The sequence below is a fragment of the Arcicella sp. BE140 genome (assembly GCF_031456255.1).
GTDB lineage: Bacteria > Bacteroidota > Bacteroidia > Cytophagales > Spirosomataceae > Arcicella > Arcicella aquatica.
In genome coordinates, this window is record NZ_JAVDUE010000015.1 from 1 (window position 1) to 115,343 (window position 115,343).

General features: G+C 35.4%; 71 protein-coding genes. 51 read left to right on the forward strand and 20 right to left on the reverse strand.

Annotation, left to right across the window (positions count from 1 at the left end; genetic code table 11):
* Positions 1-226: 226 nt before the first annotated feature.
* Positions 227-1,402: a hypothetical protein gene (locus tag J2Y60_RS18620; RefSeq protein ID WP_309922334.1), complete on the reverse strand. Its 1,176-nt coding sequence runs from the start codon at positions 1,400-1,402 to the stop codon at positions 227-229.
* A 217-nt stretch (positions 1,403-1,619) separates the two neighbouring features.
* On the opposite strand from J2Y60_RS18620, the gene J2Y60_RS18625 reads away from it, so the two are divergent.
* The 30 genes from J2Y60_RS18625 (at position 1,620) to J2Y60_RS18770 (ending at position 59,369) form a co-directional block, all read left to right on the forward strand.
* Positions 1,620-2,915, forward strand: coding sequence for a hypothetical protein (locus tag J2Y60_RS18625; RefSeq protein WP_309922336.1), 1,296 nt, complete (start codon positions 1,620-1,622; stop codon positions 2,913-2,915).
* On the forward strand, positions 2,899-4,683 hold the full coding sequence (locus tag J2Y60_RS18630) for a tetratricopeptide repeat protein (RefSeq protein WP_309922341.1): 1,785 nt from the start codon (positions 2,899-2,901) through the stop codon (positions 4,681-4,683). The genes J2Y60_RS18625 and J2Y60_RS18630 overlap by 17 nt, the downstream gene beginning before the upstream one ends.
* A 93-nt stretch (positions 4,684-4,776) precedes the next feature.
* Positions 4,777-6,267 carry a cysteine--tRNA ligase gene (cysS, locus tag J2Y60_RS18635; RefSeq protein WP_309922342.1) on the forward strand — a complete coding sequence of 497 codons (1,491 nt, stop codon included), beginning with the start codon at positions 4,777-4,779 and terminating at the stop codon, positions 6,265-6,267.
* Between the two features lie 38 nt (positions 6,268-6,305).
* Positions 6,306-7,094, forward strand: coding sequence for a rhomboid family intramembrane serine protease (locus J2Y60_RS18640; RefSeq protein WP_309922345.1), 789 nt, complete (start codon positions 6,306-6,308; stop codon positions 7,092-7,094).
* Positions 7,095-7,180: 86 nt separating this feature from the next.
* Positions 7,181-8,092 (forward strand): rhomboid family intramembrane serine protease, encoded by a 912-nt coding sequence (locus J2Y60_RS18645; RefSeq protein WP_309922348.1) that lies wholly within the window; start codon positions 7,181-7,183, stop codon positions 8,090-8,092.
* Between the two features lie 199 nt (positions 8,093-8,291).
* Entirely contained in the window at positions 8,292-10,253 is a 1,962-nt protein-coding gene (gene dxs / locus J2Y60_RS18650) for a 1-deoxy-D-xylulose-5-phosphate synthase (RefSeq protein WP_309922352.1), read from the forward strand.
* A 76-nt stretch (positions 10,254-10,329) separates the two neighbouring features.
* Positions 10,330-10,725: a hypothetical protein gene (locus J2Y60_RS18655; RefSeq protein ID WP_309922355.1), complete on the forward strand. Its 396-nt coding sequence runs from the start codon at positions 10,330-10,332 to the stop codon at positions 10,723-10,725.
* 160 nt (positions 10,726-10,885) lie between these two features.
* Positions 10,886-15,217 (forward strand): CusA/CzcA family heavy metal efflux RND transporter, encoded by a 4,332-nt coding sequence (locus J2Y60_RS18660; RefSeq protein WP_309922358.1) that lies wholly within the window; start codon positions 10,886-10,888, stop codon positions 15,215-15,217.
* Positions 15,210-16,373, forward strand: coding sequence for an efflux RND transporter periplasmic adaptor subunit (locus tag J2Y60_RS18665; protein ID WP_309922361.1), 1,164 nt, complete (start codon positions 15,210-15,212; stop codon positions 16,371-16,373). Before J2Y60_RS18660 ends, J2Y60_RS18665 begins: the two co-directional genes overlap by 8 nt.
* 162 nt (positions 16,374-16,535) lie before the next feature.
* Positions 16,536-16,982: a Rieske 2Fe-2S domain-containing protein gene (locus J2Y60_RS18670; protein ID WP_309922363.1), complete on the forward strand. Its 447-nt coding sequence runs from the start codon at positions 16,536-16,538 to the stop codon at positions 16,980-16,982.
* 99 nt (positions 16,983-17,081) lie between these two features.
* A complete protein-coding gene (locus J2Y60_RS18675; protein ID WP_309922365.1) occupies positions 17,082-17,993 on the forward strand; it encodes a DUF5777 family beta-barrel protein in 912 nt (303 codons plus the stop codon).
* Position 17,994: 1 nt separating this feature from the next.
* Positions 17,995-18,537: a YceI family protein gene (locus J2Y60_RS18680; protein ID WP_309922369.1), complete on the forward strand. Its 543-nt coding sequence runs from the start codon at positions 17,995-17,997 to the stop codon at positions 18,535-18,537.
* A 362-nt stretch (positions 18,538-18,899) separates the two neighbouring features.
* Positions 18,900-20,162: an HlyD family efflux transporter periplasmic adaptor subunit gene (locus J2Y60_RS18685; protein ID WP_309922372.1), complete on the forward strand. Its 1,263-nt coding sequence runs from the start codon at positions 18,900-18,902 to the stop codon at positions 20,160-20,162.
* A gap of 131 nt (positions 20,163-20,293) precedes the next feature.
* On the forward strand, positions 20,294-20,971 hold the full coding sequence (locus tag J2Y60_RS18690; protein WP_309922375.1) for an ABC transporter ATP-binding protein: 678 nt from the start codon (positions 20,294-20,296) through the stop codon (positions 20,969-20,971).
* Positions 20,972-21,080: 109 nt separating this feature from the next.
* Positions 21,081-23,477: an ABC transporter permease gene (locus J2Y60_RS18695; RefSeq protein WP_309922378.1), complete on the forward strand. Its 2,397-nt coding sequence runs from the start codon at positions 21,081-21,083 to the stop codon at positions 23,475-23,477.
* Between the two features lie 90 nt (positions 23,478-23,567).
* Complete coding sequence (locus tag J2Y60_RS18700; RefSeq protein ID WP_309922381.1) at positions 23,568-25,946, forward strand: ABC transporter permease; 2,379 nt, start codon at positions 23,568-23,570, stop codon at positions 25,944-25,946.
* Between the two features lie 188 nt (positions 25,947-26,134).
* Positions 26,135-28,519, forward strand: a complete 2,385-nt coding sequence (locus J2Y60_RS18705) for an ABC transporter permease (RefSeq protein WP_309922384.1) — start codon at positions 26,135-26,137, stop codon at positions 28,517-28,519.
* A gap of 105 nt (positions 28,520-28,624) precedes the next feature.
* Complete coding sequence (locus J2Y60_RS18710) at positions 28,625-30,985, forward strand: ABC transporter permease (RefSeq protein ID WP_309922387.1); 2,361 nt, start codon at positions 28,625-28,627, stop codon at positions 30,983-30,985.
* Between the two features lie 172 nt (positions 30,986-31,157).
* Positions 31,158-33,542: an ABC transporter permease gene (locus J2Y60_RS18715; RefSeq protein ID WP_309922390.1), complete on the forward strand. Its 2,385-nt coding sequence runs from the start codon at positions 31,158-31,160 to the stop codon at positions 33,540-33,542.
* A 134-nt stretch (positions 33,543-33,676) separates the two neighbouring features.
* Complete coding sequence (locus J2Y60_RS18720) at positions 33,677-36,061, forward strand: FtsX-like permease family protein (RefSeq protein WP_309922393.1); 2,385 nt, start codon at positions 33,677-33,679, stop codon at positions 36,059-36,061.
* 158 nt (positions 36,062-36,219) lie between these two features.
* Positions 36,220-38,691 carry an ABC transporter permease gene (locus tag J2Y60_RS18725; RefSeq protein WP_309922395.1) on the forward strand — a complete coding sequence of 824 codons (2,472 nt, stop codon included), beginning with the start codon at positions 36,220-36,222 and terminating at the stop codon, positions 38,689-38,691.
* Between the two features lie 121 nt (positions 38,692-38,812).
* The gene (locus J2Y60_RS18730; RefSeq protein ID WP_309922397.1) at positions 38,813-41,239 is read left to right on the forward strand and encodes an ABC transporter permease; all 2,427 of its coding nucleotides are present in this window, start codon (positions 38,813-38,815) and stop codon (positions 41,237-41,239) included.
* 90 nt (positions 41,240-41,329) lie between these two features.
* Entirely contained in the window at positions 41,330-43,750 is a 2,421-nt protein-coding gene (locus J2Y60_RS18735) for an ABC transporter permease (protein WP_309922400.1), read from the forward strand.
* Positions 43,751-43,862: 112 nt separating this feature from the next.
* On the forward strand, positions 43,863-46,229 hold the full coding sequence (locus J2Y60_RS18740; protein WP_309922402.1) for an ABC transporter permease: 2,367 nt from the start codon (positions 43,863-43,865) through the stop codon (positions 46,227-46,229).
* A 19-nt stretch (positions 46,230-46,248) separates the two neighbouring features.
* Entirely contained in the window at positions 46,249-48,633 is a 2,385-nt protein-coding gene (locus tag J2Y60_RS18745; protein ID WP_309922406.1) for an ABC transporter permease, read from the forward strand.
* A gap of 164 nt (positions 48,634-48,797) precedes the next feature.
* On the forward strand, positions 48,798-51,200 hold the full coding sequence (locus tag J2Y60_RS18750) for an ABC transporter permease (RefSeq protein ID WP_309922409.1): 2,403 nt from the start codon (positions 48,798-48,800) through the stop codon (positions 51,198-51,200).
* A 99-nt stretch (positions 51,201-51,299) separates the two neighbouring features.
* Entirely contained in the window at positions 51,300-53,684 is a 2,385-nt protein-coding gene (locus J2Y60_RS18755; protein ID WP_309922412.1) for an ABC transporter permease, read from the forward strand.
* 41 nt (positions 53,685-53,725) lie between these two features.
* Positions 53,726-56,143, forward strand: coding sequence for an FtsX-like permease family protein (locus tag J2Y60_RS18760; protein WP_309922414.1), 2,418 nt, complete (start codon positions 53,726-53,728; stop codon positions 56,141-56,143).
* Positions 56,144-56,232: 89 nt separating this feature from the next.
* On the forward strand, positions 56,233-58,644 hold the full coding sequence (locus tag J2Y60_RS18765) for an ABC transporter permease (RefSeq protein ID WP_309922418.1): 2,412 nt from the start codon (positions 56,233-56,235) through the stop codon (positions 58,642-58,644).
* A 62-nt stretch (positions 58,645-58,706) separates the two neighbouring features.
* Positions 58,707-59,369 (forward strand): ABC transporter ATP-binding protein, encoded by a 663-nt coding sequence (locus J2Y60_RS18770; RefSeq protein ID WP_309922420.1) that lies wholly within the window; start codon positions 58,707-58,709, stop codon positions 59,367-59,369.
* Positions 59,370-59,425: 56 nt separating this feature from the next.
* Here J2Y60_RS18770 and J2Y60_RS18775 read toward each other — a convergent pair whose 3' ends face one another.
* A complete protein-coding gene (locus J2Y60_RS18775) occupies positions 59,426-60,766 on the reverse strand; it encodes an aspartyl protease family protein (RefSeq protein ID WP_309922423.1) in 1,341 nt (446 codons plus the stop codon).
* A 327-nt stretch (positions 60,767-61,093) separates the two neighbouring features.
* On the opposite strand from J2Y60_RS18775, the gene tpiA reads away from it, so the two are divergent.
* The 3 genes from tpiA to J2Y60_RS18790 all read left to right on the forward strand — a co-directional run bounded on the left by tpiA (position 61,094) and on the right by J2Y60_RS18790 (position 63,755).
* Positions 61,094-61,855, forward strand: coding sequence for a triose-phosphate isomerase (gene tpiA, locus J2Y60_RS18780; RefSeq protein WP_309922426.1), 762 nt, complete (start codon positions 61,094-61,096; stop codon positions 61,853-61,855).
* Positions 61,856-62,012: 157 nt separating this feature from the next.
* A complete protein-coding gene (locus J2Y60_RS18785; protein WP_309922429.1) occupies positions 62,013-62,852 on the forward strand; it encodes a hypothetical protein in 840 nt (279 codons plus the stop codon).
* A 39-nt stretch (positions 62,853-62,891) separates the two neighbouring features.
* Positions 62,892-63,755 (forward strand): glycosyltransferase family 2 protein, encoded by an 864-nt coding sequence (locus J2Y60_RS18790; RefSeq protein ID WP_309922431.1) that lies wholly within the window; start codon positions 62,892-62,894, stop codon positions 63,753-63,755.
* 1 nt (position 63,756) lies between these two features.
* On the opposite strand, the gene J2Y60_RS18795 is transcribed toward J2Y60_RS18790, so the two are convergent.
* The gene (locus tag J2Y60_RS18795) at positions 63,757-64,860 is read right to left on the reverse strand and encodes an endonuclease/exonuclease/phosphatase family protein (protein WP_309922432.1); all 1,104 of its coding nucleotides are present in this window, start codon (positions 64,858-64,860) and stop codon (positions 63,757-63,759) included.
* 253 nt (positions 64,861-65,113) lie between these two features.
* Here J2Y60_RS18795 and rpmB point away from each other — a divergent pair, with 253 nt between their 5' ends.
* Positions 65,114-65,353: a 50S ribosomal protein L28 gene (rpmB, locus tag J2Y60_RS18800; protein WP_184137596.1), complete on the forward strand. Its 240-nt coding sequence runs from the start codon at positions 65,114-65,116 to the stop codon at positions 65,351-65,353.
* A 142-nt stretch (positions 65,354-65,495) separates the two neighbouring features.
* Here rpmB and J2Y60_RS18805 read toward each other — a convergent pair whose 3' ends face one another.
* Positions 65,496-66,305, reverse strand: coding sequence for an SDR family oxidoreductase (locus tag J2Y60_RS18805; protein WP_309922433.1), 810 nt, complete (start codon positions 66,303-66,305; stop codon positions 65,496-65,498).
* Between the two features lie 168 nt (positions 66,306-66,473).
* Between J2Y60_RS18805 and J2Y60_RS18810 the strand changes: the two genes are divergently transcribed.
* The 13 genes from J2Y60_RS18810 (at position 66,474) to gldN (ending at position 86,066) form a co-directional block, all read left to right on the forward strand.
* Positions 66,474-66,917 (forward strand): GNAT family N-acetyltransferase, encoded by a 444-nt coding sequence (locus tag J2Y60_RS18810; RefSeq protein WP_309922437.1) that lies wholly within the window; start codon positions 66,474-66,476, stop codon positions 66,915-66,917.
* 195 nt (positions 66,918-67,112) lie between these two features.
* The gene (gene rimP / locus J2Y60_RS18815) at positions 67,113-67,586 is read left to right on the forward strand and encodes a ribosome maturation factor RimP (protein WP_309922440.1); all 474 of its coding nucleotides are present in this window, start codon (positions 67,113-67,115) and stop codon (positions 67,584-67,586) included.
* Between the two features lie 102 nt (positions 67,587-67,688).
* On the forward strand, positions 67,689-68,936 hold the full coding sequence (gene nusA, locus J2Y60_RS18820) for a transcription termination factor NusA (RefSeq protein WP_309922443.1): 1,248 nt from the start codon (positions 67,689-67,691) through the stop codon (positions 68,934-68,936).
* 125 nt (positions 68,937-69,061) lie between these two features.
* The gene (gene infB, locus J2Y60_RS18825; RefSeq protein WP_309922447.1) at positions 69,062-72,538 is read left to right on the forward strand and encodes a translation initiation factor IF-2; all 3,477 of its coding nucleotides are present in this window, start codon (positions 69,062-69,064) and stop codon (positions 72,536-72,538) included.
* A 215-nt stretch (positions 72,539-72,753) separates the two neighbouring features.
* Complete coding sequence (locus J2Y60_RS18830; RefSeq protein ID WP_309922450.1) at positions 72,754-76,332, forward strand: FG-GAP-like repeat-containing protein; 3,579 nt, start codon at positions 72,754-72,756, stop codon at positions 76,330-76,332.
* A gap of 481 nt (positions 76,333-76,813) precedes the next feature.
* The gene (sucD, locus tag J2Y60_RS18835) at positions 76,814-77,689 is read left to right on the forward strand and encodes a succinate--CoA ligase subunit alpha (protein WP_309922454.1); all 876 of its coding nucleotides are present in this window, start codon (positions 76,814-76,816) and stop codon (positions 77,687-77,689) included.
* 60 nt (positions 77,690-77,749) lie between these two features.
* Positions 77,750-79,006, forward strand: coding sequence for a DUF4271 domain-containing protein (locus tag J2Y60_RS18840; RefSeq protein ID WP_309922457.1), 1,257 nt, complete (start codon positions 77,750-77,752; stop codon positions 79,004-79,006).
* An 85-nt stretch (positions 79,007-79,091) separates the two neighbouring features.
* Positions 79,092-79,877, forward strand: coding sequence for a uroporphyrinogen-III synthase (locus J2Y60_RS18845; RefSeq protein WP_309922460.1), 786 nt, complete (start codon positions 79,092-79,094; stop codon positions 79,875-79,877).
* 203 nt (positions 79,878-80,080) lie between these two features.
* A complete protein-coding gene (locus J2Y60_RS18850; RefSeq protein WP_309922464.1) occupies positions 80,081-81,055 on the forward strand; it encodes a type IX secretion system membrane protein PorP/SprF in 975 nt (324 codons plus the stop codon).
* A gap of 256 nt (positions 81,056-81,311) precedes the next feature.
* Complete coding sequence (locus tag J2Y60_RS18855) at positions 81,312-82,454, forward strand: SUMF1/EgtB/PvdO family nonheme iron enzyme (protein ID WP_309922468.1); 1,143 nt, start codon at positions 81,312-81,314, stop codon at positions 82,452-82,454.
* 139 nt (positions 82,455-82,593) lie between these two features.
* The gene (gene gldL, locus J2Y60_RS18860; RefSeq protein WP_309922471.1) at positions 82,594-83,382 is read left to right on the forward strand and encodes a gliding motility protein GldL; all 789 of its coding nucleotides are present in this window, start codon (positions 82,594-82,596) and stop codon (positions 83,380-83,382) included.
* A 105-nt stretch (positions 83,383-83,487) separates the two neighbouring features.
* Complete coding sequence (gene gldM / locus J2Y60_RS18865; protein WP_309922475.1) at positions 83,488-85,065, forward strand: gliding motility protein GldM; 1,578 nt, start codon at positions 83,488-83,490, stop codon at positions 85,063-85,065.
* 107 nt (positions 85,066-85,172) lie between these two features.
* Positions 85,173-86,066, forward strand: coding sequence for a gliding motility protein GldN (gene gldN, locus J2Y60_RS18870; protein ID WP_309922478.1), 894 nt, complete (start codon positions 85,173-85,175; stop codon positions 86,064-86,066).
* A gap of 76 nt (positions 86,067-86,142) precedes the next feature.
* Here gldN and xylA read toward each other — a convergent pair whose 3' ends face one another.
* On the reverse strand, positions 86,143-87,474 hold the full coding sequence (gene xylA / locus J2Y60_RS18875) for a xylose isomerase (protein ID WP_309922480.1): 1,332 nt from the start codon (positions 87,472-87,474) through the stop codon (positions 86,143-86,145).
* Between the two features lie 549 nt (positions 87,475-88,023).
* Between xylA and J2Y60_RS18880 the strand changes: the two genes are divergently transcribed.
* Complete coding sequence (locus J2Y60_RS18880) at positions 88,024-88,758, forward strand: polyprenol monophosphomannose synthase (protein ID WP_309922483.1); 735 nt, start codon at positions 88,024-88,026, stop codon at positions 88,756-88,758.
* 22 nt (positions 88,759-88,780) lie between these two features.
* The gene (locus J2Y60_RS18885; RefSeq protein WP_309922484.1) at positions 88,781-89,326 is read left to right on the forward strand and encodes a CopD family protein; all 546 of its coding nucleotides are present in this window, start codon (positions 88,781-88,783) and stop codon (positions 89,324-89,326) included.
* A 74-nt stretch (positions 89,327-89,400) separates the two neighbouring features.
* On the opposite strand, the gene J2Y60_RS18890 is transcribed toward J2Y60_RS18885, so the two are convergent.
* Both J2Y60_RS18890 and J2Y60_RS18895 read right to left on the reverse strand, forming a co-directional pair.
* Complete coding sequence (locus J2Y60_RS18890) at positions 89,401-91,143, reverse strand: RagB/SusD family nutrient uptake outer membrane protein (protein WP_309922487.1); 1,743 nt, start codon at positions 91,141-91,143, stop codon at positions 89,401-89,403.
* 57 nt (positions 91,144-91,200) lie between these two features.
* Positions 91,201-94,476 carry a TonB-dependent receptor gene (locus tag J2Y60_RS18895; RefSeq protein ID WP_309922489.1) on the reverse strand — a complete coding sequence of 1,092 codons (3,276 nt, stop codon included), beginning with the start codon at positions 94,474-94,476 and terminating at the stop codon, positions 91,201-91,203.
* A 516-nt stretch (positions 94,477-94,992) separates the two neighbouring features.
* Here J2Y60_RS18895 and uvrC point away from each other — a divergent pair.
* The gene (uvrC, locus tag J2Y60_RS18900; RefSeq protein ID WP_309922491.1) at positions 94,993-96,804 is read left to right on the forward strand and encodes an excinuclease ABC subunit UvrC; all 1,812 of its coding nucleotides are present in this window, start codon (positions 94,993-94,995) and stop codon (positions 96,802-96,804) included.
* 37 nt (positions 96,805-96,841) lie between these two features.
* Here uvrC and J2Y60_RS18905 read toward each other — a convergent pair whose 3' ends face one another.
* Together J2Y60_RS18905 and J2Y60_RS18910 are read right to left on the reverse strand one after the other, a co-directional pair.
* The gene (locus J2Y60_RS18905; protein WP_309922494.1) at positions 96,842-97,858 is read right to left on the reverse strand and encodes a GntR family transcriptional regulator; all 1,017 of its coding nucleotides are present in this window, start codon (positions 97,856-97,858) and stop codon (positions 96,842-96,844) included.
* Positions 97,859-97,929: 71 nt separating this feature from the next.
* Positions 97,930-100,257: a transglycosylase domain-containing protein gene (locus J2Y60_RS18910; protein ID WP_309922498.1), complete on the reverse strand. Its 2,328-nt coding sequence runs from the start codon at positions 100,255-100,257 to the stop codon at positions 97,930-97,932.
* A gap of 401 nt (positions 100,258-100,658) precedes the next feature.
* Between J2Y60_RS18910 and J2Y60_RS18915 the strand changes: the two genes are divergently transcribed.
* Positions 100,659-101,573, forward strand: a complete 915-nt coding sequence (locus J2Y60_RS18915; protein ID WP_309922501.1) for a PfkB family carbohydrate kinase — start codon at positions 100,659-100,661, stop codon at positions 101,571-101,573.
* A gap of 46 nt (positions 101,574-101,619) precedes the next feature.
* Here the strand turns inward: J2Y60_RS18915 and J2Y60_RS18920 are convergent, their stop codons facing one another.
* The 11 genes from J2Y60_RS18920 to nuoK form a co-directional block, all read right to left on the reverse strand.
* The gene (locus J2Y60_RS18920) at positions 101,620-102,057 is read right to left on the reverse strand and encodes a CBS domain-containing protein (RefSeq protein ID WP_309922504.1); all 438 of its coding nucleotides are present in this window, start codon (positions 102,055-102,057) and stop codon (positions 101,620-101,622) included.
* 71 nt (positions 102,058-102,128) lie between these two features.
* Complete coding sequence (locus J2Y60_RS18925; protein ID WP_309922507.1) at positions 102,129-103,406, reverse strand: pitrilysin family protein; 1,278 nt, start codon at positions 103,404-103,406, stop codon at positions 102,129-102,131.
* 132 nt (positions 103,407-103,538) lie between these two features.
* Entirely contained in the window at positions 103,539-104,714 is a 1,176-nt protein-coding gene (gene porV, locus J2Y60_RS18930) for a type IX secretion system outer membrane channel protein PorV (RefSeq protein WP_309922512.1), read from the reverse strand.
* Positions 104,715-104,809: 95 nt separating this feature from the next.
* Entirely contained in the window at positions 104,810-108,229 is a 3,420-nt protein-coding gene (porU, locus tag J2Y60_RS18935) for a type IX secretion system sortase PorU (RefSeq protein ID WP_309922515.1), read from the reverse strand.
* Positions 108,230-108,273: 44 nt separating this feature from the next.
* Positions 108,274-108,882, reverse strand: coding sequence for a SprT-like domain-containing protein (locus J2Y60_RS18940; RefSeq protein ID WP_309922519.1), 609 nt, complete (start codon positions 108,880-108,882; stop codon positions 108,274-108,276).
* 108 nt (positions 108,883-108,990) lie between these two features.
* The gene (locus J2Y60_RS18945) at positions 108,991-109,161 is read right to left on the reverse strand and encodes a hypothetical protein (RefSeq protein ID WP_309922522.1); all 171 of its coding nucleotides are present in this window, start codon (positions 109,159-109,161) and stop codon (positions 108,991-108,993) included.
* A gap of 239 nt (positions 109,162-109,400) precedes the next feature.
* Positions 109,401-109,889: a GtrA family protein gene (locus J2Y60_RS18950; protein ID WP_309922525.1), complete on the reverse strand. Its 489-nt coding sequence runs from the start codon at positions 109,887-109,889 to the stop codon at positions 109,401-109,403.
* A 2-nt stretch (positions 109,890-109,891) separates the two neighbouring features.
* Positions 109,892-111,307, reverse strand: coding sequence for an NADH-quinone oxidoreductase subunit N (locus J2Y60_RS18955; protein WP_309922528.1), 1,416 nt, complete (start codon positions 111,305-111,307; stop codon positions 109,892-109,894).
* A 73-nt stretch (positions 111,308-111,380) separates the two neighbouring features.
* Entirely contained in the window at positions 111,381-112,832 is a 1,452-nt protein-coding gene (locus J2Y60_RS18960) for an NADH-quinone oxidoreductase subunit M (protein WP_309922531.1), read from the reverse strand.
* A gap of 61 nt (positions 112,833-112,893) precedes the next feature.
* On the reverse strand, positions 112,894-114,795 hold the full coding sequence (gene nuoL, locus J2Y60_RS18965; RefSeq protein ID WP_309922534.1) for an NADH-quinone oxidoreductase subunit L: 1,902 nt from the start codon (positions 114,793-114,795) through the stop codon (positions 112,894-112,896).
* A gap of 55 nt (positions 114,796-114,850) precedes the next feature.
* Positions 114,851-115,180: an NADH-quinone oxidoreductase subunit NuoK gene (gene nuoK / locus J2Y60_RS18970; protein WP_309922538.1), complete on the reverse strand. Its 330-nt coding sequence runs from the start codon at positions 115,178-115,180 to the stop codon at positions 114,851-114,853.
* Between the last annotated feature and the right edge of the window lie 163 nt (positions 115,181-115,343).

Sequence of the window (115,343 nt, forward strand, 5' to 3'; positions counted from 1 at the left end):
GTGATTTAGTGATTTAGTGATTTAGTGATTTAGTGATTTAGTGATTTAGTGATTTAGTGATTTAGTGATTTAGTGATTTAGTGATTTAGTGATTTGAAAGCCCATTCATGCTAAATGAGTTCCCCAAAAATCATTTTATTTTAACTTTTTCGAAAAAAATCACTCAATCACTCAATCACAACTAAAATAAATCACTAAATCACAACTCACTCATTCACAATTAAATCTACCCCACTCTCGGGCAACGTTTAAATTCTTTTGTTCTGTCAAACAGGTAACGATAAGTAATGTATTCTTTATCTCTGGTTGTTCCTAGTTGCGAAACAAAACGATTCATTTTAGGATTAAAATCTCCTACCCAATTCATATCAATCGTTTCATACTGATAATGCGGGTTATCTCTACCAGCCTGACGGAAACGCAAAGCAATTGCCGACTCAACTCCTTTACCTTGATAGTCGGGTACTACGCCAAAAATTACGCCACATGTACGGGTAATCACACCACGCATTAGTAAAAGCATAAACTTTGCTTTTTCCCATACACCAAACTTTCCATTAAGATGTTTTACAATTTGGTTAATATCTGGAATCACAATAAAGAAAGCAATTGGGCGTTCGCCAGCATAAGCAAACCACGTTAGCTCCTCGTCGATGATAGGCTTCATTTGTTTTACAAGGTTGCTCGCTTGCTCTTCCGTCATGGCTTTTACACCCGGGAATTTTGCCCAGCCTTCATTAAAGATTGTCCTGAAATCTTCTCCGTATTTTGCTAATTTACTCTTTTCGATATGACGGAAAGTATAATCAGGGTTCTCATAAATACGCCTAGCTTTTTCCTCTACCGTTGGAGCAACCGTAGCCGCACGAATTGGCGTAACATACACATATTGTTGGAAATAGTCTTTAAAACCATATTTCTCAAAAAACTGAATATAATAAGCCTTCGTCCAAGGCATTTTATAAGTAGGCTCAAATTGCCAGCCCTTGGTCATCAATCCCCAAAAAGAATCTCTTTCTCCAAAATTAATTGGTCCGTCCATTGCCTCCATGCCTTTGCCAGCTAACCAATTTTTACACGTATCAAACAACAAAAAAGCGGCAGATTCATCCTCAATACATTCAAAAAATCCCATCCCTCCTGTCGGTTGCTCTTCTTTGTTCGCAGTTTCCTGATTAATAAAAGCGGCTACTCTACCGATAGTTTTACCTGAGGCATCCTGCAAAATCCATCTGATGGCTTCACCATGCTTAAAATATTTATTTTTCTCAGGATTAAAGGTATTCTCAATATCTTGGTCGAGCGGACGAATCCAATTTTTATCATACTGATACAAGCGAACGGGTAATAAAAGAAATTCTTGTTGGAGATGTTTATGATTAGCTACTTCTAAAATGGTCATTGTTGTTCGGTTGAATTATTTTTTTTCAAAGATAGAGGATTTTGTTATGAGATTTGCGTTATAAAATAAGACGCTATTCGCTTTCAAAAATATTAAGTGGCAAATTGGAATTACTACATTAATATTTTTAACCTACAGCAGTTTTTGAGCAAGACTTTTATTGATATTGAACTCTTGATGAAATTCTTTACTTTTACAACAAAAAACATCATTCCTAATGTCAAAATTTAATTATCCTGTTAATGACCCTTTCGAGGCGAGAGCTGTAACTGAGCCTACTTTTGAAGAAGATATTTTTGCTAGTAATTTGTATGTTAATCTTGATACAGTACGTGGCAATGAATACCTTAACGATATTAAGTTTGATTTAGGAATTGGTGAAGATGGCTCCTTTCATTTGACAAAAGAATATGTTAAACTGATTTTTTCTGGTCATATTGGTTCTGGAAAAACCATTGAACTCAAACGTCTGCACCAAGAACTGAATCAAACAAGTCAATATTTTTCAGTCTTTATCAGTATTGAAGAAGAATTAGAAATTTCGAGGTTTGAACCTGAAGACTTTTATGTTTTGCTTATCACAAAATTAATTACCCAACTTCAAGAAAATGGAATTAGTAGAAATACTGAATCGCTCAAAGAGTTAGCCAAAATGTTTTTCAGTGATACAGAAGTAAAAAAAGAAATTAGCGAAAGTATCAAAGATGAAATTGGCGTAAATATAGAAGCCAATATCGGCTTTCTTAATTTTTTTAAACTTGGAGGTTCATTAAAAAATCTTTTGGCAGGAGAGACTAAAACAGCTAAGGTAGTTCGTGAAGTAACTCGTAAAAACTTATTGCATCTGACTCAGTTACTTAACGATTATCTTTCAGATATTAGAGCTGATATACAAAGGGAAGGCTTGGGACAAGATATTCTATTTATTATAGATGGCTCTGAAAAAATCATGTTTGAGAAATACGAAACTCTTTTTGTAAAAGATGCCAATGTACTAATAGGTATCAATGCAAATATGATTATGAGTGTACGAATAGATGCTTTCTATCAAATTGAAAAATCACCTGTTCGCTTTACAAGTCAATATGTAGTCCCAATGATTCGTACAACCAATTCTCAAAATTGTGATTCACTTTGTGAAATCATTACGAAACGTATTGATTTTGATACTTTTTTTGAAGATAGAGATGCACTTAGTCGATGTATTCACTATTCAGGAGGATGTATTAGGCAGTTGTTTAGAATAGTAAATGTTGCTATTCGTAAAACTAGAGGAAAGAAAAAAATCGATGTGACCATTGTAGAGGAAGTTGTTGATGAAATAGGAAATACTATGCGTGAGAGTATTAATAAGAGCTATATTGAAATATTAAAAAAAGGAGACTTTGAACCTGCTGAAGCTAAAGTCAAAGAAATGTTATACGGATTACTTTTACTTAAATACAATGGTATAAAGTCAATTAAAATAAATCCTATCCTTGAAAAATACCTGAGAAATGCCAACGAACTTTGAGCTTGAAAAAGCCTACAACGAAAATCTACTTGATGAAATACAGTTTACATTACAAGACCGCAAAGAACCGACTATTGTAATGATAAGCGTACCAGACTATGTTTTACAAGCAAGGATTTCATCAAGTATCAAAGAAAGACTTTCTCAATACCAATTTTATGATATAGACCTTACTCCCTTTCAAGTTATCTCCTTGCATCAGACACTTCAAGAGAAATTACCAAAATCTATTATAGAATCTGAAAGAATTACTTACTGTGTCAATGTTTTTGGTTTAGAAAATAGCCGATTAAGCTCTGAGGATGGACAAATTGTGGATTCAGGTATGATTGCCCAATTGAATTTTGAAAGAGAAATTATTTTTAGAAAGCCCAATTACATCACTATACTCTGGGGCGACCACGATTTTTTTATTCAAGTCCAACGCAAAGCTCCAGACCTTTGGAGTTGGGTGACTAATTTTTTTGTGTTTAAACAAGATGAAATTCATCAAGAAAAAGAACTTAGTCCTGCACCCAGTGATATTCCTGCTAAACTACCTATCCGTGAAGAATATATCAAAAGTTTAAAAGATAAATTAGAGCACTTACCTCTTAATGACTCTGATAAAGGAAGAGCCATGCTAGAAAGACTGAATCTTTATAGTCTTTTAGCGGATGAATATGCTAAATACTTTGACTATCTAAATGCTAAAAAATATTATGACAATGCTATTGGAGTTGCAGAGAAATTAAAAATTACTGGGTACATTTTAAACAAACTACTATATCAGTATGCTACTTTGAATTTAGATTTTCGACGATATTTAAAAGCTCTAAAACTTTATAATCAAGTTTTCGCTAAAGATTTTTTAGAAAATAATTGGAATAATCTAAAAAGCACTTATCATCAAATTGGAAGAGTTTATGAAGAACAAAGAATTTGGGATAAAGCTTTAGAGAATTATCAAAAGGCTATTCACTGGAAAGAAAAAACTGGACAGGCATATCAATTAGGAAGTACTTATCATCAAATTGGAATGGTATATGAACAGCAAAGAATTTGGGATAAAGCTTTAGAGAATTACCAAAAGGCTATTCATTGGGAAGAAAAAACTGGGCAAGAATATCGATTAGGAAGTACTTACCATCAAATAGGACGAGTTTATGAAGAGCAAAGAAATTGGAACAAAGCGTTAGAGAGTTACCAAAATGCTATTCAATGGAAAGAAAAAACTGGACAACAACATCAATTAGGAGGCACTTATAATCATATTGGAAAAGTATATCAAGAGCAAAAAAATTGGTATAAAGCTTTAGAAAATTATCAAAAGGCTATTTACTGGATAGAAAAAACTGGACAACAACATCAATTAGGAAGTACTTATCACCAGATAGGAATGGTCTATCAAGAACAAAGGGTTTGGGATAAAGCTTTAGAAAATTACAAAAAGGCTATTGATTGGAATCAAAAAACTGCACAAGAACATCAATTAGCAAATACTTATCATCAAATAGGGCGGGTTTATCAACTACAAAGTAATTTGGACAAAGCTTTAAATAATTATCAAAAAAGTATTGATTGGAATAAAAAAACTGGACAGAAGCATGAGCTAGGCGTTACTTATTTTCTGATAGGGATAATTTATGAGGAACAGGAAAATAATATAATTGCTTTAGAAAACTTTGAAAAGGCATTAATGTTAATGCCTGAACATTTTAAAGAAAGAAAAGAAATCATAAAAGAATCTATTCAAAGAGTCAAAAGTAAGTTATCAGAGAAGCCTTAATGCTTTTTGAACTCAAAAGCCTCACAATCCATTATACTTTTATTAGTTTTGTAAAGTTTTAAGAAAATAATCACAGTAATACATTCTGAATTAATGCAACCCCTAAAGATATACAATACCCTCAGCAGAGAAAAAGAACTTTTTACGCCCATCAACGCTCCACATGTGGGAATGTATGTTTGTGGACCAACTGTATATAATTACGTTCACCTTGGAAATGTCCGTACGTTCTTAACTTTCGATATTCTCAATCGTTATCTAACTCATATTGGCTATAAAGTGCGTTATGTAAGAAACATTACGGACGTTGGTCACTTAGTGGGCGATGGTGACGAAGGTGAAGACAAAATTGGTAAAATGGCGAAGCTCGAAAAGCTTGAACCTATGGAAATTGTACAACGCTATACCAACGATTTCCATAAGGTATTGCTACAATTCAACTTATTACCGCCTAGTATCGAGCCATCTGCCACAGGGCATATCGTAGAACAAATAGAAACTACTAAATCTTTAATCGACAAAGGTTTGGCTTATGAATCGCAAGGTTCAGTATATTTTGATATTGCTCGCTATAATGCTGAAGGTGGAAATTACGGGAAACTTTCGGGAAGGGTTTTAGATGATTTATTAACGGAAACGCGTGATTTAGATGGCGTTGGAGAAAAGCGTAATCCACTGGATTTTGCCCTTTGGAAAAAAGCAGCACCAGAGCATTTAATGCGTTGGACTTCTCCTTGGGGTGATGGTTTTCCAGGGTGGCACTTGGAATGTACTTGCATGAGTACTAAATATTTAGGCGATACGTTCGACATTCATGGGGGCGGAATGGATTTAAAATTCCCACACCACGAATGTGAAATTGCCCAAGCCAAAGGAGTTAATGGCGTTGAACCTGTTCGCTATTGGATGCACGCTAATATGCTTACGGTGAACGGACAAAAAATGTCTAAATCACTTGGCAATTCGTTTTTACCTAGTGAATTGATTACAGGCTCGCATCCATTATTAGACCAAGCCTATAGCCCAATGACCGTCCGTTTCTTCATGTTGCAGTCGCAATATAGAAGCACGCTTGATTTTTCAAACGAAGCCCTAAAGGCTGCTCAGAAAGGCTACAAGCGTTTAATTAATGGTTTAAGAATTATAAAAAATATCGAATATTTAGCTGATGATTTAATCGCAGTTGATGAAAAACACGTATTAGAAGTAGAGAAAGGTATTCAAGCTTGTTACGATGGTTTGAATGACGATTTAAATACAGCAGTTGCCATTGCAGGTTTATTTAATTTGGTAAAGAAAATAAACCAAATTTATATGGGTCAACTACAAACGGCACAGCTAGGAGAACAAGTTTTTACATCCTTAAAAGAAAGTTTTATCGCCATTATTGAAAATGTATTGGGTCTTATTGAAGAGCCTAACGAAAACATAGAGGCTTTTGCCAAAGGAATGCTTTCGTTATATCGTGAATACAAAGAGGCTAAACAATACGATAAGGTAGATGAAATAAGAGGTTACTTTAAAGCAAATGGGCTCGTTATCAAGGATATGAAAACTAAAATTGATTGGGCATACGAAGAATAGTCGTAAACTTAATTTCGCTTAATCTATAAATAATAAAAATGAGAACTCCGGGTTTAACGCCTATTGTTAGGGCATTGATGGCTATCAATATCATCGTATTTGGTGTTGAATATTTTGGTCATAAAGAGATGATTGTGTCGGTAATGGGGCTTCATTACTTTACTTCTGAGAAATTTTTACCCTTTCAGTTTTTAACATCTATTTTTGTTCATGCCGACCTGCGACATCTTTTCAACAATATGCTCGGATTGTTTTTCTTAGGGCCAATGTTGGAAATGTATTGGGGAGAAAAACGTTTTTTAACGTTCTTTTTAATAACAGGAATGGGGTCTGGCTTGTTATATATGGGATTGAAATATTATGATTATTCAACACTTGAAGCAGCCACAAGGGCATACATCGAACATCCAGACTTAAATCAGTTCAGTAAATTTTTGTATCAGTATTTTCCAGACGGAATACCTCATAATGCTTATGTACTAATTGAAGGGAATCCAAACAATATTACCGTACAGAATTCTGTTCTAATTGCACAAGAATGTTTGAGATCTGTGTTGGATACTCCACTAATCGGAGCCTCTGGAGCAGTGTTTGGAGTGATGGCTGGCTTTGCTTTGCTTTTCCCTAATACAGAACTTATGCTTTTTTTACTTCCAATCCCAATAAAAGCAAAATATTTTGTAGCTTTATATGGACTATACGAGCTATATGCGGGGCTTAATAAAATGCCCGGTGATAATGTGGCACATTTTGCCCACATTGGTGGAATGGTTTTTGCTTTTATACTTATTAAAATCTGGGGGAAAAATAGAAATTCTTTCTATTAAACGCACTAACATTTTGTTTTTCAATATGTTATATTGAAACATTGATAATTTTTGAGTAATATTAAAGTTTATAAAGGAATATAAAAATGAGTGGGATTTTAGATGACTTTAAAGATGCTTTTTCCAAGCGAAATAATGGTTTAATCCAGCTGATATGGCTGAATGTAGCTGTATATGTGGTGATGTTGCTGGTATTGATAAGTCTTACAATTTTCTTCAAAAAAGCTGAATTGTTCGACAATGCTTTGTCATACCTAAGCCTCACGCCGTCGTTAGGTACTTTTTTGTACCGCCCGTGGACGATTCTGACTTACTCATTTTTCCATTCTGTCAATCCCATTGCCCATCTATTACCTAATATGCTAATGCTCTATTGGTTTGGAGCAATCATTCAGGAGTTTTTGGGTAGCCGCAGGCTAATCAATCTATACATTCTGGGGGCAATCTTCGGAGGTATTTTTGCATTACTTACGTTCAACTTTATTTCTTATTACCAAACAGGCATCAATACTACTATCATTGGGGCTTCTGGTAGTGTAATGGCAATTATGTTTGCCGCAGCTACTCTTGCACCCGATTATACATTCTTCTTGTTTTTAATTGGCCCTGTTAAAATAAAGTATATTGCCTTCTTCTTCTTTTTGATTTCATTGGCAGGTGCTATTGGCATCAACGCTGGCGGAGGTATTGTGCATTTGGGCGGAGCTTTGTTAGGTTATTTATATGTAAAACAATTGCAGGCAGGCAACGATTGGGGAACACCTATAGATGCCACGGTAGATTTTTTCAAAAGAATTGTGAATCGTACCGAAAAACCTAAAATCAAAGTGGCTTATCGCCAAAAAGAAACATCTTATAATAGCTCAAGTGTAGGTGTGGGCGTGGGCTATCCAGATGAAGACGAGGTAGATGCTATCCTAGATAAAATCTCACGTTCTGGCTACGAAAGTCTGACAAAAGAAGAAAAACAAAAGCTTTTTAAAGCTTCACAGAAGTAAAATTATAACCATTTTCATCAAAAAGGTCAAGTAGAAAATCTGCTTGACTTTTTTAATTAACACTAAGCTTAAAATATTTCCGTAAATTTGTTAGCTTGTTTCTAAGTTTCACCTTAGATTCTTTCTATATTTAACTTTCAGTCAAACATTTTAAGGATAAACAGGGTTATCTACTTACAATTTTCACTCGAAAAAACCCATGCAAATTATACCCGGAAAAATATTAGCCCAGATTAACACTCCCGAAGATTTGAGGAGGCGTAATCGCTCAGAATTGTTGCAAATTTGTGACGAACTACGTCAGTACATTATTGATGATGTATCGGTGTATGGTGGACATTTTGGGGCTTCACTTGGTGTGGTTGAGTTATCAGTAGCACTTCACTATGTCTTTAATACTCCTAACGACCAGTTAATATGGGATGTAGGACATCAGGCTTATGGGCATAAAATTCTGACGGGTCGTAGAGATAATTTTCATACCAATCGCCTATATGGTGGCATTTCGGGTTTTCCGAAACGCAAAGAAAGCAAATATGATGCTTTTGGTGTAGGGCATTCTTCTACTTCTATTTCGGCAGCCTTGGGGATGTCTGTAGCCTCTAATTATAAAGGAGAAACAGACCGCCAGCACATTGCCGTAATTGGTGATGGTTCAATGACAGGAGGAATGGCTTTTGAAGCGATGAACCATGCGGGAGATATTCCAAATAATATGATTATCATTCTGAATGATAATTGCATGGCTATTGACCCTAACGTGGGGGCTTTAAAAGAATATTTAACAGACATTACTACTTCGCATACTTATAACAGAGTAAAAGATGAAGTATGGAACCTGTTAGGCAAGATGTCAAAATTTGGCAAATCTGCTCAGGATATTGTTTCTAAAATAGAAAATGGACTGAAAGCTACTTTGCTGAAACAAAGCAATTTATTTGAATCTTTGAATTTACGATATTTCGGTCCTATTGATGGGCATGATGTAGAATATATGGTAACGGTGTTGAATGATTTGAAAAACATTCCCGGCCCTAAAATTTTACATTGTATTACCACAAAAGGCAAAGGTTATGCCTTGGCTGAAAAAGACCAAACCCTATGGCATGCCCCTGGGAAGTTTGATAAGATTACTGGAGAAATCAAAAAGAAGTATTATTCTACGCCACAGCCTCCAAAATATCAAGATGTTTTTGGGCATACGCTTGTAGAATTAGCAGAGAAAAATCCGAAAATTATGGGTGTAACACCTGCAATGCCTTCGGGAAGTTCGCTGAATTTGATGATGAAAGTAATGCCAAACCGTGCTTTTGATGTAGGAATTGCCGAACAACATGCCGTTACTTTCTCGGCAGGGATGGCATCTCAAGGGCTCACGGTTTTCTGCAATATCTATTCAACGTTTATGCAACGTGCTTATGACCAAGTGATTCACGACGTGGCTATTCAGGAACTACCCGTTATTTTCTGTTTAGACCGTGCAGGTTTTGCGGGTGCCGATGGCCCTACGCATCATGGTGCTTATGATATTGCCTATATGCGTTGTATTCCGAACATGATAGTGTTTGCTCCGATGAATGAAAAGGAATTGAGAGACATCATGTTTACCGTTGCAGATGATGAATTCAAACAATTGAAAAGCTGTATATCTATTCGCTACCCACGTGGCGAAGGCGTTATGCCAGCATGGAAAACTGAATTTGAAAAAATTGAAATCGGTAAAGGACGCAAAATTAAAGATGGAGAAAAGGTGGCGATTCTTACGCTAGGTCATATTGGTAATTATGCTGTACAAGCTTGTGAAGTATTAGAAAAAGAAGGACTCAATCCAGCACATTATGATATGCGTTTTGTAAAACCTCTGGATGAAGAGATGCTCCACGAGATTTTCCAACATTTCGACAAAGTAATCACTGTTGAAGATGGTTGTATTCAAGGGGGCTTTGGTACAGCAGTTGCTGAATTTATGTTGGATAATAACTATTCAGCACAAATTAAGCGATTGGGTATTCCAGACAGAGTAGTTGAGCATGGTGAACAAATAGAGTTGCATCATGAATGTGGCTTTGACCCTGATGGAATTGCTGAAGCTGTTAGAAGTATTCTTGGTACAGAAAAGAACTACCAGAAAACAGATAATATTAAGGTAATTTTAAATTAGAACATTAAAAGAATAAACCAAAGGCGAATTAATTGTTCGCCTTTTTTATTTTCGCATTATTGACTACATTTGCTCAATGAAACAATTTACAGCCATATTGCTAAGTTTTATCATCTTTGTTGGGAGTTTGTTCCCCAAAGCTGATGCTTTGCAGTTAGCCAAAGTTGGAGAATTAGTAAAACATTACAATCAACACAAAAACAGTTGGAATGAAAATATTAGCTTTCTAGAGTTTTTGGCAATGCACTATTCTGCTACGTCTAAACACTTCAAAACAGCAAAACATTCTCATTCAAATTTACCAAACCTGAATTCACATAATACTACAACGCTATGTGAACCTACGTTTGATAAAAAAATTGTCCTCCCCTTTGTTGCTATCTTCAAAGTTTTTTCTGAACCAAATTTCGTTTGGAAAAATTTCTATCGTTTCTCTATAGTGCAGACACTATTCAACCCTCCTCGATTCTAATTTCCTTAAGCAAAAATCTGCTTTGCTATTTCTTATCTTTCTTTCATCACGAAGTTTCCTTCGTGAAAATACCTTTATTTACAATAATGAGCTTTTCCCTTGACGGGATTACAAATTTTGATGTCTTAAAATTTGGGCTCTTCTTCTTGAAATACATACAATGATAGATTCAATCATTCGATTCAGCATATACAATAAGCTGACAATCGGCTTATTGGTATTGGCATTGGTGACGTGGGGTGGGATTTCCTTAACCCAGTTGACCATTGATGCCCTACCAGATATTACTTCAAATCAGGTACAAGTAATTACTCAATCGCCCGCTTTACCCGCATCTGAAGTAGAAAAATTCATTACTTATCCACTAGAAATCTCGTTAAGAACGGTTCCGAATACCAAAGAAATTCGTTCTATATCAAGAATGGGCTTATCGGTCATCACAGTCGTTTTTGATGATGATGTGCCTACTGAAAAAGCCAGACAACAAGTTTCAGAAAAACTCAGAGAAGCCGAACCAAATTTAATTCCTGGGGCTGGTCGCCCAGAGATGGCTCCTATTACCACAGGGCTTGGCGAATTTTATCAATACACCTTAGTGGTTGACCCCCAATTTAAAGATAAGTATTCGTTAGCCGACTTACGAACGCTTCAAGATTGGGTAGTTAAAAGACAGCTATTGGGCATAAAAGGAGTAGTTGAGGTAAGTTCTTTCGGCGGACATTTAAAGCAATACGAAGTCGCCATTAATCCAGAAAGGCTACGAGCAATGAACCTCAGCATTGCAGAAGTATTTCAGGCCTTACAAGATAACAATGCTAACTCGGGCGGTAGTTATATCGAAAAAGGGACAGATGCCTACTTTATCCGTTCGGAAGGTAGGGTAAATAGTTTGCAAGACATTGAAAATGTCGTTGTTACTACTCGTGCAGGTATTCCGGTACTCATTAGCGACGTTGCCAAAGTACAGTTCGGTCATGCTGTTCGTTATGGAGCGATGACTCGTAATGGCGAAGGCGAAGCGGTTGGAGCCGTTGTCCTATTACTAAAAGGAGAATCTGCTGAAAAAGTGGTTGTTAGTGTTAAAAAACGAGTTGAAGAAATTCAAAAGTCTTTACCAGAAGGCGTAAAAGTAGTATCATTTATTGATAGAAGTAAGCTTATCGACAAGTCTATTGGTACTGTACAGAAAAATTTGATTGAAGGAGGTTTAATTGTAGTATTCATTTTGGTTTTACTCTTGGGCAACCTTAGGGCAGGGTTAGTGGTAGCATCGGTAATTCCTCTCTGCTTATTATTTTCTTTTGCACTCATGAACCTATTTGGCGTTTCAGCCAATTTGATGTCACTTGGTGCTATTGACTTTGGGTTGATTGTAGATGGGGCAGTTATCATTGTAGAAGCCGTTGTACATAGATTACATACACGCACAATTCCAGACAATCATAATGGAGAAGCATACGTACTTACTCAGAACGAGATGAATGAGTCAGTGTATGACTCAGCAGTAACCATCCGAAAATCGGCTGCCTTTGGTGAAATCATCATCTTGATTGTTTATTTTCCAATTCTTGCTCTCACGGGTATTGAAGGTAAAATGTTTAGACCAATGGCCGAAACTGTAAGTTTTGCTATTGTCGGAGCATTGATTTTATCGTTGACGTATGTGCCTATGATGTCGTCATTGTGTTTAAGCAAAAAGATTGACCATTCTGAAACGATTGCTGACAAAATTATCAACTTTTTGTACAGATTCTATCAACCAATCATCACTTGGTCATTAAACAAGAAAACGATTATTTTAAGTACTTCGCTGGCATTTTTTGTAGCAAGTTTATTCCTATTTGGTACTTTGGGAGGTGAATTTATTCCAGAATTAAACGAAGGTGATTTTGCGGTAGAAACAATACTGCATAGCAATGCTTCCTTAACACAGAGTGTGAATTCGAATACCGAAGCACAAAAACTTTTACTTCGTGAATTTCCCGACGAAATCGAGCAAGTAGTATCCAGAATTGGGTCATCCGAAATTCCTACAGATCCAATGGGTATTAATGCCTGCGACTTAATTATCGATTTGAAAGACGCTAAAGTGTGGAAAAAAGCAGAAACCATGGAAGAGCTTGCTCAGAAAATGGATGATGCTTTGAAAGATATTCCGGGTGTAACTTTTGAATTCACACAACCCATCCAAATGCGTTTCAATGAATTGATTGCAGGAACAAAATCGGATGTGGCGATTAAAGTTTTTGGAGAAGACCTTGATGTTTTGTTCCAGAAAGCACAGGAAATTGCCCAAAAGATACATCAAGTACAAGGTATTGCAGATTTAAAGGTACAACAAATAGATGGCGTACCACAGATGGTAGTGACTTACGACCGCCAGAAAATTGCCCAATATGGTTTAAAAATCAGCAACCTGAATACATTGCTGAAATCAGCTTTTGCTGGTGAAGAAGCAGGTGTTGTTTATGAAGGTGAAAAACGCTTTAGCTTAGTTATCCGTTTGGATTCATCATACCGTAAAGACATCCAAAATATCAGAGATTTATATTTGGATTTACCCAACGGCGGAAAAGTTCCATTTGCGGAAGTAGCCAAAATTGATTATGAAGATGCCCCCTCTGAAATTACCAGAGATAATGCACGTCGTAGAATTTCAATAGGGATTAACGTTCGTAACCGTGATGTAGAAAGTTTGGTGAAAGAGGTGCAAAGCATTATAGACAAAAAAGTAAAACTGCCCGTTGGATATACTATAGAATATGGAGGTGCTTTCGAAAACCTACAAGCAGCTAAAAGTCGCCTGTTTATAGCTGTGCCTGTGGCCCTTTTCTTGATTTTTGCACTTTTATACTTCACTTTCAATTCTTTTGTAGAAGCCCTGATTGTATTTGTAGCCATTCCACTTTCAGCAATTGGTGGTATTTTATCACTTTGGCTTCGTGATATGCCTTTCTCGGTTTCAGCGGGCATTGGTTTTATTGCACTTTTTGGGGTAGCAGTTTTAAACGGTATCGTACTGATTTCATACTTCAAAATCCTTGAAAAAGAAGGCATAAAAAACATTAATGACCGAATTTTAGAAGGTACTAAAACACGTTTCAGACCCGTAATGATGACGGCGGCTGTGGCTTCTATGGGCTTTTTACCAATGGCGCTGAGCCATTCGCCCGGTGCGGAAGTACAAAGACCTTTGGCAACCGTAGTAATTGGTGGGTTGATTACAGCCACTATCCTGACTTTGGTAGTACTCCCTGTTATTTATAGTCTGGTTTTTAATAGAATACCTAAAACACCCAAAGGTATAGCCACTGTTATTGTGCTATTATTGATAAGTACTACCACTTTTGCACAAAACAATACACCACAGACATTACAAATGTGTATTGATAAGGCTATTCAGCAGAACCAAAACTTAAAGATTTCTACCTTAGAAATCAAAGGAAATCAGACATTGGTAAAAACTGCTCGGGAATTGCCTAAAACAAGTTTTGACGCGCAGTACGGTCGTACACAAGTGTTTGATGGCAATGATGTCACCTTTTCAGTAGGGCAAGCTTTCGCTTTGCCGAGTTTATATAAAGCCCAAGAAAACCTGTTAAAAGGTAATGTTTTAACGGCTGAAAAGCGTGCTAGATTAACTAAAACACAATTGATTGGTGAGGTTAAAAGCATCTACTTTCAGATTCTATATACTAATCAATTCATCAAATTGCTTCAGCAACAAGACAGCCTTTATCAAAGTGCATTCAAAGCAGCCTCTGTACGGTATAAAACTGGTGAAACGGATTTGTTAGAGAAAGTATCTTCAGAAACACGATTAAGAGAAATACAAAATCGTATTGAGCAAGTAAAAGCTGATGAGCAAAATCTGTATCAAAGCCTACAATTTTTGATGAATACTCGTGAAAACTTCGTGATTGATTATAGCATTGATACGCAAAAAACCCTCTTATTGAGCGATGCTCAGTTAGCCTCGAATCCTTTCTTGGAAATCATCAAACAGCAAAGCGAGGTAAGCAAATTACAAACCAATTTGGAACAACAACGGTTGAAGCCAGATGTAAGAGTGGCATTGACCAACCAAAGTATTGAAAAACATTTCAATCAAAATTATGTACAAGTGGGCATCAATGTACCGATATTCACGAAGGCTCAGCAAGCAAGAATCAGTGCTTCTAAAATCAATGAAGAGGTAATCAATCAGCAATATCAGTATGCTGAAAATCAACTACAAAGTCAGCTAAATTCCTTAAAAATTCAGTTCGAAAAAGCTGATAAGTCTTTGAATTATTACAAAAATTCAGCGATTCCACAAGCCGATTTAATAGCCAAAACGGCCGCTAAAAGCTATCAGACTGGTGAGATAGAATATGTAGAATTTGTGCAGAATATCACACAAGCTTGGCAAATCAAAGAAAAGCATCTAGCTGAATTGCAAAATTTCAACCAAATTATTATCAACATCGAAACATTAATCGGAAATGAATAATTCTCAAAAATATTATATCAATACACTTCAAAAGTGTGTTGTGATTGCCTTTATTTTTTTAATAAATGTATCTTGTTCTAAACCAAAAGAAGAAGAACAGGAGAATAGTGATAAAAAAACTGACATCTTAACATTATCTGCTGAACAGGTAAAAAATGCTCATTTAGTATTGGGGGCTTTTGATAAAACCACTATTTCAGATGAAATAAAAGCCAATGGTATAGTAGATGTCCCACCCATGAATATGGCATCGGTAAGTATTCCTATTAGTGGTTATGTAAAAAGCACCAATACTCTTCCGGGATCTCCTATTAAAAAAGGAGGAGTTTTAGCCACTATTTACAGCATGGATTATATCCAATTGCAACAAGATTATTTACAGGCTGTAAGTCGCCTAAAATTCTTGGAACAAGAATTAGAACGCCAGAATGTACTAAGTAAAGAAGATATAGGTGCTAAAAAGAAATTGCAACAAGCTGATTCAGAGGTATCTTCTATGAAAGCCCAGACCAAAGCTTTAGCGTTAAAACTTGAATTGATAGGTTGTTCGATAGAAAAACTAAAAAAAGGTCAACTTTCGTCTTCTATCAATATTACTTCACCCATCGAAGGTTATATCAAAACAGCCAATGTATCTATTGGTAAAAACGTTGCTCCTACTGATGTATTATTTGAAATCGTAGGAAATACGCATAAGCACATAGAACTAAAAGTTTTTGAAAATGACATCAATAAAATAAAAATAGGACAAAAAATAGTAGTCGAGCATCCTACTTTCTCTGAAAAACCTATGATGGCTACTGTATTTCTGGTAGGTAAGAACGTAGAAGCCGACAGCAAAACCATTAATATTCACGGGCATATTGATGATGAAATAATGGAAAGCAAACTTACTGTGGGGCAATATGTAAATACTAAAATTTTTACAGGAAAGCGAATGGTGAATACATTACCCGAAACTGCCGTTGTAATACATAATAATGGTGGCTTTATTTTTATACAAACCAAAGAAAATACTTTTCAACAAATTCCTGTCAAAATTGGGACTACTGAAAAAGGCAATATTGAAGTGTTTACTGAAAAAAATATTGATAATCAGCAAATTGTAAAACAAGGTGCTTCTATTTTACAAGCTATGTTAGCTAGTTCGGAATAAAGTAAAAATTAATTAATTCTATTGGACGCAACCATTTAGAACTAAGTCCTGTATATCTCAATATATGATAAAAATCATATAAACATTCTTATTAAGATTATATACTTAAAAGATTCTAATCGTTGTACCAAAGTGAACTTTTTCAATTAATTATTACAAATTATGAATACTATAGAAGAAAAAATGAATCGCCTTACTTTTCTAAAACAATTAGGTTTAACAGGAGCAAGCTTAATGGCTGTGTATTGTGGTGTAACAATGACTTCGTGTACTAATGAAGGAGATATAGCAGGGCCACTACCTACTGGCGGTATAACCTTTGATTTATCGGCAACTGCTAATGCAGCCTTACTAACAAAGGGAGGATACGTTGTGGATAGAACCAATAATATCGTTGTGGCTTATACTAATGTAGGTACTTACGTTGCTGTAACCCTTATTTGTAGTCATGAAGGACAAAAGAAAATCACCTATGCAACTGATAAATTCTACTGTACTGAACACGGAGCAACTTTCGATAACAGCGGCAAAGGCACAAATAGCAATGGAAGTGGTGGCTTAAGAACTTATACTGTTACGCAAAGCGGGACAATTTTAACGGTAAGCTAGACCCTACTACCAAAAATTACGTATGTCTTTAATGACAGTAAACTACGGAATGGCTTCATGAAGTATTGAAAGCCATTTCGTTTAAAAAAAATCAAAATTATGAAAAAATATCTATTAGTATTCAGTTTCCTATTGAGTTTCCAAAGCTTTTGTCAGGATGACTTAATGGATATGCTTAATAAGCAAAGTGAGAAGCAAACGGAATACACTACCGCCACATTTAAGGCTACGCGTTTAATCAATGGACAAACTATTGAAACTGTTAGTAAAAATCATCTTAATTTTTGGATCTCTCATAGATTTGGAGCTGTAAATTCTGGTTTCATTGATAATTTTTTCGGATTAGACGAAGCACGTATCAGATTGGGATTAGAATATGGTTTAAGTGATAACCTAACTATTGGTTTAGGTAGAAGTTCACAAGAAAAAACGTATGATTATTATCTAAAGTATAAAGCTATTCGCCAGTCTAACCATGTCCCAGTTACAGTTACAGGTTACCTAAGTGGTGCTACCAATACTATGATTACGGGTTATACACTTCCGTCAGGGTCAACGCTTAAGTTTAATGATAACCTTGATCGTCAGACATACTGTGGACAAATACTAATTGCCCGTAAATTCAGCGAAAAACTATCATTACAAGTCATGCCTACCATTATTCATTTCAATAAAACGGAGGTTGCAGACATGAAAAGCGAAGTGTTGTCATTAGGTTTTGGAGGAAGATATAAACTTTCTAAAAGGCTTAGTTTAAATGCTGAATATTACCTCACCGACCATGGCAACAGCAGTGTTTCTAGCAAATACCACAATTCTTTAGCCATCGGTTTTGACATTGAAACAGGCGGACACGTTTTCCAGCTACATTTCACAAATTCTAGAGGAATGATTGAACGCCACTTTATTGCACAAACCCTAGGACAGTGGAGTAATGCTGATATTTTTTATGGGTTCAATATTTCCAGAACATTTAGTTTTGATGGAAAATCAAACAAAAAAAAGAATTAATATGAAAAATCACTTCCTTACATTTATTGGTGCTTTGTTGATAAGTCAAGCGAGTTACGCACAGTTATTTTATACGCAAACAGGCAAAACCAGCTTTTTCTCTAAAACGCCTTTAGAAGATATTTCAGCAGTAAACAGTGCTGTTTCATCTATTTTAAACACGACTACCAACGATATTGCTGTCAGAATGAACATTAATCAATTCAAATTTCCGAACAGGTTAATGGAAGAACACTTTAACGAAAACTATTTAGAATCTGAGAAATTTCCTGCGGCAACATTCAAAGGTAAAATCGCAGAGAAGATAGATTTCACAAAAGAGGGCAGCTATGACGTATCGGTAAAGGGTTTCATGATGATTCATGGAGTAACCAAAGAAAAAACCATTACTGGAAAACTAACAGTTGGAAAAGAAGGTATTACAGTAGATTCAAATTTTGAAATTGCTTTAGTTGATTACAAAATAGATGTTCCTAAATTAGTATGGGAAAAAATTGCTGAGAAAATAGCAGTGAAAAACAATTTTACCTTGATAAAAAAATAAGATATTTCATAAAATAAAGCTTTTGAATCAGCTTTTGAGTTAAGAATAACACCATGTTCTTAATTCAAAAGCTGATTTTTTTATTGTTAAAAAACATCGCATATCATTTTCACTAAATACTCCCTCTCTTAATTGGTTAATCATGAGAATCCTTCTCATTTTTAAAACTATATTCCCCTTCTTATCCTTTGTTCATTTCCGAACAAAAAGTGTATCATTTCCGAACACTTTTCAACAAAAACACAACACAATGTTCTCATTATCAATAATTTACATATTTGGCATTATCTTCTCAATAAATTGTTCAAACAGAATGATTAAATGATGAAACACATCTAATCTTATTAATTAATTTCAATACAATGGATAGAGTAATCGAAAAAAACAAATGGTCGGCAAAACGCATTCTTCCTTGGGTAGGGGGCGTGGCAATAGTTGGCCTGATTGCAGCAAGTTATTTCAATACCACAGGTAAAAGTAAATTGAATGTGGATGAAGGCAAAATTATGATTTCGGAAGTAAGCAAAGGAAGCTTCCAAGAGATTATTCCTATCAATGGTATTGTTTTACCTATTCAAACTATCTATTTGGATGCTAGTGAGGGTGGTAGAGTAGAAGAACTTTTTGTGGAAGATGGTGCTATTGTGAAAAAAGACCAGCCTTTATTAAAACTATCTAACACAGACCTTGAGCTAGACCTTGCCAATCGTGAAACTTCTGTTTTTCAGTTGATTACTCAAATGCAGTACACTCAAAATTTGGCTCGTGAAAACACCATTCGTCAGCAAGCTAATTTAGCCGATATTGATAATGCATTGTTAGAAGCTAAAAGAGTATATGATTTGAACAACCGTTTACATAAAGAGAAAGTAATTTCTGAACAAGATTATAAATCATCTCTAAACCTTTATAACTATAATCTTCGCCGTAAAGCTTTGATTGAAAAAACGTTAAAACAAGATTCAATCACAACGGCAACGCAATTAACACAAATGAAAGAGACGGTGGCTCGTACGCAAGAAACGTTGAAGTTGATGCGTAAGAAAGCTTCTGATTTAGTAGTAAAAGCTCCTGTGGCTGGTCAGCTTACTTCAAGAAATGCGGAGGTTGGTGAAAACAAAGTACGTGGTGTAAGGTTAGGACAAATCGATGTGTTGAGCGGTTTTAAAGTACGTGCTGATATTGATGAACACTACATTTCAAGAGTATTCATTGGTTTAACAGGCGAGTTTACAATTTCAGACAAAACGTATAAGCTACGCGTTAAGAAAGTTTATTCACAAGTAACCAATGGACGTTTTCAAGTGGATATGGAATTTATAGGAACACCACCAAGCGATATACGTCGTGGACAAACTTTACAAGTACGTTTATCATTGAGCGACCAAACGCAGGCTGTTTTATTAGCAAAAGGTGGATTCTATCAACAAACTGGCGGAAACTGGATTTTCAAAGTGGGTGAAAACGGAGAAAAAGCGTATAAAGTAGATATCCAATTGGGTCGTCAAAATCCTGAATACTATGAAGTTTTGGAAGGCTTAAAACCAGGTGATAAAGTAGTAACATCTAGTTATGAAAACTATGGGGATATGCAGGAGTTGGTTATAAAGAAGGAGATAAAATAATAATTACTAATATTTCAACCAAGCTTAAACATCATGGAAAATCTTTTGTTTTGGTTACTTATTTACTTGATACTATTCTAATATATTCTCATCACTGAGGGTTCATAAACAACGATAAACCAAAAAAGACAATGTTAAAAATTACAGACTTAGAAAAGATTTACCGTACTGAAGACATCGAAACGGTTGCTTTAAATAAACTTTCATTAGAAGTAAAGAAAGGTGAATTTGTAGCCATCATGGGCCCTTCGGGTTGTGGTAAATCCACTTTATTAAATATCATTGGTATGTTGGACGATGCCGAGAAAGGTAGCTTTATGTTCAATGGAGAAGAAATCATTCATTTCAACGAGCGCCGCCGTGCTGACCTCCGCAAGCGTAATATTGGTTTCGTGTTCCAGTCTTTCAACTTGATTGACGAACTAACAGTGTATGAAAATGTAGAATTACCGCTTTTATACTTGGGTGTGGATGCCGCCGAACGCAAACAAAAAGTAGAAGCAGTATTAGAAAAAGTACAAATTATGCACCGTAGGAACCACTTTCCACAACAATTGTCGGGTGGTCAGCAACAGCGTTGTGCCGTAGCACGTGCCGTTGTAAATACACCAAAATTAATATTAGCCGATGAACCTACAGGTAACTTGGATTCTACCAACGGTAATGAAGTAATGCAGTTATTAACTGAATTGAACGAAGCTGGCACGACTGTCATCATGGTAACGCACTCTGAACACGATGCTCGTTATGCGCACAGAATCATACGTTTGTTAGATGGTAAAGTTGTAATGGAGAATATTTTGGGATAACCTAATTGAGTGATTTAGTGAATTGTGAATGAGTGATTTCACCATTATTTAATCACTAATTCACTCATTCACAACTCACTAAATATTAATTGCAAAAACCTTTAAAACCATGCTAAAAAATTATATAAAAATAGCTTTTCGCAATCTTTTGAGAAACAAAAGTTATGCTTTTATCAACATTGCGGGTTTGTCTTTAGGGCTTACCTGTGCAATGTTGATTTTCGCCTTAGTTCGCTACCATTTTAATATAGATAAACATCACAGTAAATACGCAAATACTTACAGAATTGTAAGTGAATTTATATCAAGTGAAGGTGGGGAGAACTTCCATACACCGGGTATTCCGTATCCATTCGGGAAGGCTGTTTTAGCTTCTTATCCAGAAATCGAAAACCTTTCGATGACAGAAATACAAGGGGGTTATTTTGTGGCAGTTCCCTCTGGAAATGGCATAGATAAAAAATTTAAAGAAACCGAAGAAGGAGCATTCGTTGAGCCTTCTTTCTTTAAGATTTTTGACTATGAATGGATTGCTGGCGGTAGTGAAGAGTTGAAAAACCCTAATACTGTGGTAATCAGTGAGAAAAATGCTATCAAGTATTTCGGAACAACTGATGTCATTGGCAAAATCATTAAAAATGATGGTCGCTTGAATCTAAAAATCGTTGGTGTTTTTAAAGACTATAAAGACAACACCGATTTTGCTTATCAAGTAATGACATCCTATGCTAGTTTGAAAGAATTTTATGGTTCAATCAACGATGACTTTGGCAGTACTAATAGTAGTACTCGCTGTGTTGTTTCGCTGAATGACAAGTTCACTAAAGCCAACTGGGATAAGCAAATGCTGAATTTCGTAAAGAAATACAGACCAGATGAGGTAAAAACAATACGTTATCAGATGCAACCACTCAAAGAAATTCACTTTTCAGAAGAATATGGTGGTGTAAACAAAAATTTAATCTTATCGCTTTTTGCCATTGGTATTTTCTTAATCATCACAGCAAGTATCAATTTCGTTAATCTAGCGACTGCTCAGGCACTGAAACGCTCAAAAGAGGTAGGCGTTCGTAAAGTTTTGGGTAGTTCTAAATCACAATTGTTCTGGCAATTTATGGCAGAAACCGCCATGATTACTATTACAGCATTAGCTATCTCTTTGATATTATTCCAATTTGGCGAGAAAATAGCACGTGAATATTTAGATGGTGCATTTAGATTTACTTTCTATTTCGATCCCTCAGTCATTCTTTATATCGTTGGTATAGTAATAGCCGTAATTCTACTTTCTGGTGCTTATCCAGCTTTGGTATTAGCGGGTTTCCAGCCAGTAATGGCTTTAAAAGGGAAAATTTCTACACAACAAGTTGGAGGTTTTTCAGTAAGAAGAAGTTTGGTAGTAGTTCAATTTGCCATTTCGCAAATGCTAATCATTGGAATGGCTGTAGTTACTAGTCAGCTATCTTATTTCCAGAATACTGACTTGGGCTTCAAAAAGGATGCAATCATGACGGTTCAACTTCCTTTTGTGCCTACACAAGATATTGTAAAAATGAACACCTTTAAAAACTTGATTTCGGCTATTCCTGATGTTGAGAAAGTAAGTTTTTCAATGTCTGGTCCTCCACAATCTGGTTGGGTAAGTAGTACAAGTCTAAAATTTGATAATCGTCCAGAAAGTGAAAAATGGAGTACACACGCTAAAGGCGTAGATGCCAACTATTTGGACTTATATGGCATCAAGCTAGTAGCAGGCCGAAACCTCTACCCTGCCGACTCTGTCAGAGAAGTAATTGTCAACGAAGCCTTTGTAAAGAAATTAGGGATTAAAGACCCTGCCCAAATTATCGGTAAGAAGATTACAGCACGAGGTAAAAACGTAGATATAGTAGGAGTAGTAAAAGATTTTCACCAACAATCGTTGGCAAATACCATTGACCCACTCTATATGACTACTGATGCTACTAATTTTTACTTTGCCAATTTAAAGTTACGTTCGGCAAATTATCAGAAAGTAGTTAAATCTTTAGAAAAAGCCTTTAATCAGGTATATCCAGAAAGTTATTTTGATAATCAATTTGTAGATGAAGCCATTCAAAGAGCCTATCAGGAAGAAGAAACAATGGGCAAACTGATTAATTTCTTTGCTTTAGTGGCTATCCTAATTGGTTGTTTAGGGCTTTACGGATTGGTATCATTCATGGCTACTCAGAAAACCAAAGAAATCGGTATCAGAAAAGTATTAGGCGCAAGTGTTGGAAATATCTTGGCACTATTCGGAAAAGAATTCGCACAGCTAATCATCATCGCATTTGTCATCGCTGCCCCAGCAGCTTGGTGGATAATGAACGGTTGGTTACAAAACTATGAATACAGAATTAGCATAGGCGCAGGTATATTCTTACTTTCAATAGGCACTACCATTTTAATTGCCAGCATTACAGTCGGCTACCGCTCTATTCGTGCATCATTGGCTAATCCTGTAAAAAGTTTAAGAACAGAATAGTTTGAATTGGGAGTTTTGAATGCAGCGTGAAGCGTATTTTTTTACCGAAATTCAAAACCCCAAATCCTTTAGTCATCAATCCCTAAAACTATGTTACAAAATTATTTAAAAATAGCTTTAAGAACTTTGTTGAGAAACAAAGCATATTCTGCCATTAATATCATTGGGCTTTCTGTAGGGATGGCAGTAGCGATGTTGATTGGTCTGTGGATTTATGATGAAATTTCTTTTAATAAATACCATGAAAAATACGACCGCCTAGCACAAGTAATGCAAAACCAAACTTGGAACGGCGTGACGGGCTCGCAAACAGCAATGCCTTTGCCTTTAGCTCCTGAGTTAAGAGCTAAATATGCTGGCGATTTCAAAAATGTGGTATTGTCATCTTGGACTTTTGAGCACGTTATTGCTGTTGGTGATAAGAAATTCACCAAAACAGGGAATTTTGTAGAACCAAAATTCCCTGAGATGTTTACCTTGAAAATGTTGAAAGGTACACAGCAGGGCTTGAAAGACCCTTATAATATACTTCTTTCGGAATCAGTAGCGATTGCTTTGTTTGGTAATACAGACCCTATCAATAAAGTAGTTAAGATTGATAATAAGACCGATGTAAAAGTAACAGGCGTTTATGAAGACCTACCTCATAATACGACTATGAACGACGTTACCTTTTTATTGCCTTGGAGTTTATACTTGGCTACAGCCGAATGGGTAAGAAATTCACAAGATCAATGGAATAATAATTCGTTTCAAACATTTGCGGAGTTGAATCCACAGGCTGATTTCGATAAAGTTTCTGCTAAAATTAAATATGTGAAGTTTAATCACGACAAGCAAGATGCAGCTAAGCCAATGGTTTTCTTGCATCCATTAAGTAAATGGCACTTATATTCAGAATTCAAAGATGGTAAAATTGTAGGTGGACGCATTCAGTTTGTGTGGTTGTTTGGTATTATTGGTGTCTTTGTACTTTTATTGGCTTGTATCAATTTCATGAATTTGAGTACCGCTCGTTCAGAAAAACGTGCTAAAGAAGTTGGGGTGCGTAAAGCTATTGGGTCAGCACGTTCGCAGTTAATTACTCAGTTCTTAAGTGAGTCATTATTGATTGTTGTTTTTGCTTTTATCCTTACTATTATTTTAGTACAACTTACGCTTCCTTGGTTCAATGAGTTATCAGATAAAAAAATGAACATCCTTTGGGGGAATCCATATTTCTGGATAATCAGTATTTCATTTTCACTGATTACAGGGTTAGTTTCAGGAAGTTACCCAGCATTTTATTTATCATCTTTTGATCCTATTCATGTTTTAAAAGGAACTTTCCGTGTTGGTCGTTTTGCAGCAATTCCTCGTAAAGTATTAGTTGTTATTCAATTCACCGTTTCAGTTACTTTAATCATCGGAACCATTGTTGTTTATCGCCAAATTCAACATGCTAAAAATCGACCAGTTGGTTATAGTCGCGATGGATTGATTGCTATCAATATTAATACCCCTGAATTAGTAGGACATTATGATGCTTTAAGGAACGATTTATTAAAAACAGGTGCTGTTTACGAAATGGCTCAATCGTCAAGTCCGACCACTGGCGTATATTCTAATCAGATAGGTTTTGACTGGGAGAAAAAAGACCCTAATCTTCAAGCACTTTTTGGTATCATTGCTGTCTCGCACGACTATGGTAAAACAGTAGGTTGGCAGTTTGTAGAAGGGCGGGATTTTTCAAGAAATTTCGCTACAGACACCTCTGCAATGGTTTTGAATGAAGCAGCAGCGAAATTCATTGGTTTTAAAGAACCTGTTGGGAAAAATATCAAATGGAACGATAAAAATTATAGAATAACAGGTGTGGTTAAAAATATGGTGATGGAATCGCCTTATGAACCTATCAGGCCAGCCATTTTCTTTATTAATTACGAGTGGGCTAACTTTTTCAATGTCAAGCTAAACCCTAAAATGAGTGCAACAGCCTCATTAGACAAGGTAGGTGAAGTATTCAGAAGATATAATCCAGGTAGTCCGTTTGATTACAAATTTGCTGACGAACAATATGCAAAGAAATTCAGCAGCGAAGAACGCATCGGTAAATTAGCGACTTTCTTTGCTTGTTTAGCCATCTTTATCAGTTGTTTAGGCATATTTGGTTTAGCTTCATTTACGGCAGAACAACGCACTAAGGAGATTGGCGTACGAAAAGTATTGGGTGCTTCAATATTCAATTTATGGCAATTACTTTCTAAAGACTTCGTGATTTTGGTGATGATTTCATTCTTAATAGCTACCCCAATTGCTTATTATTTCATGGATGGATGGTTGAAAAACTATGAATATCGTTCAGATATTTCATGGTGGATTTTTGGAATTTCAGGCTTGGGTGCATTGGTAATCACACTATTAACCGTGAGCTATCAAGCTGTAAAAGCCGCTTCGGCAAACCCTGTGAAGAGTTTAAGAACAGAGTAGAATAATATAGCGCTTTAAGTTTTACCCGCTGATATTGCAGATTAATATCGCTGATTTTCGCTGACAAATAGTATCTGTGAAAATCTGCGAAAAAAATCTCTGAAAATCTGCGGGTAAAAACGCTATATCTAAATCATAAAACTTTCAGCATCTTTCAATGATATTACCAACCTAAAACTTTGAAAACCATGTTCAGAAATTATCTAACAATAGCCTTCCGAAACCTTACTCGCAACAAGGTTTATTCGTTCATTAATATTGGTGGACTAGCAGTTGGTATGGCGGTCGCGATGCTGATTGGGCTTTGGATGTGGGATGAACTGAGCTTTGATACATATCATAAAAACCATGACCGCATTGCTAAAGTGATGCAACACATCAGCAATAATGGGGAAGTACAAACCAGAGAAAGCGTGCCATATCCTTTGGCAGAAGAACTTAGGAAAACCTATGGTAGTGACTTTAAGCATGTGGTGCTTTGTGAAAGCGATGTTTGGAATGTTTTAAGCTATGGGAATAATAAGTTTCTGAAAATAGGTAATTATTTTGAACCTGAAGGCATTGAAATGCTTGGGGTAAATATACTGAAAGGATCCCGTAAGGGTTTGAATGACCCTTATTCTATTATGTTATCAGCATCAGTAGCAAAAGCTCTTTTTGGTAATACTGACCCAATCAATAAAATTATTAAAATGGATAACCAGTATGCTGTAAAAGTTACTGGTGTTTACGAAGACTTTCCTAGTAATTCTAGTTTTCATTCGGTTTCATTTATTGCTCCATACAAATTATTTTACAATCGCTACACATGGGTTAAAACAATGTATGACCCTTGGAGAGCCAATGCATTCCAGATTTACGTTCAAATTGCAGATAAGGCTGATTTCGATAAAGTATCTTTTAGGATAAAAGACGCAAAACTAAAAAAGGTAAATGCAGAACTAGCTAAATTAAAACCAACGCTATTTCTACAACCAATGAGCAAATGGCACTTATATTCTGAGTTTAAAGACGGCTTTAACATTGGTGGACGCATTCAATATGTTTGGCTTTTCGGTATCATTGGCATATTTGTATTGCTTTTGGCGTGTATCAATTTCATGAATTTAAGTACTGCCAGAAGTGAAAAAAGAGCCAAAGAAGTAGGCGTTCGTAAAGCGATTGGTTCTGCCCGTAGCCAATTGATTTCACAGTTTTTTAGTGAATCTTTTTTAGTAGTTACCTTAGCATTTATTCTATGTTTGTTTTTAGTACAATTATGCTTGCCATTCTTCAATGAATTGGCTGATAAAAATATCAATATCCTCTGGACAAACCCTTTATTTTGGTTAGCAGGTATAAGTTTTAGCTTATTTACAGGACTAATAGCGGGTACTTATCCAGCCTTTTATTTATCATCATTTCAGCCCGTTAAAGTACTGAAAGGTTCTTTCAGAGTAGGTCGTTTTGCATCTATGCCACGCAAAGTGTTGGTAGTAATGCAGTTTACGGTATCAATCACTTTAATTATTGGTACAATCGTAATTTTTCGACAAATACAATATGCTAAAAATAGACCTATTGGTTATGAAACAAATGGATTGGTGTCTTTACCACAAGCGATTAATGAAATTCATAAACACTTTGATGTCGTAAAAGACGAATTATTAAAAACAGGAGCAGTTATTAGTCTTTGTGAAACGTCTGCTCCTACTACCGAAAATTGGTCATCTAGTACTGAGTTTAATTGGCCCGGAAAAGACCCCAATATACTAGCAGAAATTCCAAACATTGGTATTTCGTACGATTATGGTAAAACCATAGGTTGGCAAATGAAAGAAGGGCGGGATTTTTCCAAAAGCTTTTCATCAGACTCTACAGCATTGATTTTGAATGAGTCGGCTGTTAAATTAATGGGCTTAGCACAACCAATTGGTAAAACTATCTCGTGGTTTCAACAACCTTTTACGGTAATTGGAGTAGTAAAAGATGTAATCATACAATCGCCTTATGAACCAGTAAAACCTACTGTTTATACCTTTACAAAGGATGATGTAGCGTATATTCTTGCTAAAATAAATCCTGAAATAAGTGCGACTGTTGCTTTAAGTAGAATTGAATCTGTCTTTAAAAAGTATAATCCTTCACAACCCTTTGACTATAATTTCGTAGATGAAGAATATGCCAAAAAATTCGATAATGAAGAACGTATCAGTAAACTAGCTACCTTCTTTGCTATTCTTGCCATATTTATTTCATGTTTAGGACTTTTTGGTTTGGCCTCATTTGTAGCCGAACAGCGTACCAAAGAAATTGGTATCAGAAAAGTGTTGGGTGCTACCGTCTTTAATTTATGGCAATTGCTATCAAAAGATTTTGTGGTATTAGTATTACTTGCCTTTTTAATTGCCACACCTCTCTCCTATTATTTTATGAATAATTGGATTCAAAATTATGCTTATCACACAAACATTTCTTGGTGGATATTTGCTGTAACTGGTCTTGGAGCATTACTAATCACTTTGTTGACCGTCAGTTTTCAATCAATTAAGTCTGCCTTGATGAATCCAGTAAAAAGCTTAAGAACAGAATAAATGGAGTGTCATTAGATGTTTTGTAATTCTCTAACAAAAATCCTAAAGTCATAAAGTCCAGCATCCTAAAGTCCATAATCTTAAAATCCTAAAGTCACAAAAATCATGTTCAATAATTATCTAAAAATCGCATTCCGTAATTTGCTGAGAAACAAGGTTTTTTCAGTGATTAATATTCTTGGATTAGCCCTTGGCATGACTTGTAGCCTAATGATTATGCTTTGGGTTCAAGATGAACGAAGTGTTGATGCTTTTCATGCTAATAAAAACCAATTGTATAGAATTTACATGAAGGAATTTTTTAGTGGAAAAACGCAAGGAGTAATCTGGACACCCGGACCATTAGCAGAAGAATTAAAAAGAGTAGTTCCTGAAATACAAATGTCAACCGCTTTTTCTTGGCCTAGTAGCCAAACATTTATGGTGGGCGACAAAGTGAATAAACAAGAAACCAACGTAGCTGGAGCAGACTTTTTTAAAATGTTTAGCTTCAAACTATTACAAGGAAGTCCAGCGTCTGCATTAAAAGACCTTAATAGCCTTGCTATTTCGAGAAAAATGGCTGAAATCTTTTTTGGTAGTCCAGAAGCAGCTATTGGCAAAACAATCCGTTATGATAATCGCAACGATTTAGTTATTACGGCTGTTTTTGAAAACCTACCGAAAAATAGCACCTTGAAGTTTGATTGTTTACGTAGCTGGGATGCTTACGTTATTGATAATGAATGGGCCAAAGATTGGGGCAGTACAGACCCACTGACTTTTTTTATGATTCGACCAGATGCTAATCCTACGCTAGTAGCCAATAAGATTAAGCATGTACTAGATAAATATAGAAAGGGTTTAGATAAAACCGAATTGGCCATGCAGCCTTTTCATGAATACTATTTGAATAGCAATTTCAAAAATGCTGAAATGGAAGGTGGACGCATTGAATACGTCCGTTTATTTAGCATTGTGGCAGTGTTTATTCTATTAATTGCCTGTATCAATTTCATGAACTTGGCAACGGCACGTTCAGCAAAAAGAGCCAAAGAAGTTGGCGTTCGTAAAGTAGTGGGGGCTGTTCGTACTGCGCTAATCAAGCAATTTATCGGCGAGGCTATGTTGCTTACTATTTTTGCGATTACTATTGCTATATTACTCGTTACGCTATTATTACCTTCTTTCAATAGTCTTACTGGCAAAGAAATCGTTTTACCTATCAATGAAATTTCATTCTGGAGTTTATTAATAGGGCTGACTTTTATCACGGGTATTGTAGCTGGTAGTTATCCAGCATTCTTCCTGTCGTCTCTCAACCCTATTAAAGTATTAAAAGGTACGTTGAAATTCGACTCAGCATCTACTTGGTTAAGACAAGGCTTGGTTGTTTTTCAATTCTCACTTTCTATCATTTTGGTGATAGGCATGATTGTAATCTATCGCCAAATAGATTATATCCAACACAAAAACTTAGGCTTTAACCGTGAAAACTTGCTCTATTTTCCTGTGGAGGGCAATCTGAATAAGAAATATAATATTCTAAAAGAAGAAATATCGCATCTATCGAGCATCAAATATATGTCTCACATGACTGCCAATCCAGCAGGTATTGGGGATGGCACAGAGGCTATCAGTTGGCCAGGCAGTAATCCTAATGATAAAATAAGGTTTACGCCAGTGGGTGTTGGCTACGATTTTGCCAAAACGATGAATCTTCAAGTGATAGCAGGCAGAGAATACTCAAAAGATTTTGCATCAGATTCATTAGGCTTTATAATCAACGAAACGGCACAAAAAGCAATGGGTTTTAAAAATCCTGTTGGCGAGTCAGTTACTTGGGGCAGAGCAAAAGGTAGAATTATTGGGGTGGTGAAAGATTTTCACTTTCAATCTTTACACACACCTATCAGACCCATGATTACTTACCTAAGCGATAGATACAAGCAAGGAAACATCATTGTTCGGGTGGAAGCGGGCAAAACATCAGAAGCCATTGCACAATTGGAAGTATTATGCAAAAAACTAAATCCTGAATATCCATTTACTTATTATTTCACCGACGAAGAATACGCCAAACAATACAGAAGCGAGCAAGTAGTAAGTACTTTATCTAGTCTGTTTGCTTTCTTGGCTATCTTTATTTCAAGCCTTGGACTTTTTGGGTTAGCGGCTTTTATAGCAGAACAGCGCACGAAGGAAATCGGCATCAGAAAAGTATTGGGAGCGTCTGTACTAAGCCTTGTAAACCTTCTTTCAAAAGACTTTTTGAAACTGGTGTTATTAGCGTTTTTAATATCCGCACCACTTGCTTGGTATGTATCTAGCAACTGGCTGCAAGGCTTTGCTTATAGAACCGAAATCTCTTGGTGGATTTTTGCTGTAGCTGGTGCATTGGCATTATTGGTTGCCATATTAACGGTGAGTATTCAGGCAATTAAAGCGGCTTTGATGAATCCTGTAAAGACTTTAAAGACAGAATGATTTTGAGTTTTGAGTGAGGAGTTTTGAGCAGTGTAGAGTTTTTTTACCCGCAGATATAGCAGATAAATACCGCAGATTTACGCTGATAAAATTCCAACCCCAAAATGACATATTTAACGCTGAATCTATTTAAAACATTTTAATCACCTCAGAAAACTAAATTTTGAAAATCATGCTAAAAAATTATTTAAAAATCGCATTAAGGACTTTGCTTAGACACAAGGTTTATTCTTTTATCAACATTGCAGGTTTGGCAACAGGGATGGCCGTTGCCATGCTCATTGGGCTTTGGATTTGGGACGAACTTTCTTATGATAAATATCATGAGCATTACGACCGTATCGCTCAAGTAATGCAACATAATATTTATAATGGCGAAAAAGCTACTCAGGAATCTAACCCTGCGGTGATGGCTGAAGAGATTCGTAGTCATTATGGAAGTGATTTTAAATATGTGTTACAGTCGTCATGGACGTCGGACCATATCTTGACTTTTGGAGAAAAGAAGCTCACTAAAAGTGGCAACTACTTTGAACCAAAAGTAACGGAGATGCTTACGCTGAAAATGTTGAAAGGTACCAGAGAAGGATTGAAAGAACCTTATTCAATACTGCTATCTGAGTCTGTCGCAAAAGCATACTTTGGCGATACAGACCCGATGGAAAAATTGATGAAGATTGATAATAAAACAAGTGTAAAAGTGACGGGGGTTTATGAAGACCTGCCTTATAATTCAAGCTTTAGAGACATGAGTTATATTTTACCGTGGGAGTTATACTTGATTACCAACGATTGGATTAAAAAGATGGATAATCCTTGGGGAAGTAATTTTACACAGACGTTTGCTGAATTGGCAGATAATGCAGATTTCGATAAGGTTTCAAAGAAAATCATCAATGTAAAATTCAATAACCTTGGTAAAGAAGAAAAACGATACAAACCTGAGGTTTTTCTACAACCGATGAGCAACTGGCATTTGTATTCAGACTTTAAAAATGGGGTAAATATTGGTGGAAGAATACAGTTCGTTTGGCTATTTGGCATTATAGGCATCTTTGTATTATTGTTGGCGTGTATCAATTTCATGAATTTGAGTACTGCCCGTTCAGAAAAAAGAGCCAAAGAAGTAGGTGTCCGTAAGGCTATCGGTTCAGCTCGTGCACAGTTGATTGCACAATTTCTTAGCGAATCATTATTAGTGGTAGCTTTTGCATTTGGGTTATCGATACTTTTGGTACAGCTATTTTTGCCGTTCTTTAACGAAGTGGCCGACAAAAAGATGAATATTTTGTGGACTAACCCTTTTTTCTGGTTGACAGGTATCTTCTTTACTTTAATCACAGGCTTGATTGCAGGTAGTTATCCAGCCCTCTATTTATCTTCTTTCCAACCTGTAAAAGTATTAAAAGGAACTTTCAAGGTAGGTCGCTATGCTACCATTCCTCGTAAAGTATTAGTAGTTATTCAGTTTACTGTCTCTGTTACTTTAATTATCGGAACCATTATCGTATTTCGACAAATAGAACATGCTAAAAATCGCCCAATTGGTTATAATCGCGACGGACTAATTATTATGAATATGGCAACGCCTGATATTCATGACCATTTTGAGACTGTCCGTAGTGAACTAAAAAGTTCGGGGGCCATTGTTGAAATGACAGAATCTGGAAGCCCTACTACTGAAGTATGGAACACAAATGGCGGTTTTGAATGGGAAGGGAAAGACCCAAATCTAGCGGTTGATTTTCCTAATAATGGTGTAACCTATGAATATGGGAAAACAATTGGATGGCAATTTGTGGATGGTAGAGATTTCTCCAGAGAATATGCTACTGACTCTTTGGCATTTGTACTAAACCAAGCGGCTGTGAAATTTATAGGATTGAAAAATCCAATTGGCACAACCTTGAAATGGAATGGCAAACCATTTAAAATAGTGGGCGTCATTAAAGATATGGTGGTTCAGTCGCCTTATCAGCCTGTTAGACCATCGTTATTCCACATCTCAAAAGATCAGGAAAATGTAATCATTCTGAAAATTAATCCTAACTCAAGCTCAAGAGAAGCATTGAGTAAAATAGAAACGGTATTTAGAAAATATAATCCTGCGGCACCTTTTGAATACAAATTTGTGGATGACCAATACGCTAGGAAATTCGGTAATGAAGAACGCATTGGAAAGTTGGCTACCTTCTTTGCTATTCTTGCTATTTTCATTAGTTGCTTAGGGATTTTTGGCTTGGCATCTTTCACCGCAGAACAACGGACGAAAGAAATTGGTGTCAGAAAAGTATTAGGAGCTTCTGTATTTAATTTATGGCAATTGTTATCTAAAGACTTTGTGGTTTTGGTGATGATTTCCATCTTGATAGCTAGCCCTATTTCATATTTCTTTATGAACAACTGGATTGAGAAATATAATTATCGCACAGATATTTCATGGTGGATTTTCGGACTGTCTGGCTTAGGAGCCTTGGTGATAACATTGGCGACAGTAAGTTACCAAGCCATTAAAGCAGCCTCTGCCAATCCAGTTAAAAGTCTGAGAACAGAATAAAGGGAGTGTAGAGTTTTGAGTTAGGAATGCAGAGTTAGGAATGCAGAGTTAGGAATGAGGAGTATTTTTTACCGAAACCCAAATTTTTTTAGTCTTTTAGTCCTAAAGTCATTAATCTTAAAACCTCAAAAGTCATGCTAAAGAATCATCTTAAAATAGCCCTCAGGACATTGCTAAGACATAAAAATTATACCCTAATTAATGTCGTGGGATTATCGCTTGGTTTAACAGGAGGTTTATTGATTTTTGTGTTTGTAAAATTCAATTTAAGTGTTGATGGGTACCATAAAAACTTTGATAATATTTATAGGGTAGTAAGTGATTTACAATTCAGTAAAGACCATCTCGAACACGGTAATGGTAGCCCCTACCCAATGGTAAAAGCCATTCAGAATGATATACCAGAAGTACAAAAGGCATCATTTATCGCCAAAAATATGTCTTATACCGTTGGTATTCCTAAAAGTACAACTCAGATAGATCGTTACTTAGAAAAAACAGGCATTGCTTATACTGATAAAAATTGGTTTGATATTTTCGATTACCAATGGATTGCTGGTAACCCATTGGTAATGAATGAACCTAACACTGTTGTTCTGACTAAAAAACTAGCGAAAAAATACTTTGGGGATGAAAATCCAATGGGTAAAATCGTTCAGCTTAATAATAAATTCACCCTGAAAGTAGCTGGTGTTGTAAACGATTATCCAGAAAATACGGATAATAAAATGGATATGTTTATCTCTATGGAGTCATTTAAAACCATAGAACCAAAGCAGAATATTGAAGATTGGGGATGGATAGATTCCAATAAAGAAGTTTTTGTTTTGTTAAAAAACAATGTTGCTTCCGCTGATTTTGACCGTAAAATGATAGCGTTTTCTAAAAAATATCATGGCGCAGATGCCAACGTTTTTAAGCACTATCTTCAACCTTTGAGTGATATTCACTTTAATCCGTTGTATAGAGGCATTATCAGGATAGAAACCATTTGGACTTTAGTAATCATTGGCTTGTTTTTGGTTATCACAGCTTGTATCAACTTTGTGAATTTGGCGACAGCCCAAGCCTTAAAAAGAAATAAGGAAGTAGGTATCCGAAAACTACTTGGCAGTAAACGTAGCCACCTATTTTGGCAATTCATTGCCGAAATAGCCTTAATTGTTAGTTCATCTTTGGTTTTAGCCATTGCACTTACACAACAATTCTTACCCGTTTTAAATGAATGGACACATACGAATCTTACATTTACTATTGACTACCAATTAGTTAGTTTTTTGGCTTTACTTTTCATATTAGTTATTTTATTATCTGGCTTTTATCCAGCCTTTGTATTATCAGGTTTTAATGTTACCAAGGCTTTGAAGGGTAACAATACCAATCAACAAATTGCAGGTTTTCCCATAAGGAGAAGCTTAGTTGTCGTTCAATTTACCCTTTCACAATTATTAATCATCGGCACATTTGTAGTTTTTCAACAAATGGATTTTTTCAAAAATGCAGACCTAGGGTTCAACAAAGAAGCACTTTTAATCATTCCTGTTTTTGGAGAAAGACATTACCAAACAGATGTGTTATTGAATAAACTTCGCCAAGACCCTGATGTAAAAAATGTTAGTTTTTGCTTTCGTCCGCCTGCGGATAATAGTGGTTATGGAGGTTCTATAAGGTATGCGGGTAGAGATTGGGAAGCCTTCCCAGCTCGCTCTAAGCTTGCAGATACTAATTTCCTATCAACCTTTGGTATTAACCTGATAGCTGGTAGAAACATTATCGGAAGTGATACCATCCGCGAATTTTTAATCAATGAAGAACTAGTAGCCCGACTTGGTATTAAAGATGTAAACGAAGTAATAGGGAAAGAAATAGAAGTGGGAGAATTTGGCATAAAAGCACCCATCGTAGGTGTTGTCAGGAGCTTTCATCAACGCTCGTTTCATGAGAAAATCGAACCCTTGGTGATTGGTATGCAAAAGAATAGCTTTCAGTTTGCTGGCGTAAAACTAAGTGGACAAGTGACGAGTGATAAAATTGATAAAATTAAAGCTATTTGGCAAAGTGTTTATCCTGAAAATGTATTCGAGTTTTCATTCATGGATGAAAGAATAGCGAAGTTTTACGAGCAAGAAACCATGATTTCTAAACTCCTGAATGTCTTTGCTTTGCTTGTTATTTTTATTGGTTGCTTGGGTTTATATGGCTTGGTAGCATTTATGGCAGAAACTAAAACGAAAGAAATTGGTATCCGAAAAGTTTTAGGAGCCTCTGTCCCACAAATATTATGGCTATTCGGTAAAGAGTTTGCAAAACTGGTCATCATTGCCTTTTTGATAGCCTCGCCTGTTGCATGGCTATCGGCGAATCAATGGTTACAGAATTTTGCTTATAGAATTAATATCAACATTGACATTTTTGTGGTTTCATTCTTTGTTACACTACTTTTTGCAACAATAACGGTGAGTTATGAAGCCACAAAATCAGCCTTGATGAATCCCGTAAAAAGCCTGAGAACTGAATAAATGAAGTTTGGAGTTTTGAATGCGGAGTGAGGGATTTTTTTTACCTAAGCTCAAAACGCTTTAGTCTTTTAGTCCTAAAGTCATCAATGCTACTATCTTAAAAATCGTAAACCCTAAAGTCTTTTGTCTTATTTCTAAAATCTTAAAGTCTAAAAATTATGTTCAACAGTTACTTAAAAATCGCTTTGAGAATCTTGTTTAGAAACAAGCTCTATTCCTTGGTTAATATTCTGGGCTTAGCTATTGGCGTAAGTGCGTGCTTGGTGATTTACCTGTTGGTAAGCTTTGAATTGAGTTTTGAAAACTTTCACCCCGACCGTGAACGGATTTACAGAATTACCTCTGGATTTAAAAATCAAGATGGCAAGTCCTTCTTTAATGCAGGTTTATCTGCCCCTATGCCTGAATCTATCTTACAGGAAGTACCAGGCATTGAATACCTAACGGCTTGTCATGTTTGGGAGTCTAAAGTAACAGTACCAAACGATAAAAACGACAATAAAAATTTGCCTAAAACATGGAAAAGCAATAATGCTGAAATATTAATTTGTCAGCCCCAATACTTTAACATTTTTAATTACGAATGGTTAGAAGGTAATCAAAAAACGGCTCTTCAAACACCTAATGAGGTAATATTAACAAAAAATGAAGCCGAAAAATATTTTGGTAAAATTCCTTTACAACAGGTTTTAGGGAAGCAATTATACTTTAATGACTCTTTGGTTACAACCGTAACAGGGATTGTAAAAGAATTGCCTGATAATTCTGATTTTAAATTTAAAGTTTTTATTTCCTTTAAAAGCATCGAGACAAAAAACTGGAGAAAGGAATTTCAATTGGACGAATGGACCAATACAAATTCTAGTTCAATGGCCTTTGTAAAACTTAGTCAGAATACCACAGCAGGAAATATCAATGCCAAGTTTCCGACTTTCCTAAAAAAGCATCTTGATCAAAAAGACGAATGGAATATTGGTCGTACCCTTAGTTTACAGGCTTTATCAGATATACATTTCAATGCTGAATTCGGTGATAATTTTTCCCGTCAAGTACATTTACCAACACTTTACGCCTTGCTAGGTATCGCAGTATTTTTACTATTGATTGCCGCTATCAATTTTGTCAATTTAGCCACAGCCCAATCTATCACACGTGTAAAAGAAATTGGGGTACGCAAAGTGTTGGGTAGCAATCGTAAAAGCTTGATTATACAGTTTCTATGCGAGACACTCATCATCACTACCTTAGCGGTATTGCTGTCTGTTTTGTTTGTAGAACCCATCCTTTGGATATTTGAAGATTTCGTTCCTAAAGAACTGCATTTTAATATTTTAGACCCAAACACTATTGCTTTTTTAATACTCATTACTGTCGTAACCTGTGTTTTATCGGGCTTATACCCTGCTTGGATTATTTCATCCTATCAACCTGTATCATCTTTAAAAAATCAGGTAGTGAATGGTCAAAGCCGTACGGCATTCCTCCGCAAAGCATTGATTACGTTTCAGTTTACGGCATCGCAAGTTTTTATTTTAGGCACAATCATCGTCGCTACGCAATCTAGGTTTATGATTAATAAAGACTTAGGCTTTAAGAAAGATGCTATCATTAATTTTTATAGCGATTGGCACGATACAGAAAGTAACAAGAAGAATGTATTGATTCAAAAGCTAAAACAAATTCCTGAAGTAGAAATGGTTAGTCTCGGTGATAAACCAGCCAAAAATGGATACTCTACCAACAGGGTTACCTATAGAAATGGGAAAAAAGAAGTTAAGCTAGATGTTCACAGACGCTCTGTTGATGCCAATTATATCCCAATGTATGGCTTGAAAATCGTTGCAGGAAGAAATCTTACTACTAGCGATACCGCCAAAGAATTTGTGATTAACGAAAGCTATGCAAAAGCGTTGGGCTTCAATAATCCTGAACAAGCCATTGGTCAATTTTTGATTTATTCAGGAGGAAAGGGCGATATCAATTTACCAATCGTAGGAGTAGTAGCTGATTTTCATTTACAACCCTTGCACAAGGCTATTCAGCCCTTATACATGATGTCGGAGAATAAATATGAAACGGCCTTCAACGTGAAAGTGCGTAGTAAAGGACAATCGTCTGCTGATTTCAAGGCTGTATTAGCCAAAATACAAAAGGCTTATAAGGAAGTATATCCAAATAGCTATGAAGAATTTAGTCCTACTTTCTTTGATGAAAGCATTGCCAAATTCTATGAAAAAGAAGAACGCTTTGCGAAAATATTAAATACTGCTACAGGCATTGCTATCCTGATTTCATGCATGGGTTTATTCGGCTTAGTAGCCTTTACGACCCAACAACGCACGAAAGAAATCGGTATCAGAAAAGTATTAGGCGCATCAGTAAGCCAGATTGTGAAGTTATTATCAAAAGACTTCTTGAAGTTGGTCATCCTAGGCATTGTAATAGCCTCGCCAATTGCCTATTGGGCAATGAATAAATGGCTACAAGATTTTGCTTATCGAGTAGACATCAGTTGGTGGATTTTTGCTTTGGCAGCCATTGCTTCAATCATCATCGCCTTGATTTCGGTAAGCTACCAGTCTATCAAAGCAGCCTTGATGAATCCTGTAAAGAGTTTACGAGCAGAATGAATGGATTGAGGAGTAATTTTTCACCGAAATCCAAAATATTTTAGTCCTAAATTCTAAAAATCCTAAAATCACAAATACTAAAGTCTAAAATCTAGTGTCTAAAATCTTAAAGTCATAACTCATGTTTAAAAATCATCTTAAAATAGCTTTGAGAGTCTTGTTCAGAAACAAGGTTTACTCATTCATTAATATTGCGGGGTTGGCTTTAGGAATTTCTGCCTTTTTGTTGATTTTAGAATATGTAAGCTTGGAAAGAAGCGTGAACCAATTTCATGCTAATTTACCTAATATGTATCGCCTACTGAACCAGAATAATAAAGGCGAAACATGGGCGCAAGTAGAACCAGGCTGGGCAACCAAAGCCAAAGAGCGCCTTCCAGAAATTAAAGAATATTGCAGAGTAGCCGATGGAGTAGCACAAGGCATTGTAAAAAATGAATCAAAAAATGTTTCGTTTAGAGAGAAAAAAATGGGTTATGCCGAAGGCAATTTCTTTTCCTTTTTTAGCTTTCCTCTTCTCAAAGGTTCGGCTAGTGAATTAAACAAACCTGATGTAATTTTCATGGCTGAGTCGGCTGCTAAAAAGTACTTTGATAAAGCAGACCCTATCGGGCAAACACTTACTTTATATAACCAATTTGGCAAAAAAGATTATGTCGTAAAAGGCGTCTTTGCTGACATGGGCGATAATTCGGATATAAAGTTAGATTTAGTACTTTCTTTAGAAACCCTAAAAAATCCAGCTAATTTAAATGGTAATGATTGGGCAAGTATTGAAAATTTAGACTCACAGTACATTGATACGTACTTTTTGCTTAATGAAAAAACCAATTACTTGGCACTTGAAGGTAAATTAAACACCCTTAGAAAAGAATTGAGTAAAGAAAACGATGCTACTAATTTCAGACTTCAACCCTTTTCTGAAATACATTTAGCCAGTAGTTTTTCAGACACTTATCAACACTATGGTAATGTAAAGTATGTATTTATCCTTAGTGGAATAGCGTTCCTTATTTTGGTGATAGCATGGTTCAACTATATCAACCTTAGCACAGCCAATGCCCTAAAAAGAGCTAACGAAGTAGGCGTACGAAAAGTAATCGGTGCTACTAGAAGCAACCTAGTACTTCAATTTTTAGGGGAATCGATGTTAGTTAATTTGTTTGCATTCGTGGGGGCTATATTTCTGGTTACTTTATTACAACCCTTTTTCAATCAGACAATTCAGAAAGAACTTTCTTTAACAACACTCCTCTCCTCCTCGCTTTGGATAATAGGCTTAGGTTTGTTAGTGATAGGGTCTATTGGTTCGGGTGTTTATACTGCTTTTGGTCTGGCTAATTTTAAATTGATAGAAACGCTCAAAGGCAAACTACACAAATCGACCAAGGGAATATTCTTGAGGAAATCATTGGTAGTGACACAATTCAGTATTTCCATTGCCTTAATCATTGTTACGATTATTGTTTTCAGTCAATTGAAACACATGCAAAACCAAGATTTAGGTATGAATATCAAGCAATTGTTAGTCATAAAAGGCCCAGAAATTGGTAAAGATAGTACTTATAAAAGCCGTGTAAGTGCCTTTGAAACCGATATTGCCCAACAAAGCTTTGTGACAGACTATTGCACAAGCGGAAGCGTACCTAGTAACTGGTATAATTTTACGACAGTTGGTTTCACTTCAGCAAAATCAAAAGCAGGTGATGAACAGAAGGCCTATTCATTTGTCATCATCGGCAATAACTTTTTAAAAACTTATCAGATTCCTTTAAAGGCTGGACGCAATTTTACTGCTAAAGAATGTGATGTTGATTGGAGTGATAATAGCAAAGTACTTTTGAACGAAAAAGCAATTGAACAACTAGGCTTTAAGTCGGCGACAGAGGCTGTAAACGCTAAAATCAAATGGGACGAACGTTACCTTGAAGTGATTGGAGTAGTGAAAGACTATCATCATAAAAGCTTACAAACAGCTATCGATCCGATGATTTTTTACCCTCAGAATAATTCTTCGTATTTAACGGTAAAATTGTCTGGAGAAAATATGACCTCAAAGGTAGCTACTTTAGAAAACATATTCAAAAGTCATTTTTCGGGCAATCCATTTGAGTTTTTCTTTATGGATGACAATTTCAATAAGCAGTATGAAACCGAGAGCCAATACAGCACCTTGTTCACCACAGCTTCTGTGTGGGCTATTTTCATTGCCTGTATGGGTCTTTTTGGATTAGCTACTTTCACAGTAGAATCGCGTACCAAAGAAATTGGTATTCGTAAAATCTTGGGTGCATCCGTATTGAGTATTGTACAATTGTTATCAAAAGATTTTTTGATACTTGTATTTATCGCTATCGTCATTGCTTGTCCGATTGCCTATTATTTTATGCAACAATGGCTACAAGATTTTGCGAGTAGAATAACCATTGAATGGTGGTATTTTGTAGTAGCAGGTGCTTTAGCTTTGGGAATTGCCTTGCTAACTGTTGGATACCAAGCCATCAAATCAGCCTTAATGAATCCAGTTAAAAGTTTGAGAACAGAATAAATGAGTGAAGAGTTTAGAATGCGGAGTGAGGAGTATTTTTTTACTGAAATCCAAAATCCTTTAGTCATTTAGTCCTAAAGTCATATAATCATGATACAAAATTATTTAAAAATCGCTATTCGTAATTTGCTTAGAAACAAGACTTTCTCAGCAATTAATGTCGTAGGCTTGGCTCTAGGAATTGCTACTTGCCTTATCATCATGCTCTTTGTTTATGATGAATTAAGCTATGATCGATTTAATGAAAAAGCCGACAGAATATATCGTGTTGTTTTTAAAGCCTCTATCAATGATGGAAAAATCAACGAAGCCAATGTGATGCCCCCAACAGCACAAGTATTGAAAAACGACTACCCTGAAGTCTTAGATGCTACTCGTTTACGCACCAGTGGTTCGCCTGAAATCGTGTATCACGACAAGAAATTCAAAGAAAACTCTTTTGCTTCTGTAGATGCCAATTTCTTCCAAGTATTTACTTTGCCTCTTTTGAAAGGTGATGCTAAAACGGCTTTGGTTCAACCCAATACGGCTGTCATCACAAAGGAATTAGCCAAAAAATATTTCGGTAACGAAGACCCTATCGGCAAGGTACTATTTATCAAAAGTTGGAATGAGAATTATAAAATAACAGGACTTATCGATAAAGTACCGCATAATTCGCACTTCCATTTTGATATTTTTGGCTCTATGGCAAGTGTAAAAGATGCAAAGATTGATTCATGGATGACCTCAGGATTCTTCACATATTTGGTGCTACCAGAAGGGTATGATTATAAAAAACTAGAAGCCAAATTGCCCCAAGTCATTAAAAAATATATGGGGCCTCAAATCCAAGTAGCCATGGGTATGAGCCTTTCGCAGTTTTTACAGAAAGGCAATCAACTTGGACTTTTCCTTCAACCCTTAACCAGTATTCACTTAGACGCTGGTTATACTGGTAGCATAGAAGCCAGCGGAAACATTCAATATGTTTATATTTTCGGAGCGATTGCGATATTTATGTTACTCATCGCTTGTATCAATTTCATGAACCTTTCTACGGCTGGAGCTTCCAAACGTGCCAAAGAAGTAGGCGTTCGTAAAGTATTGGGTTCTGTAAAACAAGATTTGATTACCCAGTTTTTATTTGAATCGGTACTTTTAAGCATCGTTGCACTTTTACTTTCTTTGATGTTGGTACAATTAGCATTGCCAATTTTCAATGATTTAGCCGAAAAAGATTTACAATTAGATTTCCTCAAAAACCCTCTCCTACTTCTTGCTTTTTTACTTTTTGGTTTATTGGTTGGCGTTTTGGCAGGCAGTTATCCAGCTTTTTTCCTTTCTTCTTTCAATCCTGTGGAAGTACTGAAAGGCAAATTCAAATTGGCAGGAAAAAGTATCAGTCTGAGAAGTGGTTTGGTAGTTTTTCAATTCTTTATTTCTATTGCTCTAATCATCGGTACAACGGTGGTATATCAGCAAATTAAGTTTATTCAAAGTAAAGATTTAGGCTATGCCAAAGACCAATTACTCATCATCCGAAATACTTGGTCGATGGGGAAAAATGAAGAAGTATTTCGTCAGCAAATTTTACAAGACCCAAGAGTATTGAGCGTAACCAGTGCTGGTTATTTACCAGCCGGACCGAGTGATTCAAATAATTCTCTTGGCTATCCTGACGGCGATGATTCGCAAATAATGCGAACGTTGGAGTACAAAATAGACGACCAGTATATTCCAACGATGGGTATGAAAATAATTGCTGGACGGAATTTCTCTAAAGATTTTGCAACGGATTCTACCGCAATGATTATCAACGAAACAGCAGCAAAGGCCTTCGGTTGGGGTAAAAATGCCGTTGGACATACCATTACTCGCCTAAAAAATAACGAAGGCTTGAAAATTACGTATAGAATCATTGGCGTTGTGAAGGATTTTCACTTTAAATCGCTCCACGAAAGTATCACACCTTTGTTGATGGTTTCTGAAAAAACTTATGGTTTAACCATCAAAGTAAAAGGCAAAGATGTAGAAGGTTTGTTGGCTTCATTGAAAAATCAATGGCAAAAGTTTAATACAGAAGAGCCTTTTGCCTATTCTTTCATGGACGAGTTATTTGAAAAAACGTATCAGAGCGAACAGAAAATAAGTGTCATTTTAAGTATTTTCTCAGGACTGACCATTTTTGTGGCATGTTTAGGATTATTTGGCTTAGCCACTTTCACGGCTGAACAACGTACTAAAGAAATTGGGGTTCGCAAGGTGCTAGGTGCTTCGGTACAACAAATCGTAACCTTACTTTCTAAAGAGTTCCTCAAATTGGTATTAGTAGCCTGCTGTTTAGCTTTTCCGTTAGGATATTGGCTCATGGACAAGTGGCTACAAGATTTTGCATATCGAATTGATATTAACGCATGGGTATTTGTATTGGCAGGAGTATTAGCTGTCCTCATTGCTTTGTTGACTATTAGTTATCAAGCGATTAAAGCTGCCTTGGCGAATCCCGTAAAAAGTTTACGAACAGAATGATTTGAATTGGGAGTTTTGAATGCAGTGTGAGGAGTATTTTCATTTAAACTCAAAATCCCAAATCTAAAATTCTACAGTCATTTAGTCCTGAAATCTTTAAATCATAAATATCATGCTACAAAACTATCTAAAAATAGCCCTTAGGAATTTATGGCGTAATAAACTGTATTCAATCTTGAATATTGGTGGACTGGCTACGGGTTTAGCCGCCGCCATGCTGATTTTACTTTTTGTTTCGCATGAATTTAGCTACGACCAATTTCACGAAAAAGGTAATAGAATTTATAGAATATTATCGGTGAGTAAATACGGGGAACAAACTGTTCAGTTTACAGCGATGAATGCGAAGTTGGGTGAATTATTAAAAGAAGCTAACCCTGAAGTAGAAGAGTTTATCAGAATAAACAATGAAAGGAATATTACTTTCAAAAATGCACTTCATCCTGAAATCAAATTCAAAGAAGAATCGCTTTCATTCGTTGACCCTGCTTTTTTCAAAGTGTTTACTTTTAAAACCTTACAAGGCAATGATAAATCGTTCTTGAACAATCCTTTCAGTTTGGTCATTTCAGAGAAGGTTGCGAAAAAATATTTTGGCAATGAAAACCCTATCGGAAAAACGTTATTGCTAGAAGGCAAACAAGTTTTCACAGTGACGGGTGTTATGGCTCAAATGCCTTCTAATTCAACTTTTCAGTTTGAATTAATTACTCCTATATCTACTTTTCCCAAATTAGATGCCTCTAAGCTATCAATTTGGGAGCGTGCGGGTTCGTTTGAAACCTTTTTATTATTGAATAAGCAGCAGTCTGTCTCTAAAGTAGAAAAGACGATTATTAAAGCGGGTAAACTATCAGGAGGATTTGATGAAACGGCGACCTATTCACTTGAACAATTTGATAAACTTCATAACGGAAGCAATTTTTCGGATAAAACAAACACAAAATTTGCCTTGATTTTTTCGGGCATAGCGATATTGATTTTAGTGCTGGCATTGTTCAACTACATGAGCCTGACAACCGCCAGAGCCACGATTAGAGCAAAGGAAGTAGGCATCAGAAAAGTAGTGGGTGCCGAACGCCTAGGATTAGTAAAGCAGTTTTATGTAGAAGCCTTTATCTATTGTTTATGTTCTTTTGTACTAGCCTTTTTGTTATTAGAAATACTACGTCAGCCATTTTACGACATTTTGGGCATGGTGGTAGATACCTCTTTTATGAAAAGCCCTCTTTTTATAGGCTTACTGTTATCAATATTTGCCTTGAGTATTCTATTATCTGGAAGTTACACCTCGCTTTTTCTATCAAGATTCAGCCCGATAGAAGTACTAAAAGGTAAGTTTTCAAGCCAACAGAGTGGTGCAATCGTTCGTAAGGGATTTTTAATTTTCCAGTTCTCTGTTTCGGTAGTCCTTATCATCTGCACCTTGGTAGTACAAAAACAACTGGATTTTATGCGAAACATGGATTTGGGACTAACCAAAGACCAAGTTTTGGTATTGCCTATTGAAGAAAGTGCTGCCTCAAAAATCGCATTGTTCAACAATGAACTCAAGCAAATAAGTGGCGTAAAAAGTGTTTCAACCGTTTCAACGCCCTTATACAAAGGCGTAAATGCATGGTTTACTAAGTCATTGATTTCAAAAAAAGAAGTTACATTATTTTCTATCAGTACCGACGAAAATTTCTTTAATACTGTTGATTTGAAATGGCTGAAAGCACCTATTGACAATAAAAACTTAACAGCAAAAGTCTATCTAAACGAAGTAGCTGTAAAACAAATGGAGTTGGGTGATAATCCTGTAGGAAAATCTGTGAACCTCGGAAGTGGTACAACCATAGTCGGTGGTATCATGAAAGATTTTCACTACAATGGTGTCAAATCAAAAATAGAAGCATTGATGATTTCAGTACCTGCCCCCAATCCTGCTGAAACATTATCTGGTTGTATTTATCTGCGGTTAGACTCAAAAACCGATGTGCAAGCAAAAGTGGCACAAGTGCAAAACATCTACGAAAAATATCAAAGCGAGAAGCCCTTTGAATTTTATTTCCTAGATGAAGCTTTTCAAAAGACATTCAGTGATGAAGTACGTATGTCAAAGATGTTTTTCAGCTTCACTAGTATCGCTATTCTGATAGCTTGTTTAGGTCTTTTTGGATTAATTACGTTTTTGGCAGAGCAAAAAGACAAAGAAATCGGTATCAGAAAAGTATTAGGTGCCAACATCAGGAACATTGTATTCCTCCTTTCTAAAGACTTCCTAGGGCTTGTTATCATTGCCAACTTCATAGCCATTCCATTGGCTTGGTGGGCTATGCAAAAATGGTTGCAAGACTTTGTCTTTAGAATATCCCTGACTTGGGAAACCTTTCTGTTGGCAAGTTTAACCAGTATGGCGTTAGCCTTCGTTACAGTAAGTTATCAAGCGTTGAAATCAGCAGTGGCGAATCCTATCAAGAGCCTCCGCAATGAATAAAAACTAACCCATTAAAGCGATGTTACAAAACTATTTAAAAATAGCTATCCGAAACCTCCGACGCAATAAGGTGTTTTCGTTTATCAATATTGCAGGATTGAGCATTGGCTTGGCCTGTTGTATGTTAATCGTGCTTTATACCAAAGACGAAGTCAGTTACGACCGTTTCCATAAAAATGTCAATCAGATTTATAGAATTACCTCTACTGAAACTGCTCCAGACGGTAAAGTACAAAAATTTGGGATTACAGGCATGATGCCTGGCCCTAGTTTTAAAGAGCAATTGCCCGAGATTGAAAACTACGTCCGTATGCAAGGCGAAAGTTATAATATCAAAAAAGGCAATGATATTCTGGTACAAGATGCCATGAAGGTGGATAGTTCTTTCTTCACCATTTTCACTTTTGACTTTGCAGAAGGTTCTGCTAAAACGGCTTTAAAAGACCCACAATCTGTCGTGATTTCGGAGGAAGTTGCCGAAAAGTATTTTGGAAAACAGTCCGCTTTAGGCAAAACATTGTCTATTAATTACGATGATACATTTCAAGATTTTACCGTAGGTGCTGTTACCAAAAAGACTCCACAGAATTCATCTATCAAGATTGATTTATTGATGCCATATCACCGCGATAAAACGCATGATGACCAATGGATAAATTTTTATTTAAACACGATAGTAACCTTAAAACCTTTTGCTAACCCAAAGGCCTTAGAAGCAAAATTTGCCAGTATTTATGCGCGTGAAGCAAAAGGGCAATTGATTGAAGCGAAAGAAAAATGGAATTACCAAAGTACCATACAATATGGATTGCAACCCTTTTTAGATGTTCACCTTTCTACTGAGTTCAGAGCAGCTAATGGGCTAAGAGACGAAAGTAATCCCATGTATTCGTATGTTCTAATTGGGTTGGCTATTTTTTTATTGCTGATTGCCTGTATCAATTTTGTAAACCTAACAGTAGCCCGTTCGGTAAAAAGAAGTAAGGAAATCGGCATCCGAAAAGTAGTAGGTGGCGACCGCAAACAACTTATCTGGCAATTCATGGGCGAATCATTTGTCTTGAGCCTCATTGCCTTTCTGTTAGCCATCGTTTTGGTAGAACTAACCTTACCTATCTTCAATGGCTTATCAAACAAAGCATTGTCATTGAAATACCTTTTTGATGTTCAACTGATTGCTGCTTATTTTTGCTTGTTCCTCCTCACAGGATTTTTGGCAGGTATTTATCCAGCGTTGGTATTATCAAGCTTTAGTCCTGTCGATACACTATATGGTCGTTTTAAGCTTTCGAAGGGTAGTTTCTTACAAAAAAGTCTTGTAGTTTTTCAATTTTCGTTAGCAGCCTTTATGATGATGGCTACCTTGATTCTATACGCTCAATTTGATTTTTTAGTCAAACAGGATTTAGGGTATAAAGACGATAATATCATAGAATTGTCAACTGGCAGAATGACCTACACCGAAACGCAGACCTTTAAGCAAGAATTGTTAAAAAATCCAGCTATTGAAAACGTAGCACCACGTCAAGGTGGCTTTTGGAATACGATTGCGCGTGTCAACGGTAAAAAAGACATGACTTTTGCCTTTGATATTGTTGATCAAGATTACCTGCCTACCTTACAAATACCGATGGTACAAGGTAGAAATTTCTCTAAAGACTTCCCTTCAGATACCGCACAAGCCATTTTAGTTAATGAAGCGTTTGTCAAAGAAGCAGGCTGGAAAAACCCAATCGGCCAAACGGTTGATTTCTTTTCGCGCAATAGAAAGTTTCAGGTAGTAGGTGTAGTGAAAGACTATCACTTTTCTTCTTTATACGAAACCATCAAGCCTCAATTATTTACTAGCAACCCAGAGATGAGTCAGTATGCGCAACTGAATATCAAAATTAAGCCAAGCAATACGCCTGCTAGTTTAAAATACATCGAAAAGGTATTTAAAAAACTACGCCCTACTCAGCCCTATATCTATGAATTTAAAGACCAAATCAACCAGAAACAGTATGAGAAAGAAGCAAAATGGAAGCAAATCATTAGCTTTTCGGCTATCTTAATCATGTTTATTTCTTGTATTGGTCTTTTTGGTTTAGCCACGCTTTCTGCCGAAAAACGCACCAAAGAAATAGGTATCAGAAAAGTACTTGGTGCAAGTGCTTTAGCCATCGTTTCTATGCTAACCAAAGACTTTTTGAAATTAGTGTTTGTGTCGGTAGTACTTGCATTTCCATTAGCTTGGTGGTCTGCCAGTAAATTCTTAGAAAGTTACCCATACCGAATCAACATTGGTGGCTGGATGTTCGCATTGGTGTTAGTTCTTTTAGTATGTATTACGATATTAACGATCAGCTACCAAGCCTTTAAATCTGCCTTAGCAAATCCTGTAAATAGTTTAAGGTCTGAATAAAAGAGGCTAAATATTTTGTTCAAAACCGCACAAGAAGTGTCCGAAAACGGACACTTCTTTTTTTGTAAAAATACATAATCTACTGAAAATCAAACAGATAATTTTTTGGTTATGTTTTTGAAAATATATATTACATATTACCATCAAAATAACCTCATCACGCTATGTTTAAAAATTACTTCAAAATCGCCTTCAGAAATCTTGTTAGGAATAAAGTATATTCTTTTATCAACATCGGTGGATTAGCAGTTGGTATGGCTGTAGCAATGCTAATTGGTTTATGGATTCATGATGAATTGTCATTCAATAAATATCATACAAATTATGATAAAATAGGTGTTGGAATGCAGCATCAAACAGAAAATGGAACTGTTTACACAGGCAATGCGATGCCTTTCCCGATAGGTTCTGAACTTAAAAATAAATATGGCAATAACTTTAAATATTTAGCCATGGCTTCGTGGGAAGGAGACCATATTTTATCTACTAATGACAAGCAATTATCTAAAGGTGGTATTTATTTCGATACTGATGCCCCAAAGATGTTGTCACTGAAAATGTTGAAGGGAACGAATGAAGGACTGCAAACGCCCAATTCTATTTTACTTGCAGCATCAACGGCAAAAGCTTTTTTTGGCGAGGCCGACCCTATTAACCAAACCATGAAAATTGATAATAAACTGAATGTAAAAGTAACAGGCGTATATGAAGACCTACCTTTTAATGCTACTTTCAGAGATTTGAAATTCATTGCCCCTTGGGATTTATACGTTTCTTCAGAAGATTGGATTAAAAGAGCAAGAGATAACAATCAATGGGATAATAATTCATTTCAATTATATGCTCAAATAGCCGATAATACTGATTTTGAAACTGTCAATAAGCGAATACTTCGTTCAAAATTCAACAATTTGCCTAAAGAAGAAAGACGATTTGATGCTAAAATTTTCTTTCAACCAATGGCTGACTGGCACTTGAAATCTAACTGGAAAAATGGTGTAAATACGGGTGGGTTAATAGAATACGTTTGGTTGTTTGGTATTGTAGGTATTTTTGTATTGTTATTAGCGTGTATCAATTTCATGAATTTAAGCACTGCTCGTTCTGAAAAGCGTGCAAAAGAAGTAGGCGTTCGTAAAGCGATAGGTTCTGTTCGTGGACAATTAATTGCACAATTCCTGAGTGAGTCATTATTGGTAGTAGCCTTTTCATTTATATTTTCAATCATTATTGTAGAGCTTGCTCTACCCTTCTTCAATGAGGTTTCCGATAAAAAAATGACGATTCTATGGACAGACCCTTTGTTCTGGATTCTTTCACTTGGTTTTAGTTTACTCACTGGCTTAGTTGCTGGTAGTTATCCTGCTTTATATTTATCCTCTTTCCAACCCGTTAAAGTATTAAAGGGTACTTTCAAGGCTGGTCGTTTTGCGGCCATTCCCCGCAAAGTATTAGTAATATTTCAGTTCACAGTTTCTGTAGCGTTAATCATCGGTACTATCATCATTTACAAACAAGTACAGTTTTCAAAAAACAGACCTATTGGCTATAATAGAGATGGCTTAATGATGATATTGATGAAAACGCCAGATTTTTATGGAAAATTTGATTTGCTCCGTAATGAATTAAAAGCATCTGGAGCTATTGTTGAATTAGCAGAATCATCAAGTCCATTAACAGAAGTATGGTCAAACTCTGGTGGTTTTTCTTGGGAAGGCAAAGACCCTAATTTTGATACAGATTTTGCAAACATTAGAGTTACCCATGAATTTGGAAAAACAGTAGGTTGGAAGTTTAAAGAAGGAAGAGATTTTTCAAGAGATTTTTCTACTGATTCATTAGGGTTGGTTATTAATGAAGCAGCCGTAAAGTTTATGGGCATTAAAAATCCTGTTGGAAAAACAGTTACATGGGGGACTGGTAAAAATGCATCAAATTTTACCATTATTGGGGTAATTAAAGATATGCTGATGCAGTCGCCATACAAACCCGTAAAGCAATCTTTTTACTTCTTGAGTTCACATGATGTAAATTGGATAACCCTGAAGTTGAATCCTAATAAAAGTGCGAGCGAGTCTATTTCAAAAATTGAAGCCACCTTCAAAAAGTATATTCCCTCAGTTCCTTTCGACTATAAATTTGCAGATGATGAATTTGCTAATAAATTCAAAACCGAAGAGCGCATCGGAAAACTAGCCTTGTTTTTTGCTGCCCTTGCTATCTTTATTTCATGCTTAGGGTTGTTCGGGCTGGCATCTTTTGTAGCTGAACAAAGAACCAAAGAAATTGGTATCAGAAAAGTATTAGGTGCTACGGTACTAAACCTATGGACTTTGCTTTCAAAAGATTTTTTATTGCTCGTATTGGTATCACTCATTACAGCAACGCCTCTTGCCTATTACTTTATGCACAATTGGTTACAGAAATATGAATATAGAACAGATATTTCTTGGTGGGTTTTCGCTTTTGCTGGACTAGGAGCCTTAGTTATCACATTATTAACGGTTAGTTTTCAAGCAGTAAAAGCGGCTTTGGCTAATCCTGTAAAGAGCCTAAGGACAGAATGATTTAGAGTTAGGAGTTTTTGAATCTAGCGTGTTTTTTCGTCAAAATACCAAATCTAAAAACCTTTAGTCTTTTAGTCATCAATCTAAAGTCATATCATTATGTTTAGAAATTATTTCAAAATCGCCTTTCGTAATCTTGTTAAAAACAAGGGATATTCCATAATTAACATTGGTGGATTAGCAGTCGGTATGGCAGTAGCAATACTGATTGGTTTGTGGATTCATGATGAATTGTCGTTCAATAAATATCATAAAAACTATGATAGAATTGTACAAGTGATGCAACATCAAACCTTTAATGGCGAAGTGGGTACGCAGACAGCTAATCCCTATTTACTAGGTGCTGAAATTCGTGAAAAATATGGAAGCGATTTCAAATTTGTACTAATGTCTTCTGGAAGAAGAAAGCATATCTTGAAGTTTGGTGATAAAAAACTTTCTATACGAGGCGAATACTTTGAAGCCGATGCACCAGAAATGCTTAGCCTAAAAATGCTGAAAGGAACAAATAATGGATTGAAAGACCCATCATCTATCTTAATTGATGAATCTACAGCAAAAGCATTTTTTGGTAATGAAAATCCTTTATTCAAATCGTTCAAAGTTGATAATAGATTTGATTTAAAAGTAACTGGCGTTTATGAAGATATTCCTTATAATTCCGATTTTCATGATTTAGCATTCATCGCTCCTTGGGACCTTTACATAAAAAATGAAAATTGGGATGAAAAGCTAAGTAATCCTTGGCGAAGCAATGCCTTTCAAACCTATGCACAATTGGCTGACAATGCGGATGTGGATAAGGTTTCTGCAAAAATAAAAGATGTAAAACTCCTTAAGGTAGATAAAGCAGGTGCTTCTTTTAAACCGGAAGTATTTCTACATCCCATGAATAAATGGCATCTATATTCTGAGTTTAAAAATGGCATAAACACAGGGGGTAAAATTGAGTTTGTTTGGCTATTTGGCATTATTGGGATATTTGTGTTGCTATTGGCTTGTATCAATTTTATGAACCTAAGTACGGCTCGTTCTGAAAAACGTGCGAAAGAGGTTGGCGTTAGAAAAGCCATTGGCTCAATGCGTAGCCAATTAATCATTCAGTTTCTTAGTGAATCTTTCTTGGTAGTATTTATCGCTTTTGTGCTATCCTTATTATTGGTAGAACTTAGTTTACCTGCTTTCAATGAAATAGCTGATAAAAAAATGGTTATCCTGTTCACGAGCCCAGTTTTTTGGCTTTTAGATTTAGGTTTTTGTTTAATAACAGGTTTTATTGCGGGAAGTTACCCAGCTTTATATTTATCTTCTTTTCAACCTATTAAAGTGTTGAAAGGAACTTTCAGAATCGGGCATTTTGCCTCAATGCCTAGAAAAGTTTTAGTAGTCTTGCAGTTCACTGTTTCAATTACTTTAATCATTGGAACGATTATTATCTTTAACCAAATTCAATTTGCCAAAAATCGTCCAATAGGTTATAATAATTCAGGCTTATTAACAATGTTTGTCAACACGCCTGAATTATTACAGCACTATAATGCCATCAGAAATGATTTGATACAGACTGGTGCTGTATCAGAAATGTCTGAATCTTCAAGTCCTACAACGGGCGTTTGGGCAATTAATAATGGTTACGATTGGAAAGGCAAAGACCCAAATGTTCAAGGCAATTTTGGCACAGTAGCAGTAACCCACGATTTCGGAAAGACTGTGGGTTGGCAATTTAAAGAAGGGAGAGATTTCTCAAGAGCATTTTCAACTGATTCTACAGGGGTTGTATTGAACGAGGCTGCAGTAAAATTTATGGGCATCAAACAAGTAGTTGGTGAAACCATGAAAATCGACGGCAAACCTTATAAAATACTAGGCGTAGTAAAAGATATGGTCATGAATTCACCGTATGAACCTGCTTTACGTACTGTTTTTGTATTAGACTATAAATGGATAAATATCATTAATATCAAAATTAATCCCAAGGTAAGTTCCTCAGAAGCATTAGGAAAAATTGAGACTACTTTAAAAAAATATGCTCCTGATATTCCATTCGATTATTGGTTTGCTGATGATGAATATAATCTAAAATTTCTTAATGAAGTAAGAATTGGGAAACTGACTTCATTCTTTGCAGTACTTGCTATTTTTATTTCATGCTTAGGCTTATTCGGGCTAGCCTCTTTTGTAGCCGAACAAAGAACGAAGGAAATTGGTATCAGAAAAGTATTAGGAGCTACCGTTCTGAATCTATGGACTTTACTCTCAAAAGAATTTGTATTGCTCGTACTGATTTCGCTTTTGACAGCCACTCCAATTGCCTATTATTATATGCACAATTGGTTACTAAGCTATGATTACAGAACAGATATTTCTTGGTGGATTTTCGCTTTTGCTGGTCTTGGTGCCTTAGTTATTACATTATTAACGGTAAGCTTTCAGGCTATTAAAGCAGCCTTGGCTAATCCTGTAAAGAGTTTAAGGACGGAGTAACATATCATTACAATGAAATAAACCTAAAAATAAAAACAACCATGTTACAAAACTATCTGAAAATCGCTTTACGAAATCTCGTTAGAAACAAGGTTTATTCGTTTATTAATATTGTTGGATTAGCCGTAGGGCTTGCTACTTGTATGTTGATAATTTTGTATGTTTTTGACGAACTCTGTTATGATAAACATCTAAATCAAGTAGGTCAATTATATAGAATTGCCATCCAGACTGAAACAGAAAAATGGGTGTCGGTTCCAGCACCTGTTGCGGATGCATTAAAGAAGGATTTTGCAGAGATAGAGCAAGCAACACGTCTTTTGAAACTTCCCGGTATTGATAAAATGCTATTGAAAAACACTAAAATCAATAAGCAATTTTATGAAACTAATGCTTATTATGTAGACTCTACTTTTTTTAAAATATTCACTTATGAGTCCAAATATGGTAATATTCAAAAAGCTTTATATCAGCCCAATACCATAGTTATATCAGAAAAAGTTGCCTATAAAATTTTTGGAAATGAGAACCCCATAGATAAAACAATCAGCGTTGAGATTCCTTATGGAAAATCTGATTATATTGTAAAAGGAGTATTTAAAGAAACCGAAAATAAATCGCATATCAATGCTCATATATTTTTATCTATGCAAAATAGTGAAATTGGTGGGTGGGTAAAAAGCCAAACCAACTGGGCAATCAATAGTATATTCCATACCTATTTTAAATTAAAAAAAGACACAAACCCTGTTTCTTTTGAAGCAAAACTGCCAGCTTTTTTTCAACATAATGGAGGAGCAGACCTAAAATCGTTGGGTGTATCAAAACATTTCTTTTTACAACCTGTAAAAGATATTTACTTAGAGTCAAATTTTGGAAACGAAATTTCTACAAATGGAAACATAAAGTATATCTACATTTTTAGCTCGATAGCAGCCTTTCTATTATTGATTGCCTGCATTAATTTCATGAATCTTTCAACAGCACGAGCTGAAAAAAGAGCGAAAGAAGTTGGCATCCGAAAAGCAATTGGTGCCTATCAAAGTGCATTGATTAGACAGTTTTTGGGAGAATCCTTGATGATGTGTATTATTGCACTTTTTATTGCAGTATTAATCATCCAATTATTTTTACCTGTTTTTAATGATTTTACTCAAAAGAAATTAATGCTGTTCCAAAACCCCAATACCTTATTTTGGATTATTGGCATTACACTTTCCACGGGATTTTTCGCAGGGCTTTACCCTTCATTCTATCTGGCTTCATTCAAACCTATTGAAGTACTAAAAGGTAAATTAATCAATCGAATTTCAGCAGTTGCTATTCGCAAAGGGCTTGTTGTTTTTCAGTTTGTTATTTCAATATCATTGATTTTAGCAGTCGTGATTATCTGGCAACAAATGAACTTAATACGAAATCAAGATTTAGGTTTCAACAAAAATCAACAGATTATTTTACCATTTCAAAGTATAACATCGGCTAATAACTATATAGCCCTAAAAAATGAAATGGTGAAAAATCCAAAGATAGTTTCAATAACTGCTGGTTCAAGTTATCCTGGGATTCAATTAATTGAAGACCAGCTATTTTATGCACAAGGTAATACCATGAAAGACAATGTGGATATTCATTTTGCCAGAGTAAACGACAATTATATTTCTACACTTGGTTATAAAATATTGATAGGCAGACCACTTTCAAGTAATCCACAGGCGGATAGTAATGCGATTGTTTTAAATGAAACTGCCATAAAACAATTAGGTTTTAGTAGTAAAAATGCCATTGGTAAAAAAATTTACAGTCAGTTAAACAATCAACTCTTCGCAAGAGAAATTGTGGGAGTTGTTAAAGATTTTAATTATAAAAGCTTGCACGAAACCATATCTCCATTTGGGCTAATTAAACTTTTGGGTAACGACCAAATCCATTATTTAATAGCTAATGTACAGAAAGGAGACTACAAAGATGTAATTGCTGATATAGAGAAAGTTTGGAAAAAAATAAACCCTGACACGCCTTTTGAATATTCTTTCCTTGACCAAGACTTCCAAAGGAATTATGAAAAAGAAGAACGTTCGGCTGGTATTATTATTTATTTTACGCTTATAGCAATTGTAATAGCTTGTCTTGGTTTATTTGGCTTGGCTACTTTCACCGCAGAACAACGCACCAAAGAAATAGGTATCAGGAAAGTATTAGGAGCTTCAGTAATAAGTATTACAAGTTTATTGTCAATAGATTTCCTAAAATTAGTCTTGATAGCTTGCCTTATTGCATTTCCTTTGGGTTATTGGGCAATGACAAAATGGTTACAAGATTTTGCTTATAAAATTGAAATTTCTTGGTGGATTTTTGCTTTGACAGGTATCACAGTCATTGTAATTTCCTTATTAACAGTCAGCTTTCAGGCTATTAAAGCAGCCTTTGCTAATCCTGTAAAGAGTTTGAGAACGGAGTAATTTCTATTGAAATGTTAAAAAAAGTTAAGCTAAATCAGAATGTATATTAGTCTGACTATCTTCACTTTGAATAATAAATTTCTGAAATTATGATACAAAACTACTTTAAAATAGCATGGCGAAACTTGATGAAACGGAAGTTTTACTCATTGGTTTCGATATTAGGGTTGTCTGTTGGCATTACCTTTACATTACTGATTGGCACTTACATTTGGGGAGAACTACAAGTAAATGCTGATTTAAAGAATGTTGATAATCAGTACCTGATTCAAAGCAAATGGAAACAAGCTGATATGGGTGTGGAAATAGCAACCCTTGCTCCATTGGCAGAAGCGCTTAAAGAAAATTATCCTCATTTGGTAGAAAACTTTTATCGTTTTGATGGCATCACTTCTACGTTTGCCAACAAGGATAAAATTTTCAGAGAAGAGATACAGCTTGGCGACTCTACTATTTTAAATATGTATGGATTCAAATTACTTCATGGCGATGCCACAACGGCTTTGAACCAGCCTTATACGATGGTTCTTACTGCCGAGCAGGCTATTAAGTATTTTGGACAATCGGATGTGGTAGGAAAGACCTTAACAGTAGAATCATTTTCGGGGAGTAAAAAAGATTTTATGATTACGGGCGTGTTAGATAAGCTAGCGACCAATTCCATTACAAATTTGCTCAATAGCACAAAATCACCCGTGTTGATGTCCTTTGAAAGCAGTGATTATTTTGGTAGAGGTCAGTTTAATACTTGGAACAATCCTTATAATGTTGGTTATATCACGTTGAAAGAAGGTGTAAAACCCGAAAGCTTAGCTAAGCCTATGGCAAAGTTAATTAAAGCTAATGCTCCTACCAATATTAGTGATAACCTGTTGCCTTATCTGACACCTGTAAAAGAGGTGTATAGAGAAGCAAACAATGGGATAGTAAAAAAGACAATCTTTACGCTAACCATGACGGCGCTGTTTATTTTATTAATGGCTATTGTCAATTTTATCAATATTTCAATTGGTAATTCTTTTACAAGGCTTAAAGAAATTGGTGTTCGTAAAATGCTTGGGAGCATGAAAGGACAAATTATTCGTCAGTTTTTAGCCGAATCTATTTTAATTGCTTTGGTAAGTTTACTGGTGGCATTGATATTATTTGAAATATTTCAACCCATTTTCGGACAAATATTGAATAAGACAATACCATCATTACTATCGATAACGCCTTACTTTTTTGTATTTGCTATCTTGTTAGCTTTATTGATTGGTTTGTTATCAGGTATGTATCCAGCTTTTGTTTTATCAAACATACCTTCCATCGATTCTTTAAAAGGTAAGTTGAAATCGATTAAAGAAAATATTTTTTTCAGACGATTATTGATTGTTTCACAGTTTTCAATTGCTCTTTTTGTTGGGGTCGGAGCCAGCGTCATTACCAAACAAGTAAATTACTTTTTTACCAAAGATTTGGGCTATCATAAAGAAGCCATTATTACAGCCAGAGTGCCAAGGGATTGGTCGCCGAAAGGGGTGGAAAAAATGGAGACTATCAGAAATGAAATGACCAAATTAAAAGAAGTAAACAATGCTACATTGTCTTATGAAATTCCTGAGACTAATTCAAAAAATAGCATCGGTATTTATAAAATGGGACAAGATTCTACCCAAGCTATATATATTCCTAGTTTAACCAGTGATGATAAATACCTTGAAACATACCAAATCCCGATGGTAGCGGGGGTATTTTTTCAAAACAAAGAATCATCCTTTCAGGCAGGGAAAATGGTGTTGAATGAAGCGGGTGTAAAGGCATTGGGGTTTAAAAGTCCAGCACAAGCTATTGGGCAAATCGTTCGTTTACATTTTAGCCCTCAAAGCTATACGATAGTTGGCGTTACGAAAGATTTTCATTTAGGTTCAATGCATCAGGCTATTTCGCCTTTGGCTTTTATGAATGTCAAAGAAAATACTATTTTCAGGTATTTATCTTTCAAAATTCGCGAAGGCAATATTGCTGAATCATTATCAGCCATTCAACATAAATGGACTGAATTGATGCCAGGCTCGGTGTTTGAATATACTTTTATGGACGATACCCTCAAGAAGCTATATCAGTCTGAAATACAGCTAAAAAAAGCCTCTGAATTAGCCACATTCTTATCAGTTATTATTGTAGTATTGGGTATTTTAGGAATGGTGTCAATGAGTATCGCTCGCAGAACCAAAGAACTAGGCATCAGAAAAGTATTGGGTGCATCAAGTATTAGTATCGTTATGCTTTTTTTGAAAGAATTTATCGTATTAATCTGTATCTCTATAGTTATTGCCTTTCCTTTAGCAGTAATTAGCATGAACAGTTGGTTAACAGGTTATGCTTATAGAATTGAGTTGAATTGGCAAATATTTATAGCAATAGCGATATTTTTTAGCCTGATGATTGCTTTTTTTGTTTTCTTACAAACATTCAAGGCCGCTTTAACTAATCCCATTAAAAGCCTTAAAACGGAGTAATGGTAATAAATAATTAGTCCGATTTTAGGGCTTAACAAAGAAATTTTCATAAAATTAAAAATATGTTAGCACTCAAAAACATTTTTCGTTGGTATAATTCAGGAGTAAATAGAGCATTCGTTTTACGTGATGTAAGTTTGACTATTGAGCAAGGTGAGTTTGTATCCATCATGGGACCATCAGGTTCGGGTAAATCTACGCTATTACACATTATTGGTATGATGGACGAACCCAATGAAGGAGAGTATTCTTTTATGGGACACAGCGTGCTTAAAATCAAAGAAAAGCAACGAGCAGAATTATACAAAAAACACATTGGCTTTGTCTTCCAAGCCTACCATTTGATTGATGAACTAACGGTGTATGAAAATATCGAAACGCCATTGTTGTATCATGGCATTGGGGCGTCTGAAAGAAAATCTATGGTAGCTGATATTCTAGACAGGTTCAATATTGTAGGTAAAAAAGACCTCTTCCCCAATCAGCTTTCTGGTGGACAGCAACAGTTGGTAGGTATTGCTCGGGCTATTATTACAAAACCCAATTTGATTTTGGCAGATGAGCCTACAGGCAACCTGAACTCAAAGCAAGGCCAAGAAATCATGGAATTATTTAAAACATTGAACGATGAAGGCGTAACCATTATTCAGGTAACTCACTCTGAAAAAAATGCTACTTATGGTAGCCGAGTAATTGAGTTATTAGATGGACGTATCGAAAGATAAAAATTTAGTTTTGGTTTAAGTGTTAGTCGCTTAGTAATATTTACTAAGCGACTTTTTTATATCAATCTTTTTAAATTAACCGTTGTAAAAATCACATTCGCCCCTCTTTTCACAACCAAATTAACGGGTTTACCTTCGCCTTTCTGAAATATCTTATAAATTTCAGAAATGGATACATCACGAGACGATCTGTTATTGATAAAAATTACCCTGTCTCCTTGTTGCAACCCTGCTAATTGAGCAGGTGAATTTTCAATAATTCTTTCAATCATAAATTCGTGGTAATCACTTCCACTTGCCAACAACTCCATGCCACTCATGTTGTGTTCAAACGGCTCTTTCATCCTTCTATTGATAGGCTTCAACACCACATATTTATCTCGGTAATTGAAAGTAACTTTAAATCTTCTAAGAAATTCACATCCTACATTTCCCTGACGTTCAGAAAAATTAGTGGGCTTTAAATGAAATGAAGAACTATCAGGGAACGACGCCACTACATTGTTTAATTCAAATTTTCCAAACTTAATTTTGGGTAATCTCCCCAGATTTCCATTAATAATACCGCTCAATCCTCGTCCAAGTTGGGCTTTTACCACCTTGGGGGGCAATTGTATATTAAATTTCTTATTTACTTCAATAGAAATAGCATGTCCTGCTCCAGTATCCAGCAATACTTTGATAGGTACCTTTTCTTCCCCATTTACTAATTCTACCGTACCTAGATACGGCTTATTTTCTTCTATCGAAATAGGGAAGCGTTCTCCTTTAGATGGTTTATATTTATAATGTTCTGGATTCTCCAGAATCAACTGATTTTCAGCAAAATCAATCGTTACGGCAAAGCGGTTAAAAAGGTCATATCCGATAATACCATGAATAGGTCTTCCGACAAATTCACTCAGCCTTAGGATATCGTCTTTTAAGACAACAATATTCTGACGATAGCCAATGGCTTCGCCCATCTTGATAGTATTGTCTAACACAATTCCTGCTTCAAGGTCATTCCCAATACCAACACCCGCAATTTTCACATTTCTACTATAAATCATGTGTTGAGATTGTGCTATTTTGAAATCAGTAAGAATGATTGAACTTACGCCAGTATCCAGTATAAAACGTAAGGTATCAGAATTATTAATCTTGAGCGGTACTATCACTAAATTAGCATGAAATTCAAATGGGATGATAGTCTTGTTTTTTTTCTTAAGTAACTGAAAACCAAACTTTTCATCGGTTACAGGCTTCAGTTTAAATTTCTTTGGATATTCGTTTCTGGGAATAGTAGTGACAGTAACACCACTATTATTTTGTTCAGCAGATACAATAGAATCTTGACAATACCCTGCCAGCGGTAAAGTACTGAACAATAATATTTTATGCCAAGTGAGTTTCATAAAGAGGAGTCATTTTCTTAACTAAATATCGGAATAATATTACATATTTCCAAGGGTCTGCATAGAAAAATTAATGTTTATTCAAAGAAAAGTACACAAAAATTTCCATCACATATTTTTTAAGAAAAATAGCAGATTTAGCATACCTAATAAAAGCAATTTTATTTTGAATTGATAGTCAATATTCTACCCATTTGAGAGGCTAACTTTTAAAAAAAATCAAAATTTTCTCTATCAGAATGAAGATACTTGTCCTTTTTTGTTTTTTAAAATTGTGATAACGAGTACTTTTGTTAAAGTATCTAATTTATAATTAACCAAAAAACAATGAGAAAGCAAATTGTAGCAGGAAACTGGAAAATGAATAAAACAGCTGATGAGGCATTAATTTTAGCCTCTGAAGTTGTAAACATGGTAAAAGACGAAGTAAATACTGATGTGCAAGTAATTATTGCTCCACCAGCACTTTATTTAGCTACTCTACAGAAATATACAGAAACAGTTTCGAATGTGGGTATTGCGGCACAAAACTGTTCAAGCAAAGCTTCAGGTGCTTATACTGGCGAGATTTCGGCTTCTATGCTAAAGTCAATCGGTGTTACACACGTTATTCTTGGGCACTCAGAGCGTCGTCAATATTTTAACGAAACGAACGAGGAGCTAGCTGAAAAAGTAAACATTGTACTTGAAAACGGATTAACGCCAATTTTTTGTTGTGGAGAATCGTTAGAATTACGTCAAGGAGAAGATTTTCTTGCTTTTGTAGCGTCACAATTAACAGATAGCCTTTTCCATCTTTCTGCTGAAGATTTTGCTAAAGTGGTGATTGCTTACGAACCAATTTGGGCAATTGGAACAGGCCTAACGGCTTCTTCTGACCAAGCACAAGAAATGCATGCATATTTAAGAGCGCATCTTGCTACAAAATATGGCCAAGAAGTTGCTGATAATACTTCTATCCTTTATGGTGGAAGCTGTAATGAAAAAAATGCTCCAGAATTATTTGCTTGTCCAGATGTAGATGGTGGCTTGATTGGTGGTGCATCATTGAAATCTCGTGAATTTACGAATATTGCAAAGTCATTCTAATAAAATAATCAAATAAAATCCCGTTTAGGAAAACCTATGCGGGATTTTATGTAAAATAAATGCTAACTTCACTTATTAATCAAGGACAACAACTTGATTAACAATACATTACTCAACTTTTCTTTAAACTCACATTCTTAATTATACCATTTTATACATGGCATTTAAAAAACTGAACCCTTTTGAAAAACTCTATTTAAAAAACACTAACAAAGACGCTTATCAAAATTATAAATATCAACTAAAAGTTAGCAAAATTCCTTCAATCAATTTTTTAGATACCCCCAAACCTCTTGTTGACTTCAAACATAGTGGGCATTTGGGTGATATTATCTATGCCATTCCTACCATGTATGCTTTGGCTGAAAACGGCAAAGCACGTCTCCATTTGAATATCGGTCAGAAAATAAAAGTTGACGGAGAGCACCCTCTTCAAGGCATTGGGCTAAACGAAAAATCGATATTGATGCTAGAGCCTCTTTTGACTCATCAGCAACAGTTTCAGCAAATTGATATTTATGATAAGCAAGAAATTGATTATGATTTAGATGTATTCCGAAAATTTCCTTTCGATTATTCTAAAGGACATATTAGCAGATGGTATTTTAATTGTTTTGCGGTAAGCTACGACCTCAGCAAACCTTGGTTAACTATCCCAAAGGACAATTCAATGGCTGATAAAATCGTTATTGCCAGAAGCACCCGCTATAACTCGCCAGTTATTGATTATTCTATTCTCAAAAAATATATCAATCTGGTTTTCGTTGGTTTACCAGAGGAATATGCTTTGATGAAGGCACTTATACCACATTTAATATACGTAGAAGTAAGTAATTTCTTTGAATTAGCAAAAATTATTGCGGGGATCAAGCTTTTTATTGGGAATCAATCCTTCCCTTATGCCATCGCAGAAGCACTAAAAACACCGAGAATACTCGAAAGTTATTATAAATCACCTAATGTTATTCCAGAAGGATCAAATGCTTTTGAGTTTTGAGTTCAAAACTAATTCTTTAGCATTAAAATCAATATTATTATGAAAACAGCAGCAGTAGTAATACTTTACCATCCGACACAACAAACCTTACAAAATATCAACAGCTATCATACCGCTGTTGATAAACTATTTGTATTGGATAATACTGAAGGATCTGCCAGCATTATCAATCAATCATCCTTTAATAACCCTACTATACACTATTCTTGTGATGGTATCAACAAGGGTATTGCTGAAAGGCTGAATGAAGCCGCCCAGCAAGCTATTAATGAGGGTTTTGAATGGTTGTTGTTGATGGATCAAGATTCAAGTTTTGAGGGCAACACTTTTGACTTATACATTGATAGTATTACTAATTATCAGGATAAAAAACAGGTTGCCTTATTTGGGCCTAATTTCAGCAGACAGTACAAAGAATCAATCGCCGAGACTAACCTCGTAAAAGTTCCTGCCATGATTACTTCTGGTAGCTTTTTAAATTTAGCTGCCTATCAGCAGATTGGCCCTTTCGACGAAGCCCTATTTATTGATGGGGTAGATACAGAGTATTGTTTAAGGGCACAGAACTGCGGCTACGACATCATAATGTTTCTTAATATATTTCTTAAACATGAGCTTGGAGAAGCTGTAAAAAGGGCTTCAATCAAGACCTTATATATGGTAAAGAAAGTCAAGGATATTCACTCTCCAATCCGTTGTTATTATATCTATCGTAACAACCTTTATTTGCAAACAAAATACAAGCATTTAGATAAGATGGTAATGAAAGATATCAATGGCGGTGCGATAACAAATATAAAAAAGAGTATTTTTTACGGTACTGAGTCTCGGCAAATTTTCAAATACCTGATTAAAGCTCATCGTGATTTTAAACAAAACAAAATGGGAAAATATCAGCCATAAATCAATGTATTTTATATGTTCCAAATACAGGGTAATGGTCTGATGATTTAATATGATTATGCGTTTGAAAATCTAATACTTCAATAGATTCACTACAGAATTGGTTATCAATTCTAACAAATCGTGGACTGCGATTTAGGGTAAATCCAAAGCCATTTCCAGCTTCTTCGAAAGAATTTTTCAATCTATCACGAATATGCCCATAAGCATTTCCATAAGGCGTTTCATTAAAGTCTCCACACACAATTACAGGGTACGGACTTTCATCAATACGTCTTTCGATTAATTCTATCTCCTTTGAATGTTTAATGAATCCCATTTTCAAACTCCATAGAATAGCACGAGTTTCATCTCTAGCCTGACCAAATGAGCTCCCCTTTACTTCATCCACTACTTTTTTCACCCTTATGCCCATTGATTGTAATTGTAAATTAATTACTCTGATGGTATCATTTTTCAACGCAATATCGGCTAGTAGATAGCCATTACCATTGTCTTTTCCGGGTGTTTGTCCAAACAAACTCTTTTCTTCATGAATGATTGGGTATTTAGAGAATATCGCTAATGAAAAAACTCTACCTGTTCCATAAATACTGTTAATGACATAATATGGGTTATCCACAATCATGGCGTCAAAAGTATTAAAGGCTGCATCTTCCCTAAAACTAGAAAATTCTTGAAAGCATTTAATATCAGCCTGAGTATCTACACAATATGAAATCTCGTTCTTTACCTTTTCTTTAATCTCGTTATCTTCAAAATGTTCATAATATGCACTATGTTGAAAACCATACACATTATAATCAAGTACAGATAAGCTTTTATCTGCTTCTTTAGCTTTATGAAAACCAAATGTTCGTCGGATAAAAGGATAGCCTATTAGCAAAACAATAATAGGTAAAATCATTCTGGATGGCCTGATAAATAACCAAGTAATGGCAGTGATAGCACAGAGCAACATGACGACGGGTAGGCTCATCATCATAAAACCAACAAACCAGTGATCAATCACTAGAGTATAAGCTAATAAATAGGTAAATAAAGTATATATATATAAAGGAAGACTTATTAGCCACAAAAGAGATGTTACTGTTTTTTTTAGCATGATGTAATCTTGGCAGTTAGCTTTAAACAAAAGTACTAATTTTGAATGTCTTGAATGAATAATAAAACATGAATATTTCAATTTAAGTGTGTCCTTGAATGATAACACGAAAAATATTCGTTTTATTTCAGTAATTAATTGTTAGATTAACAAATATTTCATAATTTTGCATTCCATTTCGGAAAACACTGGTAATCAAGTCTATTACATCGCTCTCAAGGCGATTTTACATAACAAATAAAAGAATTTTATCATGGCGAAGGTTTGTCAATTAACAGGAAGAAAAACACAAGTTGGAAATAACGTTTCTCACGCTAACAACAAGACTAAGCGTAAATTTTTTCCAAACTTACACACTAAGAAATTTTTCTTAGAATCAGAAGGTGTATGGGTACAGTTGAAAGTTTCAGCGAAAGCTATCCGTACTATTAACAAAAAAGGCTTAGAAGCTTCTTTAGTAGATGCTGCTCGTAGAGGTACTTTGAGTTTATAGTAATAAAAATATTTGCTTAAAAAGCTCTTTGCATTTGATGTAAAGAGCTTTTTTCGTTTATGCTTGTAAACAAAATATGGCAACCTCAAAAGAGATTGCCACACTTATTTACACTAAATATTATTACGCAAGCCTATTTTGATTATCCCATTTTAGCTACGATTTCTTCTGAAATACCTACAGAACAGAAACCACCATCATGGAAAAGGTTTTGCATTGTTACCTTCTTCGTTAAGTCAGAGAATAACGTAATTACGTAATCCGCACATTCGTCAGCCGTTGCATTTCCCAGTGGAGCCATTTGGTTGGCATATTCATAGAAAGCATTGAATCCAGAGATACCAGTACCAGCAGTAGTTTTAGTAGGCGATTGTGAAACTGTATTTACGCGTGTTCCGTTTTTCTTTCCATAATGGAAACCATACGAACGCGCTATCGACTCTAACATCGCTTTAGCTTGTGCCATATCGGTATAGTCAGGGAAAGAGCGTTGTGCTGCAATATAAGACAAAGCCACTACTGAACCATTATTAGCAATAGCATCCATTTTGTCAGCTACCTGCAACATTTTGTGGAATGATAAAGCAGAAACATCTAACGACTTCATAAACCATTCATAGTTCAAATCGCCATAAGGTCTGTTTTTACGGATGTTAGTACTCATTCCGATTGAATGCAATACGAAATCTATTTTTCCACCCAAAGCATCCATTGATCCTTCATAAAGTTTTTCCAAATCTTCCACAGAAGTAGCATCAGCAGGAATAATCTTAGCTTCGCACTCTTCGGCTAATTTATTGATTTCTCCCATCCTCATTGCTAAAGGTGCATTAGTAAGGGTAATAATTGCTCCTTCTTCTTTAGCACGCTGAGCTACTTTCCAAGCGATAGAGTTGGAATCTAATGCTCCAGAAATAATTCCTCTTTTTCCTTTTAATAAACCGTATGACATTTTTTTGATTTCTGATTGTTGATTTTAGTGCTTAAAATTAAATTATTCTTCTAACAAACTTATATTCTGAGGATACGGAGTTCATTTTAAAATAATTAAGTATTTTAGATGGATACTAAAATCAAGGTTAAAATTTTGTCCAAAAGTACTATTTTTTTTCTTAAAACCATGAATATTCAAATTCGACAAGCCATAAAAGAAGATTTACCTGCTATCCTCAGTCTCTATGCCAAAGTACTAGATAAAGGAGAAGTTCTAACCATTGAACAGGCAGAAGCTCTCTTTCAGAAAATGATGAGTTACCCTAACTATAAGGTATATGTTGCTGCAAATGAGGAAGAAGTTATTGGCACTTTCGCCTTATTAATTATGGACAATCTGGCACATATCGGTACTCCCTCCGCAGTGGTTGAAGATGTAGTCGTTTCTGATGCTTTTCAAGGGAAGGGAATCGGGAAAAAAATGATGGTTTTTGCGATGGAGAAATGCACAGAAGCAGGCTGTTATAAATTAGTATTATCCAGTAATTTAAAACGCCACGAAGCCCATGCATTTTATGAAAGTCTGGATTTTGAAAAGCATGGATTTAGTTTTAGAATAAATTTTGAATGATTTTTGCAAGATTATAATTTTATTATGCTGTTGTTTGCCGATTAGTTTATCAAATACCTACTAAACCAACAAGGAAGCTTGCTTTCTAACACATTTTTTATTACTTTTGCAGAGAATTTAAAGGAAGAGGGGTCGATAGTCCCTCTTTTTTGTTTACTAGATTGTAGCACGGTTGTTTTATCGTGAGAAAAAGAAATGACAAAAGAAAAAATAACCGAACTGATTGAACCATACCTTGAAGAAGGACGATTGTTTATTGTAGATGTTCAAGTAAGTGAAAGTAAGACAAGACAGAATATCACTATTTTATTAGATACCGACGAAGGTATCAAAATAGAAGAATGTGCTTCTGTAAGTAGAAGATTAGCTCATTTTATTGAAACCAACGAATTGATAGCTGGTGCCTATAATCTTGAAGTATCTTCGCCTGGTATCGATCACCCGCTTAGTTTTAAGCGTCAGTTTGTAAAAAACATTGGTCGTAATTTGAAATTAGTTTTAAAAGATAGCGTTGAAAAAACAGGAGCTTTAGAAGATGTAAGCGACGAAGGCATTATATTTAAAGAAGAACCAAAGAAAACAAAAAGTAAGAAAGTAGAGCCAATAGAGGCAGTCGCGATTCCTTTTTCGAGTATACAACAAGCAAAAGTACAAATATCGTTTAAATAGTGGTCGAGTTGCCGAATTGTTGAATCATTGAAATTAGAGCAAATCTATTCCTCATACATTCTACTTGTTGGCTTCTTTTCACATTAATAAAATTATGAAAAGATGAACAGTGCAGAGTTAATTTCATCGTTTGCGGATTTTGCAAAAGAAAAAAATATCGACCGTCCGACGATGATTAAAGTGCTGGAAGACGTATTCCGCACGATGATTCGTAAAAGATACGGTACGGATGAAAATTTTGATGTAATTATCAACCCTGAAAGTGGCGACTTAGAAATGTGGCGTACACGTGAAATTGTTGATGACAATTCAGAAGATATTTGGGATTATGACAAAATTCCTTTGGCAGAAGCAAAATTGATTGAACCTGATTTTGAAATTGGCGAAGAAGTAGCGGAATTAATCAAACTAGAAGATTTCGGTCGAAGAATTGTTCAAACGGCTCGTCAGACATTGATTCAAAAAGTTAAGGATTTAGAAAAAGAAGGCCTCTTTGAAAAATATAAAGACTTGGTGGGTGAAATGGTTTCGGGAGATGTTTACCAAATTATTGGAAAGGAATTTATCATTACTGATAGCGAAGGCAACGAGTTGACTTTACCAAAATCAGAGATGATTCAAAAAGACCGTTTCAAAAAAGGTGAAGCAGTAAAAGCAGTTATTCATAAAGTAGATATGAACAACGGTACGCCAAAGATTATTCTTTCTCGTACTTCTCCTGTTTTCTTGGAACGTTTGTTTGAACAGGAAATTCCTGAGATTTATGATGGACAAATCATGATTCGTAAAATTGTGCGTGAACCAGGTGAGCGTGCAAAAGTAGCGGTAGAATCGTATGATGATCGTATTGATCCTGTAGGTGCGTGTGTGGGGATGAAGGGTTCTCGTATTCATGGAATTGTGCGTGAATTACAGAATGAAAACATTGATGTTATCAATTATACTGAAAACCTTGAATTACTAGTTGGTCGTGCGTTAAGCCCTGCCAAAGTGAGTTCAATGAAAATTGATAAAGAAAGAAAGAGAATTGCGGTGTATTTACAACCAGACCAAGTTTCTTTGGCCATTGGTAAAGGAGGACAAAACATTAAGTTAGCAGGCAAGTTAGTAGGCTACGAATTAGATGTGTATCGCGATATTAAAGAAAGTGAAGTTGACGAAGAAGATGTTGACTTAACTGAATTTACAGACGAAATCGAAGATTGGGTAATTGCAGAATTACACAAAATCGGTCTTGATACGGCAAAACAAGTACTCAAATTGAATAGTGATGAATTAATTCGTCGTACAGAACTTGAGGAAGAAACCGTAAACGAGGTATTATCAATTCTACGTTCGGAGTTTGAGTAATTTAGAATGAGTAAGTGATAGAATGATAGAATAGTCATTGTTTATATCTCATTTACTCATCAAAGCTATTCTATCATTCATTACTTAAAATTACAAATTACTATAGAAAAGTATCAACAGAAATTATGGCAGAAGATAAAATGATGCGTTTGAGCCTTGTGGCAAAGCAGATTAACGTGGGAACCTCAACCATTGTTCAATATCTCTCTGTCAAAGGTCATAAGGTTGAGAACAACCCCAACGCCAAACTAAATTTTGAGCAGTTAAAGCTCGTAGCAAAAGAATATGGAGCCGAATCCTTATTAAAGGATGTTGGTGCAGCAAGTCCTGTGGTTTCATCAAAACCTACAGAGGAAGAGTTTGTTCCTGTAAAAAAACAGGATGATGATATGCCTCTTTACTTCCGAGGAAAAGAGAATACAGAAGCATCAGAACAAACAAAAGTAACCGAGCCAGCAAAAGCTGAGAAAGAATCAGATGTTATTTTGGGAAGAGCCGAAGTACAATTTAAAGTACTTGGCAAAATAGAATTGGATGCTAAAGGCAATCCTGTTCCTCAAAAGCCTGCAATAGTTGAACCCAAACCAGCGCCTACAGTAGAAGAGCCAGTAGTGAAGGTTGAAACTGTTAAACCTGAGCCACAACCTGAAATTCAAGTGAAAGTTGAACAACCTAAAGTTGAAGAGGTAAAGCCAGTGATTATTCCTGTGGTAACCCAAGAGGTTAAAGTAGTAGAGATTCCAAAAGTTGAAACGGTTAAGGAAGCACCAAAGCCTGAACCTGTGGTAGTATTAGAAAAACCAGTAGTGATAGAAGCAGTCGCAACACCAATAGCAGAACCAAAAATTGCTGAAGCAGCAATACAGCCTAATAATCAGAACCAACACAATAGACCACAAGGTGGGGTGAATAATAATAATAACCAAAATCAACACAACAAGCCACAAGGCGGTGGGAATAATAACAACCCAAATCAGCCAAATAAACCGCAAGGTGGCGGGAATCCGAATCAAAACCCTCAGCATAATAAGCAACAAGGTGGCGGGAATTCCCATCAAAACCCTCAGCACAACAAACAGCAAGGCGGTGGTGGAAACCACAATCAGGCTCGTCCAGTACAACAGGGTGGCAACTTACCAACGCCTAATCCAGCTCCTCAGCCTCAACAACAACGCCCTAATCCTGCTCCAGCGCAAAAATTAGGACGTAACGATGAAATTCCTGAAGATACTTCAAATGTGGAATTAATCGAAGCTAAAGGAGAGCAACTAAAAGGATTAACAGTTTTAGGGAAAATTTCTTTACCTGTCGAGCCTTCTCGTGGTGGTTCTAGAAATAACAACAACAATAATAACAATAAAAAGAAGCGTAAGCGTATTGATAAACCTGGTGGTGCTAAAGTTACAGAAGCTGAAATCCGTAACGAAAGAGGCGCTCCTCGTCCTAAAAAAGATGGTGTACCTAATACTACACCTGCTACGAACGACCCTAATGCTAAAAAACCTGCTAATAATGGTGGAGCATCGGGCAACAACAATAATCAGAACAACAATAATACCCAAAATAATAACAACAATCAGGGTAATAACAATAACAATCAGCACAACAACAACTTTAAGAAAAAACCAGCAGGAAATAATAACAACAATAATGCTGGAGGTGGCGTAAAACCACAACCTAAAGGTGAAGTTTCTGAAAAACAAATTCAAGACCAAATCAAGGCTACGATGGCTCGTCTGCAAGGACAAACCAACAAGTCGAACTTTGGTGCAAAAGAACGTCGTGTTAAACGTAAGTTCCGTGCAGAAAGAAACGAACAACGTCAATTAGCAGAAGACGAAGAAGCAAAAATCTTGAAAGTAACTGAGTTTATCTCAGCGAGCGAATTGGCTTCTTTAATGGATGTATCTGTAAACGAAATTATTTCTACTTGTATGAGTTTAGGAATGTTCGTTTCAATCAACCAACGTCTGGAAGCAGATGTTATCGCATTAATTACGGAAGAATTCGGATTTGAAGTTCAGTTTGTTTCAGCCGAAGAAGAAATCGAATCTGCTATTGCAGAAGAGGAAGATGCTCCTGAAGATTTATTACCAAGAGCACCTATCGTAACAATCATGGGTCACGTTGACCACGGTAAGACATCATTACTTGACTATATTCGTCGTGCTAAAGTTGCCGCAGGTGAAGCCGGAGGTATTACTCAGCACATCGGTGCATACTCTGTAAAACATGATGACGGTCGTAGAGTTACATTCTTAGATACGCCAGGTCACGAAGCCTTTACCGCTATGCGTGCTCGTGGTGCTAAATTGACAGACGTTGCCATTATCGTAATTGCAGCAGACGACGCTGTGATGCCTCAAACGGAAGAAGCTATCAACCACGCAATGGTTGCTGGCGTTCCTATCGTTTTTGCATTCTCGAAAGTTGATAAACCTGGCGCAAACACAGAAAAAATTCGTGAGCAATTGTCTATCAAAAACATGCTTGTAGAAGAATGGGGTGGTAAATACCAAACTCAGGAAATTTCTTCAAAATCAGGGATGGGTATCAATGAATTATTAGAGAAAGTATTATTAGAAGCCGAATTGTTAGAATTGAAAGCCAATCCTAATAAACGTGCTGTAGGTGCTGTTATTGAAGCTTCATTAGATAAAGGACGTGGTTATGTTGCCAATATCATGGTTCAGTCTGGAACCTTGAAAGTTGGAGATATGATGCTTGCGGGTGCTCATTATGGTCGTGTTAAAGCCATGTTTGATTACCGTGGTGTAAAACTAAAAGAAGCTGGTCCATCTATTCCAGTACAAGTACTTGGTTTAAGTGGTGCTCCTGCTGCGGGTGATAAACTAAGCGTGATGGAAAATGAACGTGATGCTCGTGAAATTGCTAACAAACGTGAGCAAATTATTCGTGAACAATCATTACGTACTCGTAAACATATTACCTTAGAAGAAATCGGTCGTCGTAAAGCAATCGGTACATTCAAAGAATTGAACGTAATTGTGAAAGGTGACGTGGATGGTTCAGTAGAAGCATTATCAGATTCATTATTGAAACTATCAACCGAAGAAGTACAAGTTCGTATCATTCACAAAGGAGTTGGTCAGGTTTCAGAATCAGACGTATTGTTGGCTTCTGCTTCAGATGCCGTAATCGTAGCGTTCCAAGTTCGTCCAAGTGTAAACGCTCGTCGTTTGGCAGAAAATGAACAAATCGAAATTCGTACATACTCTATCATCTACCAAGCAATTGATGATGTAAGAGATGCGATGGAAGGTTTATTAGCACCAACATTTGAAGAAGTAGTGACTGCTAACATTGAAGTACGTGACGTATTCAAAATCTCTAAAGTAGGTACTGTTGCAGGTTCTTATGTATTAGATGGTACAGTGAAACGTTCGCATAAGATTCGTGTTATCCGTGACTTCGTCGTGGTTCATGAAGGTGAAATTTCTGCTTTAAAACGTTTCAAAGACGATGTGGCAGAAGTGAAATTTGGATATGAATGTGGTCTTTCTATCAAAAACTTCAATGACCTTGAAGTAGGTGACATCATCGAATGTTACGAAATGAAAGAATTAAAACGTACATTATAACTCGTTAATAAAAGCACGAAAAAAGCTCGGAGATATCTTCGAGCTTTTTTTGTGTCCTACCCTCCCTACCATCTTTTCCCATACCAACTGCTTAATTTTACTATTTAAATATAAATTATAAAAAAAATATGCTATCAATATTTATTTAAAGGCTTTAGCATATAGAATTCATATAAAATCTTGCTAATTTTATATTCAAACTTATCTTATTTAATATGAATCAAAAACTTTTACTGCTGTTATTAATAACTATTATCTTTTCATTTAGCGCTTGTGAAAAACAAGAAACACTTTTTACTCAATTATCCGCAGAAGATACAGGCATTACTTTCTCTAATCGAATTATAGAAAACGATACAATGAATGTCCTTGAGTTTGAATATGTGTACAATGGTGGCGGGGTAGCCCTTGGAGACTTCAACAATGATAATCTTACTGATATTTATTTTACGGGCAATCAAGTAGCGAATAAACTATACCTAAACAAAGGCGTAGATGAGGCTAATAAGTTAAAGTTTGAGGATGTAACCGAAAAATCTAACGTTGCAGGACAGGGAAAATGGTGTTCGGGTGTAGCTGTCGTTGATATCAACAATGATAATCTATTAGATATATACGTATGTGCTACTGTTAAGAAGGTAGCCTCAGAACGTGCTAATATGTTATATGTTAACCAAGGCGTTGGCAAAGATGGCATTCCTACGTTTAAAGAAATGGCTAAGGAATACGGTATTGCCGATACCACTCATACAACTAATGCTGCATTTTTTGATTATGATAACGATGGGGATTTAGATTTATATGTATTGATTAATGAAATGGAAGACATTCGTTTTCCAAACAAATACCATGATAAAATAGTAGATGGTTCATCTAAACGTACAGGTAGATTATACCGCAACGATTGGGATGAAAAACTAAAGCATGGCGTATATTCGGATATTTCTAAAAAAGCAGGTATTTTGATAGAAGGCTATGGCTTAGGAATAAACATTACTGATATCAACAGAGATGGCTGGAAAGATATTTACATTACCAACGATTACCTGACGAACGATTTACTTTATATCAATAATCAGAACGGTACTTTTACCGACCAAGCCCACGATTATTTCAAGCATACTTCATATTCAGCTATGGGTAATGATGTTGCCGATTTAAACAATGATGGTCTTGTTGATATTTTAGCCGTTGATATGATGCCTGCGGATAATTATCGCAAAAAGATGATGCTGGCTCCCAATAATTACCTGACATATCAAAACAATGAAAAGTTTGGGTATGATTTTCAATATCCTCGAAATACCTTACAAATGAATCAAGGCTTTAACCCGAAAACAGGCAAACCTGTTTTTAGTGAGATTGGCTTATTGGCGGGTATTGCTGAAACTGACTGGAGTTGGACGCCTATGGCAACAGATTTTGATAATGATGGACTCAGAGATATTATTATCACAAATGGTTTTCCACGTGATATTACTGACCAAGACTTCATGATTTACCGTGCTGAAATGGGTAATGTGGTACCTAGAATGATGCTCTTGGATTCTATTCCATCTGTAAAAATTACGAATTATGCCTTCAAGAATAAAGGGAACTTTGCTTTTGATGATGTAAGTGCTTCGTGGGGGCTTACCAATCCTAGCTTTTCTAATGGGGCAGCCTATGGAGATTTAGATAATGATGGCGACTTAGATTATGTTACTAACAACATCAATGATTCGGCTTCTGTATATCGCAATAATCTAATTGAAACGAAGCCCACAGAAAGTAATTATCTACGCATAAAGCTAAAAGGCCTTGATAAAAACATTGGTGGCTTAGGGGCATTCATTGAAATCAGTTATCAAAATGGACAGAAACAAGTGTACGAAAATACCCCTTACAGAGGGTATCTTTCTACTATCGAAAACGTTGCTCATTTCGGTTTAGGCAAAAGCAATAAAATAAATGAAGTGAAAATCATTTGGCAAAGTGGCAAAACTCAAATATTGAAAGATGTAGCTGCCAACCAAGTTTTAACGGTTTATGAAAAGAATGCTACGCTTCTCAATGTAAGTCAGCCATTAAAACGTACAACGCTTTTTGCAGATATTACAGATTCCCTTAATATCGATTATGTTCATACTGAAAAAGATTTTATTGATTTCAATATTCAGAAATTGATTCCCCACAAGTTATCACAATTTGGCCCCGCCATTGCCGTTGGCGACGTAAACGGCGATGGCCTTGAAGATATTTATATTGGTGGGCCTTCTGAACAAAAGGGTACTTTCTTATTACAAAACCAAAGTGGAAAGTTTGTGAAGTCTGATTTGATAGGCGGTGAAACTAACCTTACAAAAATTGCGGAGGATATGGGGGTGTTGCTTTTTGATGCTGACCTTGATAACGACCTTGATTTGTACATTGTAAGTGGTAGTAATGAACAACCTAAAGACTCACCGACTTATCAAGACAGATTTTATGAAAATGACGGCAAAGGGCATTTCGTACAAAAAATGCAAGCTTTACCTAGCTTCTTAAAAAGTGGCTCGTGTGTCAAAGCTGCTGATTATGATAAAGACGGCGACCTTGATTTATTCATTGGTGGGCGTGTAGAAGTTTCTAGTTATCCGATGCCTGTTTCTAGTTATATCCTTAGAAACGATTCAAAAATTGGACAAGTAAAATTCACTAATGTGAGTACTCAGGTAGCCCCGAGTCTATCAAATATAGGTTTAGTGTGTGATGCCCTTTGGACAGATTTCAACAATGATGGCTGGATAGACTTGATGCTTGCGGGCGAATGGATGCCCATTACGATGCTACAAAATAACAATGGGAAATTAGAAAAACTAGAAGGAGCTTTAGACCTAAACAAGCAAATTGGGTTTTGGAACAGTATTACTTCTGGCGACTTTGATGATGATGGAGATATAGATTATATCGTTGGAAATTTTGGTAAAAACTCTATCATGAGAGCAAGCGATACCGAACCTGTTTCTATATATGCCAAAGACTTCAATACGGATGGTAATTATGATGCTATTCCAACTGTTTTTTTAAAGCCTAAAAACACAGACACCCATAAAAAAGAATTTGTTTTTAATGGTAGAGACGATTTGAATAAACAAATGATTACGACACGTAAGAAATTTGTAACCTACAATCAACTGGCTAAATCTGACATTAAAGGGTTTTTCACCGAAGAGGAATTAAAAGACGCCCTCATTTTAAAGGCTAATTACCTAAAAACAAGCTATATAGAAAATCTTGGAGGCGGCAATTTCAAAGTAAAAGCATTACCAATGGAGGCACAAACAGCCCCTGTATTAGGAATGCTGACGGAGGATTTTGACAATGATGGATATCTTGACGTACTCATGGTAGGGAACGACTTTTCATCAGAAGTATCAGTAGGCAGGTTAGATGCTTTCAATGGCCTCCTCTTGAAAGGCGATGGAAAAGGGAATTTCAAAGCAAGTCTATTACCTGAAACAGCCTTTGGCGTAACGGGTGATGCAAAAGGCTTAGTAAGACTTACTAATGCAAAAGGAAAAACCTTGGTAATGGCTACACAAAACCGTGGCGTATTAAAAACATTCCAATTAAGCAACAATACGCTTCAAAGTAAGCCTTTGAAAACCAATGATTATATTGTGCTGGAAAATTTAAAAAATGGCAAAACACGAAGAGTCGAAGTTGGGTATGGCACTTCGTTCTTATCACAATCATCACGAAGTGTATTGATAAATTCAAATTTGAAATCAATAGAAGTAATAGATTCAAAAGGTAAAAAGCGAGCACTTTAACCTGCACAATAAATAGGTATTTCAAAAAAAGCAAATCTAGCTAATTAGCTGGATTTGCTTTTTTTATTTTCTTTTCTCATTAGATTCTCTTCTTATTAGGCTTTATCCTCACAAATAGCAAAAGGATATTTGATGGTTATTTTGTTAAACATAAATTCTACCAAGGCAGGATTAAAATCTTGAATAAAATTTTAGCTCAAAACATTATCTCAAAATTGCTAAACAAAAAGTACTTTATGCCAATAAGCTATACTATATTTCCAGAAATAGAAACACCATTAAACACCTAACAATCAACCAATTAAATACAATTTAAAATAAGTATATTACTCAATATCCAAATTCCTTTTTGTCCTTTGCCTTGCAAACTATACCTTTACGATAAATTTACGTAGGCACTGTATAAATATAATCACTGTTAAGATTAAATGCAGTAATTTCACAAAAAAACTGATTTTTACAAACCAAATATTTATCTGAAATGAGTGTACTTGTTAACAAAAACTCAAAAATAATCGTACAAGGCTTTACTGGGTCTGAAGGTTCATTCCACGCTCAGCAAATGATCGAATATGGTACTAATGTAGTTGGTGGTGTAACGCCAGGAAAAGGTGGTTCAACCCATCTTGACCGTCCTGTATTTAATACAGTTACTGAAGCTGTAGAAAAAGCAGGTGCTGATACTTCAATCATCTTTGTACCACCTGCATTTGCTGCTGATGCTATTATGGAATCGGCTGATGCTGGTATCAAAGTAATTATTTGTATCACAGAAGGTATTCCAACCAAAGACATGATTTATGCTAAGGAATACATTCAGAACAAAGATTGTCGTTTAATTGGACCAAACTGTCCGGGAGTAATGACAGCAGGTGAATGTAAAGTAGGTATCATGCCTGGTTTTATTTTCACTAAAGGTAAAATTGGTATCGTATCAAAATCAGGAACTTTAACTTACGAAGCTGTAGACCAATTAACAAAAGCAGGTTTAGGACAAACAACTGCAATTGGTATTGGTGGTGACCCTATCATTGGAACAACTACTAAAGAAGCCGTTGAATTATTAATGAATGACCCTGAAACTGAGGGTATCGTAATGATTGGTGAAATTGGTGGTGGTATGGAAGCTGAAGCTGCTGAATGGATTAAAGCTGATGGAAACAGAAAACCTGTAGTAGGTTTTATCGCTGGACAAACTGCACCGAAAGGTCGTAGAATGGGTCATGCGGGTGCTATCATCGGTGGTGCAGACGATACTGCTGCTGCTAAAATGGCTATCATGGAAGCTTGCGGTATCCACGTTGTACATTCTCCAGCTGATATTGGTGCTACAATGTTAAAAGCATTAGGATTGTAGTAAACGGTTTCAATGAATTATTGATAGTTTTTTTCTAATTTTGCACAAAACTATCAAGACTTGAAATTCTTCCAGCAATATATTCATTCACAAAATCCTGCACGATTTATTCAATCATGCAGGATTTTGCGTTTAGTCCAATCATACTCTTTTCTCAGAATAGCCTTTTTAATCATATCTGGGTATTTATTTTTCATTCCTAACATCACCGCTAAAGACACCGTTGGGCCAAACAATGGCTATTATTTAGTGCATGACTACCGAGATGACTGGCAGGTATTTGATGAACGCTATAAGGCGTACGTGCCCTATGTTCGTGAACTCCATAAAGACTATAATTCATTTAGCTTGTTTTGTGATATAGAAAATTATAAAACTTATAAAATTCTATATTATTCCTCTAAAGAAAACTATCTATTCATTAATGCGTCTTTACAGCAACAATTGCCCATTAATAAATGGGTTGTGTTAGATGTTGACAGCTTGCAGAGAGTCTATAAAAAAACGAAGCTATTTCTTACAATTTATGGTAGTAATACCAATATTGAAGAAATGATGGTTTATGTGGGGAATAGAATATCTAAAACTCAGGAAACATTTGAATTATCCGAGTCATTATTAACGATTATTCCACGAGATATTTCCTCTTTTCAAAACTTTTTTGTGATTGGCCTATTCTTACTGGTAGGTGCTTACGCATTTTTGTATAATTATCAGCCAAAATCTTTTGAGCGTTTTTTTAATCCTAAAGATTTGCTAACAATTAGTGTACGCGATGATTCATTTATCGTAAACAAACCCTTTGATTTAGGAAATTTACTGTTTGTGGTCAATCTTAGTTTTACTATTGGGTTTATTTTTATGTTGGTAATTAATGAAAAGAACGATTTATTCTCTACTAGCAGTATCCTTCAAGAAGGAGAAACCCTTGGCGTATTATTGAGTAACTTCTTGGTAATTTCTTCTATTATCTTTGGCGCATATATTTTCAAATATATCTCACTAATGATTCTTTCAAACCTTTACAGGCTAGATAAAATCATCAATATCCATTTTTTTAAAATTATTCAAGCATCAAGTATTTTTTTCCTGATTGTACTAATTATACTCACCTACAGTACGATATCAATACCTGAAATTACGGAAAATGCAGAAAAATATCTGTTCTTTCCCATTTCATTATTCTTTATCGGACGCTTAGCACTATTATACTTTACGATAAATAAGATGACGGCACTAAAAAATCTGTATTTATTTTCGTACCTTTGCATCGTTGAATTAATACCGCTTATAGTAGGCATTCGTTTTGCACTCTAAATAATGTGATAATTCAACAAAAAAATGTTCTAAAAATAGCACATTAGCCCAAACAATAATCCAATCAAGTTTAACTGCATTGAGCATGAGCGAAATAGCATTAACCGCACATCCAGACAGATTAACCAAAGTAACCAGTATTTTAGTTACGCAAGCACGCCCAGCCGACGATAAATCACCATATTTTGAGTTGGAAAGAAGATACAATATCAAAGTTGATTTTCGCCCATTTATCGAAATTCAAGGCGTTGCTTTTAAGGACTTCCGGAAGCAAAAAATCAATATCCTTGATCATACTGCCATTATTTTTACTAGTCGTAATGCCGTAGATCATTTTTTTCGCATTTGTAAAGAAGCGCGTATAGAAGTACCAGCTGATATGAAATACTTCTGTATCACAGAACAGACTTCTAATTACTTGCAGAAATATATTGTAATACGTAAACGTAAGATTTTTACAGGAACAAAAACTGCTGCTGAATTACTTGAGTTAATCAAGAAACATAAAACTGAAAAGTTTTTATTTCCTTGTTCAGACAAGCGTCGTAGTGATATCCCAGAATTTATGGGAACAAACGATTTACAACTTACAGAGGCTGTAATGTATGAAACAGTTTCTTCAGATTTATCTGATTTAGAAAGCGTTTTTTATGATGTAATTGCATTTTTTAGCCCTTCTGGAATAAAATCTTTGTTTCATAATTTTCCAGATTTCAAGCAAAACAAAACTAGAATTGCAGCCTTTGGACCAACCACGGCAAAAGCAGTAACAGAAGCAGGCTTGATTTTAGATATTCAAGCACCCCTTCCAAATGCCCCATCTATGACGGGTGCTTTGGAACTTTATATCAAGAAAGCAAATAGTCTTTAAGACTATAAAAAAGAATTAATGAAAGACCTGTGAGTGATATAAACTCATGGGTCTCTTTTTTTATCAGCCATATCACAACAAATATTAATAAATTAGCGTTAGGAATATCTATGAGATACATTTTTTGACGTAATTTATATAAATGTTTATTAGATTTGGAATTAAAGCCTGTATTTGACTTATTTGTACTTTTTTGAAAGACTATGCGAAAGAATTTACAATTTTTTACTATAATTCTACTGCTATTGGCAAACTATTCCGTCTTTGCTCAACAAGATGCACAGTTAAGCCAATATATGTTTAATCCGCTATACATTAATCCAGCCACTGCTGGTACTGATGGTGTGATGAGATTTCAATTACATTACCGTAATCAATGGACAGCCTATCAAACTACTTATGATGGTTCTGGTTCATTGGGAACACAGCTTTTTACGGCCTCAATGCCCCTAAATGGCCTTCATAGTGGGCTTGGTATCCAATTTGTAAATGACAAAACACCATCTGGAAGTGGTTATCAGAATATGTTACTATCATATTCTTATCAAATCGGTCTTAGAAATGGTTCGATTATTTCAATTGGTGTAAAAGGTGGTTTTCATACTAAAACATTTGATTCAAATTTCAGACCTGGTGAATCTGGAGACCCAATTGTAGATGCAGCACTAAAAAAGCTTAATGAAACCAAAGCAGACCTATCACTAGGAGTTTTATATAAAGCAGATAATTACCAAATCGGGGTAAGCCTTAATCACGTAAATAATCCAAATTATAGTTTTGGCGTTGACAGAGCTAGTCAGTATACCATCAAACAAGCATTGAATGTGACTGCGAGCTACGATTATTATTTGAATGAAGACGTAAAAGTTACCCCTACAGCCCTTTGGCGTAGTGATTTCGTAACAACAGCTTTAGAAGGAGGCGCAATTTTTACTTATACTGAAAAATATTGGTTAGGAGGCTCCTATCGATTAAACGATGCTGGTATCATTATTGCAGGTCTTTCGATGTTGAACAACTCTTTACGATTAGGATATTCGCTAGATTTAACCACTGTTGGGCAAACAGCTAAGTCTCCTACATCACACGAAGTATTAATAAGTTATGCCCTGCCAGCACCTAAATTATTTGGTGGGAAGAAGACACCTGTACGTACGCCAAGGTTTAGACATCAGTAGGTTTTTTTGACTAAAGTGTACTTACAAAAACGTAAATAAACGATTGATGTATTTACAACAAAAAAAAATATTAACTTTGTTTTTGGGTTACTATACTAACCGAGTAAAAAAGGTCGTTTTTAAGAAGATTTAACACTAAAAATGAATTTTATTACAATAAATATAAAGTACTATTATTAATACAACCATTATCAAAATTTACAGAGATCATTACCTTATTTTACTCACGGGTATCAATTAAAAAAGTTAAGACACTATGAATTACAGTGGAATTTTCAGGAAAATATCCTTACTACTTTTAGTGGTTACTACTGTTCTGTTTTTGGATAGCTGTAGCTCTTCTGGTACTAGCAAATCGACTAGTAGTAGAGGACGAAGTAGCAGATCTAGAGGAGAACAGGTTGCTAAAGGCAAAAGCGGTAAACGAAGTAGAAGTAGCAAAAAAGAAGATATTAAAATGGTCAATGGGGAAATTGCTGCTACTAGCCGTAAAGGTTGGAAGCAAACAACTCCACTAGGCATGGTTTTAATTCCGGCTGGCTCTTATATGATGGGGCAAGCGGATGAAGATATTGCTGCATCGTCAGTTGGTTTTAACAAACGTGTAACAGTCGTTCAGTTTTATATGGACGATACTGAAATTACCAACAACGAATACCGTCAATTTACTGATGTAATGTTGACAGACTCAATCGCTGTACTAGGCGAAGAAAAAGTTATTTCTGAATATTATCCTGATACTACTGTATGGAGTAAAGACTTTACTTATCACAATGGTGACCCAATGACTGAATATTATTTCTCAAGCCCTGCGTTTGATATGTATCCAGTAGTGGGCGTAAGCTGGATTGCTGCAAGATATTTCTGCGACTGGCGAACAAAAGCTTATAACGATTACAGAACCTCAGAGGGAATGTATATTTCTCCAAGATTCCGCTTACCATCTGAAGCTGAATGGGAATGGGCTGCTCGTGGTGGAAAAGCTTCTGCTAAATATCCTTGGGGTAACCCTTACGTAGCAAACGTAAAAGGATGTTTGCTAGCTAACTTCAAGCCTCATAGAGGTAATTATGATGCAGATGGATATGCTTATACAGCTCCTGCAAACCAGTTCAATCCGAATGATTATGGTTTATACAATATGGCTGGAAACGTTGCCGAATGGTGCTTAGATGCTTATGCAGACAATGCTGTAGCTATTACTTGGGACTTAAACACGATGAATGATGATAAAGATGAACCAAGAAAAGTTATTCGTGGCGGTTCATGGAAAGATGTTGCTTATTATCTTGAAACGGGTACTCGTTCTTATGAATATGAAACAAAGAAACGATCTTACATCGGCTTCCGTTGTGCCATGAATCATTTAGGACGTTCATCTGGAAAAGAATTCAGATAAAAGAAAAAACGATTTTAAATCGTAAGCGAGGGAATCCAGTCGTTAATTTACGACAACATTCTCTCGCTTCGTTTTGATAATCCCTTTGTACATCAAATCATTCTCAAATCATATTACACTCAAAATCATTACAAAACAAATGGAAAGAATTATTAACGTTATCGCCAGTTTTGGTGCAGCAGTTGTTATCGTTGGTGCTTTATTCAAAATTACACACAGAGAATATGCTAATGAAATGCTTATGGTAGGAATGCTTACTGAGGCTGTTATTTTTATATTATTTGGGGTATTATATTTATCTGTAAAACCTGAAAAATCTTACGATTGGGAAAAAGTATATCCAGAATTATCGAAAGATTTTCAAGGTGAATTACCTAAAAGAAGTGTAGCAACGTCAACTGCAGGCGTTGGTTTAACAGCTAAAATGGATGAAATGTTAGCTAATGCTAAAATTACGCCAGATGTTTTTGAAAATTTAGGTAAAGGCATGAAGTCATTAACAGAAACAGTTTCAAAAATTGGAACAATTACTGATGCTACTGTAGCTACAAACGAATACGCTAAAAACGTAAAAGTTGCTGCTGGTACAATGACAGAAATGAACAAAGCTTATGGCGTAACGATGAGTGCTATGGGCGAAATGGCTAATGCTTCACAAGATGCTAAAGAATATCGTGTACAGTTCCAGAAAGTTACTCAGAACATGGGGGCATTGAATGCTGTATATGAATTAGAATTACAAGACACAAACAAGCACTTAAAAGCGATGAATGCTTTCTATGGCAACTTAACAGTAGCAATGGAAAACATGGCTGATGCAAGTAAAGATACTCAGCAGTTTAAGCAAGAATTAGCCAAATTGACTTCTAACTTAACTTCATTAAACAATGTTTATGGAAGTATGTTAACAGCCATGAAAGGGAACTAATTTAAGAAACATATCCGTCTTTGATAGTTTAACACTAAGAAAGACAAGCGTGTTGAAAAAAAACTTAAACAAAAACTCCTACAAGTAGATAAGAAAATGGCTGGAATGAAAGAAACGCCCCGTCAGAAGATGATTGGGATGATGTATTTGGTACTCACAGCTTTACTTGCATTGCAAGTAAGCGATGCCCTTTTACAAAAATTTGTACTATTAAATAATAGCTTAGAAGCAGCGAACAGCTCTGCTGTTCAAAAAAATAACCAAACTGTCGAAGGGATTAAGGCAAAAGTAAACGATTCGCCTAATCCTGCTCAATATGCTGACATTATCAAGCAAGCTCAAGAAGTTCGTAAATTATCAGATGCATTAGTTAGTGAACTTGATAATTTAAAAAGTGTCATCATTGAAAAATCAGGAGGTATTGATCCTGAAACAGGTGCTTATGTCGGAATGAAAGATACCGAAAAAGTACATGAAATAATGATTGGCAGTAACAAAAAAGGATTAGGTTATGGCTTAAAAACTCAGCTTGATAATTTTGTCACTAAAATAGCAACTTATGGTGATAAAAATACAAAGTTTGAACCGCTTGCTCTTTCAGGAAAAGAAGACCCTGCAGTAGCTAAGGATGCCAACAATAAAAACAAAGATTTTGCTGAATTGAATTTTGCTGAAACGCCAGTACCTGCGGCTTTAGCAACGTTAAGTCAGAAACAATCTGAAATTCGTCGTTATGAAAGTACTATTTTAGGGCAATTAGCTGAAAAAGTAGGTATCAAAGACATCAAGTTCGATAAAATATTAGCCATGGTTTCGGCAAAATCTAATACAGTAGTAGCTGGTATGGATTATGAAGCTGAAATGTTTATTGCAGCCTATTCAAGTGGAATTACCCCTAGAATGAGCTTTAATGGTGCTGGTGTACCTGTAAGAGACGGTAAAGGTCAAATTAAGTTTAAGGCACAAGGCGGTCAATACGACAGTCGTGGGCTTTCAAAGAAAACTTATTCGGCTAGTATCTCATTCAATGGTCCTAACGGTCCTGAAACTAGAACACTTAATGGTGAATATTTTGTATTAAAACCAACTTATAATATCGAAGCAGGTAGTTTACCTCCGTTATATTTAGGTTGTGCCAACAAATTGAGCATTGTAAGCCCTGGCTTAGGTGCTTTATGGCAACCAAGCTTTAGTGCCAACGGTGCTGAGGTTATTGCCGCAGGTGGTGGTAAAGTAACTGTAGTGCCAAGTTCAGCATCGGTAGAATTAAACATTAATAACGGAGGCATTTTATTAGGTACAGAGAAGTTTAGAGTAAGAAGAGTACCAAAGCCTGAGATAAAATTATTTGGTGGCGGAGGCGAATTGGACGAAAAGCGTGGAGTAAGTGCTACTGGTCTTAGAAGTATTGAAGCTAGAGCAATTGCTGATGAGTCGTTCAAAGCAACTAACCCTGATGATGCACAGTATCGTGTTTCTGAAGTTTATATTGCATTAGCTAGAGGGTCGAAAAAAGTTGGAGACCTTACCTTATCTGGTGGTGGTAGTATTAGTTCTTTGGCTCAAAATGCACAAGCCGGAGACCGTTATTATATTGAAGTAAAAGGTGTGCAACGTAAAAACTTTAAAGGAGCTATTGAAAATATTCCTTTTCAGTTTACAAAAGTTATACCGCTTAATTAAAAGTATTGTACTAGATAAAATACAGTAATTGTCTAGTACAATATTATATAAGTTTACAAGTATTTGATAATCAAGCTTAGTGTAAAACTTGTAATGATAATAACATTATGAAAAATTTAATCAAAATTACCGGAGCAATTGTTCTTAGTTTGGTTTCTTGTTCACTGGTAACAGCACAAGAAAAAGACATTAGAGGAAAAAATCCTGACTCTGTACGTCCTATCGATGATTCTAATATCATGTGGAAAATGCGTTTATGGAGAAGAATGGATTTGAATGAAAAGCAAAACCAACCTTTTTTCTCTAAAGGAAACGAGATTACCAAATATTTAATGGAATGGGTTCAAAGTGGGGTTTTGCAACCATATAGAAACGATTCATTAAAAACGAAGATTTCCAAAGAAGAATTTTTAAAGAATTTGGTTGTTGAAAATTCTATAGGAGATAACGCTCTTTCTGATGCTGAAAAGGCTGCGGGTTTCGGTGCTGAAAGTACTGCTACCACAGGAGCTGATGATGGCTGGGGAGATCCTAAACCTGCGGCAAATGGTGCTAAAGCTCCTGCTAAAGCAGCAAGCGAAACTGGAGATTTGTACTTTGCTAAAGAGCTTTCTATCATAGAAATCAGAGAAGATGCTATTTTTGATAAGCAACGCTCTCGTTTATACTATGATATCCAAGCTATCACGATCATTATTCCTGCTAATAAAACTGCGGCGGGTTTTGATAAGACTGTAGCGTCATTCAAATACAAGGATTTAGACAAGTTATTCAGAAGTAACCCAAATTGTATCTGGTATAATGCTCAGAACGAAGCGCAACATAAAAACATGGCAGATGCATTCGATTTACGTTTGTTCCATGCTAGACTTACGAAAAAAGGTAACCCAGAGGATAAAAGCCTAGATGAGTTTTATGGAGGAGAAAAACAAGGGTTAATCCAATCTCAACAATTAGAATATAAATTGATGGAAATGGAACATAACCTTTGGGAATATTAATCCAAAAATAAATTCATAAAAAAAGCGAGTGGAAAATTTCCATTCGCTTTTTTTATGAATTTTCAATTCACATAGACTAGATGAATTGATTGATGATATTTTCAAATAATTCTTGTTTGCCACTAGTAACTTTAGGTTCTCCAACTTCAAAAGCATAGCTTCTTAAATCTTCTAAAGTTAATTTACCAGCTTCGTAGTCAGCACCTTTACCGCCATCAAAAGAAGCATAACGGTCTTTACGCAATTTCTTATAAGATGATTTCTCTAAGATGTTATCAGCAATAACTAAAGCACGAGCAAAAGCATCCATACCACCGATGTGAGCTAAGAATATATCGTCTAAATCAGTTGAATTACGACGTGTCTTAGCATCAAAATTGATACCTCCTTGTGTGATTCCACCTGCCTCTAAAATAATCAACATCGACTCAGCTAATTCATTTAAATTAGTAGGGAATTGGTCAGTATCCCATCCGTTTTGATAATCTCCACGGTTAGCATCCATACTACCCAACATATTGTTATCAGCAGCAACTTGCAATTCATGTTGGAATGTATGACCAGCTAAAGTAGCATGGTTTACTTCTAAATTCAACATAAAGTCGTTTTCTAAACCGTATTCTTTCAAGAAGCCGATTACTGTAGCAGAGTCGAAATCGTATTGGTGTTTCGTTGGTTCACATGGTTTAGGTTCGATGAAGAATTTACCAGTAAATCCGTTTTTACGAGCATAATCACGCGACATCGTTAAGAAACGTCCTAAGTGAGCTAACTCACGCTTCATATCAGTGTTTAATAACGTCATATAGCCTTCACGACCACCCCAGAACACATAGTTTTCACCACCTAAAGCAATCGTAGCATCAATAGCATTTTTCACTTGTGTACCTGCATGTGCTAATACTGAGAAATCAGGGTTAGTAGAAGCCCCGTTCATATAGCGTGGGTTCGAGAATACGTTGGCAGTACCCCATAATAATTTTACACCACTTGAAGCTTGTTTTTGTTTTGCATAGTCTACAATTGCTTGCATATTGCTTTCGTATTCTGATAAAGAACTTCCTTCATCTACTAAGTCAATATCATGAAAACAGTAGTACGGAGCACCTATTTTAGTAATGAATTCAAATGCTGCATCCATTTTATCTTTAGCTCTTCCTACGATTTCATTTTTTGCATCCCAAGGAAATACTTTTGTTCCAGGACCAAAAGGATCAGCACCAGTTCCACAGAAAGTATGCCAATAAGCAATTGCAAAACGCATTTGCTCTTTCATTGTTTTGCCTCCAATAATACGATTTTCATCATACCATTTGAATGCTAAAGGGTTATCAGACTCTCTTCCTTCAAATTGTATTTTACCAATTCCTGCGAAATACTCTTTGTCGCCTAACGTGATGTTTGCCATTGTCTTTGTTATTGATTGTTTAATTTGATTAGTCGGTATAAATATGTGTTCTATACTGTTCTATAAATTTAATGCAAAAATACTATTACATCTAAGAAACACAAAAAATGTTTCTTATTATTTGAAAATATTTTTATTAAAGAGAGCAGACATTCTTAAATCTTGTTAAAATAGATAATAAAATAGTATTCTAACGTTTATCTAAACCTATCTATGAGTATTTTACCATAGCGTACTTGACAAAATAAAGACACATAAAAATACAATTATACATTAATATAATGATAGATATATAAGCATTTAACCTTACTTAATTAAATGAAGCATTGAAAACATAAATGATTCGTTATAAAGGATTTAAAAGGCCTTCTAACACACAAACATTCCAGATTTGACTAGTACCTTTCAGTACCTCTTTATATAAGTTGTACGGGTAATTCATAGATATTTCTTCGGCTGTTTCTGCTATTAAATTTTCTATACCATAATATGCTATAGATTTTCGTAACTTTGTATCAATATTAATTTTTAACCTGCGCAAATTCCATAATGATCTCTCGTCTTGTAATTATACCGACATACAACGAAATTGAAAACATTGAATCCATTGTCCGTAAAGTAATGAGTTTAGAACCAAGTTTTGACTTACTAATTGTTGATGATGGTTCGCCAGATGGTACTGGGATGAAAGTAAAACAACTTCAAGATGAATTCGGTAAAAATCGTTTGCATTTACAAGAAAGAAAAGGAAAGCTAGGTTTAGGTACTGCTTATATTCATGGGTTTAAATATGCTCTTGCCAATAACTATGAATATATTTTTGAAATGGATGCAGATTTTTCGCATAATCCAGAAGATTTGGTAAAGCTTTACAATGCTTGTGTAGAGGGTTCTGACATGGCTATTGGCTCTCGTTATATCAGTGGAGTAAATGTCGTCAATTGGCCTATGGGAAGGGTATTAATGTCTTATTTTGCGGGTTATTACGTACGTTTTATCACAGGAATGCCTATAATGGATGTAACTGCAGGATTCAAATGTTATCATGCTAAAGTTTTAAAGACCATTAATCTCGATAAGATTAAATTTGTTGGCTATGCTTTTCAGGTAGAAATGAAGTTTACAGCATGGAAATATGGCTTCAAAATTGCCGAGATACCTATCATTTTTACAGATAGAACCAAAGGTGTTTCTAAAATGTCGGCTAATATTTTTAAAGAGGCAATCCTCGGTGTTATTCAAATGAAGGTTAATAGCTTTTTCAAAAACTACAAACATTCATAAAATCATTGTAAATGATTTAACAATGGAATATAATCATATTAAAGCAATACATATCATTTTTGTAACGAGTTGGTTCGCTGGGCTTTTTTATTTACCTCGCTTATTTGTTTACCACACTGAAGCAAATGAAAAGCCTGAAGCTGAACGACAAATCTTGCAGAAAGAGTATAAACGAATGCAAAAAGTACTCTTTAATGCCATCATGGTTCCAGCAATGTGGCTGACAATCATAACGGGTACAACAATGATTTACTGGTTATGGTGGGATAGTTTTGCATCACAAAGTTGGCTTCATTTAAAATTAGGTTTTGTTCTAGGCTTAGTAGGTTATCATTTTTACTGTCGAAAATTAATTTTAGAGCTCAGAGAAGACAAATTTCGGTTCACAGGATTTCAGTTAAGATTATTCAATGAAGTAGCTACTATCTTTTTATTTGCCATCGTGTTTATCGTCGTTTTAAAGAATACAGTCGATTGGATTTGGGGAATTATTGGATTAATCATTTTTGCAGTATTGATAATGTCAGCAGTCAGAATTGTTAAATCAATTAGAGAGAAAAAGAAGTAAATTTCGTTTACATTATATAACAAGAAAGGGATGGCAATTGCCATCCCTTTCTTGTTTAAGCTACATTATCAAGATTAATATCCAGGATTTTGTTTTAGGATATCAGCTCCTTGTAAGTCAATTTGTCCTTGTGGAATAGGCAAATATTCATTTTTATTGGCTGTAAATTTAGCACTACCTAATGCTGTAATTAGCTTCTTACCTTCGTAAGTTAAATAAGCATTAATTGTAGGTTCAGCTATACCCCAACGTACAAGATCAAAGAAACGATGCCCTTCACCTGAAAGTTCTAATTTACGTTCAAAGCGAACTGCAGTACGAGCAAGAGCTTTATCAGACCAAACAGCATCATAAGTACCAATTACATAATTTGCTGCTGGTGCTCCATTTTTAGTTACCCATGAAGCCTTGTTGGCAGCTCTAGTCCTAACCATATTTACATATTTACGTGCAGTCTCAAGGCTACCTACTTCAATTTCACACTCTGCCGCCATTAATAAAACATCAGCATATCTAATTACAGTGTGGTTCATTGCTGCATAACCACGTGTCCATGAACTACCGTCAGTTAAAGTTCCTTCTTGAGTTTTGTAATAAATAAACTTCTTAGGAGAATACGGTCCAGCATAAGCTTGGTCACGAATCCAGTCGTATCCTGGATGGTCTTGCCAATCTAAGTATGGAATACCACGACGGCCAATTGAGTGATCTAAACGAGGGTCAACATTTCCTGCATCTATTGTAAATGGTTGAGCAGATTGTAAACCAAAATCTGTTTTCAAAGCGTTAGCATCTGAATTATAAGAACCATCTAACAAAGGTAAACCGTTAGCATCTGTTCTAAATGAGTTTCCAAGCTCAAAAGAAGGTTGGAAAAATCCACAACAGTTACCTGGGCCACTTGAACCTGTATTATAAGGATAGTTTAAGTCATCATCAGAATTTGCATTGTTTACGCTACCTGTATTAGCAGCAGACTGAATAGCAAAAACAGACTCTTCATGATTATCATTTTCAGCATTGAAAATTTGAGCATATTTAGCTACTAAACCGTATTTCTTACCATTAGCAGTTTTACCGTTAGCAATTACTTGGTCAAATAGTGTTTTAGCTTCTGCATATTTTTTCTGATATAAATATGCTTTAGCCAAATAAGATACTGCAGCCCATTTATTTGCTCTACCTGCTGCTGATTGTGTTTCTGGTAAGTTATCTGCTGCATATTTCAAGTCAGCTTCAATTTTAGGCCACAAATCAGCAGTATTAGTTACTTTCTCAACACCTGTACCATAATCTACAGACTCATCAACATACGGAGTGTTGTTGTACAAACGCTTTAATTCAAAATAGTAATGACCTCTTAAAAAACGCGCTTCACCAGCAATACGCTTTTTGTCAGCATCAGTCACGTCAGGTGTTGCTGTAGTTAATGAACGTAAAACGGTATTACATCTTTGAATTCCTTCATATTTTACACCCCATGTTCCACCAACTTCACCGTTTGTAGGTGTTGTATCAAAACGTTGTAATGGGTTAATCGTTGTAAAGTCACCAGAGTTAGTACCTTTATTAGCTTCTCCTCCTAGTACACTTCCCCACACCCAGTTAGAGCTACTTGCTACACGGTTACCTCTACCGTTCAGCATACTATAAGCACCTATCAAAGAGCCTTCTAAACCAGCTTTGGTTGAAAGCTGTGCACCTGCAAGTTGTCCTGTTGGTGGTACCTCTAGGAAACTATCTTTACAGGCAAATACTAATAGCGTCATTAATACTACAGACGTTATCGTTGCTTGATGTTTTATATATTTTCTCATTTTAAAGACATGTTTTATTTTACTAAATACTTTTTTACCAGTTGTTAAAAAGAACAATTAGAATGAAAGATTTAACGCTATATTATAACTTCTAGTGATAGGTACGTTACCAATATCAATACCAAAGTTAGTATCTGCAGCACCACCAATACTTGGGTCAAGACCTTTGTAACCAGTGATTGTAAAAATGTTACTTGCAGAACCACTAATTCTTGCATTTTTCAAACCTATTTTAGACAATGCATTTTTTGGAATATTATATCCAATAGAGATATTTTGCATTCTCATATATGATCCATTTTCTACATAGAATGAGTTAAATTCAGAGTTTGTACTGAAGTTAGAAGCTCCTTCAAAAATAGGTTGATCAGTATTTGTATTGGTTGGAGTCCAAGAATTTTTAACTCTAGCACTAACAGCAGCACCAGTAAATGAAGGATAAAAATCTGTAAACCATTTACTAACGTTAGCAATTTTATTTCCTAAAGAAACAGCTAAGAATGTAGAGAAATCAAACGCTTTGTAAGTAACTCTGAAAGTCATACCTCCAGTAAATGTTGGCACTGGGCTTCCTAAGTAAGTTCTATCGTTAGCATCAATAACGCCATCTGGTACACCTTTTGGTCCACTTACATCAGCATAACGGAAACGACCTGGAGCAGCACCTAATTGAGTTGGAGATTTTGACACTTCCTCTTTAGAATTGAACAACCCTAAAACTTGATAACCATAGAATGAAGACATTGGCTTATCTAATTGGTTACGTACTGGCGTCAAACCGCGGTAAGTACCTCCAGTTAAATAAGAAATATTAGGAGCAAAGCTTGTAATTTTATTATCAAGGAATGAACCTGTTGCAGTTACTTCATAATTCCAATCTTTAGCTATAGCACCACGGTTGATAATTTGAATATCAATACCACGGTTACTTAGCGTACCAACGTTTACAGCTGGTGCTGCTGCATAAGTACCCAATACACCTGGAAGAGGAACACTAAACAAAGCATCTGTAGTTTTTCTTTGCCAGAAGTCTACTGCTAAATCCCATTTACCTTTTAACAATGAGCTTTCAAAACCAACGTTGATTGTTGTATTTGTTTCCCATTTTGCATTAGGGTTACCAATACGACTTTTGTAAAATCCTGATACAGCACTTGTATTACTACCATTAATGTCATAGAATGAGTTACCAACATTAGAAGCAAAAAGACTATATTGGTTATTTGGATCTACTGGATTTGAGTTACCCATTTGTCCCCAACCACCTTTGATTTTTAAATCACTAATCCAAGGAAGGTCTCTCATGAAATCTTCTTTAGAAATACGCCAAGCACCTGAGAACGCAGGGAAAACACCGTATCTACTGTTGATACCAAAACGAGAAGAACCATCGCGACGAACAACCCCAGTAAAATAGTATTTATCATTAAATGAATAATCTAATTGACCAAACATTGATGAAAATGTAACTCCTGAGTTGATATAACTATTAACAATCTTACCTGTTGCAGATACTGTTGTCATAGTGATGTAATCTAAATCAGTAGAGAATGGATTAATACCAGATGCTGAAATACCTCTACCAAAGCCTGTGTTTAAAGCTTCATAACCTCCCAATAATTTGATTTTGTGGTCTCCAAGCTGTTTGAAATAATTGATAGTATTGGTAAATGTCCAGCCAAATTGGTAACCAGAAAATTCATTGTAACCAAAGCTTGCATTATTTTCAGAGTTTTCATACTGCAAACGTGAATACGAATATGAGTATGCATTTGTATATTGACCACCAATACTTGTTTTCAAAAGTAAGTTTGGAATTGGCTCAATTTCTAAGTAGATATTACCGAATCCATTAGCAGTATAACTTTTATCATTCTTAGAACCATCACGTGAAGCAACTGGGTTTCTAGGATTGTTAAAACCTTTAGCGGCAGTACCAGCGTAACCTCCAAATTCATCATAAACAGGAATAATTGGTGGCATTCTAAATGCTGAAAGCACATCACCCTCACCAGCTACAGTGTTTACACCACTTCTATTAGGGTTCAACAAATCGTTATTATCCTGAGCTAATACAGACTTATAGGTAAACTGTAAATTTTCACCAATTCTAACATGTTTAGACAAATCAAATTCTGAGTTAGCTCTGAATGTATAACGTTTGAATTGGTTATAAATCAATATACCTGCTTGCTCTTGAGCAGATAAACCAAAATAATATCTACCATGTTCTGTTCCACCAGAAAAGCCCAAATTGTGTCTTGATATAGGAGCCATTCTAGTAATAGCACCATACCAATCAGTACCAGCTTTATTGGCTTTAACTACTTGATAAATAGCACCTGCATTAGGGTCAACATTGTATTTAGCTTTTTCTGCCGCTAAATCAACCGTACCTATAACACCTGATCTTCCCCCTACGTTAATATAATCAGGTAAAACTGCTGTTGTTCCTGTTCCATATTGAGGGTGACCATAATTTGGTGTTGTACCATCAGCAATCGCTGTGTTACGGATTGCATTCCAAGTCCAATCTGCTTGTTCTTGAGGATTAAGCATTGCTTGTCCTTTACCTGGGTCGGTAACACCATACAATCCATCATAGGTCACTTCCAATGCTCTTGCTTTTTTTGCACCCTTTTTGGTTGTGTAAACAATCACACCATTGGCAGCACGAGCTCCATAGATTGAAGCTGCAGCAGCATCTTTCAAAATAGTTGTGGTTTCAATATCTCCTGGTGCTAAAAAATCTGTTGATTGAACAGGTACACCATCAACAATGTATAGAGGGTTGTTATCTCCAAATGAACCAAAACCGTGAATACGTACTAAACTTGCCGCCCCTGGTTGACCACTTGAAATAACTGTAACCCCAGATGCACGTCCTTGCAATTGTTGCTCAACGTTACCAGAAGGAACAGCTACTAAGTCTTTAGCTTTGATAGTTGATACAGAACCTGTACTTTCTCTTTTTGATGAGCTAGAATAACCGGTTACGATAACCTCGTCAAGTGCAGAAACGTCTTCAGCTAACTTAACGTCTACGTTACTCTGTGTACCCACTTTAACTTCAGTGCTTTTATAGCCAATAGCTGAAATTAACAAAACATCTTTACCTGATTTGAGATTGATTGCAAAACTACCATTTGCATCGGTGGAAACCCCAGTTTGGGTGCCTTTTAGAAGAACCGATACTCCAGGGATTCCCTGGCCATCCGCACCAGTAACTTTTCCTGTTACTCGTCTGTCCTGTGCCATTGTCAAGAACGTACTTAATAAAAAGACGCACGACAAAAGCATACTCTTCCATGTAGAGTAAAATTTTGTGTTCATAATAAAATTGGGTTTTTGATTGAAAAAATTAGATTTTTGGTTGAAAATCCTTGTAAATATATGCTTATTTTAATTCCATAACAAAATGATTATATATATTCTAATAAATTATTTCATTTTAATTTGATGAGGCTACATTCTTAATGTATCATTTTGATAAAATTTATTGTATCATTTTGATACTTTTTATAATTAAAAAAATATTAACCAATATTATTTTAACATTTTATAACTAATTGATTTTCAGTGCATTAAGATTATATATGTTTTTTTAGTATTATATTCTTATTTGTCAAAATAATATTATTTAAGCTATTTTAAATCAATTAAAAAGTTTTTTAGCTATAGAGCGTTACTATTAAAATAATTTAAAAATAAGAAAAATCTATTTTTTTTCTGAGAAGCCAACAAACCCGTACAGCATTTATTTTACAATTTTCTTGTAAAAATCTAAGTAAAATTTTTCCAGAATGGTGGTTGTTTTATTTAGTAAATTTGTACTTTAAATAAAATAATATGGATGAGTTTGATTATAAAAGTGCTTTAGCTAAAGTTCCTGAATTGCCAGGGGTATATAGATATTTCGACGAAGAAGGAACTGTTATTTATGTAGGAAAAGCCAAGAATTTAAAAAATAGAGTAAGTAGTTATTTTGCCAAATCAAATCAGCATGATAGAAAGACCAAACGTTTAGTTAGCCAAATCAGAAATCTTGAATTTACTATTGTTCACACAGAGTTCGATGCCTTACTTTTAGAAAATACCCTTATCAAAAAGTTTCAGCCTAAATATAATATTTTGTTGAGGGATGATAAGATGTACCCCTTCATCTGTGTGACCAATGAGCCTTTCCCAAAAATTATTACTATCAGAAGGGTTGATAAAAAAATGGGGACTTTCTTTGGCCCTTTTGCTAATCAAAAAGCGATGTATGCTATCCTTGAAATGTTTAATCAGCTATACACTTTTCGAACGTGCAATTTGAACCTTAATCATAAAAATATTCAAGACAGAAAATTTAAAGTATGTTTAGAATACCATATTGGGAATTGTAAAGGCCCCTGCGAAGGATTACAAACTGAAAAAGATTATCTTAAGGAAATAGACCAAGCTAAGAATATTTTGAAAGGTAATATGAGCCTTCCTAAGCAATATTTTGAAGAGAAAATGCAAGAAGCTGCCTCTAAGCTGGCCTTTGAAGAAGCACAGGAGTTTAAAGAAAAATTGGCTTATCTTGTTAACTTTCAGAGTAAATCAACGGTGGTCAATCCTAATATCAGGGATGTTGATGTATTTTCAATTGTTTCGGACGAAAATGCTTTCTATTTTAATTTCATGAAAGTATTGAATGGCTTTATTACGCAGACTCAGTCGTTAGAAGTAAAGAAAAAGTTGGATGAAACCGATGAAGATATATTGACTATGATGGTATGGGAAATGCGTGATAAGTATGAAAGCGAAGCGAAAGAGGTAATTACGAATATTCCTTTATCAGTTGAGTTGAAAGGGGTTGAAAATACCATTCCGCAAATTGGAGATAAGAAAAAGCTTTTGGAGATGTCTTTGAAAAATGTGTTGTACTTCAAGAAAGAAAAGGCCGACCGACAAGCATCTGAGGAAAGTGCAGGTGATGCAAAAATGAGGATTTTACTTACCTTAAAGAATGACTTGCAATTAAAGTCAATCCCACGCCATATCGAGTGCTTTGATAACTCTAATATTCAAGGCACCAATCCTGTATCGGCAATGGTGTGCTTTAAGAATGGAATACCCTCTAAAAAAGACTATCGACATTTTACTCCCAAAACAGTTGAAGGGCCTAATGATTTTGCTACCATGAACGAAGTAGTTACGCGGAGGTATTCAAGGTTACTTCAGGAAGAAGCAGATTTACCTGATTTGATTATTATAGATGGTGGCAAAGGACAGTTAAGTGCTTCGGCAGATGCATTGAAAAACTTAGGACTCTATGGAAAAATTCCGATTATTGGTATAGCCAAACGACTAGAAGAAATTTATTTCCCTGAGGATAGTATTCCACTATATATTGATAAAAAGTCGGAATCACTCAAGTTAATACAACGTCTTCGTGATGAAGCTCATAGATTTGGTATTACGAAACACAGAGATAAGCGTTCTAAAAACTTTATTATTAGTCAATTAGAAAGCATTGATGGTATCGGGAAAAATACAGCCGAAAAACTATTGAAGCACTTTGGTACAGTAAGTAATATTTATAAGGCTACTTCTGAGGATTTAGAAACCCTATTAGGCAAAGCAAAAGCTTTAAAATTAAAAGAGCAATTAAAAGTAATTAACGATCAATAATGGTAGTCTTTATAACATCATTCTTCTATGGATGATGTTATAAGGAACCTCTTACGATTAGTGAACTTGCGCTAGCAATCTTTCCTTTTTGTCTATTATGCACCATTCTTCCAACCATTTTCCCCATCTGAACAAAGTCATTTGAGATAGTAGTAATACCATTTTCAGCTAAGATTTCTTTAATCGGTGTATCATCATAAGAAAGTAAGCCTATCTCCTCTCCTAGTTTCAACTGTTTTTTATGGGTATAATTAACAAAGCGAACCAAGTCATTCTCTAAAAAAAGTATGTATGCGTGTCCTTTCTGAAGGTTTTCAACATCGAGGTTATCTACTACTTCGCCTATTACGTTGTGTGCTTCACAGAATTTACTAAACCCTTTTATAATGCCTTTAGGCGTATACTGAAACTGGTTTTTACTCAAGAACAATGTTAAACTTTCGTATTTATTCAACATAGGAATCGCTTCTGTAAGTCCCTGATAAAAGTTCTGCTCAAAATCTTGGTATAAAACTGCATATTCTTCATCCAGTTGCTCGACATCAATATCTAAAATCAATAATTTGTCTTTAGATATTTGCGTAACAATATCCGATACATCCTCATTAAAGTGAGGCATGATAATATAGAAATTATAATTACCAATATTATTAATAATTACGTTTTCAAAAACTTTCAAATCGTGATAATGAAAAAACAAATCAATAGAAACATTTTCTCCTAGTGCCTCTTTCATGGCATGGAAAAGTACTTCTTTGTAAGAGTTCATGGCATCAAAAAGCACAAAAACGTGCATGGAAGCCTGAATATTAGTTGAAGCAACATAATATCCCTTGCCATGCTGTGCAGCCACAATGCCTCTTTCTCGAAGCTCTTCATAGGCTCGAATTACTGTCATCCTAGCAACACCCAAAGACGCCGTAATATCATTAATTGTCGGGAGTTGGTCACCTCTTTTTAAAACTCCTTGTTGGATTCTCTCAATGATTTCATCTACAATTTGTTGATATTTTGGTTTTTGAGCTTTAGGCTCGATTTGTAATTTATTTTTCATTGATGGGGTTTAATCGACAATTTTTACACTCATTCTCTCTCCAAAATTAAATGAATCGAAAATTCAAGATTTTATTTCAAAAAGCCTTCTTCTTCTTTGGGTTTAGCAGTAGGCATTTGTACTTGCGTTGAATCTACGGTATAAGAGTTACACCCTAAATCTGCCCCGTCAGGTTTTTTGAAAGGTTCTTTCTTAAAACCTGCTATTGCCAAAGACTGGTCAGCATATACTTTATCCATAAAATTAGCATAAGCAGGCATAGCCATTTTTGCTCCTTGCCCAAGTGCCAAGCTTCTAAAGTGAATACTTCTATCGTCGCCACCTACCCAAACACCAGCTACTAAGTTTTGAGTAACCCCCATAAACCAACCATCTGAGTAATTAGATGTAGTACCTGTTTTTGCTCCAATATCGTTGCCTTGTGCACAGTTATATCTGTTCAATCCTTGAGCCGTTCCGCCTGATTCTTGCACAGCCCCTTTTAACATATAAGTCATTTTGTAGGCTAAATCAGCACTAATTACTTGCTTGGTAGTAGTTTCAAAACGTCTTAATTCATTCCCGTTTTTATCTTCAATACTCAAAATCATGATAGGTTCAATACGATAGCCTTGGTTGATAAAAGTACTATAGGCTGCCACTTGTTCATATACCGAAACCTCGCTAGCACCCAAACATAAAGCAGGAACTTCCATCAAACTACTCTGAATACCCACCCTGTTGGCAAATTCTGCTATTTTTCTTGCTCCTAACAATTTCATTAATTTAGCAGCAACCGAGTTAATTGAAAGCCCCATGGCATGTCGAAGTGGCATTGAAGCATAAGAATAACTACCTGTAGAGTTTTGTGGTGTCCAAGGTCTGTCTATTCCATCTTCCGGGCCAAAAGTTACTGGTTCATCAACTACATTTTCACACAAACTTACCGCATCATTTTCAAGAGCACTCGCATACACAAATGGTTTGAAAGTAGAGCCCGGTTGGCGTTTACTTTGTCTTACGTGATCAAACTTAAAATATTTAAAATTTATTCCTCCTACCCAAGCTTTGATATGTCCATCGTTGGGATTCATCGCCATGAATCCACAATTCAAGATTCTTTTGTAGTAACTCATAGAATCAAGGGGTGATAAAGTAGTATCTCTATCTCCTTGCCAAGAAAACACCGTCATTTTCACAGGTGTTTTCAATACCTTCCAAACAGCCTCTTCATCTCCATCCAATTCTTCCATCAATGCTTTATAACGCTGAGTACGTTTCATCGCACTTTTCAAGAACCCTTTGATTTCATGCATTCTTTCATCAACCCACGGGTTTCTGCCTTTCCAATGTGCATAAAACAACTTTTGCTCAGCCTTCATGTGGTCTTCTAAAGATGTTTGAGCATAGGTCTGTATTCTTGAATCAATGGTCGTATGAATCCTCAAGCCACTGGTATATAGGTTCAACTGGTCGTCATCGTCTCTGGTTGAATTAATATCAGCAATAATCTCTTGTAATTGTTTTTTTAACGCTTCACGGAAATAAGGAGCCTGTCCTGTGTTCTGATTTTCCACCTTAAATTTCAACTCCAAGGGTTCGTTTTGCAAGGATAGCATCTCTCCATCCGATAGATGCTCATATTTATTCATCTGACTTAGCACAACGTTTCGACGAACAAGACATCTTTCTGGATGACGACGAGGATCGTACATAACTGGGTTTTGTAGCATTCCTACCAAAGTTGCGGCTTCTTTTACCGACACATTTCCGACACTTTTCCCAAAGTATGTTTTACATGCCACTCTAATTCCATAAGCATTATTTCCAAACTCTACTTCGTTTAAATACATCTTAAGTATTTCTTGTTTGGTATAACGACTTTCTAAACGAATGGCTAAAATCCATTCCTTAGTTTTAGCAATTATCGTTCTGACTAATGGGATTTTCGCTAGCAATCCTTTATAGCTTGGGCCCTCCTCAGTTGGGTCTAGCCTACGTGTATCAAAAAGGTTTTTGGCTAATTGCTGTGAAAGCGTACTTCCTCCGCCAGCTCTACCAAAATGTGTTATAACCCTGAAAGTACTTCTTAAATCAATCCCAGAGTGCTGTGTAAAACGAGCATCCTCTGTTGAAATTAAAGCATTGATGATATTAGGAGAAAGCTCTTCATATTCAATCGGCGAGCGGTTTTCACGGAAATATTTTTCTAATTCTACACCATCTTCAGAAATCAAAACAGAGGCAATCTGACTCTTTGGGTTTTCTAGTTCTTGTAAACTAGGCATCCCGCCAAAAAGCCATAAGAAGTTATATTGAACAGCAAAGATATAGAGTATAAAAGCAACAAAACCAATAATCGACAGCCTCCATAGCCGTATAATTATTTGTTTGTATTTACCAGTTTGAAGTTGAATCATGGGTAATTTTCAATAAAGATTTATAAAAGGATTATATTTAAGTGGTAACAAACTTAAACCTACAAACTCTTTAAGATATGAACGAGCATTGATATTAAATTAACTATCTTACAAATTTAAAAATTAAATATTGAATTCCTGCAAATACCTGCACTTTAGCCAATTGTAAAATCGTATTCTTGTTGCAGAGAACGTCTTGGTTTTTTAAAAATTGTAAAAGAGATGATTTCCTTTTACGGTTTTTATCAATATACAATATTTTGATAGTTTTATATGAAATTTACACAAGCATTTCTGCGGATTTTTATCCTTCAAATACCAACTTTATAAATAACGTCTATATATAAACACTTGAAAAGTCGTAAATTGCATGATTATTTCAATATTCTAAAATATTCTAAATGAGTTTATTAGCAATTGGTTCGGTAGCATTTGATGCCCTCGAAACACCCTACGGCAAAACAGACAAAATCATCGGTGGTGCAGGAACATATATTTCTTTGTCTGCCTCTTACTTCAAAATTCCCGTAAACCTTGTAGCGGTTGTAGGCGAAGATTTCCCACAAGAATATATTCAACTTCTTGAAAGTAAAGAAATTGACACTACTGGATTACAAATAAAAAAAGGAGAAAAAACTTTCTTTTGGTCTGGTCGTTACCACAACAACATGAATTCTCGTGATACTTTAGTTACTGAATTAAATGTTTTAGGCACTTTCGACCCTATTATTCCAGAACAATACCAAGACTGCCAATACCTAATGTTGGGTAATTTGACTCCGGCAGTACAGATAACAGTCATCGAACGTTTGGCAAAACGCCCGAAATTAATTGTAATGGATACAATGAATTTTTGGATGGATATTGCGATGGATGATTTGAAGAAAGTACTTACCATGATTGATGTACTTTGTATCAATGATGAGGAGGCACGTCAACTTTCGGGTGATTATTCTTTAAGAACAGCTGCCAAAACGATTATGGCAATGGGTCCTAAAACATTAATTATCAAAAAAGGAGAACACGGAGCTTTGCTTTTCCAAGGTGATAAATTATTCTTCTGTCCAGCGTTGGTACTAGAACAAGTATTTGACCCAACTGGTGCTGGAGATACTTTTGTTGGGGGCTTTATTGGCTATTTAGCTAAAACTGACGACATCAGCTTTGAAAATATGAAAAGAGCCATTGTACATGGCTCGGCAATGGCATCATTCTGTGTAGAGAAATTTGGTACAGAAAGAATTGTTGACCTGAGCAATGAAGAACTTACTTCACGTATCAATGAATTTAAAGATTTAGCTGGATTTGATATTTAGGCTTTTTCGGATTACTAGATTGGTATCGTCTAGTAATCCGACTCCTTCACATTCCTCCGCCAGATATAAAGTTTTGTAAATGACTAATCGTTGCTTTTTGGTCTTCAATAATATATCGCACCACGTCCCCCATCGAAACAATTCCTACTACGTGTTTCTCTGCAATGACAGGTAGATATCGAATATGTCTTTCTGACATTATCTCCATACACTTTTCAATAGAATCTTCAAATTTTACAGAGGGACATTCTGATTCCATGATTTCTGATACCAAAGTATCATTAGAATGTTTTCCTTTGACTATTACTTTCTGAGCATAATCTCGTTCAGTGAGTATTCCTACAAACTCATCTTGATTGTATACTACCAGTGCCCCTATATTTTTTTGGGCCATAATCTCAAGTGCCTCATAAACAGTTTTAGAAGCATCAATGACAGTAACAGTATTTCCTTTGTGATAAATAAGATTAGATACTCTTTTCATAGCTTTATTTATTTTGTTATAATGCTATAATTTAGCGAAAAAATCCTAAATAACAAAATCAAAAAGTCAATTTATTTTCCGCCCACTACTATTTCATCTAAAGAATTTATCGATAAATGTTGATTTGCTACTTCCATAACCATCTCAGCATTAACCGCTTGGATATTTTGGATATAACAATCATAAAAATCAGTAGGAAGGTCCTCCGAAAAAATAACCTTATAACGGTCTGAAATATCAAAGGGTGTATTCAAAGACCCCGCAAATGAACCAATCATATAGTTTTTTACAACCTCTAGCTCATCGGCATCTATCAACTCCTTCTGAAGTATTGTTATTTCTTTATAGATTTCATCTATTGTAAGTTGTGTGTATTCCTTTTTAACATCCGTTCCAATCACGAAATAACCTGCCTGTGTAAAAGGAGCGATATTTGAAGAAATACCATAGGTAAGCCCTTTTTCTTCACGAATGTTCTTCATTAATCTTGAGCCAAAATACCCACCCAAGGCCTCATTTAAAACCAGCATTTTAAAATAATCTGGATGCTTTCGAGTCATCATCTGTTTCCCTATTCTAATAGACGACTGTATGCTTTCTTCTCTCTCTATCAATATTTGCTTCTTTTCAGGTAGTTGTGCATTACTCAATTGTCTTTTATCACCCTCCTGCACTTTAATATCTCCAAAAAAGGCTTCTATTAGCTTTACTTCGTTTGCTGTTATTTTTCCTGATAAAAATATTCGTGGCTTTTTATTTAGCCAAAAGTTTTGATAGAATTCCACTAATGAAGCTCGACTAATTGCATTGATAGCCTCTTCATCCAAAGATTTTCCGTATGGATGGTTATCTCCAAATATGGTATTTCTAAAAATTTTATTGGCTAAAAACGAAGTTTTTTCAGCGTTTACTGCTAATGTTTGTAATTGTATTTTTTTGAATTTCAATAATTCATCCTCAGGGAAAGTAGCATTATTGAGTACTTCCTGTACCATTGGTAAAAGCTCTGGCAAATACTTTGCTAACCCATAAACGGTAATATTTGCTCTATCAAGTCCATGACCAAATTCTATGAATGCTCCGAATTGATCAAAAAAAGCACTTATCTGTGAAGATGAATATTTCGCTGTTCCTTCTCCAAGCATTTTGGCTGTAAAAAATGATACGCCATTTTCTTTTTCATACCAATTACCTGCATCAAAGCTAATTTCGAGCTTTACTACAGGTTGTTCCCCAACACTAATATAATGCAACGGGATGCCATTGGATAAGAAAATGCTTTCAATTTTGGGGATATTTACTTGCTGAATAGTTTGATAATCTGGATTTTTTACTCTATCTACAATCATTTCTTATTATGCTATTTTTTAATTGGGCTTTATAAATGTTCATAGGTGTAGGCTAATATTTTAAACTAAAAAAAATGACATCTCGTTCGAGATGCCATTTTTTCTATACTTGTGATAATATTTTATACAAAATTATTTCGTTGTTGTCGTTGCCACTTTTGGTGCTGAATTAAACGTAGCATGTAAGCTTAGTCTAAGTGTTTGTGCCAATGCATTTCCACTTGTTACTGGAATTAAGTATGCAAAATCTAATCCAAATTTCTTTTCTAATTTTACACCAAAGCCAGCTGTAAAATACTTACGATTACCTTTATAAGCATCTTCATAATAATATCCTCCTCTTAGTGCAAATAAGTCATTGTATAAATATTCTGCTCCTAAAGAAAGGTTGATTTCCTTAATTTCTTCACTGAATCCGTCTGGTGCATCAGTAAATGAGCCTAAAATACCGCCAATCGCTGTTTCTGGTTGTTGTAAAACACCATTAACTTTTTTTGGAGTAGGCACCATCAATTTGTTAATATCCATTGTCAATGTCAACTTGTTGTGCTGATCAATCGTGTTGATAGCGGCAAAACCTGCTTTCAAATTAGTTGGAATAAAGTTAGATTCTGATAAGCCATAAGAAACACGACCTGAAATATTTTGAATCATTACACCCCAGTTATAATTCCAAGGCTTATCTCTTTTTGATGTATGGAACAAACCAATGTCCGCAGCAACTGTAGATTCGTTCTGTACAACAATCGCATTAGCTGTAATTGGGAACAACTGAGAATTGATGTATTTTACATTTACACCAAGCCCAAGTTTTTCAGATAATTTACGAGAATAAGAAGCTGAGATTGAATATTCTTTTGAAGAAAAATCTCCTAAAGAGTTTCCAATACCGTCAGTAGCTTGAAATTTACCTTGATCAAAATAATGAATTGATATTCCTAGCGCTTGATTCGCTTGAATTTTCTTATAAAAACTAGCATTCAAAAGTCCCATATCATTAACCAACTGGCGTAACCATGGAGTGTATGATACAGAAACAGCCATATCTTTACCAGAAAAAGGGATTTTTCCTGGATTCCAAAAAATACTATTTGCGTCGCCATCACCTGGTGAAAGAGCTACACCTGCATCTCCCATTGCTGCTGAGCGAGCATCAGGAGTAATGATTAAAGATTGAATAGCTGGAGACGGTGCATTACTAAAAGTTGTTTGAGTCGGATTTGTGGTTTGAGCAAAGACGTTCACAGCGGGCACTGTTAATCCAAACAACAGGGTCACTCTAAGAGCGCTGGTAATTTTTTTAATCATTGTCTTTAAGGTTAAAGTTTCTTGGAACGAGGCATATCAAAAGTACTCAATAAACCTTTTTTTACAAAATTTATCCAAATATTCTTTGCTGAAAATTATTTTAACGAGATAATCTTGCCACTTCCATTTGCTTGATACCCAGTTGTTAGTGACTTTACAAAAATACGATAAAAGTAATTACCAGTTACATTTGAAACAGAATCTTCTACAATATTCCATGAAATTTTATTAAATGGTGTGCTTACTTGGTAAGCATTTTCTTTTATTTGTTTAATTAGATGCCCAAAAGTATCAAAAATTTCTATAATTACATTAAAATCATCTCCTTCTTGATTGTGTTCAAAACTGAAAGTAGTTTTTTCACTTGTAGGATTTGGGAAACAAAATACATTTTTTAATCTATTCTGACTTTCAGCATTGACTCTGAATCGTAACGACGACTCTGTTGAATTATTATTGGTATCCCAAACTTTTAATTTTAATTGATGTTCCCCTGCAATTAAGTTCTTGATTTGATACTTTATTTGTCCGCTTCTATAATCATCCTTATTAGCAATAAAGTATTGATTGACAATTATTTTAAGCGTATCATCAACGGTTAGTAATAGTTCATGTCCCAATCCTTCGCTGGCAATATTAATACCATTTTCATCAGCAATATTAGCAAAAAAAATTGGACTCTCGTTAGTCAAACCTCCATCAACAAAAGATAAATCATTCAAATACAGTTTTGCACTTGGCGGCGTATTGTCTTGTTCCAAACGATTATCTGCTCCTCCTATCATAGGGTTCAATGCACCCGATGCATCGAGTAGTCCATCAGTAGTTTGGGCATACATAAAAATTTTGCCTTCCCCTAGCTGGTAATTAATATCTTTTGGAACAACAAAAGTACTGGTAAAGCTTCCATTCAAAACGCTTACTTCTCCTTTAAATAAAATATTAGTAAAATCTTGATAATTGAACTTTAAGCCCTTATTACCCTTGGTCGAAATACTTTTTTCTTTATCATAAACTGTAATAACAGCTTTTCCGCTAAATGTATTTATCTTTGTCTGGGTTCCTAGCTGTCTTATTTCGCCTTCAATTGTCACTTTGCTTTGGGCTTTTAAAGTATCTGCTTTGGCTATTTCTTTTCCATTTATTTTCACAAAAGACACTTCATATTCTGGATAAGCTAATTTCATCGATGGGTCACCCAATAATGAAAAATTTCTATTCAGTACTCCCTGCAAGCTATTGTTTTTTGTAGAAACCATTACATCCCCTAATCTTGGCATTACTCCATTGATAGGTGTAAAAACAGCTTGGTAAAAAGCTTGATTAATAAAAAAATTAGTGTTCTGATAAACTGGTCGTGTGGTCGTTAATAAGGCGATTGCCCCGCCATTTGGATTAAGAATTGATAACTCGGCTCCTGAAATCTGATTAGGGTCATCAAACCTCCCAAATTGACACGTTGCTGTAAGCATCAAGGGCATATTATTAAAATTTGTCCACGACTGTATATCTTTTAATGTCAATATCTGTTCGTCAGTCCAGCCAGTTTCAGCCCCATGTCCATTATAATTCACAATTAACGACCCTTGCTGAAAAGCTTGGTTAAGTGCATTATTGGCCAATGGCGACCGCTGTCCTTCGGGTAAAGAAATCAAAGGGAACGCATCTAAATAAATTTTTCCTGTTTGATAAGCGGGCGAAAATATGTTTACCATAGTAGCAAAAGCCTCTGCATCTTGCTGGTGAATGTTTCCATCATCATCGTCAGCCACAAAAGCTAGCTTGCTTCGCCATTGCCCAATTGTATTTTTGTTTGTACCATAGTTTATCAACTTATCTACTATCTGCTTGGCTTCTTCTACATTCTTTACAGGCAATCTGCCTATCCCAATTTCAAGGGTATGATTACCTGCTTGGTTCTCCGTCCATTCACCTTCATTATCTTGCAAAAAGCCAAAGTAATCATCTGAAGAATAGCTGAAAATAGGGTGTAAAGATTCCCTGCTCTCATAAGTAGGTATTAAAATTGCCTTGGTTTCATCATTAATTACGTTTAGCCTTTTCTTATAATCATAAGAAGCATCTCCAAAAAGTAATAAATATTTTATGGTATCAGGCTTTTTTTGATAAAGACTCCTTAAAAAATCTCTGATGGCAGATATATCTTGTTTCCCTGAAGAGTATTCGTTATAAATTTCTTCTGGGGATACCACCAATACTGATAATTTATCATGCTCTCTTCTAAAATCTGCCAGACGTGAGGCTTGGGTTTTCAAAAGTGGTGAGCTTACTATTACTAAATTAGGAACATCAATATTATGCAAATTTTGATTATTAATCTTCTGAGTCGATACTGGAACAAGAAAATCAGTATTACTAAAAATGATAAATTCTCTGAGTATTTGGCTAGTAACACCAAAGTTTACGGATTGATTTTGTAAAGAATATACCTGATTTTGTACTTGTAGTGGATTAGTAATATCCCAAATCCTAAAGGTAGCCGTGGGCTTTTCGATTACATAATTTACGGTTGGATAATTTACACTTTCAATAGCCCTAAAAATCGTCTGTTGATTATATAACTTCAACGCTCTTTTTGTCTGAATACCTAAATAATTTAAGTATCCTACGCCATAAGTGAGTGTCTTTTTATCATAGGTCAGGCCTATTCTAAAGGCATCTGTACTCGCAAAAGCACTGCCACTAATAGTAAAGCTTTTTGTGGCACTGAATCCTTTATAATCGTATCGGTCACTTCCTATTGCCGACATGGCCATTCTGCCCAAATCCTGCTCGTTGGCTCTTACAACAAAATCTGTTTGCCCGTAAGCTGCTACTGCTGCCGAACAAGTTATGTTTACCATTGAATTAGCTATAATTCCGGGAAGATTAAAAGCAAAAATTTGTTCATTCGTTCCCGAAAATTCTTCTCCAAACCATTCTCTGCCAGAACCAGCAAAAGGGGCTTGTGCCAAAATATTTTTTTGATCTACTTCATGAAAAACGTAATCATCGAATGTTGAGATATTGTTCGTAGCTACTACAGAGGCTTGGTCTTTTATTCTTAATCCTTTGGTTTCAGCAAGGGTTAAAAAATAAAATGTAGTATCAGCATAAATATTGAATTGGTGTTTTAATGAGCCAGTTGCAGCATCATAATAGGTCTTATGCGGGCTTTGTCCATAGAAAAGAATAAAATCTTGGGCATCAAACTTTCCGTCGGCTTCTCCTTCAATATAAATATTATTTTCAGTCAAATCAACAGCCCTATCCTGTAAATTGCTTTGGGGTAGCATTCCGCCACCATTGCCAAAGAGTTGAATATTTTGAGGATTGATTTTAGCTAAATCAAAGCCATTGCGTTGTAGGAACTCAGCATCTAATCGGTAAACCCCGTTATTTTTTACCCCAATTTTTATCCAGTTACCTTTTGCCAATACTGAATTTTGAGCATAGTTTTTTAAAGGCAAAAAGAAAAGGAAAAATAGAATACTATTTATAAGTGATTTTTTCAAAACTACATTTTTTTCTTTATTTAAACGTAAGCTGATTTCAAAAATTATATTTTTTTTACCATCGCTATGGCCGATACCACATACCGTTTGCCATTAGCTTTATCTGTACACAAAAACCGTGTTCTGCGTAAATCTCCTTTTTCAAAATACCTTCCATTTAATTCAAATATTTCGCCTTTTTCCAGATTCGTTAAAATTATTTTTGAGCAATCATCTGATAATTGATCATATTTTCTCAACTCTTTCATCAATGGCGAATAGCTCTGAGTAGTCGCAGAGGGATTTTGCAGATATTCTTTCAATGGAATAACTATCTCTATAGGCAAAATTTGTTCATTCAATAATGGTACAAATAAATCTTTAAAATACTTCTTCCATTCTTTCCCGTGGGGTTTTGGCTTATTACCAAATTGTTTAAAAGTAGCTAAGTGAGCTACTTCGTGAACGTAAGTAACTAGAAAAGAATAGGGGTTTAAATCGCCATTCACCGTAATTTGATGTCCTTTATCTCTTCTAAAGGAATAATCACCTAATTTAGATTGGCGTGTACGAGTAATTTTAAAGTTAAATTGGTATGTTCTCCACAAGTCAAAACAGTAATTAATAGTTGTGCTTGGGAAATATTTTTGAAAAACTTCTAATTCTTTTTTCATGATGCTAATATACTACAAAACCTCGTTGATTTCTGAATGAAATACACGAGGTCATAAAAAAAGCCTTAACTAGGTTAAGGCTTTTTTTTTCCAAAAGGAAACTGATAATTACTTAGTTGTTGTATCAGCAGCAGCAGTATCAACAACAGCAGCAGTATCAACAGCAGTTGTAGTATCTACAGTTACTGAATCAGTTGTAGTAGTTTCAGCTTTCTTTTCTGAACAAGCAGCTAATGAAATCATACCAGCTACTAAAGCGAATGCAAAAAATTTCTTCATTTCGTTGTGATTGGGGTTTGTTTGATACAAATTTATGTACAACTTTTATTCCATGCAAGGATTTGTAAATAAATTTTAAGTATTTCTTAATAATTGACAAAAAATCTAGTTTTTACAGTGTTTAATCAATGAAAAATACAATTAAAACCTTAAAAACTCTTTTATTTTAATATCTTTTTATAAATTAAGCTAGTACCTTAACAGTAAAAAATAAAATTAAATATTAAAATATTTATATTTTATAATACTAGCTTCTTCAGCCTGTCGTAAAAGCCAGTATCTTTAAAAGTAAAAGTTTTATGTAATGTATAGTTTGACATAAAACTAAACCCATTGCCAATTAAATGGCAAACCAGTTGATTTACATTAATTACCTTTTTTGAAAAAGGAATTAAATAATGAAATATTTCGAAATAATGATTTGAAATTCTGTAAGAGAAAGTAGCGAAAAACCAAGTTACTCCTCCCGAAAAAGTAGCCACCATTAAGTATTTCACTACTTCACGGCGAGTTTGACTTGACTTGCGCGCATTAAAGGCAAATAGTTTAGTGAGGATAAAACCTGCAATCAAAGAAATAAAATACGAGGGAGCAATGCTCGCTTCGTAACTTATTGAAAACCAAGACTGAAAGAGGCTACTACAAACTAGCTGAATGACAACTCCTGTTCCAGCAACCAAAAAGTAAACGATTAGATCCTTTTTGTTAAGTAATTTTGAATTCGACAAGATTAAAAGATATTTTTAACTAAATCAGGAGCTATTCCCAATACAATAGTCAGCGCTGTTGTTAGAATTAAGATATATTTATAAAACGGAGAGAGTGCTATTTTCTCTGTTTCACCTGTTTTCATGTACGCTGCAATGATTGGTTTAAAGTAATAATAAACCCCTACAGCTGACATTAAAATGGCAAGAATAAGAATCCCTTTGAACAATATTGAAGGGTTAGAGAACGCATCACTAAAGATAAAAAACTTACCAAAGAAGCCCGCAGTCAGAGGAATTCCTGCTAAAGACAACATTGATACCGTTAAAGAAAATGCTAATAATGGATTGTTTTTGGCTAGTCCGTTCAAAGCATCAAAACTTTCATCTGCTTTGCCTGCCTGAGATTTTGCTTCTGATACTACAATTAATACTGCAAAAGCTGTAATGGTAGCAATGGCATAAGCGAGAGAATAAAACAAAAGCGAAGAGTTTGTATCAGGTCTTTTAGCTAGTACTGTGATTAATAAATATCCAGCATGAGAGATACTAGAGTAAGCTAGCATTCTCTTGAAGCTTTGTTGATAAACAGCTGAAATATTACCAATAATTAAGGTAGCACAAACTATATAAACTAATGGATTTCCCCACAAACCATATACTGAAGGGAAGCATGTTGATAAAATACGATAAGTAGCTGCAATACCTGCTGTTTTAACTACTGTTGACATAAATGCTGTAAAGATACTTGGTGCACCCTCATACACATCTGGTGTCCAGAAGTGAAAAGGAGCTGCCGAAATTTTAAAGAGTAAGCCAACCATTATTAATATAACACCAGCATACAATAATGGGCCGTATGCACCACCCATTTGTTCTTTTGCCTGAGCCACTGCTAAACCTATTCCATGAATATCGAACGAGCCTGTTGCACCATACACTAATGCTACACCAAACAACAAAATACCTGTCGCAAAAGAACCCATTAAGAAATATTTCAGTGCTGCTTCGTTTGAACGTAAACTACGTTTATCAGAACCTGTCAACACATACATTGAAACAGAAAGGATTTCTAAGCCTACAAAAAGCATAATCAGGTTCTCGAAAGTTACCATCATGATAGCTCCCACCGTAGAAAACAACAAAATAGCATAGTATTCGGCTGGATGCGAGTGTTCGTCGTCATCACCAAAACTACGAGAGATACCTACTACAAGTAATGTTGACAACAAAATGATAGAAACAAAGTTGACTGATAGATTATTGGTTTTCAACATATTATTGAACCAATAATATTCGTGATTCCAGTCTGCGAAATTTAATCCAAGAGCAATAAGGACAAAAACTAGCGTAGCTGGTAATAATATTTTACGGTTGTTCAAAAAACCTAAAAATAGATTAGAAATCCCGAAGAGTGATAATGCTATAATTGCGTTCATGTTTCAAATTTGAAAACTTGAATAGTTGAATTTCTGAAAAGGCAAAAACAATTTCATAAATCCAATAATCAAATTATTTGATGATTGATAATAATTGGCTAACAGCTGGTTCAGTTAATTTTAAGAAAATATTCGGTGCAATACCCAAAGCAATTACTAAGAATGAAAGCGGTAACAAGACTGCTTTTTCATTAAAAGTCAAATCAGCGAATCCTTCTGTAATTGTAGAAGTATGACCAAACATTGATTTTTGAACCATTCTTAACATATAAACTGCTCCTAAAATGATGGTTAATCCTGCTACTGCTCCTATCCAAGCATTGTACTCATATACTCCTTTCAATAACAAAAATTCACCAACAAAACCATTTGTAAGTGGTAAGGCAACTGAACCCAACATTAAAATGATGAAGTAAACCGTCAGGTTTGGAGTCGTTTGTGTAATCCCTCCTAAAAGTGCTAATTCACGTGATTTTGTTCTTCTTTCAATAATTTCTACCACAAAGAATAAACCAACTACATTAATACCGTGTGCCAACATCTGAATCAATGCTCCCTGAATACCGTCAAGGTTTCCTGAGAAAATACCTGCCGACATCAATCCTACGTGTGCAAATGATGAATAGGCAATCAATCGTTTCATGTCTTTTTGCTGAATAGCAATCACCGAACCATAAATGATACCAATTACCGAAAGGATGATGGCTACAAAGCCCCACTTTTCAACACCTAGTGGAACAATTGGTAAGATAAAGCGAATTAAGCCATAAACACCCATTTTCAACATAATGCCCGACAAAAGCATTGTTCCTGCCGTAGGAGCTTCCTGATAAGTATCTGGTTGCCAAGTATGGAATGGGAAAAGTGGCATTTTAATAGCAAAAGCAATAAAAAATGCACCAAATAAATAACTCTGTGTTGATATTTCTAATCCTTTTGCAGATTGGTAAATCACATTAATATCTGAAGAATGTGTCCCTGGTGTTAGTAAGTACAAGTACACTAATGCCAACAACATAAACAAAGAACCAAACAATGTATACACAAAAAACTTGAATGTTACTTTAATACGATTCTCTCCGCCCCAAATTGCTGCAATAAAATAGATAGGAATCAAAGCGGCTTCAAAGAAGAAGTAGAAAAGGAACGCATCTTTAGCAGTAAATACGCCTACTAATGCTGCCTGCATAAACAATATCAATGCATATAGTTTTGAAGCATTTGGATAATTATTCCCAAAAGTAGAAAGGATGATAAATGGCACCATTAAAGTAGTAAGAATTACCAATATCAAACTGATACCATCTATGCCTACAGAAAACTTAATACCTGCAGAATGAATCCAATCGTAACTAACACTAAATTGTGAAGTAACATCTGGTACAAATGACTTATACAAATATACCCCTAAAGCCAACTCAGCAAAAGCAAAGACAAGGGCAACAGTTTTAGCGGTTTCTCCCTTGATGGCTAATGTAATTAGCCCTGCAATAATGGGAAGAAGAATGAGAGAAAGTGTTAGCATATTTTTTTATCAATCGGATTTGTAATGAGCAAATCTTTCAATGTATTTAATTGTCTTTAATCTATCCCAAAAGGAAACTTTTCAAGCCCCAAACTAATATGACTGCAATAGATAACACCATTGCAAAAATATAATAACCTGTTGTTCCACTTTGAAGCAAACGAATTTCGCTAGAAAGTGTCTTTACTAATTTCCCTATACTTTCTACAATTAAATCAATTACTAGGAACTCAATAACCGAAGTAAAGAAATTAGAAAGTACTGTGATTGGTTTTACAAAAATGGCATTGTACAATTCGTCTATATAATACTTATTGTAAATTACTTTTTGTAAACCACTTTCTTGCCCTTCAGCTAATGGAACATTTTTCTTCACAACGTATATGAAGTAGGCAACACCAGCAGAAACCAACGCCGCTATTACTGAAACAATCATTAATTTTATTTCAAGAGATTCATCAACTGCAACGTGTTCAAGCGCTGATTGCTCAAACAATGGAGCCATAAATTCTGCTAAGCTAGCATGACCACCAAAAATATGAGGGAAGTTAAAGAATCCGCCTATTGCTGAAAGTACTGCAAGAATCATCAATGGAGCAGTCATTGCTATTGGCGATTCGTGCAAATGATGCTTTTGTTCTTCTGTTCCTCTGAATTCTCCGAAAAATGTAAGGAATAATAAACGGAACATATAGAATGAGGTCATTATTGAACCCAATACACCAAAAGCCCACATTAATTTATTATGCTCGAAAACGTGTGCTAAGATTTCGTCTTTAGAGAAGAACCCTGCAAAAGGAGGAATACCAGAGATAGCAATGGTAGCAATCAAGAAAGTAATGAAGGTGATAGGCAATTTTTTACGAAGCCCACCCATTGAACGAATATCTTGTTCGTCAGACATGGCGTGAATCACAGAACCCGCTCCTAAGAACAAAAGTGCTTTGAAGAATGCGTGAGTCATTACATGGAAGAATGAAGAAGAATAAGCCATTACTCCCAAGCCCATAAACATATAGCCTAGTTGCGAAACCGTTGAGTAAGCCAATACCTTTTTAATATCATTTTGGAAAAGACCAATAGAAGCCGCCAACAAGGCAGTGGCCAACCCTACCCAAGCTACGATATCAAGGGTTTCGGGTGCTAGTGAATACATAACATTCGAGCGAATAATCATGTAAATACCAGCTGTTACCATCGTAGCTGCGTGGATTAAAGCAGATACGGGTGTCGGACCAGCCATCGCATCTGGCAACCAAGTATATAATGGAATCTGTGCCGATTTACCCATTGCTCCAACGAACAAAAGAATCGTGATATAAAACAACGTTTTGTCGCCAGAAGAATATCCATCTTCTACTACTCTTCTAAATACTTCTGAATATTCAACAGTACCAAAATGAGTAATTATCAAGAAAATACCCAATAGAAAGCCTAAATCACCAATACGGTTCATAATAAAGGCTTTACGTGCGGCATTTCCGTAATTACTATTCTTATTCCAGAAACCAATTAATAAATATGAACATAAACCTACGCCTTCCCAACCAATGAACATTACGACATAGTTTGAACCTAATACTAGTAAAAGCATGAAGAACAAGAAGAGATTTAAGAAAGCAAAAAACTTTCCGAAGCCTTCGTCATGACTCATGTAGGCAATCGAATAAATATGAATTAGCGTTCCTACCCCTGTAATGATTAAAAGCATCAACAACGAAAGTTGATCTAGCTGAAATGACATCGAGATATTCAAGGTGCCAACTGTAATCCAGTCGAACAAATGAACAATCTGAGGTTGACCATTAAAGCCTAAAAACAAGGTTAAAGCACAAGCAAATGAGGCAAATGCTGCCGCAGAGCTAATAATACCAGCTAAAGACTTAGGTACATGACGGAATCCGATTCCATTGATAAGGAAGCCGATTAAGGGAAATAGTGGAATGAGTGTAATTAGAGACATAATTCTAATTTGAAAGTTTTCTAAATTTGAGATGATAATGTTTTAAATTGGAAAATTACCATTTCAATTTATTCAACAAACCAACATCAATTGTCTGGATATTTCTATAAATCATCACGATGATAGCAAGCCCAACAGCTACTTCGGCTGCGGCTACTGCCATGATAAAAAATACAAAGATTTGTCCAGAGGGGTCAGCTTTATAAGATGAAAATGCTACCAGTAATAAATTTACGGCATTCAGCATTAATTCAACCGACATGAAGATGATGATTGCGTTGCGGCGTGTTAATACGCCAATAATTCCGATACAAAATAAGGCTGTACTGAACCAGACATAATAGTTCAAATCTATTTCACGGATGACATCAGGTATTTGTTGCATGAGTATAGCGTTTCTGCTTGAGAACTTAATTAAACGAAACTTATTTTGCTAAATCAAAAAGCACTACTTGTTTATTGAATCTTATAATGTACTTATGAAAACTTATCAGCAAAATTAAGGAAAAACTGATAAAAGCATAAAAACAAAAGACAAAAGTGTAGGT

Excerpts from the sequence above, each read along its gene's own strand:
- cysS (WP_309922342.1), top strand. The coding sequence starts at position 4,777 with ATGCAACCCCTAAAGATATACAATACCCTCAGCAGAGAAAAAGAACTT.
- J2Y60_RS18925 (WP_309922507.1), bottom strand. The coding sequence starts at position 103,406 with ATGATTGTAGATAGAGTAAAAAATCCAGATTATCAAACTATTCAGCAA.
- J2Y60_RS18695 (WP_309922378.1), top strand. The coding sequence starts at position 21,081 with ATGCTAAAAAATTATATAAAAATAGCTTTTCGCAATCTTTTGAGAAAC.
- J2Y60_RS18700 (WP_309922381.1), top strand. The coding sequence starts at position 23,568 with ATGTTACAAAATTATTTAAAAATAGCTTTAAGAACTTTGTTGAGAAAC.
- J2Y60_RS18655 (WP_309922355.1), top strand. The coding sequence starts at position 10,330 with ATGAAACAATTTACAGCCATATTGCTAAGTTTTATCATCTTTGTTGGG.
- J2Y60_RS18795 (WP_309922432.1), bottom strand. The coding sequence starts at position 64,860 with ATGCTAAAAAAAACAGTAACATCTCTTTTGTGGCTAATAAGTCTTCCT.
- J2Y60_RS18665 (WP_309922361.1), top strand. The coding sequence starts at position 15,210 with ATGAATAATTCTCAAAAATATTATATCAATACACTTCAAAAGTGTGTT.
- J2Y60_RS18885 (WP_309922484.1), top strand. The coding sequence starts at position 88,781 with ATGGAATATAATCATATTAAAGCAATACATATCATTTTTGTAACGAGT.
- J2Y60_RS18755 (WP_309922412.1), top strand. The coding sequence starts at position 51,300 with ATGTTTAGAAATTATTTCAAAATCGCCTTTCGTAATCTTGTTAAAAAC.
- J2Y60_RS18720 (WP_309922393.1), top strand. The coding sequence starts at position 33,677 with ATGCTAAAGAATCATCTTAAAATAGCCCTCAGGACATTGCTAAGACAT.
- J2Y60_RS18895 (WP_309922489.1), bottom strand. The coding sequence starts at position 94,476 with ATGAACACAAAATTTTACTCTACATGGAAGAGTATGCTTTTGTCGTGC.
- J2Y60_RS18905 (WP_309922494.1), bottom strand. The coding sequence starts at position 97,858 with ATGAAAAATAAATTACAAATCGAGCCTAAAGCTCAAAAACCAAAATAT.
- nusA (WP_309922443.1), top strand. The coding sequence starts at position 67,689 with ATGAACAGTGCAGAGTTAATTTCATCGTTTGCGGATTTTGCAAAAGAA.
- J2Y60_RS18890 (WP_309922487.1), bottom strand. The coding sequence starts at position 91,143 with ATGAGAAAATATATAAAACATCAAGCAACGATAACGTCTGTAGTATTA.
- J2Y60_RS18750 (WP_309922409.1), top strand. The coding sequence starts at position 48,798 with ATGTTTAAAAATTACTTCAAAATCGCCTTCAGAAATCTTGTTAGGAAT.
- J2Y60_RS18775 (WP_309922423.1), bottom strand. The coding sequence starts at position 60,766 with ATGAAACTCACTTGGCATAAAATATTATTGTTCAGTACTTTACCGCTG.
- J2Y60_RS18620 (WP_309922334.1), bottom strand. The coding sequence starts at position 1,402 with ATGACCATTTTAGAAGTAGCTAATCATAAACATCTCCAACAAGAATTT.
- J2Y60_RS18660 (WP_309922358.1), top strand. The coding sequence starts at position 10,886 with ATGATAGATTCAATCATTCGATTCAGCATATACAATAAGCTGACAATC.
- J2Y60_RS18645 (WP_309922348.1), top strand. The coding sequence starts at position 7,181 with ATGAGTGGGATTTTAGATGACTTTAAAGATGCTTTTTCCAAGCGAAAT.
- J2Y60_RS18765 (WP_309922418.1), top strand. The coding sequence starts at position 56,233 with ATGATACAAAACTACTTTAAAATAGCATGGCGAAACTTGATGAAACGG.
- J2Y60_RS18910 (WP_309922498.1), bottom strand. The coding sequence starts at position 100,257 with ATGATTCAACTTCAAACTGGTAAATACAAACAAATAATTATACGGCTA.
- infB (WP_309922447.1), top strand. The coding sequence starts at position 69,062 with ATGGCAGAAGATAAAATGATGCGTTTGAGCCTTGTGGCAAAGCAGATT.
- J2Y60_RS18735 (WP_309922400.1), top strand. The coding sequence starts at position 41,330 with ATGATACAAAATTATTTAAAAATCGCTATTCGTAATTTGCTTAGAAAC.
- uvrC (WP_309922491.1), top strand. The coding sequence starts at position 94,993 with ATGGATGAGTTTGATTATAAAAGTGCTTTAGCTAAAGTTCCTGAATTG.
- dxs (WP_309922352.1), top strand. The coding sequence starts at position 8,292 with ATGCAAATTATACCCGGAAAAATATTAGCCCAGATTAACACTCCCGAA.
- J2Y60_RS18730 (WP_309922397.1), top strand. The coding sequence starts at position 38,813 with ATGTTTAAAAATCATCTTAAAATAGCTTTGAGAGTCTTGTTCAGAAAC.
- J2Y60_RS18955 (WP_309922528.1), bottom strand. The coding sequence starts at position 111,307 with ATGAACGCAATTATAGCATTATCACTCTTCGGGATTTCTAATCTATTT.
- rimP (WP_309922440.1), top strand. The coding sequence starts at position 67,113 with ATGACAAAAGAAAAAATAACCGAACTGATTGAACCATACCTTGAAGAA.
- J2Y60_RS18915 (WP_309922501.1), top strand. The coding sequence starts at position 100,659 with ATGAGTTTATTAGCAATTGGTTCGGTAGCATTTGATGCCCTCGAAACA.
- J2Y60_RS18690 (WP_309922375.1), top strand. The coding sequence starts at position 20,294 with ATGTTAAAAATTACAGACTTAGAAAAGATTTACCGTACTGAAGACATC.
- J2Y60_RS18810 (WP_309922437.1), top strand. The coding sequence starts at position 66,474 with ATGAATATTCAAATTCGACAAGCCATAAAAGAAGATTTACCTGCTATC.
- J2Y60_RS18710 (WP_309922387.1), top strand. The coding sequence starts at position 28,625 with ATGTTCAATAATTATCTAAAAATCGCATTCCGTAATTTGCTGAGAAAC.
- J2Y60_RS18830 (WP_309922450.1), top strand. The coding sequence starts at position 72,754 with ATGAATCAAAAACTTTTACTGCTGTTATTAATAACTATTATCTTTTCA.
- gldN (WP_309922478.1), top strand. The coding sequence starts at position 85,173 with ATGAAAAATTTAATCAAAATTACCGGAGCAATTGTTCTTAGTTTGGTT.
- J2Y60_RS18805 (WP_309922433.1), bottom strand. The coding sequence starts at position 66,305 with ATGTCATACGGTTTATTAAAAGGAAAAAGAGGAATTATTTCTGGAGCA.
- tpiA (WP_309922426.1), top strand. The coding sequence starts at position 61,094 with ATGAGAAAGCAAATTGTAGCAGGAAACTGGAAAATGAATAAAACAGCT.
- J2Y60_RS18945 (WP_309922522.1), bottom strand. The coding sequence starts at position 109,161 with ATGAAGAAATTTTTTGCATTCGCTTTAGTAGCTGGTATGATTTCATTA.
- sucD (WP_309922454.1), top strand. The coding sequence starts at position 76,814 with ATGAGTGTACTTGTTAACAAAAACTCAAAAATAATCGTACAAGGCTTT.
- J2Y60_RS18745 (WP_309922406.1), top strand. The coding sequence starts at position 46,249 with ATGTTACAAAACTATTTAAAAATAGCTATCCGAAACCTCCGACGCAAT.
- J2Y60_RS18770 (WP_309922420.1), top strand. The coding sequence starts at position 58,707 with ATGTTAGCACTCAAAAACATTTTTCGTTGGTATAATTCAGGAGTAAAT.
- J2Y60_RS18630 (WP_309922341.1), top strand. The coding sequence starts at position 2,899 with ATGCCAACGAACTTTGAGCTTGAAAAAGCCTACAACGAAAATCTACTT.
- J2Y60_RS18960 (WP_309922531.1), bottom strand. The coding sequence starts at position 112,832 with ATGCTAACACTTTCTCTCATTCTTCTTCCCATTATTGCAGGGCTAATT.
- J2Y60_RS18920 (WP_309922504.1), bottom strand. The coding sequence starts at position 102,057 with ATGAAAAGAGTATCTAATCTTATTTATCACAAAGGAAATACTGTTACT.
- J2Y60_RS18675 (WP_309922365.1), top strand. The coding sequence starts at position 17,082 with ATGAAAAAATATCTATTAGTATTCAGTTTCCTATTGAGTTTCCAAAGC.
- gldM (WP_309922475.1), top strand. The coding sequence starts at position 83,488 with ATGAAAGAAACGCCCCGTCAGAAGATGATTGGGATGATGTATTTGGTA.
- J2Y60_RS18740 (WP_309922402.1), top strand. The coding sequence starts at position 43,863 with ATGCTACAAAACTATCTAAAAATAGCCCTTAGGAATTTATGGCGTAAT.
- J2Y60_RS18715 (WP_309922390.1), top strand. The coding sequence starts at position 31,158 with ATGCTAAAAAATTATTTAAAAATCGCATTAAGGACTTTGCTTAGACAC.
- nuoL (WP_309922534.1), bottom strand. The coding sequence starts at position 114,795 with ATGTCTCTAATTACACTCATTCCACTATTTCCCTTAATCGGCTTCCTT.
- J2Y60_RS18760 (WP_309922414.1), top strand. The coding sequence starts at position 53,726 with ATGTTACAAAACTATCTGAAAATCGCTTTACGAAATCTCGTTAGAAAC.
- J2Y60_RS18880 (WP_309922483.1), top strand. The coding sequence starts at position 88,024 with ATGATCTCTCGTCTTGTAATTATACCGACATACAACGAAATTGAAAAC.
- J2Y60_RS18845 (WP_309922460.1), top strand. The coding sequence starts at position 79,092 with ATGAGCGAAATAGCATTAACCGCACATCCAGACAGATTAACCAAAGTA.
- J2Y60_RS18705 (WP_309922384.1), top strand. The coding sequence starts at position 26,135 with ATGTTCAGAAATTATCTAACAATAGCCTTCCGAAACCTTACTCGCAAC.
- J2Y60_RS18640 (WP_309922345.1), top strand. The coding sequence starts at position 6,306 with ATGAGAACTCCGGGTTTAACGCCTATTGTTAGGGCATTGATGGCTATC.
- J2Y60_RS18680 (WP_309922369.1), top strand. The coding sequence starts at position 17,995 with ATGAAAAATCACTTCCTTACATTTATTGGTGCTTTGTTGATAAGTCAA.
- gldL (WP_309922471.1), top strand. The coding sequence starts at position 82,594 with ATGGAAAGAATTATTAACGTTATCGCCAGTTTTGGTGCAGCAGTTGTT.
- nuoK (WP_309922538.1), bottom strand. The coding sequence starts at position 115,180 with ATGCAACAAATACCTGATGTCATCCGTGAAATAGATTTGAACTATTAT.
- porV (WP_309922512.1), bottom strand. The coding sequence starts at position 104,714 with ATGATTAAAAAAATTACCAGCGCTCTTAGAGTGACCCTGTTGTTTGGA.
- J2Y60_RS18625 (WP_309922336.1), top strand. The coding sequence starts at position 1,620 with ATGTCAAAATTTAATTATCCTGTTAATGACCCTTTCGAGGCGAGAGCT.
- J2Y60_RS18725 (WP_309922395.1), top strand. The coding sequence starts at position 36,220 with ATGTTCAACAGTTACTTAAAAATCGCTTTGAGAATCTTGTTTAGAAAC.
- J2Y60_RS18850 (WP_309922464.1), top strand. The coding sequence starts at position 80,081 with ATGCGAAAGAATTTACAATTTTTTACTATAATTCTACTGCTATTGGCA.
- xylA (WP_309922480.1), bottom strand. The coding sequence starts at position 87,474 with ATGGCAAACATCACGTTAGGCGACAAAGAGTATTTCGCAGGAATTGGT.
- J2Y60_RS18855 (WP_309922468.1), top strand. The coding sequence starts at position 81,312 with ATGAATTACAGTGGAATTTTCAGGAAAATATCCTTACTACTTTTAGTG.
- rpmB (WP_184137596.1), top strand. The coding sequence starts at position 65,114 with ATGGCGAAGGTTTGTCAATTAACAGGAAGAAAAACACAAGTTGGAAAT.
- J2Y60_RS18940 (WP_309922519.1), bottom strand. The coding sequence starts at position 108,882 with ATGAAAAAAGAATTAGAAGTTTTTCAAAAATATTTCCCAAGCACAACT.
- J2Y60_RS18785 (WP_309922429.1), top strand. The coding sequence starts at position 62,013 with ATGGCATTTAAAAAACTGAACCCTTTTGAAAAACTCTATTTAAAAAAC.
- J2Y60_RS18790 (WP_309922431.1), top strand. The coding sequence starts at position 62,892 with ATGAAAACAGCAGCAGTAGTAATACTTTACCATCCGACACAACAAACC.
- J2Y60_RS18670 (WP_309922363.1), top strand. The coding sequence starts at position 16,536 with ATGAATACTATAGAAGAAAAAATGAATCGCCTTACTTTTCTAAAACAA.
- J2Y60_RS18685 (WP_309922372.1), top strand. The coding sequence starts at position 18,900 with ATGGATAGAGTAATCGAAAAAAACAAATGGTCGGCAAAACGCATTCTT.